138 protein-coding genes, 2 tRNA genes, 1 other RNA gene, 1 pseudogene and 3 other annotated features (2 of these 145 cut by a window edge) are annotated in these 114110 nt (G+C 36.4%); of the genes and pseudogenes, 15 read left to right on the top strand and 127 right to left on the bottom strand.

Annotated features, from left to right (window positions below; all coding sequences use genetic code 11):
- The 32 genes from BN990_RS08805 to BN990_RS08680 form a co-directional block, all read right to left on the bottom strand.
- Positions 1-1081, bottom strand: partial view of a phage portal protein gene (locus BN990_RS08805; RefSeq protein WP_038243584.1) — the 5' portion only. 143 nt of this gene lie to the left of the window's left edge; the window shows 1081 of its 1224 coding nt (coding positions 1-1081); it begins with the start codon at positions 1079-1081; its stop codon lies off the left edge, out of view.
- Positions 1082-1098: 17 nt separating this feature from the next.
- A complete protein-coding gene (locus BN990_RS08800) occupies positions 1099-2886 on the bottom strand; it encodes a terminase large subunit (protein WP_038243582.1) in 1788 nt (595 codons plus the stop codon).
- On the bottom strand, positions 2861-3178 hold the full coding sequence (locus BN990_RS08795; protein WP_038243580.1) for a phage terminase small subunit P27 family: 318 nt from the start codon (positions 3176-3178) through the stop codon (positions 2861-2863). Before BN990_RS08795 ends, BN990_RS08800 begins: the two co-directional genes overlap by 26 nt.
- Before the next feature lie 135 nt (positions 3179-3313).
- Positions 3314-3646 carry an HNH endonuclease gene (locus BN990_RS08790; protein WP_038243577.1) on the bottom strand — a complete coding sequence of 111 codons (333 nt, stop codon included), beginning with the start codon at positions 3644-3646 and terminating at the stop codon, positions 3314-3316.
- Between the two features lie 235 nt (positions 3647-3881).
- On the bottom strand, positions 3882-4358 hold the full coding sequence (locus BN990_RS23125; protein WP_038243575.1) for a hypothetical protein: 477 nt from the start codon (positions 4356-4358) through the stop codon (positions 3882-3884).
- A 46-nt stretch (positions 4359-4404) separates the two neighbouring features.
- Positions 4405-4536 carry a hypothetical protein gene (locus tag BN990_RS23370; protein WP_269778083.1) on the bottom strand — a complete coding sequence of 44 codons (132 nt, stop codon included), beginning with the start codon at positions 4534-4536 and terminating at the stop codon, positions 4405-4407.
- A gap of 60 nt (positions 4537-4596) precedes the next feature.
- Positions 4597-4782 (bottom strand): hypothetical protein, encoded by a 186-nt coding sequence (locus tag BN990_RS08780; protein WP_038243572.1) that lies wholly within the window; start codon positions 4780-4782, stop codon positions 4597-4599.
- Between the two features lie 30 nt (positions 4783-4812).
- Positions 4813-5628 carry an HNH endonuclease gene (locus tag BN990_RS08775; RefSeq protein WP_038243570.1) on the bottom strand — a complete coding sequence of 272 codons (816 nt, stop codon included), beginning with the start codon at positions 5626-5628 and terminating at the stop codon, positions 4813-4815.
- A 16-nt stretch (positions 5629-5644) separates the two neighbouring features.
- On the bottom strand, positions 5645-6838 hold the full coding sequence (locus tag BN990_RS08770) for an SANT/Myb-like DNA-binding domain-containing protein (protein ID WP_038243568.1): 1194 nt from the start codon (positions 6836-6838) through the stop codon (positions 5645-5647).
- A gap of 604 nt (positions 6839-7442) precedes the next feature.
- Positions 7443-7901, bottom strand: coding sequence for a sigma factor-like helix-turn-helix DNA-binding protein (locus tag BN990_RS08765; protein ID WP_038243565.1), 459 nt, complete (start codon positions 7899-7901; stop codon positions 7443-7445).
- A gap of 12 nt (positions 7902-7913) precedes the next feature.
- Positions 7914-8150, bottom strand: coding sequence for a hypothetical protein (locus BN990_RS08760; RefSeq protein ID WP_038243562.1), 237 nt, complete (start codon positions 8148-8150; stop codon positions 7914-7916).
- Positions 8143-8292 carry a hypothetical protein gene (locus BN990_RS22555; protein ID WP_158295229.1) on the bottom strand — a complete coding sequence of 50 codons (150 nt, stop codon included), beginning with the start codon at positions 8290-8292 and terminating at the stop codon, positions 8143-8145. The genes BN990_RS08760 and BN990_RS22555 overlap by 8 nt, the downstream gene beginning before the upstream one ends.
- A 10-nt stretch (positions 8293-8302) precedes the next feature.
- Positions 8303-8635, bottom strand: a complete 333-nt coding sequence (locus BN990_RS08755; protein ID WP_051739060.1) for a hypothetical protein — start codon at positions 8633-8635, stop codon at positions 8303-8305.
- Positions 8636-8639: 4 nt separating this feature from the next.
- Entirely contained in the window at positions 8640-8816 is a 177-nt protein-coding gene (locus BN990_RS22550) for a hypothetical protein (RefSeq protein ID WP_158295228.1), read from the bottom strand.
- Complete coding sequence (locus BN990_RS08750) at positions 8817-9044, bottom strand: hypothetical protein (RefSeq protein WP_038243559.1); 228 nt, start codon at positions 9042-9044, stop codon at positions 8817-8819.
- Positions 9041-9220, bottom strand: coding sequence for a hypothetical protein (locus tag BN990_RS08745; RefSeq protein WP_038243556.1), 180 nt, complete (start codon positions 9218-9220; stop codon positions 9041-9043). Before BN990_RS08745 ends, BN990_RS08750 begins: the two co-directional genes overlap by 4 nt.
- Positions 9221-9682, bottom strand: coding sequence for a crossover junction endodeoxyribonuclease RuvC (locus tag BN990_RS08740; protein WP_051739058.1), 462 nt, complete (start codon positions 9680-9682; stop codon positions 9221-9223).
- On the bottom strand, positions 9683-9859 hold the full coding sequence (locus BN990_RS22545; RefSeq protein ID WP_158295227.1) for a hypothetical protein: 177 nt from the start codon (positions 9857-9859) through the stop codon (positions 9683-9685). It lies immediately after the preceding gene.
- Complete coding sequence (locus BN990_RS23365) at positions 9849-9977, bottom strand: hypothetical protein (RefSeq protein ID WP_269778084.1); 129 nt, start codon at positions 9975-9977, stop codon at positions 9849-9851. The genes BN990_RS22545 and BN990_RS23365 overlap by 11 nt, the downstream gene beginning before the upstream one ends.
- Positions 9967-10521: a dUTP diphosphatase gene (locus tag BN990_RS08735; RefSeq protein WP_038243553.1), complete on the bottom strand. Its 555-nt coding sequence runs from the start codon at positions 10519-10521 to the stop codon at positions 9967-9969. The genes BN990_RS23365 and BN990_RS08735 overlap by 11 nt, the downstream gene beginning before the upstream one ends.
- Complete coding sequence (locus BN990_RS08730) at positions 10521-11387, bottom strand: DNA cytosine methyltransferase (RefSeq protein ID WP_038245092.1); 867 nt, start codon at positions 11385-11387, stop codon at positions 10521-10523. The genes BN990_RS08735 and BN990_RS08730 overlap by 1 nt, the downstream gene beginning before the upstream one ends.
- Before the next feature lie 2 nt (positions 11388-11389).
- Positions 11390-11560 carry a hypothetical protein gene (locus tag BN990_RS22540; protein ID WP_158295226.1) on the bottom strand — a complete coding sequence of 57 codons (171 nt, stop codon included), beginning with the start codon at positions 11558-11560 and terminating at the stop codon, positions 11390-11392.
- The gene (locus tag BN990_RS08725) at positions 11557-12225 is read right to left on the bottom strand and encodes a hypothetical protein (protein ID WP_038243551.1); all 669 of its coding nucleotides are present in this window, start codon (positions 12223-12225) and stop codon (positions 11557-11559) included. The genes BN990_RS22540 and BN990_RS08725 overlap by 4 nt, the downstream gene beginning before the upstream one ends.
- Before the next feature lie 139 nt (positions 12226-12364).
- On the bottom strand, positions 12365-12739 hold the full coding sequence (locus tag BN990_RS08720; RefSeq protein ID WP_038243548.1) for a single-stranded DNA-binding protein: 375 nt from the start codon (positions 12737-12739) through the stop codon (positions 12365-12367).
- 187 nt (positions 12740-12926) lie between these two features.
- On the bottom strand, positions 12927-13217 hold the full coding sequence (locus BN990_RS08715) for an HNH endonuclease (RefSeq protein WP_038243546.1): 291 nt from the start codon (positions 13215-13217) through the stop codon (positions 12927-12929).
- Entirely contained in the window at positions 13210-13596 is a 387-nt protein-coding gene (locus BN990_RS08710; RefSeq protein ID WP_038243542.1) for a hypothetical protein, read from the bottom strand. Before BN990_RS08710 ends, BN990_RS08715 begins: the two co-directional genes overlap by 8 nt.
- Positions 13589-13993 carry a DUF3310 domain-containing protein gene (locus BN990_RS22920; protein ID WP_198433935.1) on the bottom strand — a complete coding sequence of 135 codons (405 nt, stop codon included), beginning with the start codon at positions 13991-13993 and terminating at the stop codon, positions 13589-13591. The genes BN990_RS08710 and BN990_RS22920 overlap by 8 nt, the downstream gene beginning before the upstream one ends.
- Complete coding sequence (locus BN990_RS08700) at positions 13990-14385, bottom strand: hypothetical protein (protein WP_038243539.1); 396 nt, start codon at positions 14383-14385, stop codon at positions 13990-13992. Before BN990_RS08700 ends, BN990_RS22920 begins: the two co-directional genes overlap by 4 nt.
- Positions 14386-14835 (bottom strand): hypothetical protein, encoded by a 450-nt coding sequence (locus BN990_RS21520; protein ID WP_051739056.1) that lies wholly within the window; start codon positions 14833-14835, stop codon positions 14386-14388.
- The gene (locus BN990_RS08690; protein WP_081856127.1) at positions 14832-16109 is read right to left on the bottom strand and encodes a replicative DNA helicase; all 1278 of its coding nucleotides are present in this window, start codon (positions 16107-16109) and stop codon (positions 14832-14834) included. Before BN990_RS08690 ends, BN990_RS21520 begins: the two co-directional genes overlap by 4 nt.
- On the bottom strand, positions 16076-16909 hold the full coding sequence (locus tag BN990_RS08685; protein WP_051739053.1) for a hypothetical protein: 834 nt from the start codon (positions 16907-16909) through the stop codon (positions 16076-16078). The genes BN990_RS08690 and BN990_RS08685 overlap by 34 nt, the downstream gene beginning before the upstream one ends.
- Before the next feature lie 32 nt (positions 16910-16941).
- A complete protein-coding gene (locus BN990_RS08680) occupies positions 16942-17148 on the bottom strand; it encodes a helix-turn-helix domain-containing protein (protein WP_038243533.1) in 207 nt (68 codons plus the stop codon).
- Between the two features lie 209 nt (positions 17149-17357).
- Here BN990_RS08680 and BN990_RS08675 point away from each other — a divergent pair, with 209 nt between their 5' ends.
- Complete coding sequence (locus tag BN990_RS08675) at positions 17358-17576, top strand: helix-turn-helix domain-containing protein (RefSeq protein ID WP_038243529.1); 219 nt, start codon at positions 17358-17360, stop codon at positions 17574-17576.
- 47 nt (positions 17577-17623) lie between these two features.
- Positions 17624-17824 carry a hypothetical protein gene (locus BN990_RS08670; protein ID WP_038243526.1) on the top strand — a complete coding sequence of 67 codons (201 nt, stop codon included), beginning with the start codon at positions 17624-17626 and terminating at the stop codon, positions 17822-17824.
- A 2-nt stretch (positions 17825-17826) separates the two neighbouring features.
- Here the strand turns inward: BN990_RS08670 and BN990_RS08665 are convergent, their stop codons facing one another.
- The 14 genes from BN990_RS08665 to BN990_RS08595 all read right to left on the bottom strand — a co-directional run bounded on the left by BN990_RS08665 (position 17827) and on the right by BN990_RS08595 (position 24380).
- The gene (locus BN990_RS08665) at positions 17827-18129 is read right to left on the bottom strand and encodes a hypothetical protein (protein WP_038243523.1); all 303 of its coding nucleotides are present in this window, start codon (positions 18127-18129) and stop codon (positions 17827-17829) included.
- Between the two features lie 100 nt (positions 18130-18229).
- Positions 18230-18670 carry a YopX family protein gene (locus BN990_RS21865; RefSeq protein ID WP_081856125.1) on the bottom strand — a complete coding sequence of 147 codons (441 nt, stop codon included), beginning with the start codon at positions 18668-18670 and terminating at the stop codon, positions 18230-18232.
- 42 nt (positions 18671-18712) lie between these two features.
- On the bottom strand, positions 18713-19093 hold the full coding sequence (locus BN990_RS08650) for a hypothetical protein (protein ID WP_038243520.1): 381 nt from the start codon (positions 19091-19093) through the stop codon (positions 18713-18715).
- A complete protein-coding gene (locus tag BN990_RS08645) occupies positions 19090-19473 on the bottom strand; it encodes a hypothetical protein (protein WP_038243516.1) in 384 nt (127 codons plus the stop codon). The genes BN990_RS08650 and BN990_RS08645 overlap by 4 nt, the downstream gene beginning before the upstream one ends.
- Positions 19474-19475: 2 nt before the next feature.
- Positions 19476-19706 carry a hypothetical protein gene (locus BN990_RS08640; RefSeq protein WP_038243513.1) on the bottom strand — a complete coding sequence of 77 codons (231 nt, stop codon included), beginning with the start codon at positions 19704-19706 and terminating at the stop codon, positions 19476-19478.
- Between the two features lie 2 nt (positions 19707-19708).
- A complete protein-coding gene (locus BN990_RS08635; protein WP_038243512.1) occupies positions 19709-19999 on the bottom strand; it encodes a hypothetical protein in 291 nt (96 codons plus the stop codon).
- Positions 20000-20013: 14 nt separating this feature from the next.
- Positions 20014-20388: a hypothetical protein gene (locus BN990_RS08630; RefSeq protein WP_038243511.1), complete on the bottom strand. Its 375-nt coding sequence runs from the start codon at positions 20386-20388 to the stop codon at positions 20014-20016.
- Positions 20385-21119, bottom strand: a complete 735-nt coding sequence (locus BN990_RS08625) for a hypothetical protein (protein ID WP_038243509.1) — start codon at positions 21117-21119, stop codon at positions 20385-20387. Before BN990_RS08625 ends, BN990_RS08630 begins: the two co-directional genes overlap by 4 nt.
- Before the next feature lie 226 nt (positions 21120-21345).
- Positions 21346-21930, bottom strand: a complete 585-nt coding sequence (locus tag BN990_RS08620; protein ID WP_038243508.1) for a YqaJ viral recombinase family protein — start codon at positions 21928-21930, stop codon at positions 21346-21348.
- Positions 21914-22561: a Sak single strand annealing protein gene (locus BN990_RS21515; RefSeq protein WP_051739051.1), complete on the bottom strand. Its 648-nt coding sequence runs from the start codon at positions 22559-22561 to the stop codon at positions 21914-21916. The genes BN990_RS08620 and BN990_RS21515 overlap by 17 nt, the downstream gene beginning before the upstream one ends.
- A gap of 10 nt (positions 22562-22571) precedes the next feature.
- Positions 22572-22763, bottom strand: a complete 192-nt coding sequence (locus BN990_RS08610) for a hypothetical protein (RefSeq protein WP_038243506.1) — start codon at positions 22761-22763, stop codon at positions 22572-22574.
- A 10-nt stretch (positions 22764-22773) separates the two neighbouring features.
- A complete protein-coding gene (locus tag BN990_RS08605) occupies positions 22774-23124 on the bottom strand; it encodes a hypothetical protein (RefSeq protein WP_038243503.1) in 351 nt (116 codons plus the stop codon).
- Positions 23096-23881 (bottom strand): phage antirepressor, encoded by a 786-nt coding sequence (locus BN990_RS08600; protein WP_038243500.1) that lies wholly within the window; start codon positions 23879-23881, stop codon positions 23096-23098. The genes BN990_RS08605 and BN990_RS08600 overlap by 29 nt, the downstream gene beginning before the upstream one ends.
- Before the next feature lie 313 nt (positions 23882-24194).
- The gene (locus BN990_RS08595) at positions 24195-24380 is read right to left on the bottom strand and encodes a helix-turn-helix domain-containing protein (protein ID WP_038243499.1); all 186 of its coding nucleotides are present in this window, start codon (positions 24378-24380) and stop codon (positions 24195-24197) included.
- Positions 24381-24544: 164 nt separating this feature from the next.
- On the opposite strand from BN990_RS08595, the gene BN990_RS08590 reads away from it, so the two are divergent.
- Positions 24545-24886 (top strand): helix-turn-helix domain-containing protein, encoded by a 342-nt coding sequence (locus BN990_RS08590; protein WP_038243497.1) that lies wholly within the window; start codon positions 24545-24547, stop codon positions 24884-24886.
- Between the two features lie 254 nt (positions 24887-25140).
- A pseudogene (locus tag BN990_RS08585) lies at positions 25141-25518 on the top strand (sigma-70 family RNA polymerase sigma factor); the annotation flags it as partial.
- A 37-nt stretch (positions 25519-25555) separates the two neighbouring features.
- Here BN990_RS08585 and BN990_RS08580 read toward each other — a convergent pair.
- From BN990_RS08580 to cymR, 18 genes are all read right to left on the bottom strand, one after another.
- Positions 25556-25792, bottom strand: a complete 237-nt coding sequence (locus BN990_RS08580) for a YrhC family protein (protein ID WP_021291034.1) — start codon at positions 25790-25792, stop codon at positions 25556-25558.
- Positions 25793-25868: 76 nt separating this feature from the next.
- Entirely contained in the window at positions 25869-26558 is a 690-nt protein-coding gene (gene mtnN / locus BN990_RS08575; RefSeq protein ID WP_021291033.1) for a 5'-methylthioadenosine/S-adenosylhomocysteine nucleosidase, read from the bottom strand.
- 25 nt (positions 26559-26583) lie between these two features.
- Entirely contained in the window at positions 26584-27273 is a 690-nt protein-coding gene (locus tag BN990_RS08570; protein WP_038243494.1) for a YrrS family protein, read from the bottom strand.
- 434 nt (positions 27274-27707) lie between these two features.
- Positions 27708-28184, bottom strand: a complete 477-nt coding sequence (gene greA, locus BN990_RS08565) for a transcription elongation factor GreA (RefSeq protein WP_038243491.1) — start codon at positions 28182-28184, stop codon at positions 27708-27710.
- A gap of 189 nt (positions 28185-28373) precedes the next feature.
- Complete coding sequence (gene udk / locus BN990_RS08560) at positions 28374-29006, bottom strand: uridine kinase (protein WP_021291030.1); 633 nt, start codon at positions 29004-29006, stop codon at positions 28374-28376.
- Between the two features lie 24 nt (positions 29007-29030).
- Positions 29031-29666 (bottom strand): O-methyltransferase, encoded by a 636-nt coding sequence (locus tag BN990_RS08555; protein ID WP_038243488.1) that lies wholly within the window; start codon positions 29664-29666, stop codon positions 29031-29033.
- An 82-nt stretch (positions 29667-29748) separates the two neighbouring features.
- A complete protein-coding gene (mltG, locus tag BN990_RS08550; protein ID WP_021291028.1) occupies positions 29749-30867 on the bottom strand; it encodes an endolytic transglycosylase MltG in 1119 nt (372 codons plus the stop codon).
- Between the two features lie 124 nt (positions 30868-30991).
- On the bottom strand, positions 30992-31279 hold the full coding sequence (locus BN990_RS08545; RefSeq protein ID WP_021291027.1) for a DUF1292 domain-containing protein: 288 nt from the start codon (positions 31277-31279) through the stop codon (positions 30992-30994).
- 11 nt (positions 31280-31290) lie between these two features.
- Complete coding sequence (gene ruvX / locus BN990_RS08540; protein ID WP_021291026.1) at positions 31291-31704, bottom strand: Holliday junction resolvase RuvX; 414 nt, start codon at positions 31702-31704, stop codon at positions 31291-31293.
- Positions 31701-31973 carry an IreB family regulatory phosphoprotein gene (locus BN990_RS08535; RefSeq protein WP_021291025.1) on the bottom strand — a complete coding sequence of 91 codons (273 nt, stop codon included), beginning with the start codon at positions 31971-31973 and terminating at the stop codon, positions 31701-31703. The genes ruvX and BN990_RS08535 overlap by 4 nt, the downstream gene beginning before the upstream one ends.
- A 131-nt stretch (positions 31974-32104) precedes the next feature.
- Positions 32105-34747: an alanine--tRNA ligase gene (gene alaS, locus BN990_RS08530; protein WP_038243485.1), complete on the bottom strand. Its 2643-nt coding sequence runs from the start codon at positions 34745-34747 to the stop codon at positions 32105-32107.
- 56 nt (positions 34748-34803) lie between these two features.
- Positions 34804-35013, bottom strand: a binding site (T-box leader).
- Between the two features lie 110 nt (positions 35014-35123).
- Positions 35124-36221, bottom strand: coding sequence for an AI-2E family transporter (locus tag BN990_RS08525; RefSeq protein WP_021291023.1), 1098 nt, complete (start codon positions 36219-36221; stop codon positions 35124-35126).
- Positions 36222-36255: 34 nt separating this feature from the next.
- Positions 36256-36450, bottom strand: a complete 195-nt coding sequence (locus BN990_RS08520) for a hypothetical protein (RefSeq protein ID WP_021291022.1) — start codon at positions 36448-36450, stop codon at positions 36256-36258.
- 70 nt (positions 36451-36520) lie between these two features.
- Positions 36521-38824, bottom strand: coding sequence for an SF1B family DNA helicase RecD2 (recD2, locus tag BN990_RS08515; protein WP_038243472.1), 2304 nt, complete (start codon positions 38822-38824; stop codon positions 36521-36523).
- A gap of 25 nt (positions 38825-38849) precedes the next feature.
- On the bottom strand, positions 38850-39512 hold the full coding sequence (locus tag BN990_RS08510; protein ID WP_021291020.1) for a tetratricopeptide repeat protein: 663 nt from the start codon (positions 39510-39512) through the stop codon (positions 38850-38852).
- Between the two features lie 14 nt (positions 39513-39526).
- Positions 39527-40639 (bottom strand): tRNA 2-thiouridine(34) synthase MnmA, encoded by a 1113-nt coding sequence (gene mnmA / locus BN990_RS08505; RefSeq protein WP_038243470.1) that lies wholly within the window; start codon positions 40637-40639, stop codon positions 39527-39529.
- Between the two features lie 15 nt (positions 40640-40654).
- Complete coding sequence (locus tag BN990_RS08500) at positions 40655-41797, bottom strand: cysteine desulfurase family protein (protein WP_038243467.1); 1143 nt, start codon at positions 41795-41797, stop codon at positions 40655-40657.
- A 33-nt stretch (positions 41798-41830) separates the two neighbouring features.
- Complete coding sequence (gene cymR / locus BN990_RS08495; RefSeq protein ID WP_021291017.1) at positions 41831-42250, bottom strand: cysteine metabolism transcriptional regulator CymR; 420 nt, start codon at positions 42248-42250, stop codon at positions 41831-41833.
- A 168-nt stretch (positions 42251-42418) separates the two neighbouring features.
- On the opposite strand from cymR, the gene BN990_RS08490 reads away from it, so the two are divergent.
- On the top strand, positions 42419-43696 hold the full coding sequence (locus tag BN990_RS08490) for a replication-associated recombination protein A (RefSeq protein ID WP_038243464.1): 1278 nt from the start codon (positions 42419-42421) through the stop codon (positions 43694-43696).
- A gap of 97 nt (positions 43697-43793) precedes the next feature.
- Positions 43794-44465: an RsfA family transcriptional regulator gene (locus BN990_RS08485; protein WP_038243461.1), complete on the top strand. Its 672-nt coding sequence runs from the start codon at positions 43794-43796 to the stop codon at positions 44463-44465.
- A 67-nt stretch (positions 44466-44532) separates the two neighbouring features.
- On the opposite strand, the gene ssrS is transcribed toward BN990_RS08485, so the two are convergent.
- From ssrS to BN990_RS22915, 4 genes are all read right to left on the bottom strand, one after another.
- Positions 44533-44719: non-coding RNA, 6S RNA (gene ssrS, locus BN990_RS21860), on the bottom strand.
- A 72-nt stretch (positions 44720-44791) separates the two neighbouring features.
- Positions 44792-46567, bottom strand: a complete 1776-nt coding sequence (gene aspS, locus BN990_RS08480) for an aspartate--tRNA ligase (RefSeq protein WP_038243459.1) — start codon at positions 46565-46567, stop codon at positions 44792-44794.
- Positions 46564-47850: a histidine--tRNA ligase gene (gene hisS, locus BN990_RS08475; protein ID WP_021291013.1), complete on the bottom strand. Its 1287-nt coding sequence runs from the start codon at positions 47848-47850 to the stop codon at positions 46564-46566. The genes aspS and hisS overlap by 4 nt, the downstream gene beginning before the upstream one ends.
- Positions 47851-47977: 127 nt before the next feature.
- Positions 47978-48195, bottom strand: a binding site (T-box leader).
- Positions 48196-48246: 51 nt separating this feature from the next.
- Positions 48247-48420, bottom strand: a complete 174-nt coding sequence (locus BN990_RS22915; RefSeq protein ID WP_021291012.1) for a hypothetical protein — start codon at positions 48418-48420, stop codon at positions 48247-48249.
- Positions 48421-48546: 126 nt separating this feature from the next.
- Here BN990_RS22915 and BN990_RS08470 point away from each other — a divergent pair, with 126 nt between their 5' ends.
- Positions 48547-49599, top strand: coding sequence for an N-acetylmuramoyl-L-alanine amidase (locus BN990_RS08470; RefSeq protein WP_038243457.1), 1053 nt, complete (start codon positions 48547-48549; stop codon positions 49597-49599).
- A 169-nt stretch (positions 49600-49768) separates the two neighbouring features.
- On the opposite strand, the gene dtd is transcribed toward BN990_RS08470, so the two are convergent.
- The 7 genes from dtd to BN990_RS08435 all read right to left on the bottom strand — a co-directional run bounded on the left by dtd (position 49769) and on the right by BN990_RS08435 (position 58611).
- Positions 49769-50215, bottom strand: a complete 447-nt coding sequence (gene dtd, locus BN990_RS08465) for a D-aminoacyl-tRNA deacylase (RefSeq protein WP_021291010.1) — start codon at positions 50213-50215, stop codon at positions 49769-49771.
- Between the two features lie 34 nt (positions 50216-50249).
- Positions 50250-52448, bottom strand: a complete 2199-nt coding sequence (locus BN990_RS08460; RefSeq protein ID WP_038243453.1) for a RelA/SpoT family protein — start codon at positions 52446-52448, stop codon at positions 50250-50252.
- Between the two features lie 198 nt (positions 52449-52646).
- Complete coding sequence (locus tag BN990_RS08455) at positions 52647-53159, bottom strand: adenine phosphoribosyltransferase (protein ID WP_038243450.1); 513 nt, start codon at positions 53157-53159, stop codon at positions 52647-52649.
- Positions 53149-55479, bottom strand: coding sequence for a single-stranded-DNA-specific exonuclease RecJ (gene recJ / locus BN990_RS08450; RefSeq protein ID WP_021291007.1), 2331 nt, complete (start codon positions 55477-55479; stop codon positions 53149-53151). Before recJ ends, BN990_RS08455 begins: the two co-directional genes overlap by 11 nt.
- A gap of 79 nt (positions 55480-55558) precedes the next feature.
- On the bottom strand, positions 55559-55879 hold the full coding sequence (locus BN990_RS08445; protein WP_021291006.1) for a LapA family protein: 321 nt from the start codon (positions 55877-55879) through the stop codon (positions 55559-55561).
- A 112-nt stretch (positions 55880-55991) separates the two neighbouring features.
- Complete coding sequence (gene secDF / locus BN990_RS08440; protein ID WP_021291005.1) at positions 55992-58262, bottom strand: protein translocase subunit SecDF; 2271 nt, start codon at positions 58260-58262, stop codon at positions 55992-55994.
- A gap of 52 nt (positions 58263-58314) precedes the next feature.
- Positions 58315-58611 (bottom strand): post-transcriptional regulator, encoded by a 297-nt coding sequence (locus tag BN990_RS08435; protein WP_021291004.1) that lies wholly within the window; start codon positions 58609-58611, stop codon positions 58315-58317.
- A 120-nt stretch (positions 58612-58731) separates the two neighbouring features.
- Here BN990_RS08435 and spoVB point away from each other — a divergent pair, with 120 nt between their 5' ends.
- Complete coding sequence (gene spoVB / locus BN990_RS08430) at positions 58732-60282, top strand: stage V sporulation protein B (RefSeq protein ID WP_038243446.1); 1551 nt, start codon at positions 58732-58734, stop codon at positions 60280-60282.
- Positions 60283-60349: 67 nt separating this feature from the next.
- Here spoVB and BN990_RS08425 read toward each other — a convergent pair whose 3' ends face one another.
- Entirely contained in the window at positions 60350-61648 is a 1299-nt protein-coding gene (locus tag BN990_RS08425; protein WP_021291002.1) for an ArsB/NhaD family transporter, read from the bottom strand.
- 143 nt (positions 61649-61791) lie between these two features.
- Between BN990_RS08425 and BN990_RS08420 the strand changes: the two genes are divergently transcribed.
- Positions 61792-62178: a TIGR04086 family membrane protein gene (locus BN990_RS08420; protein WP_021291001.1), complete on the top strand. Its 387-nt coding sequence runs from the start codon at positions 61792-61794 to the stop codon at positions 62176-62178.
- A gap of 44 nt (positions 62179-62222) precedes the next feature.
- Here BN990_RS08420 and BN990_RS08415 read toward each other — a convergent pair whose 3' ends face one another.
- The 29 genes from BN990_RS08415 to BN990_RS08275 form a co-directional block, all read right to left on the bottom strand.
- Complete coding sequence (locus BN990_RS08415) at positions 62223-62678, bottom strand: DinB family protein (RefSeq protein ID WP_038245064.1); 456 nt, start codon at positions 62676-62678, stop codon at positions 62223-62225.
- 160 nt (positions 62679-62838) lie between these two features.
- On the bottom strand, positions 62839-63096 hold the full coding sequence (gene yajC / locus BN990_RS08410; protein WP_021290999.1) for a preprotein translocase subunit YajC: 258 nt from the start codon (positions 63094-63096) through the stop codon (positions 62839-62841).
- A 24-nt stretch (positions 63097-63120) separates the two neighbouring features.
- Positions 63121-64260, bottom strand: coding sequence for a tRNA guanosine(34) transglycosylase Tgt (gene tgt, locus BN990_RS08405; RefSeq protein WP_038243443.1), 1140 nt, complete (start codon positions 64258-64260; stop codon positions 63121-63123).
- Between the two features lie 22 nt (positions 64261-64282).
- Positions 64283-65311 carry a tRNA preQ1(34) S-adenosylmethionine ribosyltransferase-isomerase QueA gene (gene queA, locus BN990_RS08400; RefSeq protein WP_038243439.1) on the bottom strand — a complete coding sequence of 343 codons (1029 nt, stop codon included), beginning with the start codon at positions 65309-65311 and terminating at the stop codon, positions 64283-64285.
- A gap of 20 nt (positions 65312-65331) precedes the next feature.
- On the bottom strand, positions 65332-65529 hold the full coding sequence (locus BN990_RS08395) for a DUF2905 domain-containing protein (protein WP_051739048.1): 198 nt from the start codon (positions 65527-65529) through the stop codon (positions 65332-65334).
- Entirely contained in the window at positions 65516-66529 is a 1014-nt protein-coding gene (gene ruvB / locus BN990_RS08390) for a Holliday junction branch migration DNA helicase RuvB (RefSeq protein WP_021290995.1), read from the bottom strand. The genes BN990_RS08395 and ruvB overlap by 14 nt, the downstream gene beginning before the upstream one ends.
- A 16-nt stretch (positions 66530-66545) precedes the next feature.
- Entirely contained in the window at positions 66546-67145 is a 600-nt protein-coding gene (ruvA, locus tag BN990_RS08385; RefSeq protein WP_021290994.1) for a Holliday junction branch migration protein RuvA, read from the bottom strand.
- A gap of 99 nt (positions 67146-67244) precedes the next feature.
- Positions 67245-67976, bottom strand: coding sequence for a YebC/PmpR family DNA-binding transcriptional regulator (locus tag BN990_RS08380; protein WP_021290993.1), 732 nt, complete (start codon positions 67974-67976; stop codon positions 67245-67247).
- A gap of 140 nt (positions 67977-68116) precedes the next feature.
- On the bottom strand, positions 68117-68686 hold the full coding sequence (locus tag BN990_RS08375; RefSeq protein ID WP_038243426.1) for a YhcN/YlaJ family sporulation lipoprotein: 570 nt from the start codon (positions 68684-68686) through the stop codon (positions 68117-68119).
- Positions 68687-68753: 67 nt separating this feature from the next.
- Positions 68754-69497 (bottom strand): NAD(+) synthase, encoded by a 744-nt coding sequence (nadE, locus tag BN990_RS08370; RefSeq protein WP_038243425.1) that lies wholly within the window; start codon positions 69495-69497, stop codon positions 68754-68756.
- Between the two features lie 34 nt (positions 69498-69531).
- Positions 69532-70416, bottom strand: a complete 885-nt coding sequence (locus BN990_RS08365) for a phosphotransferase (protein ID WP_038243424.1) — start codon at positions 70414-70416, stop codon at positions 69532-69534.
- Between the two features lie 67 nt (positions 70417-70483).
- Positions 70484-71449, bottom strand: coding sequence for a SafA/ExsA family spore coat assembly protein (gene safA / locus BN990_RS22535; RefSeq protein ID WP_051739045.1), 966 nt, complete (start codon positions 71447-71449; stop codon positions 70484-70486).
- Positions 71450-71867: 418 nt separating this feature from the next.
- Entirely contained in the window at positions 71868-72725 is an 858-nt protein-coding gene (gene pheA / locus BN990_RS08355) for a prephenate dehydratase (RefSeq protein ID WP_232620890.1), read from the bottom strand.
- Between the two features lie 76 nt (positions 72726-72801).
- Positions 72802-74085: a GTPase ObgE gene (obgE, locus tag BN990_RS08350; protein WP_038243420.1), complete on the bottom strand. Its 1284-nt coding sequence runs from the start codon at positions 74083-74085 to the stop codon at positions 72802-72804.
- Positions 74086-74099: 14 nt separating this feature from the next.
- Positions 74100-74630, bottom strand: a complete 531-nt coding sequence (locus tag BN990_RS08345) for a Spo0B domain-containing protein (protein ID WP_021290986.1) — start codon at positions 74628-74630, stop codon at positions 74100-74102.
- 128 nt (positions 74631-74758) lie between these two features.
- Positions 74759-75049 carry a 50S ribosomal protein L27 gene (gene rpmA, locus BN990_RS08340; RefSeq protein WP_038243405.1) on the bottom strand — a complete coding sequence of 97 codons (291 nt, stop codon included), beginning with the start codon at positions 75047-75049 and terminating at the stop codon, positions 74759-74761.
- Positions 75050-75062: 13 nt separating this feature from the next.
- On the bottom strand, positions 75063-75392 hold the full coding sequence (locus BN990_RS08335) for a ribosomal-processing cysteine protease Prp (protein ID WP_021290984.1): 330 nt from the start codon (positions 75390-75392) through the stop codon (positions 75063-75065).
- Positions 75393-75403: 11 nt separating this feature from the next.
- On the bottom strand, positions 75404-75712 hold the full coding sequence (rplU, locus tag BN990_RS08330) for a 50S ribosomal protein L21 (protein WP_021290983.1): 309 nt from the start codon (positions 75710-75712) through the stop codon (positions 75404-75406).
- A gap of 16 nt (positions 75713-75728) precedes the next feature.
- Positions 75729-75800, bottom strand: a sequence feature (ribosomal protein L21 leader region).
- Positions 75801-75965: 165 nt separating this feature from the next.
- Positions 75966-76619, bottom strand: a complete 654-nt coding sequence (locus BN990_RS08325) for a reverse transcriptase-like protein (RefSeq protein ID WP_038243402.1) — start codon at positions 76617-76619, stop codon at positions 75966-75968.
- Between the two features lie 119 nt (positions 76620-76738).
- Positions 76739-77605, bottom strand: coding sequence for a site-2 protease family protein (locus BN990_RS08320; RefSeq protein ID WP_038243399.1), 867 nt, complete (start codon positions 77603-77605; stop codon positions 76739-76741).
- Positions 77589-78356: a M23 family metallopeptidase gene (locus BN990_RS08315; RefSeq protein WP_031335485.1), complete on the bottom strand. Its 768-nt coding sequence runs from the start codon at positions 78354-78356 to the stop codon at positions 77589-77591. Before BN990_RS08315 ends, BN990_RS08320 begins: the two co-directional genes overlap by 17 nt.
- A 325-nt stretch (positions 78357-78681) precedes the next feature.
- Positions 78682-79482, bottom strand: a complete 801-nt coding sequence (gene minD, locus BN990_RS08310) for a septum site-determining protein MinD (protein WP_021290979.1) — start codon at positions 79480-79482, stop codon at positions 78682-78684.
- Positions 79475-80164 carry a septum site-determining protein MinC gene (gene minC / locus BN990_RS08305; RefSeq protein WP_021290978.1) on the bottom strand — a complete coding sequence of 230 codons (690 nt, stop codon included), beginning with the start codon at positions 80162-80164 and terminating at the stop codon, positions 79475-79477. Before minC ends, minD begins: the two co-directional genes overlap by 8 nt.
- A 43-nt stretch (positions 80165-80207) precedes the next feature.
- Positions 80208-80747 (bottom strand): rod shape-determining protein MreD, encoded by a 540-nt coding sequence (gene mreD / locus BN990_RS08300; RefSeq protein ID WP_021290977.1) that lies wholly within the window; start codon positions 80745-80747, stop codon positions 80208-80210.
- On the bottom strand, positions 80747-81622 hold the full coding sequence (gene mreC / locus BN990_RS08295; RefSeq protein ID WP_038243395.1) for a rod shape-determining protein MreC: 876 nt from the start codon (positions 81620-81622) through the stop codon (positions 80747-80749). Before mreC ends, mreD begins: the two co-directional genes overlap by 1 nt.
- A gap of 12 nt (positions 81623-81634) precedes the next feature.
- The gene (locus BN990_RS08290; RefSeq protein ID WP_038243392.1) at positions 81635-82675 is read right to left on the bottom strand and encodes a rod shape-determining protein; all 1041 of its coding nucleotides are present in this window, start codon (positions 82673-82675) and stop codon (positions 81635-81637) included.
- Positions 82676-83019: 344 nt separating this feature from the next.
- Positions 83020-83709, bottom strand: coding sequence for a RadC family protein (radC, locus tag BN990_RS08285; RefSeq protein ID WP_021290974.1), 690 nt, complete (start codon positions 83707-83709; stop codon positions 83020-83022).
- A 177-nt stretch (positions 83710-83886) separates the two neighbouring features.
- Positions 83887-84798: an SPOR domain-containing protein gene (locus tag BN990_RS08280; RefSeq protein ID WP_038243389.1), complete on the bottom strand. Its 912-nt coding sequence runs from the start codon at positions 84796-84798 to the stop codon at positions 83887-83889.
- Positions 84799-84904: 106 nt separating this feature from the next.
- Complete coding sequence (locus BN990_RS08275) at positions 84905-86158, bottom strand: bifunctional folylpolyglutamate synthase/dihydrofolate synthase (RefSeq protein ID WP_031335482.1); 1254 nt, start codon at positions 86156-86158, stop codon at positions 84905-84907.
- A 73-nt stretch (positions 86159-86231) separates the two neighbouring features.
- Here BN990_RS08275 and BN990_RS08270 point away from each other — a divergent pair, with 73 nt between their 5' ends.
- Together BN990_RS08270 and BN990_RS08265 are read left to right on the top strand one after the other, a co-directional pair.
- Entirely contained in the window at positions 86232-87140 is a 909-nt protein-coding gene (locus tag BN990_RS08270) for an ATP-grasp domain-containing protein (protein WP_021290971.1), read from the top strand.
- Positions 87141-87142: 2 nt separating this feature from the next.
- Positions 87143-88012 (top strand): ATP-grasp domain-containing protein, encoded by an 870-nt coding sequence (locus BN990_RS08265; protein ID WP_038243386.1) that lies wholly within the window; start codon positions 87143-87145, stop codon positions 88010-88012.
- A gap of 24 nt (positions 88013-88036) precedes the next feature.
- Here the strand turns inward: BN990_RS08265 and BN990_RS08260 are convergent, their stop codons facing one another.
- Positions 88037-90685, bottom strand: coding sequence for a valine--tRNA ligase (locus BN990_RS08260; RefSeq protein ID WP_038243383.1), 2649 nt, complete (start codon positions 90683-90685; stop codon positions 88037-88039).
- A 536-nt stretch (positions 90686-91221) separates the two neighbouring features.
- Between BN990_RS08260 and BN990_RS08255 the strand changes: the two genes are divergently transcribed.
- Positions 91222-91410: a hypothetical protein gene (locus tag BN990_RS08255; RefSeq protein ID WP_021290968.1), complete on the top strand. Its 189-nt coding sequence runs from the start codon at positions 91222-91224 to the stop codon at positions 91408-91410.
- On the opposite strand, the gene BN990_RS08250 is transcribed toward BN990_RS08255, so the two are convergent.
- The 8 genes from BN990_RS08250 to hemA all read right to left on the bottom strand — a co-directional run bounded on the left by BN990_RS08250 (position 91407) and on the right by hemA (position 99962).
- Positions 91407-92417, bottom strand: a complete 1011-nt coding sequence (locus BN990_RS08250) for a phosphotransferase (RefSeq protein WP_158295225.1) — start codon at positions 92415-92417, stop codon at positions 91407-91409. The two genes, BN990_RS08255 and BN990_RS08250, sit on opposite strands and share 4 nt — an antisense overlap.
- Positions 92418-92471: 54 nt before the next feature.
- Positions 92472-93596, bottom strand: a complete 1125-nt coding sequence (gene spoVID / locus BN990_RS08245) for a stage VI sporulation protein D (protein WP_021290966.1) — start codon at positions 93594-93596, stop codon at positions 92472-92474.
- Positions 93597-93740: 144 nt separating this feature from the next.
- Complete coding sequence (hemL, locus tag BN990_RS08240; RefSeq protein ID WP_021290965.1) at positions 93741-95027, bottom strand: glutamate-1-semialdehyde 2,1-aminomutase; 1287 nt, start codon at positions 95025-95027, stop codon at positions 93741-93743.
- Between the two features lie 31 nt (positions 95028-95058).
- Positions 95059-96039 (bottom strand): porphobilinogen synthase, encoded by a 981-nt coding sequence (gene hemB, locus BN990_RS08235; RefSeq protein ID WP_038243380.1) that lies wholly within the window; start codon positions 96037-96039, stop codon positions 95059-95061.
- On the bottom strand, positions 96039-96809 hold the full coding sequence (locus tag BN990_RS08230; protein ID WP_021290963.1) for a uroporphyrinogen-III synthase: 771 nt from the start codon (positions 96807-96809) through the stop codon (positions 96039-96041). Before BN990_RS08230 ends, hemB begins: the two co-directional genes overlap by 1 nt.
- Positions 96809-97738, bottom strand: a complete 930-nt coding sequence (gene hemC, locus BN990_RS08225; RefSeq protein ID WP_021290962.1) for a hydroxymethylbilane synthase — start codon at positions 97736-97738, stop codon at positions 96809-96811. Before hemC ends, BN990_RS08230 begins: the two co-directional genes overlap by 1 nt.
- A 19-nt stretch (positions 97739-97757) precedes the next feature.
- Complete coding sequence (gene ccsA / locus BN990_RS08220; protein ID WP_031335481.1) at positions 97758-98576, bottom strand: cytochrome c biogenesis protein CcsA; 819 nt, start codon at positions 98574-98576, stop codon at positions 97758-97760.
- A gap of 15 nt (positions 98577-98591) precedes the next feature.
- Positions 98592-99962 (bottom strand): glutamyl-tRNA reductase, encoded by a 1371-nt coding sequence (gene hemA, locus BN990_RS08215; protein ID WP_038243376.1) that lies wholly within the window; start codon positions 99960-99962, stop codon positions 98592-98594.
- Between the two features lie 271 nt (positions 99963-100233).
- On the opposite strand from hemA, the gene BN990_RS08210 reads away from it, so the two are divergent.
- On the top strand, positions 100234-100716 hold the full coding sequence (locus BN990_RS08210; protein ID WP_021290959.1) for a LiaI-LiaF-like domain-containing protein: 483 nt from the start codon (positions 100234-100236) through the stop codon (positions 100714-100716).
- Positions 100717-100908: 192 nt separating this feature from the next.
- On the opposite strand, the gene BN990_RS08205 is transcribed toward BN990_RS08210, so the two are convergent.
- From BN990_RS08205 to BN990_RS08170, 8 genes are all read right to left on the bottom strand, one after another.
- On the bottom strand, positions 100909-101646 hold the full coding sequence (locus BN990_RS08205) for an amino acid ABC transporter ATP-binding protein (protein WP_038243373.1): 738 nt from the start codon (positions 101644-101646) through the stop codon (positions 100909-100911).
- A 23-nt stretch (positions 101647-101669) separates the two neighbouring features.
- Positions 101670-102290 carry an amino acid ABC transporter permease gene (locus BN990_RS08200; protein WP_051170067.1) on the bottom strand — a complete coding sequence of 207 codons (621 nt, stop codon included), beginning with the start codon at positions 102288-102290 and terminating at the stop codon, positions 101670-101672.
- A 100-nt stretch (positions 102291-102390) separates the two neighbouring features.
- On the bottom strand, positions 102391-103188 hold the full coding sequence (locus BN990_RS08195) for a transporter substrate-binding domain-containing protein (RefSeq protein ID WP_038245060.1): 798 nt from the start codon (positions 103186-103188) through the stop codon (positions 102391-102393).
- Positions 103189-103480: 292 nt separating this feature from the next.
- Complete coding sequence (gene yihA, locus BN990_RS08190) at positions 103481-104068, bottom strand: ribosome biogenesis GTP-binding protein YihA/YsxC (protein ID WP_021290955.1); 588 nt, start codon at positions 104066-104068, stop codon at positions 103481-103483.
- Complete coding sequence (gene lon, locus BN990_RS08185) at positions 104049-106385, bottom strand: endopeptidase La (protein WP_038243370.1); 2337 nt, start codon at positions 106383-106385, stop codon at positions 104049-104051. Before lon ends, yihA begins: the two co-directional genes overlap by 20 nt.
- Positions 106386-106629: 244 nt before the next feature.
- Positions 106630-107910, bottom strand: coding sequence for an ATP-dependent protease ATP-binding subunit ClpX (clpX, locus tag BN990_RS08180; protein ID WP_021290953.1), 1281 nt, complete (start codon positions 107908-107910; stop codon positions 106630-106632).
- 408 nt (positions 107911-108318) lie between these two features.
- Positions 108319-109605 carry a trigger factor gene (tig, locus tag BN990_RS08175; RefSeq protein ID WP_021290952.1) on the bottom strand — a complete coding sequence of 429 codons (1287 nt, stop codon included), beginning with the start codon at positions 109603-109605 and terminating at the stop codon, positions 108319-108321.
- 124 nt (positions 109606-109729) lie between these two features.
- On the bottom strand, positions 109730-110713 hold the full coding sequence (locus tag BN990_RS08170) for a tetratricopeptide repeat protein (protein ID WP_038243367.1): 984 nt from the start codon (positions 110711-110713) through the stop codon (positions 109730-109732).
- Positions 110714-110940: 227 nt separating this feature from the next.
- Between BN990_RS08170 and BN990_RS08165 the strand changes: the two genes are divergently transcribed.
- Together BN990_RS08165 and BN990_RS23360 are read left to right on the top strand one after the other, a co-directional pair.
- A complete protein-coding gene (locus BN990_RS08165) occupies positions 110941-111540 on the top strand; it encodes an HD domain-containing protein (RefSeq protein WP_038243364.1) in 600 nt (199 codons plus the stop codon).
- Between the two features lie 193 nt (positions 111541-111733).
- Positions 111734-111859, top strand: a complete 126-nt coding sequence (locus tag BN990_RS23360) for a hypothetical protein (RefSeq protein WP_021290949.1) — start codon at positions 111734-111736, stop codon at positions 111857-111859.
- A gap of 294 nt (positions 111860-112153) precedes the next feature.
- On the opposite strand, the gene BN990_RS08160 is transcribed toward BN990_RS23360, so the two are convergent.
- The 5 genes from BN990_RS08160 to rph form a co-directional block, all read right to left on the bottom strand.
- Positions 112154-112227 (bottom strand) — tRNA-Arg (locus BN990_RS08160).
- Positions 112228-112241: 14 nt separating this feature from the next.
- A tRNA-Gly gene (locus tag BN990_RS08155) sits at positions 112242-112315 on the bottom strand.
- A gap of 164 nt (positions 112316-112479) precedes the next feature.
- The gene (locus BN990_RS08150; RefSeq protein ID WP_038243362.1) at positions 112480-112989 is read right to left on the bottom strand and encodes a metallophosphoesterase; all 510 of its coding nucleotides are present in this window, start codon (positions 112987-112989) and stop codon (positions 112480-112482) included.
- A gap of 17 nt (positions 112990-113006) precedes the next feature.
- The gene (locus BN990_RS08145; protein ID WP_021290947.1) at positions 113007-113609 is read right to left on the bottom strand and encodes an XTP/dITP diphosphatase; all 603 of its coding nucleotides are present in this window, start codon (positions 113607-113609) and stop codon (positions 113007-113009) included.
- 2 nt (positions 113610-113611) lie between these two features.
- On the bottom strand, positions 113612-114110 hold the 3' portion of the coding sequence (gene rph, locus BN990_RS08140; RefSeq protein WP_021290946.1) for a ribonuclease PH. It continues 263 nt past the right edge of the window; only the last 499 of its 762 coding nucleotides appear in the window; its start codon lies beyond the right edge, outside the window; the stop codon is at positions 113612-113614.

Here is a 114110-nt window from a genome sequence, read left to right as displayed (position 1 = left end):
CGTCTGGTTTATATATTCCAGTACGTATTCCTTTCATATAAGCGTCCATCTGTGTTGCGGTGTCTGCTCTGAGTAACGCTTTAACACTAAATTTAAAGTAAAAACCAGTTTTTCTTTCGGTTGGTGTAAGTAATTTTCTGTTAAATTCTTGTTCGTATTGCCTTACTATTGGCATTAATGTAAGATCTACATACATTCTCATAAGTTGTTCATTACTTGAATAGCTTTGTCCTTCTGTATCGTTTAACATTGTGACAGGCATGTTATATACGTTAGCTACTCGTGAACGTGTAATACGTTCAGTAGTAAATGTATCGGCTGCTACATACTTTCTTTCCAATTCATCTATTTCTACACCCGGTTCTTGGAATAATATACCGCCGTTATCTTTGTAAAACCGTTTGAAATCATCGATTACACGCTGTTTTTTTTCTGTATCGACGTTTGATCCATATTTTAATATGAATGAGTTAGGCGCACTTTTCATTTCACTTAAGCTAAACTCTCTTACTGCTTTATCGAATTCAGTTGCATTAGTTAACACTTTGATAGGGTTTATCCCGCTGATTTTACTTGAGCTAGAAATATGCTTTACATGAATCATTTCCATGTTATGGACGTAATACCTGTTCCCATCATCACCCAAAACCTCATACCATAGTTCCTTAGTGTTATTTTCGATTACAGGAACAACATAATCCGGATTAATTAAAGTTAATCTCGTAGGCTGTAGCCTTATATCTCGTTCGATTAACGCATATCCATTACCTTTTTCATTCCTAGCGACTTCCAAGTTTCTTATAAACTCAAATCCTGTCATATTTGGATTAGGATTGTTAATTAGAACGTCAGATGCGCTATTGTGTTCTATCTGGTAGTTTTTATACATCTTTAATGGCAAAGTAGCCATACTGTTTGACAACCTTGTCACAACACTAAAAATGGTCTCGTTTGTTGCTAATGTTGAGTTGTCTATTCCCCAAAATGTCTTTCCTGCCCAAGAGGAAAAGTCATATTGCACCCCTTTCCATGCCATATAAGCACCAAAGGCAGCGTTTTTAACTCGTTGGAATATTTTCAATATCTCACCCCTTTCAATCACTTCATCAGATCAGCCATGCTTAATACTTCTATACTTCCGTCACCTGTAGGAACAACTAATTGCTCCATTACTTTTGTATGTGCGTTTAGCATTGCTGCAAATCCATCTATTTTACGATAACGATTCGATTTTGTAGGCATTTTATTATTATTTCTGTCCATTACTAGCTCTACATTGTTGATATACCAACGTAACAACTCGTTTTCGTTAAAAATAACTTTTCCATCTAAGAACATGTGCTTTAGATCATCCATTGCAGGACCCAGCGTTACATAACCTTGCCTCACAATTTCTGTTGGGTATCCTTCTTGTTTGAATGCTTTATTTAATCTAAAGGCTTTCGCTGGATCATAAGTGATTAATTCAATGTTGTAATGCTGTTTTTGCTCCATAAACCAATCATAAACATTGTCCTCGTTGATATATTCTTCATCGACAATCGTCAGCAACCCTTTATCAGACCACTCACGATAAGGAATTTTCTCATTCCCCATTATGACCTTTTTTCTCGGAATCCAAGAGTGAGACAATACAAACATTTCCCCTGTTTCTACTAACGGAAATACCAAACATGCGCTTGTGAAGTCCTCTGTAGATGACAAATCATATCCACCAATCGCTGACATGCCTCTTAGGTCATCCAGTTTCATGTGCTTTTTATTTTTCTTCAAAGTATCATAATCAATAAACGGAAGCTTACTAGCATTTACAAATATGTTGAATTGCTTTGTAATAAAGTCTGACCGTTCTTCTGGTGTTCGTTTGTCCTTTTCCCAATCTTCAATAAGAATGTCTAAATCAAGAGAAACGCCCATATTAGGGTTAGCTTTCACCCATTCTTCCGGCTCTTCGAATTCTTCGTTGCTGTCTAATTCAGCAACAAAATAGAATGTTCTTTCATCATTGACGACCTCGTCTAATACGTCTGTTCCTTGTTCATAGTAGTTAACCAACGGACCGTCTAACTGATATCCTGCTGTCGTTATATATAAAATTAACGGTTGTTTACGTGATCCACGAGATTTCTTAATAACGTTGATTAATTTGTAGTCTTTGAACTCGTGTATCTCGTCGAATATCCCTAAATGAGTGTTCAAACCATCTAATTTTTCACTATCAGATGCTCTAGGTTCAATCTTTGAAATGCTTTTACTGTATTCGATTAGATCACGTTTAGGGTTGAATTGTTTTCTCAGCTTAGGCGACTTCTTAATCATTGCCTTCGCTTCATCGAATATGATATTAGCTTGTTGCTTTGTGTTAGCTAATAAGTAAACATCTGCCCCATTTTCTCCGTCTTTACTAAAGGAATAGAGCGATAACCCAGATACTAATGTACTTTTACCGTTTTTTCGACCAATAAAAATAAGACCCTCACGAAAGCGCCTTATACCTGTATCTTTATGAACCCAGCCATATAATGAACCTACAATAAAATGTTGCCATGGTTGAGCGGTTAATTGATCAAAGTCACCTTTAGAAGGTTTACAGAACTTTTCAATGAATCTTATAGGCCTATGTCCTTGTTCTTCGACGAAAATCCAAGGAAAATCTTCTGTCCCTTGTCTCTTTAAGTCTTTTAAATGTCTCCTGGCTGCTTGTTTATTCTTTTTGCTAACCTTGATTTTACCTTTAACAGCCTGTTCAGCATACCAAGTTGTTAATAGCTTGTCAGAAGGTTTTTCAAGGATATTGCCTTTCTTTACTTGGTCTTTTTTCCATGTAATAAAACTAAAACTTTGCTTTGCTTTATTAACTTTAGAATCTATCGAAGTCGTCGTCATCGTCACCATTCACTACTTTCTTGCGCTGCGCAGGAGTAAGACCAAGTGACTTTAATAAATTATTCAATGTTTGAACTGTTTTTGTTAATTCAATCGAAAGAGGATTTTTGACTAAGTTAGTAGCGCCTGCCTTGTTCGTATACTCGTACATAAGGTCAGTTTTAGCTATTTCCTTTTGCAATCTACGGTAGAATTTGTGTGTTTCTACGTATATTTGGATTAATTCTTCGTCTGATTCCTCGTAATTATCCTTTAAGTATTCCCTTATTGTTTTAGCGCTTGGAACTGCCATGCTTGATCCTCCTTTCTCTCAAATTAACGTTACCCCCCTTTCATAAAAAATCTTCCGTGGTGTGAGCGAAGCTGCCCCACCGGTCTATAGAAATCCTATTCCCACTTTGTTTGGGAGGGGGATATACATATTCGACTAAAATTTTTCTGGATTTGAATTCATTTCAATTACTTTTATCTTTTTATTCTTCTTTTGTTTCTTCTTTCTTCCAATGTTTTTGCTCTTCTTTTCTGGATGCAATCTATTATGGCATGTCCTACATACACTCACTAGGTTAGCTGGATCTAATCTTCTTTCCCAATTGTCTCTTAAGTGTTCTATATGGTGTACAGTATCGGCAGGTATAGGATGCCCGGTAGTTCTTAGGCACTCTTGGCACAAATACAGGTCTCTTGTTAAAACATATTCTCTACATTTTTGCCAAGTAATTGTTTTATAGAATCCCTTAGCTTGTTCTATCGTTACCATTTCTTAAGCTCCAAATCCAATAGTTGAACATAATCACGAATAGTTCCGGGTACTCTGTCCAGTGTCTCTTCTGATCTTTGACAGCCAGTCTCCAAAAAATAATAGGGTATGCCCACCATTTAATATTAAGCGTATACCCTATCGATAACCCCTCCTCCTTTTTGTGTGTTACTATTGTATAACTAACACCCGGGTACATTTTATAAGTGCCGTCTATATTTGCCATTACTTCCTCCTACCCCATCGTCTCTGTCGTTACACTATCCAATTCCTTTAATGCAGCAGCAGTTTTCTTTGCTTCTCGTTGTATTGCCTTTAGTCCTTTTAGTGTATCGGAACAATCTATATTTATTTTAAGATTGTCTATCCCTTTTGTCTTATCATTAGTTTTTAATGATTCAAGTTCTTTGAATTCCATACTCGAACTCATTCCAACAACTCGTTCCCTGATTACTTCTCTTAAGACACTTTCAACCTCATCTACAAGTACACCCTTAGTATCTGTACTTAGTGGGAAATCCCTAACTGTTACTGGATATGGAATAACACAATTCATTTCTTTCGCTTGTTGATAAATTAGATAAGCCATGTACTTATTTGCACACAATATATGCAAGTCTTCTCTACAAGCTTTCTTGATTAACTCCGTCGTCTTCCCGCAGTACCTTTTTCCACCAATTAATTTACCTTCGCTCGACTTTGTGCCAGCCATGATAATTCCTCCTTTATATAATAAAAAGACACCTCATTGAGATGTCTTAAAGAAACAAGAATAGTAGTATTATTGGTATTGTTATGAAAATAGTTAGCAAGCAGCCGCAACCCATCATTGTGTTTCCCGCTTCGCTTATTGCTTCCCCTGCTTTTTCTAAATTATTTTTATCCCCCATTTGATCCCCTCCATTTATGTATTCGGTCAGTAATACGAATAAATGAAGTATAAGTTTCCATCAATTGTAAGATTCATTTATATATTCAATGGGATCATGTTGTATGAAGTAGGATACACTCTTGTCTGTGTTTTGTGCGTTAAGAATGCTTTGTATTTCTCTGGTTGCATCTATGTCTAAGTCATCATGTAATGTATCGTAATAGCAATCATGTTTCGTTCTGGTTGCTTTGATTAGTTTACACATAGAATCACCTCACATTAAAAAAACACTCCGTCATAAGAGCGCTAATTGCTGTACTTTATTTTTGTTGTAGTTCAAAAACTTGAGTATTTTTTCCTCACGTTTTTTTGCGTAGTGCTCGAAGTTTGGATACCATTCGAAGAAATCTGTATTATTCTTACTGCTATTACATCCCCTACAAGCCGGTATCACATTATTCCTTGTAAATTCTCCATTTTTGGTGATTGGTATAAAGTGATCTCTTGTTAATTCTTTCTCTTCACCGCAGTAGGCACATTTATAATTAAATGTTCTTTTGATATCTTCCCATTGTTCATGCGATAAATCATATTCCAAGCCTTTTTTCTTGTTATAACGTCTTTGTTTCAATGTGGATATCCTATCCTTGTTCCTTCTTTTCCAATCGTTGTGCAACTCTCTGTCTCGTTCTCTTCTCGATTCTCTATATTTTCTGCGTTTTTTCTTAAACTCAGGATCTGCTGCTCTTTTACGGTGATATTCAGATATCTTTTCGTGCTCTCTATAATACCTTTCTTTCGATTGCTTTCTTCGTTTTTCTCTGTTTTCAACATGATAGTTCTTATAATATTCTTGGAGTTTTTCGGAGTTTTCTTCATTATATATCTTGCGGTATTCCCTTATGTGTTCCCTGTTCTTTTCGTTCCACTCTTTTTGTTTCGCTTTTATCTTTTCCTTGTTCTTTTCCCTGTACTCTTTCATACATTTCTTACATTTTGATCTCAAACCGTCAGGGGTTTGTTTATTCCTGTTGAAGTATTCTGATGTTCTAGGGAAAGTTTTCTCACAGCATGTACACTGTTTCAATTCGGATGATGTAGTACTTTTCAATCGTTAACATCCCCTTTTACACATAATGAATTGACTCCAAACACTCGTTACTAAACTCAAATATCATAAATCGTTTATGAGCTCCTACGTATCCATTCCGTTTATGCCATTCATCTGTTTTGTTTCTTGTTGCTAACGTCCTTACCATTGTTCCGAATTTATCTTTCGCATCTTCCACGTGAAAATGGCCTGTGTGTATTTCTTTTGTAGTTGCGCTCCCCCATTCACTAGGAAATTGTGCTGGAAAAACATTGTGTATGTCTTTCTTGCCTTTATCTCCATGTGTAATCCCGATAACTGAATCTCCAAAAACATGTATCTTGTGTTCTACTAATTTGTCATCGAAATCACATTGAGGAAATCTTGCTTTTAAATATTTTGTAAAAGCCCAAGAAATGCTTTCATCGTGATTACCTGGTGAATAGACAATCTTCACTCTCTCGGAATGCTCTATAGCCTTTGATATTATTGGCTCATAAAACTTGCAGGCATCTTCCCAAGCTTGTTCCATGTCCACTTTTTCAATGATCGTTCCTTTTGTTGTTTGACCAGTGAACCCGTCATTGTGATAAAGGTCAGATCCAATTACTAACAATATCTCTTTCCAAACTCTTGAAGTTATTTTGTTGTGTATCTTTTCTTGTGTAGGTTTGTAATATTCATAGTTTGATATAGGAAAATGTTGATCAAATAAAGGTATTTCTAACAACCATTCTCCTATATGTTGCGGTGTATTAATTTTTGTAGGTTTAACTTTTTGAAGTTTTTCTATGACTTTATCCCAATTGAAACCATTTGCTTTAGGTTGAACTACAATTTTACTAGCATAAAGTTCCCTCGGTTCGTCCATTTCCTTGTTAAAATGATTCCACTTGCTTGAAGTTGCCTTTACTACTTCCCATTCATCCGGTGAATATCCATGAGCGGTTAGAAGGAAGTCTTTGTCTTTCATTTGTGCTTGTGATAACTCGACTAACTTATCACTTGCTTGCGATCCATCCGGTTTTATTTCCACTGTCTCTTTGTAATCCGGCATTTCAGCATTACGCTTATTAGGTTCTATCCTATAATGCCCTCTTACTTGTTCTCTGTTGTATGTATCACCAAATTTATTGGACATTTTCTTGGCTATTTCCTGCCATTTCTTACGCCCGTCATATTCGTTTACTAAATCAATTAAGTAATTATGTTTTTCGTCATCCCATTTCATTATTGTTCTCTGCCCCCTCCTGCAAGAGACTCTTTTTGTCCCTCAAACGCTCCACTAAATAATATTTAATGACGTAGGTAAGGATTTGCACCTTACATGCACTAAGTTCATTCATAATGAATATCTGGACTTGCATCTCTAGAACATGCCTTAGTGCGTCCAGTTAAAATGTCTACCTATTCCATCACTACGCCGATTCATGCCGTTTATATTTAACGTCCTAGTCATGGTTAGGACGAATATAAAACACGTAACCGCATTACGGAAACGAGAAACCTTTTCTACACATGGCAGATAGGCAATATAAAAAGCACCCAGACCACATATAGTGTTCCAAGTGCTTTTACAATATATCTCTTATACGGCAGTAAGTCCCTGTCCGTTAACAGTAGCATTCTATATTAGCCTAAGACTTACCAAGAGGTTAGAACAGCTACTCCCTTCTTCACTGTCTACGCTTGCCCCACTACCTTTTACGCTGCAAGCTTCCCAATTATAATGATGTCCGTACGTCGCGGTCATCTTTGTTGTTGACCTATGATAAGATTCTATGATATATTAATTAGTTATTCATTAAAGCTTCGCAATTTAACCTTTTGTTAACCTATGCCGTTTCTGCAAGTGATAACTTCCTTTTTGCTCTTTCTAACGTCTTGTGTACTGCTGGCTTACTAATTTCTAATTCATCTGCTATATCTTCCAACTTCCACAGATACCCTTCTCTCATAATAAAACACTGTCTTTCTCTAGCTGTTAATTTAATCAATTTGAGGAATATCGCTTGTTTTTCTTCTTCTGTCAATCTTCTTTCGGGAATAACATCTAAGGACGGGAACATGTCCATGTTGTCGAAGTGATCTTTTTGATATGCTCCTTTTTTATCGATCCCCAAGTACATATCTGGTTGCGTTCCGTTCTTCATCCACTCGATAGAGAATGTCATATCACCAATCATGGAGTTAATTTCTTTTTTCTCTGCTTTACCGTCTGCATTCTTATACATTTTCTTTAATTCTCGTCTGCCTTGTTCGTATTCAAGTATAAGTTTGTCTACCCAATGCATATTATTCCCCCTTTACGGTAAATAGGTTATAAACCAGTTGTATATGTCATCAATATGAACAATTGAGTAACTGATTAATGCAACGCCTATTATCAAAGCTGGTGTCCCCACAAAGCCTATGAATATTAATTTCTTTTTTGAATGTCTATCGCTGACCCCGTAGTTCACATCTACTTCATTAAATTTGCGAGCCATTAAATAAAATAAATACGATGCTAATAAGTAAATTAATATCCCGAAACTAATCATTTGTTTTCCCCCACTTAAAACCAATTCCTAATTTAAAACCATGTTTATTTAATTCTCTTCCGATTGCTTTAAATACAACCAATCCCCCTAAACAGTAACCAGCACCCATCGCTATAGCTAACACCATAATCGTTAAAAACATGTTATTCCCCCTATATATCAGATTGGTATCTCGATATGCTCTGTAATCCGCTCAACTGCGCTTGTAATGCTCTTAATGATTCTATGGCAGCTTTAAACATATCCTCTGCCTTATCCCGTTCAAATTTTAAATGCGCTATTTCCTCGTTTCCTCTGGCTACATCCTCTATAAGCGATATAGCCATTCCTTGGGATTTTAGTACGAGTTTCTCTTGCGCTAATGCTATCCTGTATTTTTCTTCTGTCTCGGCTTTCTTTTCAGCCATTTTATATATTTCTCTGGTTGCCTTGTCTATTCTCTTACTGGCTTCTAGCATCATAGAATTTAACTTTTGGAGTTCCATGGTCTTACACCCACTTAATAATGGCGTTAACGATATTTATGAATAAAGCTAAAGTGATCATCGCAATGGAACTAATCAGCATTTTATCTGTATTTCCTTTGCATAAATCCACTATCCATTTGATCAAAAACATAACGAACGCTGTTGTGAAAGCGAAAAATAATACGTATAAAAAAGCCATTTATTCCATCCCCTTAATCAAAAAATGTGGATTCAATGCATCTTTTAAAGATTCATTCAGTGTTTCCATTGCTTTTGAGAGTTCTGCTCTTGCGATTACATCTGAACACCTTTCATATTTATCGGATAATTTAATTATTTGATCTGTGATATGTTCTGCTGCTTCTTTCGGATATAACGAAACTATTTCTGGGCTATTATTCGTTCTCTCGAAATGGTAATTATTCATTTGTCATTCACCTCGTCTAACTTTTTATTGATTTCTTGAATATCTCCTGCAAACCAATTGCCGTAGAATATAGTTAGAAAAAGCACTGATCTTAAAATGTCATCCGTCAACCACGCAACCACGAAGATAATAAAAGCCAATATCGCGAAAAAATGAAATGCATTTAATCTTTTCACTTATTCCACCCCCTTTTCTAATCCGAATCTAGCCAAGGCATAAGCATCACATATGTTATTAGAGTTGTTTTCAAATCCCCATTTTTTGAATACATCACGCATTATAATGTCTTTTGCTGCATTCCCTTTGCCTGTTACAAATTTCTTTAATGCGCTTGGTGCTACATCTGTATATCCGTGTATATAATTCATTTCTTGAAGTTCCACTAACTTTATTCGGATTGCCCACCCAATGCCGTATTGGGTAGACACTCCTTGTCCTTTTGATCCGTAAGAAAAGCCTTCGATTGTGACTTTATCTCCTTGCTCGATGTAATTAACTACTTGTTCAGCTAGTTCGATAAATCTTTGTGGTTCTTCTTTCGTGTCTGTTTTAACTTCATCCGTTGTTATTACTTCCCCGTCCTCATTTAACACGCAAATTCCTGTCGTTGTACTTGGATCAATACCAACATAATTCATCTAACCAACCACCCAACATAAGAGAGTGACTACAAACATTAATGCGAATACGACTGATAAATAAGCAAACAATTTCACTTGATTTTCTTTCTGTTCTATCGTTTCCGTTAGTTCTTCTATCTGCATATCTTTTAATACGTTCTCATAATTTAACTGTCCTTTTGATTTACTGTCCATATCTTTTTTCCAGCTCCCTCACTAATTGGCCATCTGTTTGTTTTTCAAATACCGATCTGTTGTATCCTGTTATTAGTGCTAATTGTTCTATGATGGATAGGCGTTCTTTAGTATCCATTTGCTTGCCTTTCATGGTTCACTTTGTTTTTATCAAGATAGGCTTGTTCGATCTGTTCTGTGCTGAATCCTAGCATTTCGCCAAGAGAGATAAATTCTGCAAAAGTTGTGACGTACTCATCAAGTCCTTGTGTGTCTTCTAATTCTGAAATGCTATAGAAAACATCAGAAAATTGTTTTGAAATAGTTATATTATTAACTTCCTCGTACCCAACTGACAAGGATAAATGAAGTTTTATCTGTTTATTTACCAGAACACTTGTATACCCTAATTCCAACCCAATACTTAAAATAAAATGTAGGCAGTCTACGTATTCTTCTAAGAGCGGGCTATCTGCTTCGGGTAGTCTTGGCGTCCAAAAATTCCTTGGCTCTTGATCCTTACTCCAAAACTTAAACCCTCGCCATTCATTAGCTAATTCACCTAATTCAACTTGTAGAGCTAATATCTTTTTTGGCAGTAAATCTTGATCTTGCAAGCTGTGTTCGTTTACGATCTTTGTATCTAATTCCTTTTGGATTTCGAATAATTTATTTAAATTCATTATTTCGCCCTCATTTCATTTAGTTTGTTAATCTCAACAATCGCTTTGAATATTGGATATATTTGCTGTGGTACTACTGCGTTTCCTAGTCCTTTAAGTCTGTCCACCCTATTGGAAATCCCATTAGCCACTCGACCCACATCGGGTTCAGTTGCCCACCGATCTTTCCAGGTAAGTCTTTCCCTTTTTGGAATCCTCCTGCTGTCCCCTTCCAATCTCTCGCTTGTGGAGTCGGAAAGAACTGAACATATCTCCCTAGTCCTATTGATCCGTCCGACCCCTTCCGATTGACTTTCCTTATCGTTCCTGTGCTGTTCATTTTGTACTTGTCGTTCTTTCCAATTATTGCCCCCGTTGTTCCGTCCGATGCTGTTGGAGTGGGCAACAATGAATGTTCTGTCTCGTCTATGTTTGGCGTTGACGGCACAAGCCGGTATAACAAACGATTGTACTTCGTAGCCGATACTTTCCAAGTCAGAAATCGTTCTGTCGAGTTCCATGTTGACGAAGTTAGCAACATTTTCACCAACAACCCAAGCTGGTTTGATTTCTTTGATGATCCTAAACATTTCTGGCCAGAGGTCGCGGTCATCTTCCGTGCCTTTTCGCTTCCCGGCAATACTGTAAGGTTGGCAAGGGAATCCCCCTGAAATAATGTCAATTGTTCCAACGTCTATGCCCCTTTCTTCTAAAGCTTGTCTATTTAAAGTTCGTATATCATCAAATATTGGTACATCTGGCCAATGCTTGTTTAATACTTTTTGGCAAAATGGTTCACGTTCACAAAGTGCAATTGTTTCAATACCCGCCCATTCAGCACCAAGACTGATTCCTCCGATTCCAGCGAATAACTCTATAGATTTCATGATCAGAACCAACTATCGTGCGGACTCTTAACAATCACATTCTTAGCCCGTTCCGCTTGTAACCGTTTGGTTGCTTCTCTATGTGTTAATCCTTCTGTTTCGCAGCCTAACTGCCTTAATTGTTCGATGGTATGCCCTGCAATCCGTTCTTTTTCAAAGTCTGCTATTTTCATAGTGCAACCCCCTTTAGTCTGTTGCGTTGTTTTTGCATTAATTGTTCATTGAATTCCTTTGAGTCTTGTTCGTAGTCGCCTTCTTTACCTACACATACAACGTGTATCCCATCTTCTTTAACCCTTTCGCGATGTTGCCGTGATTTATAAAAAGCGAATGCATTCATTGAAACACCTAGACGTCTAGCGCAATTTGCGGGTGTGTCTATAAACAAGAATTCATCCCCGCGATACACCGCATATTCATTAGGATTTATACTAGTATCTTTGTAAACTCTTTTTCGTACTGTTCTATTGCTCTTAGTTTCAAGTCCTAACTTGTCAGCCCATCCAGAATACTTTCTGGTTCGAGATATTCTTCTGTCAAGATTTTTAAAACCATTTTCCCGCAACTCTTTTGTTGTCGGCATGCGGTTTATGTCGAGTGCTTGCATAGCTTCTCTGATTTCTTTTTCAATATTTTCATCACTTAATTTAAACGTCTTTTTTACTTCGAGTCCTAATTTGTTTGCCCACTTTTCAATGCCGCCATTTTTCCATATAGCTGAATATAGTTTATATCCATAACTATCTATAATTTCTCTACTGGTAGGCATGCGGTTTATGTTTAAATCTTTCATCACTTTGAATACTTCTTTTTCAATATTTTCTTCTGTCCATCTCATTTACTCCACCCTCCTTGTGAAGGAGAGTGCAACCTCCGCTGCAACTCCTTACAAGCTTTGTATTTCATATCCGATATACATGGTTCATGTAGTGCTATTTGAATTAACTGTTGTTTGGTTGCTTGTTCGTATCTCATGATTAAAAGGGTAAGTCCGATTCACTAATATCAACTGGTTGTCCTTCACTTTCTGGAATACCACCTGTTTCTTTCTTGTCATCTAGGAAAACAATTTGATTAGCAATCACAACGTGCTTACTGCGCTTCTGTCCGTCTTTCTCCCAGCGCTCTTGCTGTAATTTACCACTTACTAATACTTTGCTACCCTTTGATGTGAATTTGTTCGTATTAAGCCCTAAATGTTTAAAAGCAGTAACATCTATAAAATCCGTATGATCTTTTCTGAATGAATCTCCTACTGCTAAAGTTCCGTTCATGATTTCTGTTCCGTTATTTGCAACTCTAATTTCTGTATCGGCCACCCAACGGCCAACTAAGGTAATATTGTTATACATGTAAATTCCTCCCGAATATATGTTCCCGTTGCCATACCAGCCACTATACGGTAATATGATAATGGGTATTTATGTGAAAATAATGTAATCGTAATATAAAGGCTTGCTTTGATACGTGATAATCTGTGTTAGTGTATCACCGTCTATTGTTTCATGGTGTACCTCTTGAACGTATATTTTTATAAGATCACCGCCTCAATAACTGCTCTCTAAACCCTTCAAACCATTTCCTAACATCTTTCCGACTATGTGCTAGTGTGTGACAATCCCTACATACTGTTGCACCGTTTGTTGCTTCTCCCGTTCCACCTTGTGACTTGTAAATAATGTGATGTGGTACAGATTCGATATAATAAGATTCACACCTAACACATCTCCAATCATCACGTTCGAATATTTCTTGTTTCGTTTTCTCGGAAAAGTTTTTGCTTTTCTTCTTGATACGTTTTGATTTTAATTGTTGTTCTTTGCTATACATTTTCTATCGTCCATTTACCAGTTAACATTGTATTAAAAGATGCGTCCGCTATATCAAGCTTAATTAACATGTCATGCATCAAATCCTTATTAACGACATAATAATCAAATTCCCTGTAATGGAGTCTTACTTCTTTTCCTTCCCTTAAAGCCTTCATAGCTTCTTCAAAAGATACATATCGAGGACGAATTTTCCAATTTTCATTTTGATAGACTTTGTTCATTCTTCTTGAAAAATTATTTTCCATGATTTTATGAGTAGATGGTTCAAACATCAATTCCCCACCTTCCCAACTTGCTTCATCACCACTTTGACTGATAGCAACTTCCCTAACCGTCAACTGATCTATCATTTCACCTGTAGTAAGCCATTTATTCATTCTCATAACCCCCAATTAATTTATTCAAATACCATTGAGCCTTTTTTAAATCCTCTACTCCGCCCTTTTTCTGGAATCTCATAACATATTTGATGACATTTCCCGTACATACTGCATTGATTCCTTGTAATCCCTCGGTAGCTTGTTCTATAATGTCGATTACTTCCGTTTTACCTTGGTAATGATCTGGATGATTTACGTTGTCGGATTCTTCTTTATGGATCATTAACCACTCTTTTTCACCTAATTTTCTAGCAACCGTTGCATCTCCATAGTGTTTAATAAAATTACCTGTTGAATTGCCATAAACCTCAAAACCTCCATGGGTTTGAATTGCAGTATATCTTTTTTTGCCCAGCGTTCCGTTCATTTCAAATTCAAAGTATTTAGGAATCATTTCACTACCTCCAAGAATTTATTTTGTAAATCCTTTCTCACCCTGCATCTATAGGTGCGTTTTTGTTGTTTCTGCTTTTCTGTTTGTATATTTTCAATAGCTTTGTTTAACTCTTTAAGATGTTTTTGCATATTTTGCGTTGCATTAATTAGGTGTACCAGTAATTCATTTTCATTTTTAAGCATCCTGCGCTCCTGTCTCATGTTTTTTATTTCTTTTGACAGCCTATACCCCTCAGAAGCATTAAAACTAGTCAGTTCGATCGTATGGAGCAAATCCTGTGTTTCGCTATGAAAATCAGCTATTTTTGTTTTATTGTTTTTGTATCTCTTAGGTATACCCTCTATGGCATCCCTTAGAAATACTGCTGTTTGTTCGATATCCTCATACATCTAATAACCTCCTAAAAATGACGGGATTTCTGTTGCTTTGTCTCTTAGATGCTTTATAGTTAAATTTATCGGTTCATTTTTTTTATTGTATTTGGTCATAAGTTGTTCTGGATCACATATACTCATATCAATAGGCTTGTACATCTGGCTGAAACAATAAGAAGTCGCTTGCTTTTCATTGGCAGCCAAAATGTACACAGTCTGATAAGCCTTGTTTTCTACTTGCACTTCGAATACACATGGTTTATAATTAATATTAAGTTTATTTTTGTATTCGGTGATAAGTTCATTCATTCGCGGTTTGAACTTATCTTGAAGGTAGAACATGATCTTGTCTTTTGCGTCATCAAAGGACAAGACTTTTTTTTCGTAAACAAGGAACATAATCAATACATATAAGTCTGTCATGTCGTTTCTTACTGCAAATTCGTAATATTCCTTTACTGTCAATCTGTAATCACCCCCGTAGATCGGTTGTAATTTACTGTGATCTGCCCTGTTGCCCCCTCTCGCTGCTTCGATAAATCGATTTCTAAATCATTAGGATTTTCGCTTTCTGCGTTGTAATAACTATCCCGATACAGCAATAAGATTAAATCTGCATCTTGTTCAATACTTCCAGATTCCCTTAAATCGCTTTTCATTGGACGTTTATCCTGTCTTTGTTCGACTTGCCTAGACAATTGCGCTAGAGTAATTACTGGAACATCGTAATCCTTTGCTATTGCTTTCAGTTTCTTACTTGTGTCAGTTACTTTCGCATGATCTGATGTGAATTTCCCTGTATTTTCAATAAGTGTTAGATAATCGATTAATACTAGAATTCGTTTCCCTTTGTATTTCTTTTGTGCTTTTCTTACTTTTGATCGGATATACTGGATTGTCTGGAATGAGTTATCGTATATCTCAAAGTCCAAATTACTTATTTCCCCCACTGCATCCATCCATCGTTTTTGTTTCGATTCTTGCATGTTCTGTGGGTTTCTTGCTTCAAATCCGTTGATCTGCCCAATCGCTGTTGTTAATCGTCTTAGTAAGCTTTTAGCTGACATTTCAAGCGAGAATACCACAGGTACATCCCCGTTTTTCGCTGCTGATAACATAAACTTTAGCATTAGGGCTGTTTTACCCATTGAAGGCCTTGCCCCCATAATGGTACTTGTTTGTGATTGCCAACCGCTTGTTAACATGTCCAGTTTTTCCAAGCCACTTGGTACTCCTGTAATCAAACTGGATTTAGGTTTATTCACTTCGTCTATCATGTCTGCAAGTAATCCGTTTATATCGACCTCTTTTGTTTCACCTTCATCGTTGATCTTCTCCACTTCATCCAGTAGTTCCCTGCTACCTCGTTCTTCTTTAGAAAGCCAATCCTTAACTATTTGATCTGTCGTATTCTGTTTATACACTGTGATTAAGTCTCGTTCGTATGTGTCGTAATGCTCTGGGTTGCCTTTTGTTTCTATGTCTAAGATGTATTCCGGCCCGCCTAGGTCGGCAATTAATTCTGGTTGTTCAGTCATTAAGGAAACATGATCAATAGCTTTATTTTGCTCTGACAATTTAGCCATGGTTTTAAATAACTTCTTATGATGTGATTCTTCAAAATGGTTGATTGATAGATTCGTTTCTTGCAGCAAGGTGTTATCTTTTAAAAAGCATCCAAGGATCTCTTTTTCTAAATAATTCATTAGGCGTTCAACCTCTCTTGCATTTCTTTCCATAACTTCTCTTGTTCTAATTGCTCCCTTGATTTCTTACGTTCTGTTGGTTGTTGTACTGTGCCTTTTTCTTTTTTAACCTTAATTACTAATTGGTCAAATCGTTTCCTTAGTTTACTAGGTGACAGCACATTGGACATTTCGAAGTCATCTTTCTGTACCCAGTCCATTAAATATTTGATTTGTTTTTCACTACGCTTGTCCAGTTCCATCATTTTTCTAATATCATCAGACCATGTTTGCATGTTAGGTGTTTTATGTTCTGGGTTATTATTTCTGATCTTGTCTAAGAAGTATTCAGCCAACTGATAATAAATAGAAGTTTCGTCATAAACTTGTTTAGGACTATTCTTTTTATTATTACCATTATTAACATTATTGTTTGTGTTCAAGTGATGTTCATCTGATGTTCGTTTGTTGTTCATCTGATGTTCATTATCTTGTTCAGTTTTATGCTGGTTACTCTGATAAACATCATAATTGACAATGGTTACAATGCTGTATTTGTTGGTACTTTTGATGTTCAACATTCCGAACTTTTCGAGGTTGTTTAGGTGTCTCCACCAAGTCAACTTATCAAGCTTTTGTTTTGGTTTAACACCTCTGTTCATGTCCTCTGAAAGTGAGTACCTGCCTGTTATAAATTGTCCTCTTTCAAGTTTTACCATCTGATTTCCTACTAGTTGTTCACGCTCTTTGTGAGTAGCTTCGAATAAGCAATAGATCCATAGTTTAAGATAATTTGGATCTGCCCATATGGGGTTTTCCATCAACTTACGATGAAGACTGATATAGCCTTGCATTCATTTGTTCACCCCCTTCCAGTACGTTTAATTTATCGCTCAATGTAAAGCATTTCAGATAGTTCGCAATCCAATTCCTTACAAAGATCACTAATTAATTCTGTGTCGATTCTTTGATGTACTTCATTTCCGAAATGTCTTACTCTTGAATAATGATAGCCTGTCCTTCTTGCCAGTTCGCTGTAGGAACGAATTCCTTTCTTAGCCATAAGTACATGAAGATTATTTCTGATCGGCAATAACTTCACCTCCTCTCGAGGTTTTATAACTATCATACCTAAATTTTACACCTTTGTAGTAAATAATGCAAGTATTAATTTATAACTTTGGTTATATTTTTAAAACCTTTTGTATATAATAGAAGTACAATAGATAAAAAATGTTGCACAAAAGTAATAAAAGTTATATAATATAATCAAAATTTAGTACAAAGAAAGGTGAAAGATTAATGATTAAGAATCGACTTGCAGTCATCATGGCCGAGAAGGATATCAAAAGTGTTTCAGAACTACAACGTATGATTAAAGATGAAGGTCTTACTATTAGCCGCCGCACTTTAGATAAGTTCTACAATAACCAAAACAACAATATTTCTTACGATACTTTAGAAACACTTTGCACCGTTCTTGAATGTGAATTACATGATTTACTAGTTCTTAAAAAATAATGTAACAACGTATTACGTTAATCTAAAAAAATAAAGGAGAATGCAATATGGCACATGTTAGAAAAGATTCGTCACGTCCAACAACTACTATTTCATGGGATAAAGACTTATTAACTAAAGTTGATGATTATCGTTTTGAAAAACGTAAAGATAATCGTAGTATGGCTATTAATGAATTAGCTGCTTATGGTTTAAAGTATGTTGAACTTGTTGAGAAACAAAGAGCCAAGAAACTTGCTAAGGCTTAATTTTATAGCCATTCCCCACAAATCACGCATTCATCGTGATCTGGTTGCATAACTGTTTCACCCGGAATAAAACTCCATTCTTCACTAACAATAGGATGGTGGCATTTTGTCTTGAATAAATTGAATCGTTTTTCTTGTGATTCTTGTTTGTATCTGCATTTAGGACATTCAAGGTATTCGTATGCTAAAATTTCATAACCGCTGATTACAGTACGGTGCTTGTAATAGATATCACCTTTTTTGAATGACCTGTTACACATATGGCATTTACGTTTTAATTTTCTGCTTGCAACCAGACGTTTCACTTAATCACCCCCTTTACATGTACACGTTTATATTCCTCTAATAAAGCTATGGTTACTGGTTGACCTATGGCTTTTTCGATTTGGCGTAATTGTTCTTTTGTCATGACGTTACGCCTTCTTCTAGTAGGTGTGGGTGTTCATATATGTTTCCGATGACTTCAACATCAGTACAATCACAACCAGTAGCCACATCATATCTAGCACCAACAAAATGATGTAATGGTTCTTCTCCGACGTAAAAACCTGCATAATTTTCTCTGTATTCAACTTTCAAGTATTCAATAACATCTTTAGGGGGATGACCGCTTCCGAAAACAACAACAGTTACTGTTCTTTTTAAAATTTCACCCTCATATATCTCCTTACCGTTCTTGTCTTTTAAGCCTGTGTACTGCATGATGACTCCTGTATTTCCGTGAATGTCGTGCAGGTTCTTGTTTTTAGACTCAAATACTACGTATCTACTACTGTTGATAGGTGCTATACCATAATTCATCCTTCCGACACTTGGTCTCCATGCTCTGAATTTGTAATTTCTCATCCCATTTCCTCCTTTACCTCCCATTAAGGGAGGATTGTTTATTTAGTAAACATTAATTGCTTCAAGTTCCCCTTCAGCATCTTCTTTTGAGTATTTTTTAACCTTTTCATATGGATAACCGCATTCTAAAAGAGTTATATGTTCTCTTGTGAAAGTATCCGAAATATCTGTAACGCTAATTGCATCAAATTCTGTATCTTGATATGACCAATGATTATGATTCATGTTGTCCGCCTTTTTCTCTGCTTGTGCAATTACATTTTCATCTGAATCTACTACAACTTGTGCTTTGTAAGACTTTGTAATTTCCAACTCAACTACTTTCATTTTGTTTCCACCTCTCATTATTAGATCGTTTTCTATTCCTTCATTTTTCAAATGTGCTTCCATGCCAATTAGAAATGGTAAATCTTCTCTTTTCATCCCTCTACTCCTTTCAATGCTTCACGTGCTTTATTGCCGTAATCCTTCATTACCTCTGATTCGATAACGTCTGCCATGTCATAAGTGACTTCATATTCGTGGTTGCTTTCATCCGCATAAAACTCCAAAGTCTGTTTGTAGCGTTCTGTTTTCTCATGCATTGACCTCATAACAGGTAAATTGTTACTATTTAAATCTTTTAATCTTTTATTATCTTTCTCCAACTCCTGCACACGTTCTGTTTGTTGAATAAGGTAATCAATAAGCAATTCTTCATAAATTAGCTGTATCGTCTGACCTACTAATCTTTCATTTCCCTTTTTACGGTATACGCCTGCTAATTGCAGCAACCCTTTTGTTCTTTCTAGCCGTTCATCCATCCCTAGACCTCCTTAGAATCTCCTTGATACCCAATCATGTAATTGTTTGTTTTCATTTTTATGATGTAACCAGTATCAAACTTAATAAATATAAAGGCTGAATCAGCACCATGGAAGCTACGCGGGTCAGGTTCATTTAATTCAATTTCTTTAATTTTTCCTTTTATTCCCCAAGGTGTATTACCACCAACACCCAACCATATATCATGGACATAAATTTGATCAATTTCCATCCCTATAAAGCCTCCTTAATCTCTGCTAATGTTTTAGTCGTGCGTTTCACTTCGTTTAAATGGCTTGATAAATCGGTGACAGCTTCTTGATCAATAAGTAGTTCCTTATTATGGATTAACTGTATCGCCCCGAGAATGGAAGCTGTGTAACCTTTAAAACGCCATCCAGATTTCTCTTTCTTGGTTTTTGGATTGTAATATGTTTCGTAGCGTTCTACTGCTAGGTTCATGTCGTCATGTTCTATTACTCTTACATTCTCGATTTCTAGTATGGTTTTTTTAACCTTGTCCATTTGAATCCTCCTGTTTATAAGTGACGTAGATAATAAGTGTTCGATTGCGATAATTCCATTTTTCGATTGCACCAATAGCACAATGTGAATGATTTCTTCCAAGGAAACTTAGTTAAATCTAATCCGCAGCAATAGCATGATTCACCAATATCCGCTTTATGATAAAACTCTTTTTGTTTTATGTCCTCTGCATAACCTGTTGGTATTATCGTTGAGTAAGGGTCATGCGGTATTTTTTCAACTTTTCTCCAAGGAAACCCCCTGTCTCTTTTTAATAAAACATTGATATAATCTATACTTGGTATTCTTCTGTCGTTTGGTTGAACGTCGATTTCTCTTTTCTGAAAACGTCTAGTCTCGGTTAAATCAATATTTTGCGGTAAATTCATTTTATCGGCTTCCCTAAAAATGAACGCACTTTGCGAAAAAAGCTTTTCTTTTTATCGTTGTTCATCCTAAAATTTTCTCCAGATGCAGATAGACTGTTTAATTGGCTTTTTAATTCCTGTATATCTTCTGGTGTTTTGATTTTCATTTCCACATTACGTTTTTCTTTTGACTTGATTTGATTAACCATTTTATCTAGCGTTAATGTGCAATACTCATCTTCCCAATCACCAATATAATAAAATCGGTCAATCACAACGCCTAATTCTTCTTTTTGGAACACTCCGAACAAAATCGGATCTTTATCAATGCGCTCTTTCTCTACTTGACGTTCTACCTCACCTGTGTAATCTGTAAAAACTACGTAGAACTCGTCAAAGATATCTTTTACTTGTTCAACTGCTAATGCGATATCATCGGGTACTTCTCTTTCGTAGTTTCGTAGTTCGATAATTTTCACCACATCGTCTGCAACATTTCGTATATAGTTTGTGATTTCATCCTCGTAAATGAATGTATCTATCCCCATATCTATAACTTGCTTTTCTTTTTCTAACGTCTCCAAGTGAAAAATCAATTTTCTAGCACCTTTGTGTTGACCCGTTTGTTGATATTTATTTAGAAGTTCTAAACTGTTGTCATAAATTCGTGCAATCATTTTATCGTCCGCTTTCTCCTTACGATCTTTTACCATTGTGAAATATTCGCTTGGTGTGTACTTTTCTTCAACCATTTATATCCTCCTAGTTTAATTAGTTTTTATGATAAGTGTTTCATTTTCCGCATTTTGTACAACGCAATCCGTCTCCGTGTTCCGTTTCCTTTCCGCAGTTACCGCAATATGCGATCACCATAAATGCTACCTCCTAGCAGGGGCGACTAAGCACCCCTTAGTATTTTTCTTACTTCTTCTTTGGTATAGCCTAGATCACGGGCTAGTTTGATTAGTTCGTGCCAGGTCATTTTGTAACCTGCTGCGGGAAAATGTTTATTTCCTTGCAGTATTCCAAGTAATCCAGTTTTTCTCTATGTGTTTGTATCTCTTTTGGAGTTATATTTACTTCGATTTCATAAATCATGTCCTCGGATAAATCTTGAAATGGATCTACGAATAAATCTTCATTAACTTGATATGCAATTATAGAAGCCTTACTCAATTCAAAAATATACAGGTAATGAATGAGTTGCCGTTTATAATTGATAGGTACTTTTTCTTTTATGAACCATTCAAACGCCTTTGCTGTCACTTTTACATCTGAAACTTTATCGTTTATAATATAATCGGTGTTTGCTCTGGCGATCCCTTTTACTTTCTGCTTATCACGAATCCCTTTCACGCCATGAATTGATTCGTATAAGTCGATCACATCTGATTCAAGAAGTGTTCCAACTGCCATATTAATGTTGGTAAAGGTTTCGTCAGTCACACCAACTAGCTTTTTTGACCACCAATCAACAAATGTTTTTGATTCATAGTTCATGTAAATCATATTAGCTTCTGAACCGCCTATAAAATTATGTCTGTCATTAGTTGACGTTATCATTTAGAATCACATCCAACTTACTTATAAGGATTTTCTTAGCTGCATGATCTTTAGAACTATAAAGCTTTGAAACTTCTTCTTTGCTGCTTTGTAGAATCCCGTATAAGGTTTCTTTGTTTCCTACTTTTGTAAGCGCCTGTGCAAATAATCTAGTTATCTGATCATTTAACGTCCTGCTTTCATCTTGATTCATTTCCTTTTGTATTTCTTTGTCATCATTTATTAATTGTTCTTCCTTAATCCATAAGCTAAGTCCTAAACCTGTGTTGATTGCTACTGCTTTAACAAATCCCCTTTGTTTTGCTCTGTTGATTTCCAATTGATTCGGACTGTTAACAACGTATATACCGTTAACTACTGGATAATCTTCTTCATATCTCTGACCGTCAATTTCTACCCATACACTCACGAAAGGTGCTTCGCCGTTATGATCATAAAAGCAAGGATAATTGTTCTCGTTTTTGTTCATACCGTAGCGCACTGTTTCCGCTCCATGTTCATGAAGTAACTTAATACAATTCGCCCATTCCAGATAATCTAATTGTAAGTTTGAATTTTTCTTAACTGGACGTTTAGCAACTTCTTTAGTTAAATCAAGATTGAATAAATCTTTAAATGATTTTAAAGCCATTGTTTCCCTCCTACTTTGTGGACATTGAAATAATATTGCTTAATACAAATGTTACTGACCAACCGTTTTCAAGTTTTATCGGACCTGCCCAAGCTGCACCTTTAGCACCTGCATTGTTTATTGAGTTATAGATTTTTTCTGCATCCTTTCCTTTGAAAAGCGCATCTTCTCCATCAACAGTTTTAATTCTTAGACCGTTCATTTAATTACCCTTACATAAAATCCTGTATTGTGTGACCTGCTTCTTTCATTGCATCGCCCGGCATATCCGTTGTAACGAATACTTCATCACTTAATTCGAATAGTGGTTCGAAGTGATCTTTGTATGTGAATTCATCTGCAATAGTGTAGAATTTAATCCCGTTGCGTTGGTAGCTGATTTCATGATCATCACGATCCATTTCTCGTTGTTTTAATGATCTGTTGTTGGATGAGTCAAGGAAATCTTCATTATTAAGAAGTACTTCCATTTGCTTATCATGCTGGGAATATCGAATGTTAATAATCCCTTCTTCTCTTGCTACACCTTTTAATTCAGACAACAATTCTGTTAACTTTTCCATTCTTCGCACGCTCCTCTGATAAGAATTTATTCACAAAGTAAATCTGACCTTTTCCAGTAACCTTCGCTGTTCTGGTTGTTCTTACTGAGCCATCTGGATTCGATATAACTCGTTTCTTAATTTCAAATAATCCTCTGTCCATGCTTGCTTGTGTTGGTAAGTTGTAGCTTTCACCTTTTTTCTTAATTAGATATCCATTATTTCTAAGCCATTTGAATAACCTGTTCTGACCGATGTTAATGTCGTTCTGTTTTAGAATCTTAGCTAGTTCTCCGACTAGTACCGATGTATCAGATGTTTCTACTGCTTTTGCAAACTGTACTTTTGGTTTTTGTAGTTCGATGGTTTGCTCTGCTTGCGCTCGTTTTTGTTGTTCTTCTTTTAAGTTAGTAGCTAGCTTAATGATTGTATCTGGATTTAATAATGTTTCTTCTATTTTCTCTGGTGTCATGTATGCGCCATGTTTTCTGATTGATGGGATTACTTCATGTGTTATCCAGCGTTTGAATTGTTTAGCTTCTGGTTTACGGCTACCTAATACTAAATTGTAGAGTCCATATTCATTGACTACATTGGTTTTTCCTTGACGACCTATGTTGAATATAGACCGTTCATCATTATCTAATTTAGCGACAGCCTGTGTTGTATTTTTGATATCTAAAATCTTGCAAACATCATTCGCCACAAACCAAGCTTCGTTATCCATTTCAATGATTCTTAACTGTTGCCCATCGAACATCTTTGTTAATTGGTTCATCGTATCCTCTCCTTATAATGTGATTAAAAATATAATCAATGTGATAACTAACGATCCGATTAGACTTCCCTTCTTCATCTGAACCCTCCTAACTTGTTATTATTGCGTGATACAGGAATGCTAATGTGATTGTAAATGCTACGATATAGAACCAATCTGTTTTAGTTTTTGGCATTCATATCCTCTCCCTTTGCCGCTTTAATCAATATCCCAAGTGCTTTGATTTGCTGCCTTTCCAAATTTCCGCCGAAAGTTCTTTTTACATTCATTTCCAACCCTCCTTTTCAATGATTAATATTTGTAAGCAATGAGATTAAAAAAAATATTTAACTGAACAATTTAATTCATCGGCTAACTTTTCAAGTAATCCAATAGAAGGTTTTTTTCGATTATTTTCTATTGCATCTATATAGGCTCTGCTTACCCCTATAGATGCTGCCAAAGATTTTTGAGTGTGATTTCTTCTTGTTCGTAAATTTTTCACTTTCTTGCCGTTCAATCAACCTCACCTCCCGACTGCTAACTTTGTGCAATCATTATTGCTAACTATAATTTATCATTACGCTACATATATGTCAATACATAAAATTATTTTTTTGAAATTTATTTTGGATTATATTTTTCATAAGATGTATAATAAGCCGAGAGAGGTGGTGTAAAGCTGTGGAATTAGACAAAGAAATTGGAGAAAAATTGAAGAAGATTAGAAAAGAGAAAACTGGAATGTCAACTAGAGAAGCCGGGCGTAGAATTGGAGTAAGCAATTCTTACGTTTCAAGAATAGAAAACGGAAGAATCCCTAGTCTTTCTACTCTACAAAAGCTATGCGATTTATATGGAATTTCACTACAGTCTTTGTTTGGTAAAGAAGTGGAGACACCTAAAGAACTTGAAGGAAAAGTTAAGTGGATAGCTTTCGGGGAAGAGATGGAAGAAGACGAATTAACGCCAGAAGACATAAAAAGTATACTAAAATTCTTGGACAAGAGAAGTAAAAAAGATTAGAAAGGAAATCATTTCCAACCAATATGTTCCTCTTTTGTCGATAATTGTCTGTTAATTAGCTTCATTTTGTAATATAATTGTAATAACGGAACGCTTGTTCTGTTTTTTATACGAACAAAGGGGGCTAAATAATGGAAATCAAGGAAATTGTATACACGGATGAGTTAAGAGAAGGGGTTAAGGTAGTTCCGATTGATGGTGGGGTCGTATTTGTGGGCACGGGGAACTGATCCCCCGCCCTGCTAGGTATTGACATTAGGATTGAAATACTTATGCATTTACGTGCGTTAAAAAAAGTAAAAAAAGATGTTTCCCTGCACGACCCTATTGGCCAAGACAAAGAGGGAAATGAAATTAGTCTTATCGATATTTTGGAAGCCGAGAATCAAAATATTATAGAATTTATCCAACTCAACATGGAAATAGAAAAGATGGAGGATTATTTCGCTATTTTAGATAATCGAGAAAGAGAAGTCATTGTTTATCGTTACGGCCTTAATGACCAACAAGAGATGACCCAACGAGAAATTGCGAAAAAATTAAACATCTCTCGTAGTTATGTATCACGTATTGAGAAGAGAGCATTAATGAAAGTATTCCATGAGTATTATCGGAAGGAACGAGGAAGATAACGTGCGATCTAAACCAAAGGAGCGCTAATCATAAAGATTAGCGCTCCTCCTCTATTTCTTGTTTTATTTGTTTTTGTTTAAATGCAAGCCCTATTCCTAGTACCACAGATAGGAATGCTAAAATCAGTAACACTGGTCCATCGTTAGAAGGTCGAATAAAGGTATTGATCATAGCCCCCAACCATAAGTAACTAGCTAAGATAAGCAAGGCTCCAATAAATCGTTGATAGTCCTTAAATTTATTTTGTAGCTGTTTCAGCCGCTCATTCACCATTATAGCCCTCCTTCTACTTATTGATCGTATCATAGATTAATAGGTTAAGCAGGAGGTAATTAATGGTAAATTATAATTAGATTTCTCTCACTAATTTAATAATTAGATTTGCCGCGTTCGTTGCTGCCGTTTCTAGAAATGCATCAAACGATATTGAAGATTCCTTACCAGCTATATCTGACAACGCTCGAATAATTACAAATGGCGTTTTGTATTGATAACAGACTTGCGCTACAGCAGCAGCCTCCATCTCAGCGGCTATCATCGTAGGAAATTTTTCACGAACAAATACTACACGATTAGGATCTGACATAAATGAGTCCCCTGTAGCAATGATGCCTTCTTTTGAGCGGATTCCCATTTGCTGAACTACTTTTGTAGTTTTAGTTACCAATCCTGCATCTGCATCATACATTGCAGGCATACTTGGTACTTGACCATATGCATAGTCAAATGCTGTTGCATCCACATCATGATGGACGACCTGAGTAGATATTACAACATCTCCTACTTCTAATTCTTTTGCAAAACCACCTGCAGATCCTGTATTTATAATGCAGTCAACTGTAAATCGCTCATGCAGAATAGTTGTTGCCATTGCAGCATTAACCTTACCTATTCCAGATTTTAATAAAACGATAGCTTGTCCATTAAGTTTACCACTTATAAATAAACAGTTGGCAACTTCTTTTTCTTGTTTTTCAGTCATTGTCTCTAATACTAGAGCAACCTCTTCATCCATAGCACCAATGATACCTATTGTCATGGCTTCTCCTCCATCACACGCATTCTTAATTTGTTTCTACTTGATTCAATTTTTCTACTTTTGTTGGTTTCCAACCGTTATTATCAACCCATGATAAATAAATTCGGTATATCTCTGTATTATCAGAGTTAGACACTGTTGCTTCTACTTTCTGGTCTCCTCCATTACCTACCCAATGGGTAACCATTGAACTTTCATCGAGGCCAGTCACTTCTGCTGCTGCTCGAGCTATCTCAATTCGATCTTGAGATCCATCATTATAATTCGTAGTATGCGGTCCTTCCTGTTCTGTTCCAATTGGCTCCCAATCACCCGTATAAGCTTCAACCACATTACTGTTAGATGATTCAACTTGTTCCTTTTCTACCTCTGCATTATTCTCTGCTTCCGTATCCTCTTCTGTGGATTCTTGTTGATCATTATTCTGGTCCTGGTCTTCTTTATTTGCAGCATCTTCTTCGCTATCTCCTCTAGTAAATTGGTCTCCACTGCTATTATTATCCTCATTATTATTTTCTTCTTGCTCGGATTGATTTTCAGAATTTGATGAGTCGGTTTCTTCTGACGTATTATCCTCGCCACCACCAAATATCAAAAATCCAAGAAATATTATGATTAGAATGGCAACTACCACAAGCAAAATGGAAATAGACTTCGTATTTTTTCTACGTTTTTCAAATTTATTTAGCCTCGAACCTTTATCTAAATCACTCATACTTTTAGCCCTCCCATATCTACTCTACTATAATATCATATTTTTGAAGCAGAAGAATATGATAGAGATATTACAATTGTATCTTAACATTAGACAATTTGTTGTTTCTTCCTAATAACCTAACAGCGGCACTCTAAAAGTGTAGACACAACAGGATGTTTTTCCGTGGATAGAACTTCACTTTCTCTGAAAGATCTCCAGTTTAATTGGCTGTCGTAACGTACTCGTTTTTTATTCTCCTATCAAAAAAGCAGGCAAACCAGTTTGTAGAAAATCTCTTTTTTTCTCTCTCATTACATTATGCCTTTCTTCTGACCTAGAGACACGACACGCAATGAATCATAGAGCCAACCGATACAGTTCATTTTGAACTTCTTTAAATAAAGATGGCTGTCGAGTTTCTCGACAGCCTGAAAACGGGCTATGCTCGTTTTTTAGTCAACCTTTACAATTTTAACCTCGATTTCTCCTCCTGGAGTTGTCACCGTAACTTGAGCACCTACTTCTTGTCCAAGCAGACTTTTAGCCATGGGCGAATCATTGGATATCTTTCCTTCAAAAGGATCTGCTTCTGCACTACCTACGATTGTATAGGATTCTTCATCACCATCAGGAAGCTCTTGGAAGGTGACTGTATTACCCAATGAAACAATATTTGGATTATCATTATCATTTTCAATGATTACTGCATTACGAATCATTTTCTCTACTTGTGCAATTCTTGATTCTACAAAGGCTTGATCGTCTTTAGCCGCATCATACTCCGAGTTCTCAGAAAGATCCCCAAAATCACGTGCTACCTTTATGCGTTCAACGACTTCTTGTCTTCTTTCTGTTTTCAAATAATGTAATTCTTCTTCTAAATTTTTCTTTCCTTCTTGAGTCATATAATAACTTTTCTCTGTAGCCATTCTAAACACTCCTTTTTATTCCTTTAGTAACCTCTTAAGGATTACTAACCCCTTTTAATTAATTGACATTGAGTGAATAAACATATTGAAATAACCAAGATATGATTTTCATGTCTCAATTACCTGAAAAAAAGTACTAAACATTACTATGGCAGACTTCTTACAAATTTTCAACACTTTTCTTTAATTCTAGGTTTGATTTTTGAAAAGTATTTTTTCAATCTTTGTTGCCATAATGTCTATTGCTACATGGTTTTGTCCACCTTCTGGAATAATAATATCTGCATATCGTTTCGTAGGTTCGATAAATTGCAAATGAGACGGTCTTACATTATTAATATACTGATCGATTACAGAGTCTAAAGACCGGCCCCTCTCATTTATATCTCGCATCAGGCGACGAATAATACGTAGATCTGCATCCGTATCAACATATACTTTAATATCCATTAAATCCACTAATCGAGGATCCTCTAGAATTAAAATCCCTTCTAGAATAATCACATCCTTTGGTTGGACCAGAATGACTTCTTCTGATCTTGTATGGATTTTATAATCATAAACAGGTTTATTAATTTCTTTTCCCTTTAGCAATGCATGTATATGTTCAATTAACAAATCATTATCAAAGGCCAGTGGATGATCATAATTTGTATTTAACCGCTCCTCGAAGGGCAAATGACTTTGGTCTTTATAATAATAATCTTGTTCAATAACAAGAATGGTTTGATCGGAGAATCGCTGGCATATAGAGCGTGTGACAGATGTTTTACCGCTGCCGCTTCCACCAGCCACGCCAATTACTACTGGTCTATCCTGCATGGATAAGGTACTCCCTTCTAAGCATCACTTCTTTAAACTAATTGCAACTCCATCTCCAATTGGTACAATAGTCGTTGTAAAATCTGGATGATGCATAAGCCATTCATTATAATTATCGATTTTTTTGACCATATTCTTAAATCTTGCTGGTGCCAGCTCTTGCTGGGCAACATACCCCCTAAATAAAACATTATCAGTTAGTATCATGCCCGCTTTATTTAAATAAGGTGCTGATTGCTCAAAAAACCGTCGATACTGACCTTTTGCTGCATCGATAAATATTACATCAAATAATTGATCTTTTTGCAAATTATTTAATTGTTCGAGTGCATCCCCATGAATAACATGTATTTGCTCTTCTTTACCTTGCTTTTGAATATTCTTAATTGCTTCCTGATAACGCTGTTCATCCTTTTCGATTGTGATAATACTAGCGTTGGGAACTGAATCCAGCATCCTTAATGCAGAATATCCAATTGCTGTTCCGATTTCCAAGATGTTGATGGGTTGTTTTAGACGTAGCATTTGTAGTACAAAATGCATACTTATTGGTTCCATAATAGGTATTTTTTCTGTTTTTGCTTTTTTTTCTAGATCACTGATGTTTTCTTCTCTTGCTGGTAAAATCTTCGATAAATAGTTTATTATTTGTTCATCCATGAAATACCCTCTTTTTAGAATAAATCGGATTCATCCCCCTTCTCATTTAAAATGAAACAGGGGGATGAATCAGTATGGCAAGTTAATTCATATGCTCTTGTTTATTTTTATTATGCTGCTCTAGATTTTCTGCATAATATATCTCTCCATCTCCATCATGTAGAAAGTATAAGTAATCAGAATCTTCAGGGTTTAATGCTGCTGCCAAAGAGCTTTCGGCATAGCTACCAATCGGACCAATAGGTAAACCTTCTACATAATATGTATTATATGGAGACTCTATTTCCAAATCTTCATAAAGTACTCGTTCTTTATGTTTGCCTAATGCATATAATACGGTTGGGTCTGTCTGTAGTTTCATACCTTGTTCAATGCGGTTATAGAAAACACCAGCAATCTTTTTACGTTGTTTTGCTGTACTTGCCTCCTTTTCTATTACCGAAGCAAAGGTAACGGCTTCATGGACAGAAAAATTATTCTCACTAATCTCATCAAGGTATTTAGATACCACTGTATCTGTCTTTTTCATCATTTCATAAATAACTGTTTCAACACTTGGTTCTTTTTCATAAAATTCATAAGTAGATGCGAATAAGTAACCTTCTAGTGGCGTCCGAATTTCTGGATTTAAAATGTCATCCGATAAAATAGAAGGATATGCTTCCATTAATTGCTCGATAAAGTTCCTGTTATTTACCTTGTTTAAAAAGTCTTCTTTTGTAAAGCTTAATTCTTTTGCATAAATTTCTGCTAATTCTTCCACAGTCTTTCCTTCAGGAATCGTTATCGAATGTACTGGTTCTGCCATAATTTTGCCATTTTTCAGTGAGTCAATGATTTCGTCTAATTTCATCCCAGTTGTAAATGTATATTCACCAGCCTGAAAATTAGATTCATTATTAAATTTTATGTAAAAACGAAAAACAAGCGCATCTTTAATAACTCCGTTTTTCTCTAGAATAGAAGCAATCTGTGAAGATGATGAACCAATTGGTATCGTTACTTTCACTTCTTCATTACTTTCTGGATCCACTGGCTCAAGCGCAGATTTTACATATAAATATCCAGAAATACCACCTATTAACAAAATTAACAATAAAGCGATAATAATAATAGATACAATTTTACGAACGGTTTTGGCTTCTTCACTACGAGCCTCGAGGTTGTCCCTGAAATTGCTATTCTTTTTATCTTTGGACATGAATATCCCCCTCTCATTCCGATATATTATACTAAAAATCGCTATTATATTCCATTAATTTTATGCTGAAACATAAAAAGCTGATGTCAGAATGTGACATCAGCTTTCATAAATGAAGAGGAACTTATACTTCGTTCTCCTGGTCTGCTAATGTATGGAGCATCTCTTCAACCATTTCCCATTCCTTGTCAGACTCGATTGGAAATAAGGATAAATCATCCTCATCATTATCTTTTTCTTCATAACGAAAAGCATAAACTTCTACTTCTTCATCCTCTGACTGTTCTACAGGGATAACAGCAATATAGCTTTGTTTTGTTTCATCCACATCAAAGGTAAACAATACCTCAAATAGATGTTCTTCTCCATTTTCATCAGGAATAATAATTCGCTCTTTTTCTTCTAATGCCATCTTTTCACTCCTTATCCTTGGTCTAAGTAACCTTGTAAAATCATAACCGCAGCCATTTTATCAATGACCTTCTTACGCTTTTTCCTACTCATATCAGCTTCTAATAAAACTCGTTCCGCAGCCATCGTCGTTAAACGCTCATCCCATAGTTCGGTCTCAATACCATGCGTATTTTTAACATGTTCTGCATAAGCGATCGACATTTCTCCTCGTTCACCGATGGTACCATTCATGTTCTTGGGAAGTCCAATAATAGCTTTCCCTATCTGATGCTCATCTATTAAAGCTTTTATTTCTTTATCTGCAGAAGTAATCTCTTCTTCATTCCATTTTAATGTGGTAATTCCTTGTGCTGTCCAACCAAGTGCGTCGCTAACAGCGACACCAATGGTTTTGGAGCCAACATCTAATCCAAGTAATTTCATTGTTCATCCTCGGGTTGCTGCTCTAAGTAAAATTTAACCAGTTCTTCAATTACTTCATCACGTTCAATTTTCCGAATTAGATTACGCGCATCATTATACCGTGGGATATATGCTGGATCACCAGAAAGTAAATAACCGACAATCTGATTGATCGGGTTATATCCTTTTTCTTTTAATGCTTGATGCACAGTGAACAGTATCTCCTTAACATCCTGGTCAAATGGTTCCTCCGAAAAATTGAACTTCATCGTTTTATCAATTGAACTCATCATGACACCTCGATCTTAGAATCATTCTGAAAATGACCCTTAGTGAAATCATTTTCAGAATGTAAGCTTCTTCTATTATCTTAACATGATTATAGAATTAATTATATCTTTTTTACTAGCCGATATACAAATTAGCGATTGGTTTGTTCTATTACATAATCCTTCACTGTAGACAATGCTTGGATGATTTTGCTTGCATCTTTCCCCCCAGCTTGAGCCATATCAGGACGTCCACCGCCACCGCCGCCACAGGCTTGCGCAGCTTGTTTTATGAGTTGACCAGCATGAAATCCATTATCCATTAGATCTTTCGATACACCAGCAGCTAATTGAACTTTTCCGTTGCTTTCCATCGCTAATAGAATGATTCCCGACCCAAGTTTTTGTTTTAAATCATCCACCATATTGCGTAATTGATTCATATCTCCGACATCTACTTTTTCTGCCAATATAGGAACCCCTTCGATGGTTTCTACGTTATTAAGAATAGATGATGCTTCAACATTGGATAATTTAGCACGTAAAGACTCTTTTTCCTTTTGCATATCTTTGATGTCTTGGAATAGGCTTTCTATTTTTTCAGGTACTGCTTCTTCCGCTGATTTTAGCAATTGGGCAGACTGGTGGAGCACACCGAGTTTTGACGATAAGAACTGATAAGCTTGCTTGCTCGTAACTGCTTCAATTCTTCTCGTTCCAGCACCAATGCCACTTTCGGAAACTATCTTAAACAAACCGATTTCAGCCGTATTTACTACATGACAACCGCCACATAACTCAATACTATAATCACCGATTTTAACTACCCGTACAACATCACCATATTTCTCACCAAACAATGCCATAGCTCCCATATTCTTTGCATCTTCAATGTTTTCATGTGTGATATCAAGCGTAATGGCATCCCAGATTCTCTCATTTACAATTTGCTCTATTTGCTCCAGCTCTTCCTTGGATAGTGCTTGATAATGAGAAAAATCAAAACGAAGACGTTCTGGAGTAACAAGTGAGCCAGCTTGATTTACATGTGTACCAAGTATATCTTTTAAAGCTTGGTGAAGTAAATGGGTAGCTGTATGATTTTTCACAATAAAGCTTCTCGTTACTAATTCCACTTCCGCTTTCACTGTTTCCCCTAGTGAGAAAGAACCTTTTGTAACTCGAATACGATGAATATGTTGGCCTTTTGGAGATTTTTGTACATCCTCTACTTGTGCAGTGGCTGTCTCCGTATAGATTACCCCTTTATCAGCTATTTGTCCTCCACTCTCTGCATAAAACGGAGTTCGGCGCAGTAAAACATAAACCTCTTCATCTACACTAACATCACGAACCGTTTTACCATCTTTTATTAAACCCTCGACAGTTGTTTCAGTTTGGGTGTAATCATAACCAATGAAATCACTTTCCACATCGATCTCTGAAAGCGCTCCGTCTTGCACCTGCATGGAGTCTACTTTTTGACGAGCATTCCTAGCACGTTCTCTTTGCTTTTCCATTTCCTTTTGGAATCCTTGTTCATCAATGGTGAACCCTTTAGCTTCGACATACTCCTCGGTTAACTCTTTAGGGAATCCATACGTGTCATATAAACGAAAGACCTCCACACCAGGGAATACCGTACTTCCTTTTTGCTCTTCTCTCTCCATGATGCTTGTTAAAATCTCTAAGCCATCATGTAAGGTTTCATGAAAACGTTCCTCTTCTACTTTGACCATATTCTTAATAAACGTTTTTTTCTTAACTACTTGATCATAGAAGTCTTTCATGATATCAGCTACTGTATCAACTAATTCAAACATAAATGCTTTCTCAATACCGATCTCCTTAGCAAATCGAACGGCTCTCCGAAGTAATCTTCGTAATACATACCCTCTTCCTTCATTCGAAGGTACTGCTCCATCACCAATCGCAAAACTAACAGTACGAATATGGTCCGCTATTACCTTAAAGGCAGTATCTCCTTCTTTACTATCGCCGTAAGCAACCGATGCTAATTCTTCTGTCTTTTTGATGATCGGCATGAATAAGTCCGTCTCAAAATTTGTTGGGACATCTTGAATAACGGAAACCATTCGTTCTAATCCCATTCCTGTATCAATGTTTTTCTTTGGTAGAGGTGTATACGTATCATCAGGATTATGATTGAACTGGGAAAATACCAAATTCCAGATTTCTAGATAACGTTCATTTTCCCCGCCCGGATATAATTCAGGGTCATTTGGATCTTTCCCATATTGTTCTCCGCGATCATAAAAAATCTCCGTATTTGGTCCACTTGGACCTTCACCAATATCCCAAAAATTCTCTTCTAATCGAATAATTCGCTCTTTTGGTACACCAATATCATGTAGCCAAATATCATAAGCTTCATCATCTTCTGGATGTACGGTTACAGAAAGTAACTCTTCGTCAAATCCGATCCATTTATCACTCGTTAGGAATTCCCATCCCCATTCGATCGCTTCTTTTTTGAAATAGTCACCAATAGAAAAGTTTCCTAACATTTCGAAGAATGTATGGTGTCTTGCTGTAAACCCTACGTTCTCAATATCGTTTGTGCGAATCGATTTTTGTGCATTTACAATACGTGGGTTATCTGGTATTACCCGACCATCAAAGTATTTCTTCAATGTCGCCACACCACTATTAATCCATAGTAGTGTAGGGTCATCCTTCGGAACCAAAGAAGCACTTGGTTCTACCCGATGCCCCTTTTCTTTAAAAAAATCAATAAACATTTGTCGAACTTGTGCCGATGTTAATTGCTTCATCTTTCCTTCCTCCCGAAACGTAATAAAATGGAATAAAAAAATCCCCTCTCTGCTAATGCAGGGACGAGATATATTCGCGGTACCACCCTAATTATGAATACAAGTTGTATTCACCACTCAGTCATTGTAACGGTATGACACCGACGGGAATTAACCGCACTCCAGTTTAGCTTTCCATGACGCTACCTTTAGGGTTTCTTACAGCCAATGAAAACCCCTCTCTTGAAAGAGCCTATCATGTACTTCGTAACTTTCAACGAATTCAAATTGTAGTGTTGTAAGCGTAATTATAAAAAACATCTTGTTGAATGTCAATAAAGAAGGCTTCTCGTGACATATTTGTAGTAAATGGCTATAAATGATTTCATGGGACGTATTACTCTTCGTGACTTGTATTCAGCTTCATATTAACTTTTCGCCATTCTATCACATGTTTAACAATTACTTTGACAATCGTCATTAAAGGGACGGCGATCACCATTCCGATTACACCGAATAACTGACCACCTAATAACAATGCAAAGATGATAGCTGCAGGATGGATATTTATACTTTTTCCAACTATAAATGGTGACAACAAGTTACTTTCGATTAATTGAATAGCAAAAACCGATAATATAACAAAAATCACTAGTTTTCCTGATATGGTAAATGCAATTGCTACTGCTGGAATAGCACCAATTATTGGCCCAAAATAAGGAATCAAGTTGGTTATACCCATTAATACAGCTAAGAGTAATGCAAAATCCAAGCCTAATAAGAACTTAAAAATTATAAAGGTTGTCAAACTAACAAATAAACAAACAATTAATTGTCCACGAATATAATTACCCAAAGTCTCATCAATGGCATGAACCATTTTGCTTGATGTCGAACGGTATTTTTTTGGTATAAACCCTTTAAAAAAGGCTTTCATTTTGTTATAGTCTTTCAAAAAGTAAAAAACTAAAACTGGGATTACAGTAAGTAGAATAACCAAATCAAAAACCTTCGTGAAACCATTAACTAACCGTGACAGCAACTGGTCCAGACTGCTTTCGATTCGGGCAAAGAGCTGATCAAATTTATCATGTACTGTTTCAGGTAAGAAGGAAGTATATTCATACATTTGGTAAACAAGCTGTTCATACATCTTTATAAACTGAGGAAATTGATCATTTAGCTCTCTTACCTGATACACAATCATGGGATATACACGATAAATTAAATATGCCGTCCCACCAAAGAATAGGATGTAAATCAAAAGAACAGCTATCCCTTTTGGTATATTATAATAATGTAATTGATTAACAATTGGGTATAATAGATACGCTATTAAGCAAGCGATAAGAAAAGGAGCAAATAGATGCCATAGAAACAAAAAAACTGTATGGTAGAACGGAAACAGTTTAATCATTAAATAAAGAAATAAAAACAGGGATATGCCGATCAATAACCAATATAGGAAATTCAAGCTTTTATTACCCTTAAACATATGCACAGTTCCTTAATTATACAAGCTGAACAATTTATGGATTCCCATAAAAGGTTCGTTCATCCTCACTGAATAAATCATTAAGTGAACTTAATGAACCATCGGCTTCAACTTGATGAATCGTTAATTTATTATTGATTACTGACATCTCAATAAAACAGTTCCAACAATAATACTGCTGGCTACCTATTTTCCCAATATCCTTTCCATTACAATTCGGGCATCGCATTTATGAAGGCTCCTTTTATCCATATCTGATATTACCATGCTAACCCGATTGAATGATGTTTATACCTATCTCACATGAAATCATAGGGCGACAAGTTATCCTCTTCACTTTCATATGCGTTATCTATAACCTGATCATCCAGTTTCATCTTCAAGTTTTTATTTAAAGATGTATAACGTCGGTTCGTATCTATCATTCCAACTCCTTGTATAAAAGCTTGCTCCTCACCACAAATAACTAATGATTGCTTGCTTCTTGTTATAGCAGTATATAAGAGATTTTTTCTTAGCATACGACGGTAAGTACGTACTACTGGCAATATAACAATAGGAAACTCACTTCCTTGCGACTTATGAATGGAGATACAATACGCAAGCATAATATTTCGATAATCCTTCCGTTCATATACTACCTCTTTATCATCGTAGGCTATCACAAGCTGTTCTACCTGATCTATGTTTTCTTCTTCTCGGAAGATAGCCACTACTTCTCCAATATCTCCATTATAGACGCCATCTTCCGGCTGATTGATCAGCTGAATTACCTTATCTCCTTTTCGAAACAGTCCATCTTGTGTTTTCACTTCTCTTTTTTGGTCTGTTTTTGGGTTTAGTATTGCTTGAAGCTCTTGATTAAGTTTAGTTATTCCTGCTTGCGAACGATACATGGGTGCTAATACTTGAACCTTTCTCACATCAAATCCTTTGTCCACTGCTCGTGTAAAAATTTTAATAATCACATCAACCATCTGTTGTTCATTGCATGAGATAAAACTGAAGTCTTGATCGTTTTGTAAATCGATTACTTCTTCATTTTTAATTTGATGAGCTAGTTGAATAATCTTTGATCCCTCTTTTTGTCTATACACTTCCGTTAAGCGCACAAATGGAATTCGCTCCGTCTTTAATAAATCTGAAAGCACTTGACCTGGTCCTACAGATGGAAGTTGATCTTCATCCCCTACAATTAATACCTGCATATCATCAGGAATTGCTTTGAATAATTGATTTGCAAGCCATATGTCTACCATCGAAAACTCATCTACAATTAAAAATTTCCCGGTTAATGGCTCATCTTCATTTTTATCAAACCCACTAATCCCATCCCATCCTAATAAACGGTGAATCGTCTTAGCAGGAAGATTGGTAGATTCTGTTAATCGTTTCGCAGCTCTTCCTGTTGGTGCAGTAAGAATAAATGGAAACTCGTCCATATTATCGTAATCTTTTGGATCTAAGGATAATTGGTGAATCGTTGCAAACGCATTTAAGATTCCTTTAATAACGGTAGTTTTACCAGTTCCAGGCCCTCCCGTTAGAATCATCAACTTCGAATGGATGGATTGATTAATCGCAGTAAATTGCTCTTTCCCATACGAAAGAATCTCTGTTTCCTCAATTTCACCTATTATTTTCATTAATTCGGCCATTGGTGTTCGTTGTTCAATGGGTTTCGTTAACACTCGTTTCAGATGTGTACCAAACCCATCTTCAGCATAATAGAGAGACGGCAAATACACATTGCCATCCTGAATAATAAGGGATTTATCCCCATTTAAAGCTACTAAGCGGTCAGTGATGATAGTTTCCGTCAACTCAGGAGAGGCTAATAGTTGATCAACAAGAGAGACACATTCACTTACTGGCAAATAAACATGTCCATCTTGAACAGATCGTTGTAAAGTATAAACACAACCTGCACCAATACGGTTCGCATGAGTGGTAGAAATTCCCATTTGTGCAGCAATTTCATCAGCGGTACGAAAGCCAAATCCCTCAATATCAAAAACAAATCGATATGGATCTTCCTCAATTAAAGCTATGGCCTCATCTTTATAGTATTGATAAATTTTCTGTGCCATTTTTAAACCAATGTTGTAATTAGCTAAATATACTGCAACATGCTCAAATCCCTGGTTCTCTTGTAACGTCTTACGCAAGGATTTAGCGGATTCCTTTTTAATCCCATTAACTTCTGATAGTGCTTCTTCATCATCCATGATTTTTGAAATTGCATTCTCACCTAATTGATTTACAATTTTTTCAGCGGTTTTCGTTCCTATACCATAGAATAAATCACTAGATAGATATGCAATTAAACCATCTTTTGTATCAGGAATAAATGTTTTATAGGATGTTACTTTATATTGCATACCAAAGCGAGGATGTTTTTCAAAGATACCAAAGAAATAATAACTTGTTCCTTCTTGTAAACTAGAAAAATACCCCTTAATAACAATGTCTTTTTCACTATAAGCTTCATTCGTTTCCAACACGTTTATTTTAGCAATCGAAAACTGTTCCGCTTCATTATGAAAAATGGTATGAATTAAATCGCCTCTAATATAGCCTTTACTTTGTTTATCCTCTTCCATCCAAGAAACACCAACCTATTTCAACTTACGATTCGTTTAATAACGCTTCGGTTTTTTCTTTCCCGTTCGCAGCTAATATATGTTCTGGTTGTATACGCAGTGCCTCATTAAAATAGGTGAGGGCTTGTTCTAAACGATCTTCAAACAAGGCAACAACACCTAAATTATAATTGGCATCGCTATGATTTGTTTCCAGTGACAAAACCTTATGAAAGATTTTTTCAGCATCTTTCAAATGATCACTTTGAGCGAGTGCAAGACCATATTGGAATAACGAATCCTGATTATCCGGATCTAGTTCCGTAGCTCGTAATAAATAAGGAAGTGATAATTTATATTGTTCTTGATGTTGGAAAGTCATTCCTAAAAGAAAATAAACATCTGGTTCTTCCAAACCTAGTTCAATTGCTTTCTGAAAGTTTTCTAATGCTTTAGGGTAGAGTGATTGCTCATAATACAGATTACCAAGTCCATAATACGCTGTTGCTGCATGTTTATCTAACTCCATTGCCCGTTCATAAAAACGCTGTGCCCTAGTAAAATCATTCATGTGAAATAACAAATTTCCAAAATTAATATAACCAACGGGGTCTTCCGGGTTTTCTTCGATAACTTCTGTGAACAATGCAGCTGCTTCTTCAATTTTATTTTCTTGCATGTAAGCTATAGCTTGTTTTATCTTATCCACGGTAAAACTCCTAACTATCCAACATAATCTAACATTTGGTCCTGTTTTCTTACCTCTTCAATTGTTCCGCCACCGAGACAAACGTCTCCATCATAAAAAACAACAGCTTGTCCAGGAGTGATTGCGCGTTGACTTTCTATGAAATCAACTTTCACCCGATTATTTTCTAAAATGGTAACTTTCACTTTGCTATCTTGTTGACGATAACGAAATTTCGCACTGCAAATAAACGTATCATTAAGGTTTTCTGAGTGGATCCAATTCACATCGGTCGCAATCAGTGCATCTGAATATAGCTTATCATTATCATACCCTTGTCCTACATAGAGCACATTGTCCTTTAAGTTCTTGCCAACAACAAACCACGGTTCCCCTGATCCACCAATTCCCAGTCCTTGACGTTGCCCGATCGTGTAATACATCAAACCATCATGGCGACCTTTGACCTCACCTTCTAATGTTTGCATTTCACCAGGTTGAGCTGGCAGGTATTCGCTCAGGAACTCTTTGAAGTTACGTTCTCCTATAAAGCATATTCCTGTGCTATCTTTCTTTTCTGCCGTAGCAAGACCATGTTCTTTGGCTATCTTACGAACTTCTGATTTGGGGAGATGTCCAAGTGGAAACATTACTTTAGATAAAACATCTTCTGATAATTGGTTGAGAAAATAAGTTTGATCCTTATTATCATCCGCGCCACGTAACATGTCATACCGTCCATGATGTGCTTTTACTTGCGCATAGTGTCCCGTAGCTAAATAATCAGCGCCTAAAGACATCGCATGTTCCAAGAAAGCCTTAAATTTAATTTCTTTATTACACATGACATCTGGATTCGGTGTCCTTCCTGCTTTGTATTCATCTAGAAAGTACGTAAATACTTTATCCCAATATTGCTTTTCAAAATTAACAGCGTAATAAGGAATATCCAGTTGGTTACAGACACGAACAACATCCTCAAAATCTTCCGTCGCTGTACACACCCCAAATTCGTCCGTATCATCCCAGTTCTTCATAAAGATCCCTACAACATCATAGCCCTGCTGTTTTAAGAGTAAAGCAGCTACAGAGGAGTCAACGCCCCCACTCATACCAACTACAACTCTTGTGTCTTTATTTTCATTCATATACTTACACATCCTTTACTTAACTAGTCGCTTTACTATCTTCGCAACACGTTCAGCAGCTTCTTTAATATTCTCTGGTGTATTAGCTTGTCCAAAACTAAAGCGAATCGAATTTGTTGTACATTCATGCGCTTTGCCAAACATAGCAGTTAATACATGTGAAGGCTCTACAGATCCAGCTGTACACGCACTTCCGCTGGAAGCAGCAATACCTTCTAAATCAAAATTGGTTAACAGCGCTTCGACTTTTGTACCAGGAAAACTTATATTCACCGTGGAAGCAATACTAGCTTCTATGGCACCATTGACTTCAAAATCGATTCCGTTTTTCTTTAAGATGTTAAGGAATGCTTGTTTATAAGATAAATAACGTTCCTTTCGAATTGATTTATTCTCCATAGCTAATTCAACTGCTTTTTGAAAACCTACAATTCCAGCAAGATTCTCCGTTCCAGCGCGACGTTTTCTCTCTTGCTCTCCGCCAAATTGTAAACTATTTAACTTCACCTTCTCATTCACATATAGAAAACCAATTCCTTTTGGACCATTTATCTTATGAGCAGAAACCGTCAGCATATCAATGCCCATCTTCGTAACATCCAAATCAATTAATCCAAAGGCTTGTACAGCATCTGTATGAAAATATGCTTGGTGCTTCTGTAATAATTCGCCAACCTTTTCAATTGGTTGAATAACACCTGTTTCATTGTTTACATACATAATGGAAACAAGGATGGTAGCATCTGTTAACGCTTGATTTACATCTTCTACATTAATTCTCCCATCTTGGTTAACTGGTAAATAGGTTACCTCAAACCCTTCCTGTTCTAATCTTTCCATCGTATGCAGTACAGCATGATGTTCCTGCGCAGTAGTAATGATATGGTTTCCCTTTTGTCGATTAGCTAATGCTGTGCCAATAATAGCAAGATTATCTGCTTCTGTACCCCCACTAGTAAATACAATCTCTTTCTCACTAGCATGAATGCTTCGAGCCAATGTAAGCCGTGCTTCATCTAATAATCGTCTTGCCTTCCTTCCAAATGAATGAACACTAGATGGATTACCAAATACATCCTTTTCCACCGTGTACATTGCATCTAATACTTCAGAGTGAATCGGGGTCGTTGCAGCATGATCCAAATAAATTTGTTCCATCGTTTATCTTTTCCTTCCTCAAACAATTACCATTTAAATATAAAACATATACGCATCTTGTGGCTGGTCATTATTATGTTCTGCTAAATCCTTTAGCGTAGTCGTATCTAACACATTCTTGACAGCATCTCGAATTCGTAACCATAACGCTTGCTTTGCGGGCTCTTCATCCTCGATTCCTTCAACTGGTGTTATCGGCCCTTCCAATACACGTATAATATCACCAGCTTTTATTTCTACTGGATCTTTCGCTAACATGTATCCACCATATGCACCACGAATACTCTTAATCAATCCTGCATTCCTTAAGGGAGAAGCAAGCTGTTCTAAATAATGTTCCGATAATTTATTTTCTTTAGCAATTTGTTTCAGCGAAGTCGGTCCTTTGCCATGTTGTTTTGCTAAATGAATCATAATTGTTAGTCCATATCTTCCCTTTGTTGATATCTTCATCCATGACACCTCAATTTTAATTACGTTCCAATATTACTAATACATGATATTATAGCATGGAACGTATTGTTCGTGCATGTTATCGAATTTTACAAGCATTAGCAATCTTGTCTAAAATAAGTAACATGTGAGAAACAGTGTTTTATTATAATATAAAGGACGGTATATATGAAACAAAAACCACTTGCATTTCGTATGCGGCCGGACCATATTGACGAAATTATCGGACAAGAGCATCTAGTAGAAGAAGGAAAAATTATTCAACGTATGATAGCGGCTGAAAGATTAGCCTCCATGATCCTATTCGGGCCACCAGGAACTGGTAAAACTTCCATGGCTATGGCGATTGCGAAAAGTCTAGGAAAGTCAGTAAAAACCTTAAATGCGGTCACCGATAAGAAGAAAGATATGGAAATTGTCGTAGAAGAAGCCAAAATGATGGGACAAATAGTGCTTATTCTTGATGAGGTACATCGTTTAGATAAAGGAAAACAAGACTTTTTATTACCACATTTAGAAAGTAATTTAATTATTCTAATTGGCTGTACTACAAGTAACCCCTACCATTCCATTAATCCTGCTATCCGTAGCAGATGTCATTTATTTGAATTACATCGTTTAACTGCAAAGCATGTAAAGCAGGCAATTTACCGAGCGATTTCAGATACAGAACATGGTTACGGAGAAGAAAGGATAACAATCATCGATGAGGCTGCAGAACATTTTGCTTTTAGCGCGAACGGAGATATGCGTAGTGCCTTAAATGGTTTAGAATTAGCAGTTGCATCCACACCAGAAAATGAAAATAGAGAAATTATTATAACTCTAGAAATAGCGGAAGAGTGCATGCAGAAGAAAAGCTTTACACATGATAAGGATGGTGATGCCCACTATGATGTGTTATCAGCATTCCAAAAGTCCATCCGAGGCAGTGATGCTGATGCAGCTCTTCACTATTTAGGTAGATTAATTGAGGCAGGTGATCTAGAAAGTATTGCTCGAAGAATGATAGTAACTGCTTATGAGGATATTGGGCTTGCTAATCCACAGGCTGGACCACGAGCAGTTGCTGCTGTTCAAGCTGCGGAAAGATTGGGTTTTCCTGAAGCTAGAATCCCTTTAGCAGTTGTTATTGTGGAACTATGTTTATCACCAAAATCCAATACCGCCTACAAGGCATTAGATGCGGCCCTTCATGATATTCAACAAGGAAAGAGCGGAGAAGTACCCATTCATCTAAAAGATTCCCACTATAGTGGAGCGGAAACATTAGGCAGAGGGAATGCGTATAGATACCCACATAACTATGATAATGGTTGGGTATCACAGCAGTACTTACCAGATTCCATAAAAAATAAGCAGTACTATCAACCAAAAGCTACTGGAAAGTTCGAACAGGCTATTAAACAAGTTTACGAACGTATTCAGAAAGATAAAAAGATTTAACGTATAAGATTCCACTCCCGAGGTAACAATAAATATAAAAATAGCTAAATCTATTATTTAGTTAACAATAGAAATTACTAAAGGAGTGGAAAACATAATGGCAAAAGTAAGACAAGATGCCTGGTCACATGAAGATGATTTATTATTGGCAGAAACCGTATTACGACATATTAGAGAAGGCAGTACACAATTAAATGCTTTTGAGGAAGTAGGAGACAAGCTTAATCGTACTTCCGCAGCATGCGGATTTCGGTGGAATGCAGAAATTCGAATGAAATATGTTAACGCTATTGATCTTGCAAAAAGACAACGAAAAGAAAAGAAACGTGCAATGGCAAAAGCTGGGCAGCAAAATACGAGAAAAGCCGTTGTATCTTTACCACAAACTTCGGATAATAGTGTCACTGCAAATGACAACAACGTAACACCAAGCATTGAAGAAGATACAACGTTAAACATGGATATGGTCATACGATATTTAAAAGACATAAAAAAACAGACTATTTCTTCGAATCAATCAAAAGCTTCTCTTGAACAGATGGAAAAGGAAAATAAAAGCTTACAAGACCAAGTAGATACATTGAATAAACAATTAGAACAAACCAAAGTCCAATTAGAAACCATTCAAGAGGACTATCAAGCATTTATTCAAATTATGGAACGAGCTAGAAAAATGACCGTACTAGATGATCAAAGTTCCGTGGCAGCGCCCGCATTTAGAATGGATAAAAACGGTAATCTACAGCAACTTGCTCAAGGGTCAAATTAAATAAAGAAAAATCCTAGATGCTAAAAGGATGCTCTCCTTTCATGCTACCTAGGATTTTTTTATGTATCACAATCCCGATTGTGCCGTCCAGTTTGAAGCTTTGATCCCGCTCTTGGCAGGTGGGTGCTCTGTTCTATATTTGTTATGCTTCCTCTCATTGGAGGCACGCACGCAATATAGAAACTATTTGCGAGCTCCCATGTTTATAGTTGTTCGGTCAAAACACTTTTCATGAACGAACACATCAGGATATGCTTTGATTGAATTTGTAAATTTATTTTAACACGTAAACGAATTATATAGCAATGATCAACTTAAGAAAACAATTAATCTTTTTTAGGATTCAATTGAATGGATAACTCATTTAGCTGTGCTTGGTCTACTTCACTTGGTGCATTGGTTAACAAGTCAGACGCAGATGCTGTCTTAGGGAATAGAATGGTATCTCTTAGATTGCTTCTGCCTGCTAACAACATAACAATTCGATCTAATCCTAAGGCCACACCGCCATGTGGAGGTGTACCATATTCCAATGCATCTAGTAGGAAACCGAACTGCTCCCTTGCTTCTTTTTCCGTAAAACCTAACGCTTTAAACATTTCGCGCTGTAATTCTGTTTTATAGATACGTACAGAGCCACCGCCAAGTTCAAAACCATTTAGTACTAAGTCATAAGCATTGGCACGAACTGCTGCTGGTTCCGTTTGTATTTTATCCATGTCCTCCTCAACAGGAGATGTAAACGGATGGTGCGCAGCAAAATATCTACCCAATTCTTCATCATACTCTAGTAATGGCCAATCCGTCACCCATAAGAAATGAAATGCTGACTCATTAATTAATTTCAACTCTTTACCTAATTTTAAGCGAAGTGCACCGAGACTATCATAAACGACGTTTGTTTTATCTGCTACAAATAAAAGCAAATCCCCATCTTTAGCGTGCGCAGCAGTTAACAATCCTGCCTTTTCCTCATTTGTTATAAATTTAGCAATCGGACCTTTTAATTCATCGCCTTCTACCTTTAACCAAGCAAGCCCTTTGGCGCCATATACTTTTACAAAATCAGTTAATTTGTCGATGTCTTTCCGCGAATAATTAGCAGCTTGTTGCTCCACATTTAATAAAGCTACTTTCCCTCCGGATGCAAGCGCACCTTGGAATACGTTAAAGGTGGAATCTTTTAACACTTCTGAGACATGAATTAGTTCCAGCCCAAATCGGGTATCAGGTTTATCGGACCCAAATCGAGACATCGCTTCGTCATATGGCATTCGTTGTAACGGAAGCGAGATATCGATCCCTTTCACTTCTCTCATGACATATTGCATCATTTCTTCTGTCATTTGCATAATTTCATCACTAGTTAAAAATGAAGTTTCAATATCGATTTGTGTAAATTCTGGTTGGCGATCTGCCCGAAGATCTTCATCACGAAAACAACGAGCAATCTGGTAATATTTTTCAAAACCACTCATCATAATCAATTGTTTAAACAACTGTGGTGATTGTGGCAAAGCATAAAATTCACCATCATGAACACGACTTGGTACCAGATAGTCACGAGCTCCTTCAGGGGTACTTTTTGTTAATATAGGCGTTTCCATTTCCAAAAAATCTCGCTGATCAAGGAAATCTCGAACTGCTTTTGTAGTTCGATGTCGCAATTTAAACGTTTCTTGTAATGACCCACGTCGCAAATCAATATAGCGATATTTCAATCGTAAATCCTCTGCTACTTCTGACTCATCTTGAATAGCAAAAGGAGGTGTTTTAGCTTTGTTTAATACAGAAATAGCTGAAACGATGACTTCAATTGATCCTGTACTCATTAATGGATTAACTGTTGAAGGATCGCGCTTTACAACCTGGCCATCTACCTCTACTACATACTCGCTTCGTACGGTTTCAGCCACTTGTAATGCTTGTGCCGAATGATCTGGATTAAAAACAATTTGAACGAGACCCGATTTATCACGAAGATCAATAAAAATCAGTCCTCCTAAATCACGTCGTTTTTGCACCCATCCTTTTAGTCGTACAAATTCACCTACATTCGCTTCTTCAAGCGTTCCTGCCATTTTACGTTGTTGTTCACTCATAATTGATTTCCTCCTAAAAGCTTTGCCTTCATGACGTCTACCACCTCTGAAAGTGGGATATTTTCTTGATTGCCTGTTTTCATTTCACGTACCGCAATATGCTGTTGGTTTAATTCATCCTCACCCAAAATTAATACGTACTTCGCTTCATAACGATCAGCTGCTTTGAACTGCCCTTTCATTTTTTTGGATTGATAATCTTTGTCTACTTGAATTCCATGGTTGCGCAGATTGTGCACAAGACGAACCGCTTCTTTTTCTGCTTGTTCACCAACAGCAATACAATAACAATCTAACGAAGAATCGACAGGAATCTCCCGCTGTTCTGCTTCCAATGCCATTAATAAACGTTCTAATCCCATTCCAAATCCAATTCCAGGAGCATTTGGACCACCAAGTTCCTCAACAAGACCATTATAGCGACCACCGCCTGCTAATGTCGTAATTGCACCAAAGCCATCTGCTTCACTCATAATTTCAAATGCAGTGTGATTGTAATAATCAAGTCCGCGTACAAGATTTTTATCAACATGGTATTCAATCCCCATTAAGGTTAGGTATTCTTTTACTTTTTCAAAATAGCACTGTGATTCATCATTCAAATAATCAAGGATGGAAGGAGCTGTTTTCATTGCTGGATGTTCACGATCCTTTTTACAATCAAGAATTCGAAGCGGATTCTTCTCTAAGCGCATTTGGCAATCACCGCAAAGCTCATTCTTATGTGGAGTAAAGTGATCAATTAAAGCCTGACGGTGATTCTCTCTACTCTCTTTATCTCCTAGTGAATTGATAACCAATTTTAAAGAAGTTAATCCCATTTCCCGATAGCATGTCATTGCTAAATCGATAACTTCAGCATCCACAGCGGGATCCGCACTTCCTAATACCTCAACTCCAAATTGATTTAATTGCCGCATACGTCCTTTTTGCGGTCGTTCATATCGAAACATTTGAGCAAAGTAATATAATTTTACGGGTTGGTTAACCGAACCATATAATTTATTTTCTACAAAAGAGCGTACTACAGAGGCTGTTCCTTCTGGACGTAGGGTAATACTTCTCCCACCGCGATCTTCAAAGGTATACATTTCTTTTTGTACAATATCTGTAGAATCCCCTACGCCACGTTGAAATACTTCTGTATGTTCAAACAAAGGTGTGCGAATTTCATGAAAATGGTATCTATTACATATTTCTTTTATTTTAGCCTCAACAAATTGCCACTTATTAGCATCTTGCGGAAGTATATCAGCTGTTCCCCTCGGTGCTTTATAACTCATATCATAACCCCCTAGTTAAGTTTTCGTATTTCAACCAGATACTGTCTGTTACTGGCAAATTTAGAGTAACAACTACTTGCCAAACCCATCGTTAAAAACATAAAAAACTCCCGTCCCTTCAAAAATGAAAAGGGACGAGAGTTACCCGCGTTGCCACCCTAGTTGATACAAATTATGTATCCGCCTTTACACAGTTAACGCCTGCAAAACGTTTATACCTACTCTTTTCGATATAAAGCCTCTTGAATGTCTTTCATTGGACCAAATTGCAAAAATGCTTCCAGCCAGTGACATTTTTTCTCTGTCCATTTGGGCACCAATTACTTTTTCCGTCATCGGTTCATTTCTATTCGTAATTATGAATGTATATTATATTAAGCTTTCCTTCGGATTATGTCAAGCACGATTAATTTTTTTCTTTAACATTTTTACCTCACCCAAAGAAATCCCTAATTCTTGCGCTATCTCCATATGACTTGTATTACCTTCTAATTCCATAAAACGATGTAGGTTTACCCCAAATACTTGATTATGATTATGAGCGTACCATTGTTTTTCCGGCGATCGCATACAAAGACCTCCTTCTTGAATAACTATAGTTTTGCCTAATAGCAAACTTTTTATTATACTGAAAAGAGGATTTTGATCGTAACAACGCCACGCATAACAACGATTCGTTGTACAAGGAGGTACTTAATGGCGGTAGCAAAACAATTTTTATTATCCAGTATCCTATTGTGTATTGTTTTTGTTCCCTCTATTGCTTTTGCTAAAAATGGCAGCATTTCTGGAAATAATGTAAACATTCGAAGTGGACCTGGAACAAATTTTGGTGTCATTGATCAAGCTAATGAAGGTGAACATTATCCAATTATTCAGGAAAAGGGAGAATGGATTGAAGTCCAGTTATCAAATGGAACTGGCTGGATTATCAATTCTTACATTGATATTAGCCACCCTCAAGAATCAGAAGCAACAACAAGTGTCTCGCCACCATCCACAATAACAATCGCAAATAATCATACGCAAATTCGGAGTGGACCATCCACTGATGAACCAATCGAACATTTTGCGAAAAAGGGCAGCGTATTTAATGTATTATCTGTAGATGGAGATTGGTATGAAATCCAAAACGATGAAGTACATGGATATCTATTGCAAGCATTAGCAGATCCAATTAATTTGCCTACTGCCAGTCGTTTTTTTAATAAAACAATTGTTATTGATGCAGGTCATGGCGGTAGAGATGTAGGAGCTATTGGGGTAGCAGAAACGTTTGAGAAAGACATTGCATTACTTACTGCCATGGAGTTGAAACAAGAATTAACCATGCTAGGTGCTGATGTAAGACTTACCCGTACAAGTGATGAATTTATTCCATTAGGAAGTCGAATAAGTTTTAGTAATTTGGTTGCTACGGACGCTTTTATCAGTATTCATTATAACAGTGTTCCAGAGTCTCCAACAGTTTCAGGTATTGAGACATATTATTATCAGGATTACAATGATGGTTTAGCCTCTCAGATCCAATCAGAATTAGTTAAAGCAACAGGCGCAAACGATCGTGGAACTTCATTTGGCGACTTTCTCGTTTTACGACAGAGCTTAAAAGCTTCTGTATTACTGGAGCTTGGATTTATTTCTAATCAGGAACAAGAATCCTTGCTTGATACAACAGCCTATCAAAAAAAACTAGTATCTGGTATTGTAAATGGCCTAGCTAGTTACTTTGCATCTAATGAACGATAAAGCCAGAACAAAAGGATCCGAACTAGTATCCGAGCAATTATATTCGGAAAGTAGTTCGGATTTTTCTATCGTTCTTTTTTAGAAGGGCGATTCCTGCCATTAGAAATGGATAGCCTCGTCTGTGAGACATAAAACAATAAATTAGCGTGACGCAAGTCGGCCACTCGTTTTATTTTTCATGACTGTCAATAAGTAATGTGACAGGACCAGCGTTTGTAAGTTCCACATTCATCATTTCTCCGAATTCACCGGTTTGTACCTCTACTCCTTCTGCCTGCAACAATTGATTAAAATACTGGTATAAAACAGCTGCATCGGAAGGTTTAGCAGCTCTCATGAAATTGGGTCTTCTTCCTTTTCTAGTATCTCCGTACAGTGTAAATTGGGAAATAGATAAAATACTTCCGCCAACGTCTTTTAGGGACAAATTCATTTTTTGATTTACATCTTCAAAAATTCGCAAGTTGATGATTTTATTAACTAAATAACTTGCATCATCTTTCGTATCCTCATGGGTGACACCAAGTAACACTACTAACCCTGAACCAATCTGACCGATAATTTCATCATTCACAGAGACACTTGCTTGTGTAGTTCGTTGAATTACTGCTTTCATTGAAATACTCCTTTATAGAACTCCAATACTACGGTTATTGCAACGTTCGAGTTACCGTATAAACATCTGTGATTTGTTTAATTCGTTCGACAATTTTGCGTAAATGACCGGTATTATGAATAAGAATAGTAATTTGAATGAACGCCATTTTATTACGGTCTGATCTACCATTTACATACGTAATATTTGTTTTCGTTTCATTTACTGCTTGCAGTACCTCATTTACTAACCCGCGCCGATCATACCCTGATATTTCAAGATCAACATGATATTGCTTCTGATCCGTGCGATTATCCTCCCAATCAACATGAAGAAATCGTTGTTTTGCTTCCTCTGTTTGAGCATTTGGACAATCTGCTCGATGAACAGATACTCCCCTGCCCTTCGTAATATAACCAACAATACGATCACCAGGTACAGGATTACAACATTTTGATAAACGTACTAATAGATTATCAACGCCTTCCACTTTCACACCAGAATCACGTTTTTGCGGCTTTTTATTTTTAACTTCCGTTTTCACTTCTTCGATAGTTTGCTCTAGATCCTGTTTTTCTTTTGATTTTCTTAGTTTATCCGTCAGACGAGTGGCAATTAACGCTGCAGTAATACCTTGATATCCTACCGCTGCATACATATCTTCTTCATTAGAAAAATTAAATTTTTCATATACGCGTTCTAAATTTTCTTGTGTAAGGACATCTTTAGGTTCGAACGATAAATCTCGAATTTCTTTGTCTACTGCTTCTTTTCCTTTAATAATGTTTTCTTCTCGACGCTGCTTCTTGAAAAATTGTTTTATTTTATTTTTTGCTTGTGAAGTTTGCGTAATCTTTAACCAATCTTGGGATGGCCCATACGAATGTTTTGAAGTCATCACTTCAATAATGTCGCCATTCTTTAATTGATAATCAAGTGGCTCCATTTTCCCATTAATTTTTGCGCCAATGGTTTTATTTCCGATTTCTGTATGAATTTTATATGCAAAGTCCAATGGTACAGATCCTGATGGAAGCTCAATTACATCTCCCTTAGGAGTAAACACATAAACCATATCTGAAAATAAATCTACCTTAAGAGATTCCATGAATTCTTCTGCATCATGCGTGTCGTTTTGCCAATCAAGAATCTCCCTAAACCAAGTCAATTTCTCTTCAAACGACTTCTTATCGTTATTAACTCGTTTTCCCTCTTTATATGCCCAATGCGCAGCAATGCCATATTCCGCAATATCATGCATTTCTTTTGTTCGAATCTGTACTTCTAAAGGATCGCCTTTTGGTCCGATAACGGTAGTATGCAGTGATTGATAGAGATTAGGCTTCGGCATTGCAATATAGTCTTTAAATCTCCCCGGCATTGGTTTCCAGCATGTATGAATAATACCTAGAACTGCATAGCAATCTTTAATACTGTTTACAAGGATTCGGACTGCTAGAAGATCATATATTTCATTAAATTGCTTATTTTGTTTCATCATTTTTCGATAAATACTATACAAATGCTTCGGCCGTCCTGATAAATCTGCATCAATATTCATTTCTTTCAATTGTTGAGAAACTTCATTCATTACTTCTTCGATATAAGATTCACGTTGGTCTCTTTTTTGTTTCATCAATTGAACAATTCGATAATATTGCTGAGGATTTAAATAGCGTAAAGCGGTATCCTCAAGCTCCCACTTTATCGTAGAAATTCCGAGTCGATGTGCCAAGGGAGCAAATATTTCTAACGTTTCATTGGAAATGCGACGTTGTTTTTCTGGAGGTAAATGTTTTAATGTTCGCATATTATGCAATCGATCCGCCAACTTAATTAAAATTACACGGATATCTTTTGCCATTGCTACGAACATTTTTCGATGGTTTTCTGCTTGAATAGCCTCTTTGGATTTATATTTAATTTTACCTAGTTTCGTAACACCATCAACGAGCATAGCGACTTCATGATTAAACGCTTCTTCAATCGATTCTATGGAAACATCCGTATCTTCTACTACATCATGAAGAAATCCCCCAGCTATTGTCTCCGCATCCATCTCAAGCTCCGTCAATATACCAGCAACTTGTACAGGATGAATGATATAAGGCTCTCCAGATTTCCGGAACTGATCGGCATGTGCCTGCTCAGCAAATTCAAAAGCTTGGCGAATAAAAGCAGTATCTTCTTCCGTTAGATACTGACCAGCCTTTTCCAAAATATCATCAATTGTCATAATATCGCTTTTTGCCATTAATAATCACCTTTATTCGCTATCTCAAGTTTCTAATATTAATCTTAAATATATTAATTATATGCTTTTTCGACACTTCATGTCCATCGTTAATTTTTGTAAATGCTTAATATCTATGTAAGTTGTATCAAAGAGCTTCACCAATAATAACAAATAGGCCTAACGATCTATATTATCGTCAGACCCATATGAAATGAGTTAGTAACTCATTAATGTTAGTACATCATAACCTTCTAGTTTGTCTAAACCATCTAAATAGCTTAATTCGATAATGAACGCACACCCTGCAACAACACCGCCAAGTTCTTCTACTAATTTAATGGTTGCTTCAATTGTGCCACCGGTTGCTAACAAATCATCTGTAATTAACACGCGTTGTCCCGGCTTTATCGCGTCTTTGTGAATAGTTAAGACATTTGACCCATATTCTAGTCCATAATCAACTTTTACAACTTCTCTTGGAAGTTTTCCTTCTTTTCGCACTGGAGCAAAGCCAACTCCTAATGCGTATGATACAGGACAACCAATGATAAAACCTCTTGCTTCAGGACCAACTACTACATCTATTTCTTTTTCTTTTGCGTAATCAACGATTTCATCGACTGCTGATCGAAAAGCATTACCATCTGCCATTAACGGTGTAATATCTTTAAACTTTATACCCTCTTTAGGCCAGTTTTCAACAATTTTAACATAATTTTTATAATCCATAACTCAGTTCCTCCTTGGGGATCCCCAAATATTCCGCGCATCTTGTAAAAAAGCTTTTTAATTCTTCATAGGTGGAATAATAAAGTACCTTCTCAATCTCAGCCTGTCTTAATCGTTGTTGATAAATGGAAGAAGATCGAAGATCTTTTTTCATCGGTTGAGGATTCGGCTGGATGATTCCATCCGTATTACTTATAAAATCCAATTCTTCAAACACATCTAAAATAAATAAAAGTTTATCTTTCGTCCACCCTTTCGATTGTATCAGAACAGTTATATCACGATCTGCATGTAATTGTTTACGTCTGAGAATAAAGGCATAAACCCACTTGAATTCTTCTCTGGATGGAAATGCCCTTAAATAAGTACTATCTTTCACATAATAACATACATGTATGTTATTTGGTTTGGTATTTTTTATTAACTGTTCAAGATCTGCTATTTCATTTGGCATGTCGATAATAAATAAGCTGTTCAATTGCTCCGGATCATCCAGCAAATCCTGATAGGTCTTGTAATCGATTCCTTCATACTGCGTACGTTCTTCTTTACCGACTGCCAATTGACGAGATTCCTCGTTTATAAAAGGAGATATATCCAATGTACGTTTACCTCGATGGTCAAACAATTGCCAATCATTAATTGAAATATCTTGAATCATCATTTGGGGTTTGCGTTGTCCATTCCATTCATTGATTCCTAATTCACCGACCAATTGAATAGCCGTATGTGGCGTTAAGTAATGAAATAGCTCTCCTAGTCCAAAGCCAATGGCATCTAACATCGCCTTATTCGATTTAAATTGAAGCTTTAAATGATTTTTCAAGCTACCAATCTGTCTTGCTTGTGTTGGCTGCTCTTGTATATGAAATAACGGTTTTGGATTGTGCATTCCAAATGGTGCTAATCGTTCAATCTCCCCAATAAGCTCTTCAGTGATTTCAGATATTGGGATAGACTGGCTTATATCAATAACCTGTTTAAAATCTTCTGCAGTTAATTGACTAAAAATCAACTCATTTAAAGCTGCTTGCAAGACTTCTACTTGTTCTAATTGTAATGTCATTCCTGCCGCTTGAGCATGTCCTCCAAAACTATGAAATAAATGTCTTACCTGCATACAATTTTGAAATAAGTCAAATGCTGGAATACTTCGGGCTGACCCTTTTGCTATTCCTTTATCTGATTTCTTAGCAAGCACGATAGCAGGCCGATCATATTTACGTACTAGCTTAGAAGCAACAATTCCAAGAACGCCCTCATTCCAACCTTCTTTTGCTACAATAATAACACCTTGTTGCTCACACCCATTTAACATTTCCTCTGCTTCATTTACAATTTCAGTAACGATACGCTGACGCTCTTGATTGATTTGTTGTATCGTTTCTGCAATTTCAATTGCTTCCTCTTTAGAATCAGTCATTAATAAATGAACAGCCAGATCGGCATCTTGCAATCTTCCAACTGCATTTATCCTTGGGCCAATTAGAAAACCTACGTCTTCTTCCGTAACTTGATCCTCTATTTTGCAAACTTGCTTCAATGCTTTTAACCCAACATTCGATGTAGCAGAGAGTGCTTTTAATCCGTAGTAAGCTAGAATTCGATTCTCATTCACGAGTGGTACAAGGTCTGCAATCGTACCTATTGCAGTAAATTCCAATAAATGTTTTGGAAAATAACCTAATAAGGATTCGGCAAATTTAAAAGCAACGCCAACACCCGCAAGCTCTTGAAATAAATAATCAGGTGAGCATTTAGGATGTATAATCGCATAACAATCAGGTAATTCAGCTTGAATCTCATGGTGGTCCGTAATAATTAAATCGATTCCAAGTTCATTAGCCACCTCTGCTTCATGGACAGCAGCTATTCCCGTATCAACAGTGATAATTAGTTGATACCCCTCATCATAAGCATTGCGAAAAGCTTTTTCATTCGGACCATAACCCTCTGTAAATCGATTAGGGATATAAAAATTGCAATCTGCTCCGAGTTCTTGCAGTGCTTTTAATAATACAGTTGTTGAACTTACACCGTCCGCGTCATAATCACCAAACACAAGGATTCTTTCTTGATTTTCAATTGCTTGATGGACACGGTTTGTTGCTTTATCTATCATTAGAAGCATATTCGGATTATGTAAGTCAGAAAGATCAGGCGCAAGAAATTTTGAGGCTGCATGTTCTGAAGTTATTCCTCTTTGTAGTAAAAGCTCTTGAATTACAGGAGATAAAGAAAGCGAGTCATCCATCCAATGTAAATTATCATTATCCTGTATCTTCTCTATATAGTTCCATTTTGCCTTACTCTTTAACATAAATTCACCCCTGACTAATCTATTATACATAAATTACATCAGGGGTAGCAACTAGAACTCATATGATAAGATTGGTTAATTATTTCTCATGATGATCCGCTTCCACTCCATTCGCTTCATCGTTTACTGCTATACCAGCCTCTTCTAACTTATTTGTTAAGTTAAATATTTCCGCTTTGTGATGACGGATTTCACGTTGTAATCGGAATATTCTTAAAGCGCCAACAGCAGCGGTAATGATGCCACCCATAAGTACGGAGAACAAAATAATTAGAATCAGTGGAGACTCTGCCGTCCAAAATAAATAATTTACTTCTACTGCTTCCACATTCGTAACTGCAAAAACAGCTACAATAATAACAAATAGAATTGCAAATAATACATAAGATTGTCCTTTCATGTAACTCCTCCTATCAAGAATGTGTCGTAATCCATTTGATTATGTTCTCCTATTACCCTTACATAAATCAAGCAAACCTCTGTTACTATATAGCAACAGAGGTCATTGTTTTTTATACTTGTGGGCCTTCCACTTTCTTTTTCTTCGTAAAATCTACTGGTTTCTTCTTGATCATCTTGCCTCGCCATACGAGCCACAATTGCGCAGCTAAGAACAAGGAAGAATAAGTTCCAGCCAACAACCCAACAGCAAGCGCTATAGCAAAGCCTCCTATTGATTGTGCTCCTAGAAATAAGAAAGCAAGAACAGCGATTAATGTGGTAACAGAGGTGTTAATACTACGCATAAATGTTTGTACTAAACTTCGGTTAACAATGACCGCTAATTCTTTAAAGGACTTCACTTTTTTCCGTTTCCGGAGATTTTCTCTTATCCTGTCAAACGTTACAATCGTATCATTAATGGAATACCCAACAATTGTAAGAATCGCTGCTACAATCGTAACATCAAATTCAATTTGCGTAATACTAAATATTGCTATCGTGAAAAATGCATCATGCAAGAGTGCAATTATTGCCGTAATCGCAAAGAAGAATTCAAATCGAATCGTAACATAAAGGATCATAAAGATGGAAGCAATTCCAACCGCGTAAGCAGCATTTTTAACTAACTCTTCTCCAACAATTGGTGATACGACACTTATACTAGGCTCGTTACCGTATGCATTGTCAAAATAGGATTTCACCTCAGCTATTGTATCTTGAGACAGTACGGTATCAAATCTGGCAACTGCTGATTCGCCATCTTCACCTGTAGACACAATTGATTTAGCCTCTAAACCTAATTCATCAAATCCTTGCTCTACTTCTTCGGTTGTAATCGTATTTTCTGCTAAAATCTCGATTCGTGAACCACTTGTGAAGTCAATACCCGGATTTAATTTAAAGATAAACAAAGAGCCAATTCCTAATATAACCATGATTAATGAAACCATAAAGAATTTCTTACGATGCTGCACAACGTTTAATGACCGGTTAAATAATTTTGGTTCTTCTTCCCCTTTTTGTTTAATATCTTTGATGTCTGCTCGCTTCACTGCAAACCAGCTTGGACGATTTTTTATGAATTTAGTTTTAATCCAAAGACTTAATAGTAAACGTGTACCGAATACGGCCGTCACAAAACTTACTAAAATACTTACAATTAACATGGTTGCAAATCCCTTTACCGAACTTGTCCCAAATATAAATAAGACAGAAGCAGCCAGCAGGGTTGTTATATTTGCATCAAGAATGGTTGACAGCGAGTTCTTTGTTCCTGCTTTAAACGAAGCGATGATCGATTTACCAGCACGAATTTCCTCTTTGATCCTCTCAAAGGTAATCACATTTGCATCGACAGCCATACCGACACCAAGAATTAAAGCAGCAATACCTGGTAATGTCAGTACCCCATTCATTAATTCAAACACTAATAAAATCAGATAAATATAAATGCTTAAATTAATAACTGCAATGAAGCCTGGAAATCTGTACACAGCAATCATATATAAGAAAATTAATCCTACACCTATAAACCCGGCAAAGACCGTTTTATCCAATGCTTGTTCTCCGAATTGTGCTCCAACTGATGTGGAATAAATCTCTTCCAAATGTACCGGTAAAGACCCAGAGTTTATGATATTAGCTAATTGCTTCGCAGAATCCACTGTGAAGTTTCCACTTATCATAACATTATTCGTATTTAATGTTTCGCTCACACTAGGAGCCGATACAAATTTAGGATCCTCTTTTTGGTATTCTTCAGCATAACTGTCGCCTTCTTTATAATCCATCCAAATCACAAGCAAATTATCTGGATAAGGTGTTTCTGGATTATCCATATTTTTAATTTGACTTGTCACATCAGCAAATTTCTCCGCATCTTTTAACTGCAATGTAACAATCGGTTGATTACTATTAGGGTCAAAGTCTTGCTTGGCACTTCCTTCTTTTACATCGTTCCCATTTAAAAGTTCCTTATCGTTGACATCACGGAACGATAACTGTGCTGCGGTAGAAAGTAACTCTCTTGCCTCTGTTTGGTCTTCTACACCGGCAAGCTGTACTCTGATTCGATTCTCCCCTTCAATATCAATACTTGCTTCACTTATACCTAATCGATTTACTCGATCATTCAAGGTTTCAACGGTGGATTCTAATAAGCCCCTATCCATTTCCTGATTTCCATCAACTGGTTCTGCCTCATAGAGTACTTCAAATCCACCTTGTAAATCCAATCCTAAATTTATATCTTTTGTAATGCCTGTAACCGTTGTTCCAATTGTACCTGCAAAAATAAGTACGATTAGAAAAAAGGCAACTATTCTGCCTCTATTTTTCATCTATCCATGGCCTCCCTTTTTCTTAGGGTGATAATTTTTTATGTAATTTAAACTAATGATTGTTTGTCTCATTTGTTACAGCTTGAATGGATGCCATTAAATCGCCATCCTGGTAAGCTTCTACGGTCAAATAACTTATATAAGCAGCCGTACTCAACTGGAAGATATCTTGTACTACTTCATAAATTCGCTTCTCTGGATCACCCTTCCATACCTTCTGCATTAAGCACTTCCATACGTCATCGGTTGTTGTTTGTTCATACCCCATTAAATGAAACTCTTCTGCCTTACTTTGTAATGCAGGCATCACCATTTCTTTCCATTCTGTTACAGTTTGTACAATTTCCAAAAAAGAACCCTCCTAAATTCGGAGTACTAAAATTCGGTAACTTGTCATGCTTGGCCAAGTGAATCGCATATATATCATTGTATATGAAATTCCATTTTTTGAGAAGGCAGGTCGTATATAATGACCAAACAAACATTTTTACAAGGTACACTTATTTTAATACTAGCTGGTATGATTACACGTTTTCTTGGTTTTATTAACCGTATTGTTGTTGCTCGTCTCATGGGAGAAGAAGGTGTAGGTCTATACATGATGGCACTTCCTACGTTCTTCTTAGTGATTACCCTTACGCAACTCGGTTTACCTGTTGCTATTTCAAAAAGGACCGCTGAAGCCGAGGCTCAAGGGGATCATGCTAAAATTAAAAAGATCCTCATCGTATCTCTAGTAATTACTGGCATATCCAGTATTATTTTTACTACAGGTATGATCTTAGCTACACCATTTATTGCAACTACATTACTAACCGATGATCGCACACTTTATCCATTATTAGCCATTAGTCCGATTATCCCCATCATAGCTATATCATCTGTTTTAAGAGGTTATTTTCAAGGAAAACAAAATATGAAGCCACAAAGTTATGCACAAGTCATCGAGCAAATTATCCGGATTTCCTGTGTCGCACTTTTTGTGAAACTATTACTACCATATGGATTAGAGTTTGCGGCAGCTGGTGCGATGTTTAGTATAATTCTAGGTGAATTCGTCTCCTTACTTTATATGGTGCGCATGTTCAAGTTAAAAAAACGAATTAAAATCCGCTCTCGTTTCTTTTCCTATTTACGTTCAAGTAGAGACACACTTAAAGAATTGTTCTCCATTGCACTTCCTAGCACAGGTAGCCGAATGATCGGATCGATATCTAATTTTCTAGAACCTATCTTAGTAGCGCAAAGTCTAGCTATTGCCGGGATATCTAGTACATTAGCGACTAAGCAATATGGCGAACTTACAGGCTATGTATTACCCTTATTATTCTTACCAACTTTTATCACGCATTCTCTGTCTACAGCATTGGTACCTTCTATTTCTGAAGCAGAAGCTACAAACAATACGAAATTAATCCATTACCGTATTCATCAGTCTATTCGCATTTCCTTTTCATCAGGAGCTATTGCCACCATTGTACTTACACTCTTTTCTGTACCAATTTTAACATACATGTACGGCACGGGAGATGCAAGCAGGTTTGTATTATTGATGGCTCCATTTTATATTTTACTTTATATACAAGCACCTTTACAAGCAGCGCTACAAGCATTGGATTTAGCGAGGCCTGCTATGTGGAACAGCCTGATTGGGGCAATATGTAAATTTGTTGCTCTATTTATGCTTGCATCCAATCCTAATTTTGGTATTATGGGTGTCGCTATTTCCATGGCATTAAGCGTTGTACTCATTACTCTACTGCATCTTGGATCATTATATAAAGCTATCGGGTTTGGTATTCCGCTGAAAGATATTACTAAAATGATACTACTCTTAACAATGACTTGGGGAGTAGGCCAATTTATTAAAGGAATTTATGACAACCTCCAGCCAGGAATACTCGTGTTTATTAGCTTATTAATTGGCTTAACGTTTATTTATATCCTATTCTTATTTTTACTTCGATTTATTACGAGAGAAGAATTAAAACAACTTCCCTTCCTACAAAAATGGCTGTAGAGTGGGTACGTAATCATCTTACAATTTATTAACTAGTTAAAAAACCTGCCAAGTAACAGGCAGGTTTTTATGGTTGCCCCATATATGGTATGAGATAACGGAAATAAATATAAATCGTTACAATGATTAGCGATAGGATCACCAATGGAAAACCATATAACATGAATCGAACAAAGGAGATTTTTTGTTTTGCTCCTTCAGCCAACCCAGCCACTACGACATTGGCGGAGGCGCCAACAAGCGTAGCATTTCCTCCCAAACATGCTCCTAGTGCTAATGACCACCAAATAGGGTCAAGGTATACCATCCCATAACTTTCAAACTCTTGAACTACTGGAATCATTGCTGCAACAAATGGTATATTGTCTACTATCCCTGAAAACAGCCCCGATACCCAAAGTATTAATAAGGTTGTTTGAACGTAATCCCCATCAGTTGAAAGCACAATAGCCCGTGCCAACTCATCAATAATTCCCACTTCCTCCAAACCACCAACAAGCGTAAATAAACCAATAAAGAAAAATAACGTCACCCATTCAACCTTTTCGAATATTTTTTCTGTCGCAAGCTCTCTCTCCGTTAGTAACAATAATAATATTGCACCTGATAAAGCTATGGTAGTTAATTCAACATGGATAAAAGCATGTAATAAAAAACCTGAGATTGTCATGACAAGTACAGACACAGATTGATAGAGCATTGGTGACTTTTTTAAGTAAGCAGAGGCATTTAATCTTAAAAGTTCATCCGTATCCATAGAATGACGTTTTATTTTCTTACGAAAAAGCAAAGTTACCATTAATAACATAATGAAAAACATAATTAGGGCTATCGGTGCAACATGAACCAGGAAGGATGAAAAAGTTAAATGATCAACCGCCTGTCCAATCATAATATTCGGTGGGTCTCCAATTAGTGTTGCAGCGCCACCAATGTTGGAACTAAATATAATAGTAATTAGATATGGAAAGGCGGGTAGCTTGAGCAATTTCGTTATTTTTAGCATCACTGGTACAAAAATTAACACTGTAGTTACATTATCCAACAATGCAGAGCCTAATCCAGTTAAAATACCAGCACCTAACAATAATGGTAGTGGTGCTCCTTTCACTTTCTGAGCAAAACGAATAGCAATAAAAGAAAATAATCCGGTTTTCTCCGTAATAGCTATTAACACCATCATAGAAAAAAGCAAAGCAATCGTATTCCAATCAATATAATGCATGAACATTCGTTCTGTCGTGTAAATACCAGTTAATAGTAATAATGTACCTCCAGCCATGGTAACAATCGCGCGGTTAACCTTCTCCGTCATTATAAATATATAACAAATAATAAATATAAGAGAGGCTAGAATAATTTCCATCTTACACCTACCTTCCCATTCATCTGCTTTTGAACACCTTAATACACTATATGTATTTAAAAAACAAAATATTTTTCGTCTATTATTTTTCAGTCGTGAATACGATTAAATAAAGTGGACAAACAGGAAGGGAGGAAACAACCATGCAGAAAAACCAATTCACTGCATTACTCTATGGTTGGATCACTGTATTTGGATTAATCATGATAGCGAGTTTTATCTTAGCTTTACTACTTCGATTCACCTCATTCAATGAGCCTGCATTATCATGGGTTACACTCATTATTGGTCTCCTATCGTTATTTATCGGTGGTATGGCAGCTGGGATAAAAGGGAAAGCAAAAGGCTGGATAATCGGTGCAATTACTGGAACAGGATTTACACTATTTATCTTTCTAGTTCAATATCTGGGTTATCAACAAGGATTCTCGCTAGAACAAATGTTACATCATGTTGCCTATATAGCCGCAGCACTCTTTGGTGGAGCAGTTGGCGTTAATATTGTGGGACCTCAAGTCACTGAAAGCTAATAATACTAGAAGAAATCCGCTAATCTTAAAATTAGCGGATTTCTTTATGATTTTATCGGTAAAAGTTGATTCGTAATATGATGTTCCATATGCTCAAGATAATCATTGATCAACCAAGATAACGGTTTTAACTCTGAATTACCAATATCACAATTTATGTGAAGCTTTTCATCGTCTATTGCTTCAATAATTCTGATTACTTGTTTATTTAGACATATCCATCGTTCCAAAATATCCTTGACAGGGACTACTTGGTAGTTCTGTAATTCTACCCATTTATCTTGGTTATACCCTGTTATTTTATACGGTTCTGCCTCATACTGTATTTTGATAAATCTTTCTATATTAACAATCGCAGAATCACATAAGTGACCAAGGATTTCTTTTTTAGACCATTTTGTTAGGGATGGCTTTATGCAACATTCTTCTTCATCCAACTTCATTAATTCTTCAGGAACTTTATCTATCCAATAAGATATAGACTGCAAGACATTCTCCATTTCCATGTTTCCTCCTTTTTAAATGTAAATTAAAAACCAACAAACCAGTTTGGTATAAACATGGTGTGTTGGTTTTATATCGATCATATGTAAATATAAATGCTCAGGGTATAAGCAACAGACAACATTGCCTATTGCTTATTCCAACGAGTAGAGGAGATTATTGTTTCACTTCACGGATTGCTGAGCGGTCATAAGTTAACTTCGTACCGTCTCCACCTTGAATAACTACTGTATTTTCATCCATGGCATGAACTTCACCATGAAATCCGCCAATAGTAACTACCGAATCTCCTTTTTGTAAATCTGTTTGCATTTGTTTCACTTGCTTTTGACGTTTTTGTTGAGGACGTATGAGCAAGAAGTAGAAAATAACAAACATCAGGATAATTGGTAATAACGAGATAAGCATGTCCATTATAAAATTCCTCCCTTCGGTTTGTTAGAAATTCCTTGCGTTGGGTTTATTAAAACCGTATTGTTCAAAGAATTCTTCCTTGAATGAGCCAAGCCGATCTTCGCTGATAGCGGTACGTACTTGTTCCATTAATTTTAACAGAAAATGGAGATTATGATAAGTAGTAAGCCTAAAACCAAATGTTTCATTACACTTAATTAAGTGTCGTATATATGCACGTGTGTAATTTCGACAAACATGGCAATCGCAATTTTCATCGATTGGTGTGAAATCTCGAGCATATTTAGCGTTTCTCACTACTAATCGTCCATTTGATGTCATGCACGTTCCATTTCTTGCAATTCTTGTAGGTAGTACACAATCAAACATGTCGACCCCACGTAGTGCTCCATCAATTAGTGAATCCGGGGATCCAACTCCCATTAAATATCGCGGCTTATTAGCAGGCAAAAGAGGCGTTGTGAACTCAAGTACTTTGTTCATCACAGCTTTGGGTTCTCCAACAGACAATCCGCCGATTGCATAGCCGGGAAAATCGAGGGAAACGAGATCACTTGCACTTTGTTTCCTTAAGTCTTCATATTCCCCACCTTGGATAATACCAAATAGGCCTTGATCGTCTTTTCGTTGGTGTGCCGTTAGACAACGTTCAGCCCAACGGGATGTTCTTTCCACAGAATCTTTCATATATTGGTGCTCAGCTGGATACGGTGGACATTCATCAAACGCCATCATTATATCAGAACCAAGGTCATTCTGTATACTCATAGCCTTCTCAGGAGACAAAAATAATTTTTCTCCACTTAAATGATTACGAAAATGTACGCCCTCTTCCTTAATATCACGCATATCGCTTAAACTAAATACTTGAAATCCACCTGAATCAGTAAGAATCGCACCATTCCAATTCATGAAACGATGCAACCCTCCAGCTTCTTTAATAATATCTTGTCCTGGTCGAAGCCATAAGTGGTAGGTATTAGATAAAATAATATTCGCATTCATTTCTTTTAATTCTTCGGGACTCATTGTTTTTACCGTTGCCAGGGTTCCAACAGGCATAAATACTGGCGTATCAAATGATCCATGAGGTGTGTGAACTCTTCCAAGTCTAGCGCCTGTTTGTTTACATGTCTTTATTAATTCATATGTGATTGGTGTCATAAATTATTCGTTCCTTTTTATTTTAAATAATTATCATGGCATCGCCAAAACTAAAGAATCGATAACGATGTTTCACTGCTTCCTGATATGCAGCTAGTATCGTATCCTTATCAGCGAAAGCACTTATTAGCATAATTAAAGTGGATTTAGGGAGATGGAAATTAGTAATTAATCCATCAATTGCTTTAAATTCATATGGGGGATAAATAAATATATCTGTCCAACCACTTGCTTCCAGAAACATACCATTATGGTCTCTAGCAATCGTTTCTAATGTTCTCGTTGATGTAGTACCAACTGAAATGATTCTGCCATTTTCCTGTTTAACACGGTTAAGAATTTCAGCTGTCTCTTTTGTCATGTGATAAAATTCCGCATGCATCTCATGCTCTTCCACTTTATCTACGCTTACTGGTCGAAAAGTGCCCAGTCCAACATGCAAAGTAATGAATGTAATAATTACTCCCATTTCCTTTAGTTCATCGAGTAATACGTTGGTAAAATGCAACCCAGCAGTTGGGGCTGCCGCAGAACCTTCCTCTTTCGCATAAACCGTCTGGTAACGCTCTTTCTCTGGTAACTGCTCTTTGATATAGGGCGGTAAAGGCATTTCACCTAACTCATCTAATACTTCATAGAAAATTCCTTCATAATCAAACTTTACGATACGTCCGCCATGTTCCTTCAGCCCCATGCAAGTAGCTGTTAATTTCCCATCACCAAAGCTAATGATGGTTCCCTTTTTTATTTTCTTTGCAGGTTTTGCAAGGACCTCCCACATGTCTCCTTCAGTTTGATGCAAAAGAAGAATTTCGACACTTGCTCCTGTATCTTCTTTCTCGCCATGCAGTCTAGCAGGCAACACGCGTGTGTCATTTAATACTAAGCAATCTCCTGTTCTAAAATATCGCTTAATATCCGTAAAATGGCTGTGTTCCATTTCACCATTTCGTTTATTCAATGCGAGAAGTCTCGACGCGGATCGATCTTTTAATGGTGTCTGTGCAATTAACTCTTCTGGTAAATCAAAATCAAAATCGTCTATATTCATTATGAATCTCCTTACTTATCTTAGCGAAACTTGCCAATAATATAAAAAATAAGTGTTAAAATAATACTTACAACAATTGATGTTACAATTGGAAAGTGAAATACAACATTCCCTTTTTTAAACGTGATATCATCAGGAAGCTTACCAATAAAGCTCCAAATGATACCAACGATTACAAAAATGACCCCTATTATAATAAATAATTTACCGAGATTCATGATCATCCGCTACCTTCAAACCAAAATGTTCATAAGCCTGAAACGTTGCTACCCTCCCACGGGGAGTTCGCTGGATAAAACCAATTTGTAACAAATATGGTTCATATACATCTTCAATTGTTTGTGACTCTTCTCCAATTGTTGCAGCAATTGTGTCTAAACCAACGGGGCCTCCTTGAAAACTCTCAATGATTCCTTTTAATAATTTATGATCAATATGGTCCAGACCTACTTTATCTACTTGCAACATCTGAAGGGCCTCTCCCGAGGTAGCCAAACTTATCTCCGATTCCCCTTTTACTTGCGAGATATCTCGAATTCGCTTTAATAAACGATTAGCAACCCGGGGAGTACCTCTAGATCTCCTAGCAACTTCTACAGCAGCTTCTTGAGAAATCGACGTATTAAAGATATCTGCTGTACGTTCAATAATAGAACAAAGATCTCTGGCATCGTAATATTCTAATCTACTAAGAATCCCGAAGCGATCTCTTAATGGAGCTGATAGTAAGCCAGCCCTGGTAGTCGCACCTACTAATGTGAAAGGAGGCAAATCAATTCTAACCGACCGAGCGCTAGGCCCCGTACCGATTACGATATCCAAAAAAAAGTCTTCCATAGCTGGGTAGAGCACCTCTTCAACTGACCTAGGCAGCCGATGAATCTCATCAATAAATAAAACGTCTCCAGGTTCCAATGACGACAAAATTGCCGCAAGATCTCCCGCACGTTCAATTGCGGGGCCCGATGTAGAACGAAATTGGACTCCCATTTCATTTGCAATGATTGCAGCAAGCGTTGTTTTGCCTAGTCCTGGAGGTCCATACAATAGGACATGATCTAAAGGCTCTTCACGCATTTTTGCAGCTTGAATAAATATACTTAAATTTTCTTTCACTTTATGTTGTCCAATATATTGCTTCAATGTTGTCGGTCGCAGATTTAATTCAATTGACGTATCTTCTTCTTGAAGCTCTCCAGTAATCATCCGTTCTTCCATTCATTATCCCCCTTTCTTAGTTTTTCATAAGTAGACTTAAGGCTTTTCGGATAACCTCATCCGTATTCTTACTCTCCTCTTTTTGTAGCTGAGGTAATATTGCCTTAATTTCCTTATCCGTATACCCCAATGCTTTCAGGGCCTCCCGTGTCTCCGTAATGATCGCTTGATTAGCCATTTCTGTAGGCTGATCAGAATCTTCAACAACGGCTGTAGTAACCACTAATTTCCCTTTAAGATCAAGAATAATTTGACGTGCTGTCTTTTTACCAATACCAGGAAAGCTAGTTAAAAACTTATCATCTTCCCTTTCGATAGCAGCAGCAAATCCTGCAACATCAACAGATGCTAAAATAGCTAAAGCGCCTTTTGGCCCAATTCCTGAGACAGAGATAAGCTTAGTAAATAAATATTTCTCATCTTCATTCTTAAAGCCAAATAATAGCTGTGCATCTTCACGAATATGATGATATGTATGCACGAATACTTGTTCATTTTCAAAGGATTGAAATGCGAAAGGGTTGGCACAGATAATTTCGTAGCCGATCCCTTGGACATCTACTATAATGCTATCATCCTTTATATATGTCAGTAATCCTTTTATATATGAAATCATTGAATCGGCTCCTTTAACCTTCTCCACCATTTTATCACAAGTCATAACAAATGAATAAAACTTCTATTCCTTCGAAAAGAAATAGAAGTTTGACTTACCTTACTCTGAAACCTCTAAATTATGATGAATATCTTGAACGTCTTCATTATCTTCTAACATATCAATTAAATGAAGCATATTGGATTCATCTTTCTCTGAAAGGGAACTGTATGTTTGCGGAAACATTGTAACCTCTGAGTCTGTAATCGTATATTTCGCTTCCCTTAAATGATCCACAACTGCTTGATAATCCTCTGGAGCTGTAAATACTTCATACGCTCCTTCTTCATTATTAATATCTTCTGCTCCTGCTTCTAACGCTTCTAAAGTAAGCTCATCTTCGTCGATTGCTCCTTCTTCATCCGCGATAACGATGTAACCTTTACGGTCAAACATAAACGATACACTGCCATTTTCACCTAAGTTTCCATTATGCTTTTTGAATGCATGCCGAATATCCGCTGCTGTTCTGTTCTTATTATCTGTTAATACATTAACAATAACTGCAACCCCTCCAGGGCCATAGCCTTCATATGTTAACTCTTCAAAACTAGCACCATCTAATGTTCCAGTAGCTTTTTTAATCGCTCGATCTATATTATCGTTCGGCATATTATCTGATTTGGCTTTATCGACCGCAAGCCTTAGAGCAGCATTCGTTGACAAGTCACCGCCACCTTGTTTAGCTGCAGTATAAATGTCTTTTGCGTGACGCATAAATACCTTTCCTTTTTTAGCGTCCTGGGCATTTTTTCGTCTTTGTATATTTTTCCATTTAGAATGACCAGCCATCGGACATTCTCCTCTCTAGAAATTTCCTTTATTACTATATCAAAAAAATGGAACTTATTAAAGTTTTGACTAAGAATAGCAATACAGTAACTGCTGTCGATAGCCAAAGTATAAAAAAATAAACCCTTTTATATAAGGGTTTATTGATTATTTTCAATAAAATTATTGATGATGTTCTCGATTTTCTCCCCATTACTTTTGGCTTTTATTCTCGAATCCAAATTCTTCATACTATCCCAGTGAACATCATCCGTATATACAACAATTTCTTTATCAGTATCAGGGACGATCTTTTTTACCTCTTGTTTAATTGTGTTTGCGGTCCCTTGCCTCTCATCTTCTGCGAGGATAACTCCGACAATAATCCGTTTCTCCGTGGAAGCAACCTGCGCCTGCACAATTTCTCGTTTATTTTGTAACTTATTAGACAGTTTAATTGCCTCATCATTTGTAAAGGCGTCTGAATAACCGTTTTTATAGTTTGCATTATTTGCTTTCTTTTGATGTGTTTGAGGATAGCCACCTTTGTCTCCAATCGTTTGCTCCCGCTGATACTTTCGTTCGGTTTTTTCTTGATCTGTTTCATAGTGAATTGGTTGCGTATTGCCAGACTGTTGTTGTTCTTCTTGTACATCTTCATTTAAATTTGTTGCACAAGCTGTCAAAACTAGAAGCAAAGAAAGCAATATTAATCCATGTTTGATACGCATAGGAAATACCTCCTTTATCGATTAGTTTGGATAAAGGAGGTATTTTTACACAGTTAATTTAAGGAAATTAAATCGTACGACTAAATTGAGGTAAAGGATCTCGTTTATGTGTTGTTCGTTTATGCATTGCTTCAATTATTTCTTTATCCTTTTCAGGAATTGATTCTCCTTTAATAAGCGCATCGATCTCTGCATAGGTGGTTCCCATTTCTTTTTCATCACTTTGCCCTTCCCAAAGATCAGCACTTGGCTGTTTATTTAGTACGGAATCGGGTACGCCTAAATAATCTGCCAGCTCTTTCACTTCACCTTTTGTAAATTCTACAATTGGTAAAATATCCACGCCACCATCACCGTATTTTGTAAAATAACCAGTGTACCATTCAGCAGCATTATCTGTACCTACCACAAGATAATTATGGTTTGTTGCTACAGTATATAAAGTACTCATGCGTAATCTTGCACTTAAATTAGCTTTTGCTAGCTGGGCATTTTCTTCTTTATATGTTGCGGATGACTTTAATTCTTTTGTAATATTACCATACATTGATGCACGTGCTTCCGTTAGATCTACCGTAATAGTATTAATACCGCAACTTGCTGCTACCTCTTTGGCGTCTTGCATATTTTCCTCACTGGTATTAATCGGCATAAGAACCCCTAAAGAATGGTCAGGGCATGCACGTTTAATCAAATGAGCTACAACCGCCGAATCTATCCCACCACTTATACCAACTAATAATCCATTAACGCCGGCTAATTTCACCTGTTCTTGTAACCAATTAACAATTTGGTCTACTTCTTTTTGCATAATGATCGCTCCTTGAATAATTAATCCTACGTTTTTATTCTAGCATTATTTTCATATCATTAAAAAAATATTGACGTATTTCCCATTTGTTTTGTATATGAATAAGTTCATTATAGCTGTTTGAATGATTACCTTGCCTTAAAAATCGTAACCACTCCCGCATAATATCTACTGGGATACATATTGCGTATAACCAAGCCTTAAGATCGTATTCATTAACCATAGGATAGGAGAGTAGTTTATTTAAATTCCATCCAATATACGGAAGAAAGCGTTGCCCAAGTTGAATTTTATCATAAATAGGTGCCGTATTCCTTACTAAATCAAAGTCAATTAGATATACAGTGTTGTCAACTTTTAGAAAATTATGTGCTGCTACATCCCCATGAATCCATTTTCCATTCATTATGGCTTCTTCTTCATATTGTCGAATCGGAATTTGCATGCATTTCGAAAGATAGTATTTCGCAGTCTGTATAATATCTTGAAATAGGGATGTAAAATGATAATGATCAAAAATGGCTTTGGTTTCTTGAAATAACAAAATACGTTGATACCAACGTTTAATATATTCTGTATTGGTACGGGAAGAGCGGGGATAGATATGGACTGCATTTTGGTGAAATTGAGTTATACATTCTAGTGCTTTCCATCGATCTTCTTCATTCATATAATGTAGTTTTTTTCCTTCTAAATAAGGCGCAATTGTCCATACACCATCATCACTATCCAGATAAGCTTTACCATTCGGAAAATGAATAAAAGTATTTATTATCGTTCGATCTTCCATTGCTTCAAAGAATTCCCACTGCCTTTTTACCTTCTGTCTTTGAAGGTGGTGCTTCACAATATATTTCTGTTCATCACTAGTTGTGAGGGAATAAACGGATGGTTGTTTAATCATCCGTATTTTCTTCACCATTAATTCTCCTTTATGAAAGAAAAAAGAAGAGAGACGATGATAGGATTCGTCTCTACTCATACTTCTATTCACTTTGATTATTACCTGATTGTTGTTGCTCGTCACCAAAGCTAGCATATGGAGGATATCCAGGCGGCATTGGGTGAGGATGCTGATACATATCATTTCTAACTTGTGGAGGGTAAAGGTTTGATGGTTGCTGTTGATATATGCCTTCCGGTTGTTGTTGCTGTTGTTGCTGCTGTGGTTGCTGTTGTTGCTGTGGTTGTTGTGGTTGCTGTTGATTCATGCCTTCTGGTTGCTGTAGCGTTGGTGGTACTTGATAATCTTGATTTCTGTACATTCCATATGAAGGTTTAGAACCCCCGCAACCACAGTCGTGTTTTGCATCCATTGCTCCTTGCACCTGTGGCATAGGATGGTGTCCATGATGATGACCAGGCCCACCATATCCAAACGGCGCAGGCCCCATCATTTGAAATGGTACTTGTGGATAACATGGATCCATTACATAACAGCACAACGGTACCATAGGTTGTTGTGGTTGAGGTTGTGGCATCGGATACGGTAAAGGCATCGGTTTAACTTGTTCCTTCTTCGGCTCTTCCTTTTTCATTTCTTTCTTTTCTGGTTGTTTAGGCATTGGCATTTGTGGAAAATTGATCGTTGTATAATTGTGAAAATCTTGCTCCATCATTGGCATTTGCATCTGTGGTTGAGCCGGCATTGGTGGCATTTGATGTACTGGCATTTCAGGTTTCATCATTTTTGGCTTTTCTTTATCATCCTCTTTTATTACTGGTAATGGTTTCGGTGAAACATCTTTATACGCATGCTCTTTTGGCTTTTGTTGCATTTGTTGTTGCTTTACTGCCTTGGAGGATCCTGGGATTTTAATTTTCATACCAGGCATAATCATATCAGGACTTGATAAGTGACTATTGACTTGTTTTAATTCTTCAAAATCAACACCATATTGCTGTGCTATTTCCCATAATGAATCTCCTTTTTGTACAATGTGTATCTTCAAAATGAATCAATCTCCTCTCTTTTCATTTCTGGGCTAATACTCTATATCAACATATGCATGGAAAGTTTAAATGTTGAATAATTTAATTTAAGACTCAGGGTTCTCTTCCAAGTTAGTCATTGAGGCCACGTACACACCTTATTCTTGATGAAGAGGCTAAATATAGAGCCTATAAAGCATGCGACGAATACCTTCAAGTTAGCTGCTCATCTAAATAATTACACTCATGAATAGCGCAAGTACCTTGGTCATCCCCGACAAAATCTTAATTCCGAAGTGACGTTTTCTGCCACAACGTAAGATTGCTTAAGACCTTGAGGGGGTAGACGCTCGAGCTAGACACAACAAAGCAAAACCTTATACTTTCTTAACTTCAAAAAAATCGGCAATCATTTAGATTACCGACTCAATTAACTATCTACATATCATTCATTTGATATACTGGATATGTTCCTAATATTGACACATTGCATCCTAATGCTTCTAATTCTCCAATGACCCCTGAAAATAGCACCTCATCATATTCTTGATTAACATCAACAATGAAGAAATAATTGCCTAAACCGGTTTTCATAGGTCGTGATTCAATCTTTGATAAGTTCATTTTTCTCCAGGCAAAAGCAGATAAAACTTGATGTAAGGCTCCTGCGTAATCACTAGGTAACGTAATTAAGACGGTTGTCTTTTCAGAATATTTTGGGTGATTAATCTTTATCTGGTTTTCCTTCTTACTTAAAACAGCAAACCTTGTATGGTTATTTGGGAAGTCGTGTATATTCTCATCCAAAATACGTAATCCATACAATTCTGCTGCTAATTTATTGCCAATTGCCGCAATCGATCCTTTCTTCTCAGCAACTAATTCAGCAGCCTTGCCTGTTGACGATGTATAATGAATCGATGCATTTGCTATATGCTGATGAAGATATTGATGGCATTGAGCAATTGCATGACTATGTGAGTGTATTTCACTTAATTCTCCGTAACTACCCGTGAATTCAGGATCCACTAATAAATGTTGTTGTATCGGAACAACGATTTCTGCTACAATCGGTAACCTCACTTGATGTACTAAATAATCAATCGTTAACTGCACGGTGCCTTCTATTGCATTCTCAAGCGGCACGACGCCAATATCAATTTCGTCTTCATTCACAGCGTCTATACATTCAGGAATTGTAGCAAAGCTTTGTTTTACTTCGCCATTAAAAGCTGTATCTACTGCTAATTTTGTAAATGTTCCTTTTGGACCTAAATAACCAATCGTTGCTGCCAAAACCATAATCTCCCTTCACTTCTTTTAAAAAATTCTTTAGTAGCCTGGTTCAGCTACCTACACGGATTTATTTCGATTACTCAATAAACTCAAATTCAAAATCTAAAAGACGAATGGTGTCCCCATCTTCTGCACCTCGTTTTCGTAGTGCATTATCAACGCCCATTCCCCGTAATTGTCTAGAGAATCGCTGTACAGCTTCATCATGATTAAAGTCAGTCATTTTAAATAATTTTTCAATTTTTGCTCCAGATAAAACATAAGCTCCATCATCATCACGAGTAATTTTAAATGGTGCTTCTTCCTTGTGATAGCGATAAATTACTTTTTCTTCTTGCTCAGGCTCTTCTTCTGGAGATATTTTCGGTATACTATCTAGTGCATCAGCAACAGCGAATAATAGATCTCTGATTCCTTCTTTTGTGAGAGCAGAAATTTCAAAAACTGGATACTTGTCGTCTAATTCTTGTTTGAATTGTGCTAAATTATCTTTCGCACCTGGCATTTCCATTTTATTTGCAGCAATGATTTGTGGACGTTGCATGATTTTTGCATCATATTTCGTTAACTCTTGATTTATCTTTAGAAAATCCTGATATGGATCCCTACCTTCTGTTGCAGCCATATCAATGACATGAACAATAACTCTTGTTCGTTCTACATGTCTAAGGAATTGATGGCCTAAACCAACCCCTTCATGCGCTCCTTCGATTAAACCCGGCAAATCTGCCATCACAAATCCACGATGATCTTTTGTTTCAACCACACCAAGGTTTGGCGCCAATGTTGTAAAATGGTAATCTGCGATTTTGGGCTTTGCTGCACTAACAACAGATAGCAAGGTAGATTTACCCACACTCGGAAAACCCACTAAGCCAACATCAGCAATAAGCTTCAGTTCGACCTTTATATTACGTTCTTGGCCTGGTTCTCCATTTTCAGCCATATCTGGCGCTGGGTTTCTAGGAGTGGCAAATCGTGAATTTCCTCGTCCGCCTCTGCCACCATTGACAATAATTGCCTCTTGCCCATGATTGGTTAAATCAGCAATCACTTCATTCGTTTCTTCATCCGTCACAGTAGTGCCAGGAGGAACAGGAATGATTAACGATTTTGCATTTTTACCGTGCTGATTTTGACTCATCCCATTTTCTCCACGCTTTCCCTTAAAATGGCGATTATACCGGAAATCCATTAATGTATTAAGACCTTCATCTACTTTAAAGATAATATCTGCACCATTTCCTCCATCGCCACCTGCTGGTCCACCTTTAGGAACGTACTTTTCTCGACGATACGCAACGAGTCCATTTCCACCATCGCCAGCTTTTACATATACACTAACTTGATCTACAAACATACTTTCACCTCATCTTAGAAACATGGTACAGAGAAATCACATATTAAACAATTCGCTTGTTTGTATACAGATAACGTGTATAAACTCGTTAAAGAATTTAAGCGAATTAGTAAGCTCTCCTGATTTATTATCCCATAAATCATCAAGCGAACCTCTATAACTTCTGTCCTACCTGTTACCATTTCCAATTCAATATCAATTAGATCATTACTCTGATTTTCGTCTTGGACCAATGCCATGATCTGACGACATTGTTCTGTTAATAGCTTGTCTGCTTTTTCTACCTTTTTATTTTCCGTATGTATTCGAAATTTTAATCGCATATCTTGATACATTTGATGAAATTGAAGCACCCACAAGAAGAATTCAAAAGCTTGTAGTTGCATTAATTTCCGCTCTTCATGATAATAGGCAATAGCATCAGACGTTTTTTCCTCTACTCTTTCTACTTTTCCCATGGATGCATAACCATGAATGACTTGTAAATGATTCATCAAGTCATGTCGGTAATGCTGTATTAGCTGAACTACCTCTTTTTCTGTCATGTTACGCCCCCTCACTATGTTCCAAAGTATAGCAAAAAATTAAGAAAAGATCATTCATATTGGGTAGACCTTTTCCTCAGATTATAAAAAACTCCAGCCAACATACTGGCTGGAGTTTTTTATAATACTTATGCTTCTTTAGCAACTGGGTATACACTTACTTTTTTACGGTCACGTCCAAAACGTTCAAATTTAACTACACCATCAATTTTAGAGAAAAGTGTATCATCTCCACCGCGTCCAACGTTCGCTCCAGGATAAATCTTGGTACCACGTTGACGATAAAGAATCGATCCGCCAGTAACAAATTGGCCATCCGCACGTTTTGATCCTAGTCGTTTCGATTCAGAGTCACGACCGTTTTTCGTACTACCTGCACCCTTTTTCTGAGAGAAAAATTGCAAATCTAGACGTAGCATTATTTCCACCTCCTTATTTCGTTTGTATTTTTATAAATTTACTATATTCTTGTTCAATTGAACTTAATGATATAAGCATTCCCTCAAATAGCAATTGTATCTTCTCCATTTTCTCATCTGAAACAGAGGTTGGAATAGTTACATGAAGATACCCACCGTCATTTCCTTGTCTAATAACAAGATCTGTATCGCATAGATCCATAACTGCGTTTACTGCTCCAATGGATACAGCTGATACTCCTGCACAAACCAAATCATAGCCATATGGTCCACTTTCAGCATGTCCAGAAAGTTCAAATGCTGTTATTTGCTCATTTTCACGAATTACGGTTATAACTATCATGTTAGAATCCTTTATGCATTAATTTTGTCAATTACCAATTTGGTATAAGGCTGACGATGACCTTGCTTGCGATGATAATTCTTTTTTGGTTTGTATTTAAATACAGTAATTTTCTTTTGACGACCATGTTTGGCAACTTTTGCAGTTACAGTAGCACCTTCAACATACGGGGCGCCGACTTTCACGTCATCTCCACCAACAAAAAGAACTTTATCAAATGTAAAAGCATCATCTTGCTCAGCAGCAACTTTTTCAATGTAGATTTCTTGACCTTCTTCTACTTTGATTTGTTTACCACCTGTCTCAATAATAGCGTACATACTACATGCACCTCCTTAATTAACTCAGACTCGCCATACAGGTACCTTCATTGGTTTAAAAACCTGTTCTGCGCGGTTGTAGCACTGGTGCTACGATGAATAACGTATTAATGCTACCATGTTTTCAGTACATGTGTCAAGATTACATTCAGGTATTTGATTCATTTTAACAACTTTAACGAACTGCAACTTTCATATAAAATTGGCACAGCACAATTTTTACTGGACAATCTATTCATGTATTGTGCAATGGTTAAATTTCTTTCGTACTAACTACTTCAATTTTTCGAAGAGCTTGCGAAGCTAGTTGATCTGCTTCTTTATTTTTATTTCGAGAAACTAGCACATATTCTGGTTCCATTCCCAATTTTTCAAGCTTGGCATCAATTCGATCAGCCCATCTCGAAAGTTCAAACTCATAACATGGCCATTCCCCACGTAATTGATTAATAACAACATTTGAATCACCTATAATTGTAATTGGGATGTGATGTGCTTCTAATGAATGAAGTTCTTGAAGTGCTAAATGAAGTGCTGCATATTCAGCTTCATTATTTGTCTTAAGTTCCTCAACCAGTGCATTTTTTCTGAGACGAAATGATTTATTGTTCTGTTTATAATACAAAACACAACCTAACCCTGACTGATTTGTTTCTGGATCAAACCCACCGTCGAAGTAGAGGATAATATCATGAACCTCTGTTTTTAATTCCTCAATATGTCGCTGTAATTCCTTCATGGACCATGTTGTATCATGCTTATCTACATAAGTGATCTTTTTTAAACGTCCAGTTCTTTCTAAATCCTCCGTTAGTAATAATGCTTTAGGCACCTTCATCTCTTCAGAAAAACAAGTCATTTCAGCACCTTTTGGGGTTCGATACGTAAATTCCATTCTTACTTTCATTTCATTGCCTCCTTGAAAACACCTTTCGTATATATACTTTACCCTAATTATTTTAATTCCTAATAGCAATCTCCTCTATTTAAAAATAAAAAAGGGCAAGCCCAATAAAAGGCTTGCCCTTAGGTTATGTGATCGGCAATTTCTCCAATGCTTTTATTCACCTGTTTATCGTAAAAAAAACTTTTCAAACAGAACGCTTCATCTAGAGCATGTCGTTTATAATTAGCATCATATATATGAATATCATGTTTTCTTTCTCGATAAAAGTAAGAAAACACTTCCATTAATGATTCACTAGCCTTAACATGAATCGGCATGCGTCTTGTATTATTTTTTGATTCCTCTTCATAACGTTGCAAAAGGAATCGCATAAAAGCATAATACCGCTGTTTCCATTCGGTTCTATTTTCCATAAATAAAAAAATAAAAATAAAGAATGAGCTTAATGTAAAAGGAAATGCAAAAAGTTGAATAGATAATAAAATTAAACTAGCTATCATCGAACCGAAAATAATGGAATAATATGCTTTCTTATATGGTAATAAAGAAGATAAAAATAATAATAACAGCTTACCGCCATCTAAAGGCCAAATAGGTAATAAATTAAATAATAAAATAATCGTATTATAATAATAAAATAGTTCCAAAACGGGAGGAGGTAATATATCTCCAGTCCCTACGATCAGTAATCCAAGATAAATAATTATATGTTGAAATGGCCCTGCACAAGTAACATACATTTCTTCTTTTAATGGTTTACTCCCATGTTCTTCTGTGTCCATTACCCCACCAAATACCCAAAGCATAACTTTTCGAATTCGCCATTTAAAATGGCGCGCAGCCAATAGATGACCCATTTCATGAAAAAATACGATAAATAATAGAATAGCCAGTTCCATAAACGTTCCTGTAAAAAAAGATATGATAATAAATACTAATAAAATCGGATGGAGATGAATTTTAGGAAGACTATTGAGTGTCGTCAACTTTTAACACCTGTACTGGATCGATATAATCGTTATCTTTCTCAATCGAGAAGAATACGGACTGGCTTTCTTGTGTAGGGCTGAATTGGCCGATTGTTTGGTTTGCTGTTACATGCTGATAAATGTGTACATCAATATTGCTCAAATAACCATACGTTGTTTTACTACTATCAGGATGCTGTACAACAATCGTTTTATTTGTTTCTTTATCATTACCAGCAAATATTACAACACCCTCCTGTAAGGCCGTTACTGTACTCTCTCCCGTTGGAGCAATTTTTATTCCAGTGCCGTTTGTTTGAAATGTTTCTGTCACGTTTCCATTAACTGGCATAGCAGAAGCATTACTCGTTACGTTCTCCGATTGATTATCAGGAACAAATGCTAATGGGCTTCCAAAGGTCTCTTGGTACCAAACATTTACTTTAGCAAAAGGAAATTCCTCTGTTAATGCACTACCTGTCCACTCTTTCGGTGATTGTAATACAGGGGATTCTACTTGCCAAAGTAAAGCGACACCTAAAAATAACAAAATAGAAAGTGTACCTTTTAATAAAAAATTTGTTACCGTTTTACCTTTTGATTTTGAAGGATATCCTGGATCAGAAAATACTGGTGCATATCCATGCTTTTCCTCCTCTTGTAAAAAAGGAGGGATCACCTGTTTGCTTGGTTTTCCTTTAGTGGGTACACCTCGGGCTTTTTTTCGTTGTTCGATTGATTGACGTACTTTTTTTACTCCTTTACTCATCATCCTCACAATCCTTCTCAAGCATTTGTACAAGTCTATGAGAGAGATTATAAAGATATGTCAGAAAAAGGCTAAGCTAAAAAGAAATCATTTCTTATACCATTGCGATCCGTATTTTTCAACGAGGATCTTTTGCCTCCAGAATCACATCCCGTTCCCTTTCTGCGGCCGACTGTAAGTTTTTTCGCTTCATTGCCACGGTCTGTGCTGCTTTGATCTCGCCTAAAGTCTAGTCGAAAGGAATTCCTAAAAAGATGGAATAAAAGAAAAACAACCAAAAAAACAAGGCAACGAGAACCTCTCGATGCCTGCTCCTTAAACCTTTTTATACACGCATTCCGAAAAACTTTTTCACTTTCTGCATCATCCCTTTTTCCGTATCAAGGTTCTGTAAAGGAACGGTTTCACCTAGAATCCTTCTAGCAATATTTCTATAAGCAATCGAAGCTTTCGTATTTGGCTTAAATGCTACTGGTTCACCTTTATTCGAAGCTTTGATAACTTCCTCATCATCAATAACAATGCCAATTAAATCAACGGATAAAATTTGGAGCACATCATCTATATCAAGCATATCACCGCTTTTCATCATATGATTCCGAATTCGATTAATAACTAATCGCGGTGGTTCAACCATGTCTTCTTTTTCTAATAAGCCAATAATTCTATCTGCATCCCTTACACTTGACTTCTCTGGCGTTGTCACAACTATTGCTTTGTCAGCACCAGCAATTGCATTTTGAAACCCCTGTTCTATTCCTGCTGGGCAATCAATTATTATATAATCATATTCTTGTTTTAACTCTGTAATGATACGCAGCATACCCTCTGTAGTGACAGATGATTTATCACTTGTTTGAGCGGCAGGCAGTACGGATAAATAATCAAAACGTTTATCTTTGATCAAAGCTTGTTTTAATTTACACCTTTCTTCAATCACGTCAACAATATCATAGATAATTCTATTTTCTAGCCCCATCACTACATCAAGATTTCTTAAACCAATATCTGTATCTATTAGACAAACTTTTTTCTCCATTAATGCTAATGCTGTTCCAATATTTGCAGTCGTAGTTGTTTTACCAACTCCGCCTTTACCTGATGTAATAACGATCGCTTCACCCATTTTGCATTCTCCTTTCGAACCTGTTTATTTCTTTTCTTTTATGTGAGAGAACTTGTAGTCGATCAATTATGATTTTATCCTTCTCTTCATCAACTAGACCACATTCCATATACACACCATCAGATTCATAGTCAGGAGCACGACTGATATAATCAGCAATTCGAAGTTGACTAGGGTTCATGAAAGATGCTGCTATGAATGCTTTTATGTCACCGTCAACACCAGCATGGGCAATTCCCCGTAAATTCCCCAATATGTAAATATTTCCTGTTGCTGTAACTTTGCCACCAGGATTTACATCTCCTATAAGTAATAGGTCTCCAGTGACATGTAATATCTGGCCCGAACGAACAATTCGATTCATTGCTTTAATTTCGCTATTTGCTTGCCAAAGACGAGCTTCTTCGCGAAGAACGACATCCGATTCTATTGAATGAATCGTAAACCGGTTTTCCTCACATATCGTTTGTTTTAACCGTTCTAGTTGCTCATCATTTAGATAACGATGACCTAATTTCACTCTAACACTGACAATAGGTTCATGCTGGGTTGGCCTACTTTCTTTCATTTTACGTCCAAGCTCTTGTATCGCCTGTTCAAAAGAACAACTATCTTCGATAAATAATGTTAGTCCATCTTTTGTTCCCTTCATCGTAATTAATTGCTTTTTCTCCTGTACCACATGTTCACCTCATTTATCTAACATGAGAAAATTGAACAAAACATTAAATAGGATTGCTTCTTGCCAATTGCTCCCTTCCCCATGCAGTAAGTTTTTTAACAACGATTGGATATAAAGCGAGTAAAAATACTAGATTAGATAGTACTGTCGGTAGTAATCGAATGGACAAATATTCTTTCCAAGCTACATCGGTAATTCCTACTACCATATAAATTAAATAGATAGCGACATCTGCTAGTGCTAATCCAACAATTCCAAGCAAGATCGTCACAAAAATATTACCGTGTAGCAGCTTCTTTAAACCATGTACGACATATATAAGTAAGGCATAGGAAAACATATAGACACCTAGTACCTCTGTATATACAATATCGATAACTAACCCGAATATAAGGGCATACATTACCGAAAAATATGTTCTATCTTTATCGTAAAAAATGGCAATATACACAAGGAAGATAAATACCCAATGCGGTACAATAAGTAAATCATTTGTTAGTAGACTTCCCGGTAGCAACTCCAATGCTACTCCTTCTAGTACCATAATTAAAAAAAGAATGAGGGGCAAGTATAGACGTTTCATTACTCGCCCTCCTCTCCATTTTCTGTATCCTCTTGCACGGCACGATCAACTACAATGACTTGATTTATATCATACATATCAGCAGCAGGTTCAACTAATGCCGTTCGGGTTAGTCCGTATTGATCGGGAACGACTTCTTTCACTTCACCAATTGGCAACCCTGCAGGGAATACACCGCCCATCCCTGACGAAACAACTAATTCTCCTTCTTTTAGATCCTCTTTAGATTCCTCAATAATTCGGAAGATCAGGCTTTCGGTTTCTTTATCAAATCCTTCAACCATTCCAAAAATCTCTTGTCCATCCCTAGAAACGGTACCTGATATACGATTAAATTGATCAAAACCTGTTAGCAGCTGAACGGTTGAAGTACTTTGTGATGGTGCAAGCACTTTACCAACCATTCCTTCTGGAGTTATGACTGCCATATTAGCTTCTACGCCATCCTTTTTCCCTTTATTAATCGTTACTTGCTCAATCCACCGTTCAGGTGATCTTGACATAACAGTTGCTTGGATTGGATTATAATTCCGCATGTTATCGGAATCGGTGAGCTCTAAATTATTTCTTAAATCCTCATTCTCTTCTTTTAATTCTTGAACTTCATAAATAAGTCCTTTATATTCAGCCAGTTTTTCTTTTAATATCCGATTTTCTTTGTACGTATCTTTAAAATCATCCATATTTCCTACAATATCTGTTATAAAATTAATCGGAGCATGAATAATACCTTGTGCCCATCCTACTGTATCATTAATAAATTCTTCTACGCCTGTTAGATTATCTCGATCTCTAAGCGAGAAACCAATTAACGCGACTAGAATAATAAAACCAATTAATATTATAAATAAGCGTTTTTTACGTAAAAAAGACATAGGAACACCAACTTACTCTACAGTCGGACGTGATGATACATTCGGATGGGAGCGGAAGTGCTGAATGTATTCTAAAGATTTGCCAGTTCCAATTGCTACACTTTCAAGTGGATCTTCCGTAACAAAGACAGGCATTTTTGTCTCATCACTAATAGCTTTATCTATTTGTTTTAACAAAGATCCGCCTCCGGACAAGACTATTCCACGGTCCATAATATCTGCTGCAAGTTCAGGAGGCGTATTTTCTAATGTATTTTTGACTGCATCAACTATCGATTCTACTGTATCTTTCAATGATAACGCAATTTCTTCGGCGGTTATGGTAATCGTTTTTGGCAGGCCAGTTAAAAGGTCTCTGCCACGAATATCCATTTCTTCATTTTTAGTAATGTCACCAGCCGTACCAATTTCAAGTTTTATGGATTCTGCGGTTCTTTCGCCGATCATTAAACTATAATGTTTACGAATATAATTGGTAATAGCTTCATCCATATCATCCCCTGCCGTACGAATTGATCTGCTTGTCACAACTCCTCCAAGCGAAATTACAGCGACCTCCGTTGTGCCACCGCCAATATCAACAATCATACTTCCGGTTGGTTCCCATACCGGTAAACCCGCACCAATCGCTGCTGCAAACGGCTCTGAAATAGGAAAAGCTTCTTTTGCACCTGCTTGTTTAGTAGCATCAATCACAGCACGTTCTTCTACCATTGTTATGCCAGAAGGTACACATACCATAACATTTGGCTTCCTAGCAAAATAAGACCGATTCTTCATTGCTTTTTGTATATAGTATTTCATCATAGCTGCAGTTGTATCATAATCAGCAATAACTCCATCTTTCATCGGCCGAATAACTGTTATATTACCAGGTGTTCTACCAATCATATTACGTGCTGAACTTCCCACGGCCTCTATATCGCCTGTTTGTTTATTCTTTGCAACCACAGAAGGTTCCTTTACAACAACACCTTTGCCTTTTACAAACACAAGAGTATTTGCAGTACCTAAATCTATCCCTAAGTCCTGAGAAAAATTAAATATTCCCAAAAAAATCTCCCTTTCCAAATCACATTCATGTGGTTATATGTAGGTTCATAATATCGAATCCAATTATCTCGTTTTAATCGTTAAAAGTAAAACAATTACCACCATGTCCTAATCTTTAATTTTCGTTTTTAGCAATCCAATTAAAATGAAGCTCAACAAGCGCCACTTTCCATGAATAATTGAAAAATGGCGCTACTGAATCATTCGTCTATATAATTATACGAAAAAAAGAATAAAATAGATAGTGTTATTATCGGATCATTTTTGTTCATTCACCAAAAAGTTATTTCCTTTTTATCTCAATACTTCTATATACTGAAATAAGCTCAAATAATACATAATTCTTATAAATACCCTTTTTCCTTTAAAGAAATGAATTTACGATCACCTATTATAATGTGGTCAATTAATTCAATTCCTATCATTTTTCCTGATTCAGCTAATCGCCTTGTTACATGGATATCTTCTTGTGAAGGGGTAGGGTCTCCGGATGGATGGTTGTGGGCAACAATAATTGAGGCTGCTGAACGCTTGATTGCCTCCCGAAACACTTCACGTGGATGTACAATGGAAGCATTGAGACTACCAATAAAAATAGTTTGTCTGTGAATAATTTGATTTTTCGTGTTTAAGAATAATGCAATAAAATGTTCCTGTTTCAACCCTCGCATTTCTTCCATTATGTAGTCTGCTCCATCCTGAGGAGAGCGAACAACATATCGTTCATCTGGTTTATAATCATGCATGCGTTTACCTATTTCTATGGCTGCTAAGATCAAGACACCTTTTGCTGTACCAATTCCTTTTATAGCTATCAATTCTTCTATGGTTGCATCACTTAATAGCTTCAAACCTTCAAAATGCATTAAAACGCGACTTGATAATGTGATTACAGACTCTTTTTTTGTCCCACTTCCTAACACGATGGATAGCAATTCTGCATTCGAAATATGGTTTGCACCTAATCTTAATAGTCTTTCTCTAGGGCGATCATCTTTTGGTACATCTTTTATCATAATAGGTGTAGCGTTCATTCAGACCATTCCTCTGTTATAAGATAGTATTATCTTAGAACACCTCAGAGAATGATACAAATTGGTAATTTCAAAAAGAAATGGAATGAATGATTTACATAATTGCTTTTTCCATAACAAATAATTAGTTAATACGTATTACCTTATGATTTAAAATGGAATTTTCCATCCATTCACTTAATTATTTTTTGCAACAGACATGTAAGCATACCATAGATTTAAGAGAACAGCTCTACTTTGTAAATAATCTCCCTTTTCATTTTCCGATATTGCAGTTTCTATTTCCGTTTTTAACCCATCAAGTTTGTTTCCCTCTTGTGGATACTTATCCAAAAGCTCTTGCCATGTTTTTGTTTGGAAGCCTTCAGTTTCTAGATCTGCTTTCCATATGTCTGTAAATGACTTGATCCAATCACTTTCACTTTGTGTTAGATTAACTTCAAAACTATCCGTTGACCAATTTTTTACATAAATATCCATATCGGCAGCAGCCAGGCTTTTATTCAATTGATCAGCCTCGTTCTCACTAGCAACGGCAGCAATTAATAAAAAGTATTTTCCCTCTCTTTCCCAGGTCATGGTGGGAATCCCATTGTCCTTATAGTTAGTAGCCCATGTTTCAGCATTTGCCTTTTCAGAGAACACGCCTCCCTGTAATACAAATGCTTGAAGTCCATGAATGGTTGTGGCCGTTCCTTGACTTTCATTTTCTTCCTGGTCTTTATTATCGACAGCTGGTATACTTGCACTTCCATTTGCTTGACCGCTATCCTCTATAGTAACAAACATTTTAAGCATCATTATCCCTAAACATGAACCAATTACTAGGGCAGAAAGGATTGCAATAATAACTGGTTTCCATTTCTTTACTTTCTGCTTTAAGGATTCAAATCGTGCAGCTTGTATTTTGGTCAATCTAGTATAAGCAGGTACTTCACCTTCATCATCTGAAACTGTAGCTGCTTCTTGTTTTTTTCCAGGGGAATCAGATGTCGGAATTGAATCCTGTGTTTCTTGCTTGTTTATATAGAATTTTACTTGCTTACCATTTTCCCAGACTGTTATTTTTCGCTTGTCCTTATTTTCCACTACCTTTCTTCCCTCCCCGCACTAGATTTATGTTAAACTCTAGCACAGCAAGGTTAAAAAGTAAGACGAAATCTGTCATCTTACTAAAGAATCGTTCAACATATATTTATCTTTTATTAACATTCATGTAGTCACGTACGAACGAAATAAAATGTAATGAACCAGTTATAAAATATACAGTGTTTGGGTTTACCATCTTATTGACTGCTTTTTGCCAATTTGGTTCAACTATCATTTCACCTCCATATTGTTGCATTTCTGTAACACTGGCAGCTCTCGGGTGATTGAAAGTTGTCAAGGTGATCGAAGTAAATCTACCTTGTAATTGGTGAAGCATATTTTCTAAGTCTTTATCTTTAAAGACAGCAAACAATAACGCACGATCCATATACTTATAGTTGCTCTCCATTGTTTCCAGAAAACGAGAGATTCCGGCTGGATTATGTGCACCATCAACAATAATTAATGGGTGATTCTGAACAATTTCAAACCTTCCAATCAGCTTCACCCGACAAAAAGCAGATTGAACTTTGGATATAACCAAATGAAATCCAGCTCTGGTCAGTAATTGAAGTGCCATCATAGCAATGGAGGCATTATCCTTTTGATGTTCCCCAGGCATATTAATGGTTAAGTCATAAGGCATTGCTGGTGATTGCATCCACGTTATGCTATTTCCTTGTAATGCGTGATATGTAAAATTACTGCCAAGTCGATATATAGGTGCTTGTTTTGCAGTTGCCTCCTTCTTGACAATTTCTGTCGCTTCTTGGCATAGTTCCCCAGTTATGACTGGAGTACCTGATTTTATTATACCAGCCTTGTGGGAGGCAATTTCGGAAATGGTATCCCCTAAAAAAGCAGTATGATCTTTAGCGATATTTGTTATAATGGACAGGATAGGTAGAATGCAATTCGTTGTATCTTCCCTGCCTCCCATTCCAGCTTCTATTATGGCTATATCTGTCCGATCTACAAAATAAAAAAGAGCAATAGCAGTAATGATTTCAAATTCACTAGGATGTAATTCCATATCATCCAATTGTAAGATGGCTGGATAGATTTCGGACCAGATATCCAAAATTAAATGCTCAGGGATAGGCTCGTCATTCAGAAAAACATGCCCTCTTAACCCTGTTAGACTAGGGGATGTAAACATACCTACCTGATAATTATTTGCAATTAAACCTTGTTTCACAAATTCTGCTGTAGAACCTTTTCCATTCGTACCTGCTATGTGGATAGTTGTTAGTTTTTCCTGGGGCCTTCCTAAAAGATTAAGTAGCTTTTCCATACGTTGAAGCCCCGGCTTAATTCCCAATTGTCTACGATTTTTTATAAAACTTTCTATTTGATTCATTTGTTGAAACAACTTACAGCACCACACTTATCGTTTAATTTTCCTATTTAGTATATCAGAAAGGACAGAAGCAATGCAGTTACACGGTTGGATTATTTATAATGGAAGTTTACCAGGAAAGAAATTTATTGATTTTGCTGAATGGATTCAAGCAGCTGCTATTCATAAAGGAGGTACTGCATCCATTTATAAGAATACTGAGTTGCTTGCGTATCTTGGCGAAGGAAATTTAGAAATCCTACATCTCCAACATAGAAAAGCACCTGATTATATCGTATTCGCAGATAAAGACATCTATTTAGCAAAACAATTAGAAAAGATAGGAATGCGTGTATTTAATAGTGCCGAAGCAATTTCCATTAGTGATGATAAAATTGCCAGCTATCAGCAACTGGCAGCTAACAATTTGCCGATCCCTAAAACATTGATAGCACCTAAATCATTTACGCAGGGGGAACCAGATATGGATGTCATGAAACAAGCCATTCAATTATTTAGTTTCCCAATGATTGTTAAAGAAGCATTTGGTTCATTCGGGCAACAGGTTTACTTTATACAAACAGAAGCTGAGTTAAGGATAAAGCTTGCCGAACTAGAAGGGAAGCCATATATGTTCCAAGAATTCATAGCAACAAGTTATGGTCAAGACTTGCGGCTTCATGTGGTTGGTGACCAGGTTGTTGCTTCCATGAAGCGTCAAGCTGATAATGATTTTCGGGCAAATGTCTCCGCTGGTGGTAAAATGGAAGCCTATACCCCGACAATTGATGAGCAAGAATTAGCAATTGCTGCTACGAAAGCAATAGGGGCAGACTTCGCTGGAGTTGATTTATTGTTCGGACCTGACCAAACCCCGATTGTATGCGAAATCAATTCGAATGCCCACATTCGTAATATGTTTGATTGTACTGGAATTAATGTGGCTGATGATATGATTGATTATATTTATCAGCAATTAACTGATTTTCAAAAAGGAGAATAACATTGCTTAAAGGTTGGATCGTTTACAGCAAGAAAGACTTCAGAGGAAACCAATCCTATATTAATTGGTTTATCAAAGAAGCTGCTCGACAATCACTTCAATTACAACTTGTAATTCGAGAAAACATTACAATCGGTATTGAAAATAATCAACGAAGAGTTTACTTCAACGGTGAGATGATAACGGATTTAGACTTCGCTATTGTTCGCACGATTGATCCCATGTTGAGCACTCATTTGGAAGCATGTAATATCATCGTCTTTAATTCTGCTTATGTTTCCAGAGTTTGTAATGATAAGGCTCTTACTCATCATATTGTTCAACAATTGAATATTCCGATGGTAGATACCATCTATTCCAAAAAAGAGCAGCTCTCTTCTCACCCACCTTTACCTTATCCGTTTATTATTAAGGAAACCTCCGGGAGAAGTGGAAAACAGGTTTACTACATTGCAGATAAGCAAAGCTACCTAAGATGTCAACAGTTACTTCGCACTACTAATCTTGTTATTCAATCTTGTCATGTGCAAATGGGAAAGGATTTACGTGTCTTTGTAGTTGGGAAAAAAATTGTCGCAGCTGTATTACGACAGAATGATACAGATTTTCGGGCCAATTTTAAATTGGGAGGCTCAGCAACATTATATAAATTGAATAATGAAGAACGATGCCTGATTAAGAAAATAGTCGAATACTTTGATTTTGGAATGGTAGGGATAGACTTTTTAATTGATTATGATGGGAATCTGTTATTTAATGAAATTGAGGATATTGCCGGTTCTCGAACATTAAGTAATTCAAGTGATATAAATATTCTTCGTATTTATGTAGACCATATAAGTGAGAAGTTAAAAAGAAGGAAACTGCTCTAATGATAGACAGTTCCCTTCTTTTTATTATCCCCTCAGTTCTTCCAATCTAGCTTTTACCTTCGCCTGTTTATCTAGATAATCTCGCTCTTTTTGTTTCTCTTCCTCCACAACGGCCTGTGGTGCTTTATTAACAAAACCTTGATTTGCAAGCTTTTTCTTGACGCGTTCAACTTCTTTATTCCACTTCGTTAATTCTTTCTCTAGCCGCGCAATTTCTTTATCAAAATCAATTAACCCTTCTAGTGGGAAAAATAATTCAGCACCTGTTACAACCGCAGTCATTGCTTTATCAGGCACATTTACCGTAGTAGCAATCGTACATTCACTCGTATTACAGAAACGCTCCAGATAATCGCGATGTGTTTTCAATTCATTAATTACATCTTGGTTCTCAGCTTGAATTAATAATTTTATTTGTTTCGACATTGGGGTATCAACTTCTGCTCGAATATTACGCACAGATTTAATAATCGATACAAGTCGTTTCATTTCTTGCGAAGCTTTCTCATCATGAAATGCATGATTTACTTGCGGCCAATTTGCTACTGTAATGGACGACCCTTGATGAGGTAATTGTTGCCAAATTTCTTCCGTTATAAATGGCATATATGGATGTAACATACGCATGGTTTGATCTAGTACATAAGCGAGAACAGAGCGAGTTGTTTTCTTTTTCAACTCATCATCACCGTACAGCGGTAATTTCGCCATTTCTATATACCAATCACATAATTCATCCCAAATAAAGTTGTAAAGATAACGTCCTGCTTCGCCAAATTCATATTTATCCGTATTTTTAGTAACTTGTTCAATCGTCTCATTCAATCGTGTTAATATCCATTTATCAGCAAGTGATTTTTCACCAGTTAAATCAATATCTTCATAGCTAAACCCTTCCAAATTCATAATCGAAAAACGAGATGCATTCCAAACCTTATTGGCAAAATTCCATGTGGATTCTACCTTTTCCCAGTGGAAGCGTAAATCCTGACCTGGTGTTGACCCAGTTAATAAGAAATAGCGTAAGGAATCAGCACCATACTTATCTATGACATCCATAGGATCGACACCATTGCCAAGTGACTTACTCATTTTTCGACCTTCTGCATCACGAATAAGTCCGTGAATTAATACATCATTAAAAGGTTTACGCCCCGTAAAGTGCTTCGATTGAAAGATCATCCGGGCAACCCAGAAGAAAATAATGTCATAACCTGTAACTAGTACCCCTGTAGGAAAATAGCGTTGAAAATCTTCACTAGCTGTATTCGGCCAACCCATTGTAGAAAATGGCCATAATGCGGATGAGAACCAAGTATCTAAGACATCTTCATCCTGTTCCCAATTTTCTATATCTTCTGGTGCTTCCTTGCCAACATGGATTTCATTTGTTTCTTTATGATACCAAGCTGGAATTCGATGTCCCCACCAGAGTTGACGAGAAATACACCAATCTCGAATATTTTCCATCCAATTCAAGTACGTTCGCTCAAATCGTTGTGGAACAAAATTAACCTTATCTTCTTGATGTTGTAACGCAATCGCGGCATCAGCTAACGGCTGCATATTAACAAACCATTGAGTCGAAAGATATGGTTCGACCACGGCTCCACTTCTCTCCGAATGGCCTACTTGGTGCGTATGATCTTCAATTTCAAACAGAATGCCTTGATCTTGTAAATCCTTTACAATCTGTTTCCGGCAATCAAAACGATCCATGCCTGCATAGGACCCAGCATTATCATTCATCGTTCCGTCCTCGTTCATAATTAGAACTCTTTCCAAATTATGGCGATTACCGATCTCAAAATCATTCGGATCATGCGCAGGTGTTATTTTCACAGCACCTGAACCAAATTCCATATCTACATATTCATCAGCAACGATCTCAATTTCCCTGCCAACGATTGGTAATATAACTTTTTTTCCAATTAAATCAGCATAACGATCATCTTTTGGGTGAACGGCTACTGCAGTATCACCTAGCATCGTCTCTGGACGTGTTGTTGCAATTTCAATTGTTTCTTTACTACCCTTTATCGGATAGCGCATATGATAGAATTTTCCATTTACTTCTTCATAAATAACTTCAATATCCGATAATGCTGTTTTCGTTTGAGGATCCCAATTAATAATATATTCTCCGCGATAGATAAGCCCTTCTTCATAAAGCTTTACAAACACTTCTTTCACAGCATCTGATAAGCCATCATCCAACGTGAAACGTTCACGGGAGTAATCTAAGCCAAGACCTAATTTTTCCCATTGGGAACGAATAAAATCAGCATATTCCCCTTTCCATTCCCAAGCTTTTTCTAAAAATTTATCTCTACCTAATTCGTACCTGCTCGTACCGTGTTCTTTCAGTTTTGCCTCTACTTTTGCTTGGGTTGCAATTCCAGCATGATCCATTCCTGGCAGCCATAGCACATCATATCCTTGCATTCGTTTCATACGAGAAATTGTATCTTGCATCGTTGTATCCCATGCATGACCAAGGTGTAACCGTCCGGTTACATTTGGTGGTGGTATTACAATTGCATATGGTTCCTGGTCTGGATCATTGCTTGCTTGAAAGTATTTGCCTTCCAACCAAAATTGATACCTGCCTTGTTCTACTTCCTGCGGGTTATATTTTGCTGACATGGAAGTAGATTTCTTTTGTTCACTCATACTAACGCCTCCTAAAACAAATTAATCAACTAAAAAACCCTTTTCATCCCAATAAAGGACGAAAAGGGTATACTTTCCGTGGTACCACCTTTGTTTGCAAGCTCGGCTTGAGCAATGCACAACTTCGTTGAATGATAACGGTAATAAACTCCATTACCGGCTTCTTCTAGTAATGCACTATATTTTCATAGCGTATGTTCAAAGAAGCTGCATCATGGACGACCTTCCATGGTAATATTGCCAAGGAAATTTTCAGCCTGTGATTTCCCTCTCTTTTGGTTATTACCTTGTACTCTTTCCAATCCGCGCATTTTTCAAAATCGTTTTTTAAGGAATAGCTTTATTTTATATATTATGTGTCATTTCGTCAACTATTTCTAAGAGTTTTGCACAAAAACAGGATATCTATACATAGTATATATAAAAGGCGTATGCACACAGGTTAGAGACGAATCAAGAACCCCTGCACAGGATGGTTAAACCAATAATGTAATAACTTGAAAGTATCATCATTATGAAAAGAGAGGTGAATCCTAATGGCTCGCTACTATCGTTACCGCTTACCACCTTGGGCAAGAACATGCATTATTGTAATTGAAAGAGTTACCTTACCCATTTTGGTCTTTCAATTAATCCGTACCCTTTTCTTTCCAACAACGTTTGATGTATTTTTATTAGGACTGTTAGTAGGGTTATTCATTGCTTTTTATTTGGAGTGGATTTAACTTTCTAAGTCATCAATATCAAACGAATCATACTCTTGCTCAATATAGGCCGACAATTGTAATCCAAATAATATTCTCCTAAATACATGCTGCAATGAAACAATTTGTTCAATCATTGTTTCTTTCGAATTACCATGAGCTTCGAGTAATTGAAGATATGGTTGGCAATCTAATAATTGGATGGCTAACATGTAAAGCTCTTTCTTGGATAATTCATTTTCATTCATATAACTATCAAATGCTTGAATAAATAAATTCGTTGGTGCATCGTACATGCTTGTTTCATTTTTAAAGAAAATAGATAAATCCAACGAAGGATATTCGTACATGGCGTCTTCCCAGTTTATAAAAAATATTTGATCTGGTGATGAAAGGATATGTGAAGCTTGTAAGTTCCCATGACATAGACTATAATTCCATGCTTCATCCTCTTTCTGCTCATATAAAAGTTGATCAATTCTTCGCATTGACTCCTTAAGTGCAAAATCAATATCACGATACTGTGTACAAACAAGTAATTCAAAAGGTGACATGTAATGGTTTTTTTCATAGTTTTCAACAAAATGAAGCAGCTTTTTTTGTCTCTCTTCCGTTTCTTTTTGATAATTTGTAAAACGGTCGATAAATGTTTCATTTGGTATGTTTCGAACTCGTTTGGTTTTAGCATGGATTGTTCCAAGACTTTGGAATACATCACGTATAGAACTTTCATTAAAGTTAGTTAATGCTTTTCCTCTCCATGGCGTAAGGTAATAAATGCGATCATGATGTTTTTTGTATATATTTCCTTCCGTTGTTAAATAAACTGGGAGAATCGTATATAAATTCTCTGCATAAGCTTCTCTGAAAACCTTTTCCCACATGGAAACAGTCTGTTCGGATAAGTCGCTTTGCTTTAATGCATATTGTTGATGACCATCCTGGATTCTAAAGAGGTGACCCGTTTCATGTTCTATGTAAAAAGGTTGAACAGAATAAGCATTTAATATTGTTTTTATGGCATCCAACATATCACCACCTAATAACGGAAAACCCCTTGGCTCGATGGCAAGGGGCAGCATTTATTTTTTCTTATGGGGAATATATAATAACTGTCCTTCTGAGACATCATAGTCTTCATCTAATTGATTCTGCTTAATTAACTGTAAGGCCGAGATTTGATAACGTTCTGCAATTGAATCAATGGTATCTTTTTCTTGAACTATGCACAATCTCATTTTTGTATAATTGCTTTCTTCATTTCCCCTAAACATATCAGACAAATAACTGACATCTTTTACAGTTTCTTCATCATCCGTTCGATCATCAGATCCTTCATACACCTCTGGAGCAGATGTTGTCGACTCTTCTTCCCATTCATCATCAGATAGTTCGTCGATATTCACATCTCCATATTCTGTTGGAGATTCTGCTTCATCTTGTGAAGCAGTACCAAAGAATTCTTTTAGTGTTTTCGACTCCTTGTATTTCCATCTACCATCCGCTTCATCATAATGAGATTCACTGGATTCTTCAATCGATTCTTCTACTATTGGTTCTTCTATATCATTTGGCTCCAAAGCTTCTGTATTATCTCTTTCTTCTGTTTCCGATGAAAGCACGGGTAAATCAGACGGCATTATATCTTCGCTATTTACCGTATCAACTTCAGGTTCTTTTAGTTCAAATTGAAAGCTTTCTTCCTCTTCTCCCAAATTAGAAGAAAACGAATCCTCCGGGGTATTTAAATCTACTTCTTCTCTTTCTGCTACTTCATTTTCATTTACACCATGAATCTCAATTGTTGAATACAACCGAAATAAGGATGGATTCGGAATTTCATAATCAAATGTTTGGATATACACGCTAACATCATTTAAATCCGTCACACGATTGGCTGGCACAGAAATTTCCACTGGAAATTGATGAGAAAAAGTCGCAAGTCCATCTCCATTTTCCTCTACTCTTTCAACATAACGTTTCGACTGAAGATTTTCAGCCTCCAAGGATTCTCCAGTTATTTCTTCGGTTTGCTCGTATTCTCCTTTTAATTCAATAATTCCTCTAATTGAAATATAGTCGTTAAACGAATGTATGGAAATATCCGGCTCTAAGGAAACACCTCTCATTTCTTGGACTTCCTGTCCCTTTTCAAAATAGAGCGTTTCATTCAGTTCAAAGCTGAATACCGGTCGATCCTTTGACAATGCTCTTCCTCCTTTCAACATATATGTGCAATATGATTATATGTCTTAATTATCTATATGAACCCTTTTATACGGATATGCTTTGTTCCATAAAAATATAAAAAAGAGTTGCTCTCTATGAACAACTCTCATTCAAATAACAAATTATTTAATTTTAGAAAATGCTTTGCGGATTGCATTTATTGTGTAGTCTATATCTTCGTCTGTATGCGCAGTAGAAAGAAATATCCCCTCGAATTGTGAAGGAGGTAAAAATACACCTTCTTCAATCATTGCTCGATAGTACTGGGCGAAGTAATCGAGATTAGCACTTTGTGCCGTAGCAAAATTGGTTACTTCTTCATCGGTAAAGAATACTCCAACCATCGAACCAGCACGGTTTATGTGAAGTGGAATATTAAATTCTTCAGCAGCTTTTGAGAAGCCTTCCATTAAACGATCGACTTTTTTGCTAATTTCTTGATAAGAGGATTCATCGACAGCTTTTAACGTTTCTAATCCCGCAGTCATTGCTAAAGGGTTTCCTGATAATGTACCAGCTTGATAAATAGATCCTGTTGGAGCGACCTTTTCCATAATCTCTCGTTTCCCACCATAAGCACCTACTGGTAATCCACCACCAATAACTTTGCCAAGACAAGTCATATCTGGCGTTACTCCAAAATGCCCTTGCGCACAATGATAACCAACACGGAACCCTGTCATTACTTCATCAAAAATCAAAACTGTACCATGTTCGTTCGTAATAGTGCGTAGTTCATGCAAGAAATTACCTTTAGGTGGGACAACCCCCATATTTCCAGATACGGGCTCAACAATTACTGCAGCAATATCATCTCCATATTGCTCAAATGCATAACGTACACTTTCCATATCATTATATGGAACAGTTATCGTATTCTGGGCAATTGATTTAGGTACACCGGGACTATCAGGAAGACCTAATGTAGCAACTCCTGACCCGGCTTTAATTAACAAGGAATCACCATGCCCATGGTAGTTACCTTCGAATTTTAAAATTTTGTCTTTTCCCGTGTATCCTCTGGCTATACGTAACGCACTCATTGTTGCCTCTGTTCCTGAGTTAACCATACGTACCATCTCAATTGAAGGAACCCTATCAATAACAAGTTGAGCAAGTTCATTTTCTAATAATGTTGGTGCGCCAAAACTCGTACCTTTTTCTGCTGTTTGCTTTAATTTTTCGACAACACGATCATCCGCATGGCCCAACAATAAAGGTCCCCAACTCAAAACATAATCAATATATTCATTTCCATCAATGTCTTTAATTTTGGACCCTTTGCCTGATTCCATAAAAATTGGTGACATACCTACAGATTTAAATGCACGTACAGGAGAATTAACTCCACCTGGCATTAAATCTACCGCTTCCTTATATGCATCCTTTGAATTCGTAAAACTATTCACAAAAATCACCTCATTAACGTTTAATTCGTAATTATTGATTCAACCATTTGGCTGCATCTTTTGCAAAATAGGTAATAATTAAATTTGCTCCAGCACGTTTCATGGATAATAATTTTTCCATAACTAGCTCTTTCTCATTAATCCAACCATTTTGTGCCGCGGCTTTTACCATTGAATACTCCCCACTTACATTATACGCAACAACAGGAACATCAAATTGATTTCGAACTTCTCTTACAATATCCAAATAAGATAAGGCTGGTTTTACAATAAGAAAATCTGCTCCTTCTTCAACATCTGCTTTAGCCTCCCGCATAGCTTCTAATCGGTTGGCTGGATCCATTTGATAGGTTTTACGATCACCAAACTGTGGAGTACTATCAGCAGCATCTCTAAAAGGACCATAAAATGAAGATGAATACTTTACTGCATAAGACATAATTGGGATATTCGTAAAGCCTGCCTCATCTAAAGCTTGACGAATGACAGTTACAAACCCATCCATCATATTAGAAGGAGCAATGATATCTGCACCGGCTTTTGCTTGGGATACAGCTGTTTTAGCTAATAAATCCAGTGAAGCATCATTATCTACCTCATGACGGTGAATAACACCACAATGACCATGAGACGTATATTCACATAAACAAGTATCAGCAAGAATTAACATCGCCGGAAATTCCGCTTTAATCAAACGCGTTGCTTCCTGAACAATTCCAGTTTCAATAAAAGCTCCAGTTCCTTGTTCGTCTTTTTCCTTTGGAACACCAAATAACATCATCGCTTTTATTCCGAGCTCGTCTAATTCTGTTACTTCATTTAAAAGTAGGTCTAAAGAAACTTGGAAAACGCCGGGCATGGATGGTACTTCCCTCTTCAACTTTTCGCCTTCAATCACAAACATGGGATAAATTAAGTCATCTACACTTAACTGTGTTTCTCTAACAAGCGAGCGCATGGATGCCGAACTTCTTAATCTACGATGTCTAGCAAAGCCTTTTATATCTGTCATCATTTCTTCCCCTTCCTTATTATATCTTCTTGTATACGAGCGATCATACCATCTATTGTATATTCACTTGGCATTAAAATAGATGAAAAACCTAACTCCTTGGCACGTTGTTTCGTTGTTGAACCAATACAAACACAGGTTGCTGCCACATCCATTGTCGTCATTTCCACAAATGATTCAACTGTAGAAGGGCTTGTAAACGTAATATAATCAATTTGACTATTTAATAATTGCTCTCGCAGTTTATTCTTCATACTATAATTAGCATGTGTTTCATAGACTTCCATAGCTGTAAATGCCTTCTCAGCTGCTTTTAATCGATTCGGCAATACATCTCTTGAACGGTTCCCTCTAACAAGTAATATAGACGTGGCATCGGGATAGCTTGTTAGGAATTCTTCAGCCATCGTGGCTGCATTATAAGTACTTGGTATAAAATCCGCTTTTCTACCGTATAAAATCAATGTCTCTTCCGTTTTTCTACCAACCACTGCGATATTTTTCGTATGAAGTATATCTTGATTCACTTGATAGTAGTTAGCAAGCTGAAAGAAGCAATCTACACCATTGGAGCTTGTAAATAAAATCCAATCAAATGTATCTAACCTTTTAAAGTCTAAGTGATTTTCCTTTGTTTTACTGCATTCAATTCGCAATAGCGGAATTTCTATTGGAACGCCGCCCAACTGCTTTATCTTTTCTGAGAAAGCAGCTGTCTTCTTTTTTTCCCTTGTAATGAGAATCCGTTTATTTTGTAACGGGAAACTCATTACTGATCAAGCTCCTCTTTAACTTGATCAATAATTTCTTTAGCACCTTGTTTCATTAGTATTTCTGCTGCTTCTCTGCCAACCGATTCAGGATCTGTACCACGAACAACCTCTTTTAAAATCGTCTTCCCATCAGGTGTACCTACAAGTGCAGTAAGCACAATCGTATCATTTTCTAAATAAGCATAGCCTCCAATTGGAACTTGGCAACCACCTTCTAATAAATGGAGGAAGGTGCGTTCTGCTTTTACAGTACGTGCTGTGTATTCATTATTGATTCGTGCTAGTAGATCCCGCAGTTCCTTATCATCTTCGCGACATTCAATTGCTAATGCCCCTTGTCCAACTGCAGGCACACACACATCCGGCTCTAAATACTCTGTGATTAACTCTTCACTTAGCCCTACACGTTTCAATCCAGAAACCGCTAAGACGATAGCATCATAATCCTCTTCTCTTAGTTTACGAATGCGAGTTTCAATATTCCCCCGTATCCACTTAATCGTTACGTCTGGTCGTGCTGCTAAAATTTGTGCTGCACGGCGTAAACTACTCGTTCCTACAATAGCGCCTTCTTTAAGATCATGTAAAGAAATATTACCTTTCGAAATAAATGCATCTCGATGATCCTCACGTTCAGGAATAGAAGTTATTACAAGCCCTTCTGGCATTGTTGATGGCATATCCTTCATACTATGTACAGCTAAATCAATTTCTTTATCGTACATTGCCTGTTCTATTTCTTTCACAAATAAACCTTTTCCGCCTACTTTAGAAAGCGTTACATCCAGTATACGATCACCTTTCGTTACAATTTTTTTTACTTCTATTTCGTTGTCTATACCAGCTTGTCTTAATCTGTCTATTACCCAATCTGTTTGGGTTAATGCCAGATTACTTTTTCTTGATCCAATTACAATTTTACGCAATGTACTTCCTCCTTAACAGTTAAAAGTGAAAATTCGATAAGGTACTAAACAAAAAGAAATTGATGAGCAACAAGAGAAATGCTGCAGTATTGTACATAGCTGTTGCTTTCCCTTTGTAGTTGTTTATTAATCTTAAGATCAAATATACGATATAAACGCCTAAAACAAAAAACGAACCAATCGTTTTCAGGTCTAGCCAGTAAAATTCAGCGTTCGAAACATATGCCCAAACTACACCTAATATGATGGCAATTAGCAATAAAGGTACTCCAATGGTTACGGATTTAAAAGAATAGTCATCTAACCGATTCAAATCACCAAATCGCCACATCCATTTAAACCCTTTTTTTCGTTTTAATAGTTGATATTGAATAATATACATAAATGATAATAAAAACGAGAATGTAAAAAAACCATAGGATACAATTGCAATTGCTATATGCGTTACTAAAATTTCATGTACTAGCTGAACCCCATGCGTATCTAAATTTTCCTGAGCATTCAATAGCAAATATAATAATAGAATAAAAAAACTAAAAACATTTGTAAAAAATACAATGAAATGTACAGCGAAAAATTTATTTGCAAGTAATGAGATTGTCACTAATACCCAAGCATAAAGAAATAAACTATCATTCAGCGTTATTATTGGAAAATTATTCTTAATGAATACTTCATACAATAAAAAAACGGTTTGAATAATCCAAACCATACTAAGCAACCAGAAGGCGATGCGATTGACCCTCCGGTTGTCTTGAATAAAGTCAATAAAGTACCCAATCAAGCTCAATCCATAGATAATCAGTATGAATTCATAAAGCCATTTCAGTTCCATCATACTAGAATCCTTTCATTAAATGGTCTTTATTTTATCTAACAACGAAAAGGATACCTCTTTTTTCTTCATTGCTGTAGCTGTATCATTTTTTTTTGATTGTTTTTCTAGTTCAGCCTGTACTTCTTCCTCAATACCAAAAATATCAATAAAAAGTTGTAATGTTTCATCTGCTTTTTCTTTCGCAGCTAATTCTTTTGCCTGTGTAACAGGTTCCTTAAGTAATTGATTCACAATACTTTTTGTGTGTTTATTAATCACTTTTCTTTCTCTTTCTGTTAAATCAGGAATCTTTCTTTCAATACTTTTGACAGTTTCAGCCTGGATAGAAAGTGCTTTCTGTCTTAGGGCCGATATAACGGGTACAACCCCTAATGTTTTTAACCAGTCCTTAAATGCAACAATCTCCGCTTCAAACAGTAATTCAATCTCCTCAGCAGCAGATTTTCTTGCTTCTAAATTCTCGTCTACAATATGTTGTAAATCATCAATATCATATAGAAAAATATGATCCAGTTCGCTAATGCTTGGATCAACGTCTCTAGGCACTGCAATGTCCACTAGAAATAATGGTGAACCTTTACGTTGCTTTTGAATAGGTTCGATCATCTCTTTTGTTAATACAACAGAATCAGAACCTGTTGATGTTAACACAATATCGGCAGTCTGCATTACTTGAGATAAATTATCCATCGATTCAGCACCAGCATCAAATTTTAATGCTAGAGCTTCCGCTTTTTCTTTTGTACGATTCACTACAGTTATTTGGGATACTCCAGAGCCTTGAAGGTTCTTCGCAGCTAATTCCCCCATTTTACCGGCACCTAAGATGACGACATGTTTCTGGTGCATATCACCAAAGATTTTTTTGGCTAACTCAACCGCAGCGTAACTTACTGAAACTGCATGTTCACCAATAGCCGTATCCTTTTGCACTCGTTTGCCAAATGTAATAGCCTGTTTAAACAATTCATTAAAAATGGTACCTGTCGTTTGCATTTTTTGTGATGTAAGGAAAGCTTGTTTCACTTGTCCTAAGATCTGCGTTTCTCCTAATACCATAGAATCTAGACCGGTAACAACACGAAAAAGATGTTCCAGCGCACCATCATCTTCTGTAATTCGTAAGAAAGGGGTAAATTCCCCCTTATCTACATCAAACCAGTTCGACAAGAATTGCTTAATATAGTAACGTCCAGTATGAAGTTGATCAACTACAGCATAAATTTCGGTCCGATTACATGTTGAAATAATCACATTTTCTAAAATACTCTTTTGATCTTTTAGTGCAGCCATTGCTTGATGAAGATCTTCTTCTGAAAATGCGAGCTTTTCCCTTATTTCAACAGGGGCTGTTCTGTAATTAAACCCTACTTTTAATATATGCACATTATCTACCCCCAAAAATCCTTAACTCATCCATTCATTCATTATAACTTATTATCATTAAAAAATAAAAAGTTTTACTTAATAATTAATATAAATTAAAGCCTTTACTAATTACCATTATAACATGTAAATTTAATTACAATTTCTTAAAATGTGAACATAATCTGAAACAATATGGTAGGATAAACCGTATATGATATAACTCGACTGTACTTTATCATAATGGCCATTAAGAAGCAAGAATCTGATACAGCAACACTGAGGTGATACTTTGAAAAAACAACACACACTTGCAGCTTATTTATTAATTGGAATTGGGATATTTTTTTTATTACAACAATTAAAGATCCCCATCTTTTCTAATTTTTATTCATGGCAAACAATAATCATTCTAATTGGGCTTGTTTTACTTATACATAGTTATGCTACAAAGAATTACCATAATCTTTTTAGTGGAACCATTGTTTTAGGGCTTGGCATTCATTTTTACGGGCTTAGTTATTATTCCTTTTGGATAGATCATTGGGCAATGTATGTACTAATTGTGGGAATTGCATTTATTATTCGTTTTCTACAAACAAAAGAAGGACTTTTGCCTGGTATCCTCCTTATTGGTTTTGCAATTATCATGCTATTTTCTATTCAATTGCCGGTATGGTTAAATTGGATTTACGTGATTATTGATTTTATGGAACGATTTTGGCCAATTATATTTATCGTTTTAGGATTGTATTTGTTAAAACGAAAAAAGTAGCCTGAAAAAAATGCAAGTATATCATAAGCCAATTGGATGGCGCTTTCCACTACCAAAGGCGGTTAAGGCCGTGCTCTAGTAATTAGCATTTGAACGAATAAACGATAAAATCCCAACTACGATCCGTATTCATATGCTCGGATGATAGTTGGGATATTTCTTATCTAAATCACTTTTGTTTCGGGCTCTTTTCTACAATACAGAGCTTAAAAATGCTTGGGTCCTTAATTCTTGTGGATAATCAAATACTTCTTTCGGTGTACCTGCTTCCACAATTCTTCCTTCATGCATATAAATTACCCAATCTGCTACTTCTCTTGCAAACCCCATTTCATGTGTCACAATAACCATTGTCATGCCCTCTTTTGCTAATTCTTTTATCGTTCCTAGAACTTCCCCAACAAGCTCTGGATCTAAAGCTGAGGTAGGCTCGTCAAATAACATCACCTTTGGGTTCATTGCGAGAGCTCTTGCTATAGCTACACGTTGCTGCTGTCCACCAGAAAGTGTTGAGGGATAGACATGAAGTTTATCACCCAATCCGACTTTTCCTAATAGTACTTTTCCTTCACTTACTGCCTGTTGTTTACTTTTACGCTTGACATGTGTAGGCGCTTCAATTATATTCTGCAGTACTGTCATATGGGGAAATAAATTAAAATGCTGAAAAACCATTCCTATTTTTTTACGAATCGTATTAAGATCATGCGTATTTTGTTCTATTCGTTCTCCATCAATTATAATATGCCCGCTATTTTTCAATTCTAAAAAGTTTAAACAGCGTAACAAAGTACTTTTTCCTGAACCGCTAGCTCCAACTAGTACAACGACTTCTCTTTCTTTCACTGTCAGGTTAATATCTTTCAACACCTGCAGATTTCCAAACGATTTGTTTAAGTTATTTACCCGTATCATTTCCATTGTATTCATTCATTTTTTGCCTCCCATACGATTTAGTCACTTTTAGCCAGTTTCTTTTCTGTTATGTTCACAAAATATGTAAGTATTAGGACAATGATCAAATAATAAATAGCTACAGTAATAAAATAAGGTAAATAATCAAAACTATTTGACCCCATCGTACTTGCTACTCCAAATAGATCTTGCATGCCAATAAATGAAATTAATGAGGAATCCTTTATACCAATGATGAACTGATTACCTAAAGAAGGAATTGCTCGTCGTATCGCTTGTGGTAAGACAATTCGTCTTATGGTTAAGCCACTACTCATACCAAGAGATCGCCCTGCTTCAATCTGCCCTTTATCAATGGATTGTATTGCACCACGAATTATTTCGGCTATATATGCGCCACTATGAAAAGCGAGTCCAGCTACACCTGCCCAAAACATTGGGATAAGCAGAAGATCTGTCAAGCCATAATACAAAATAAAAATTTGTACAATTAATGGTGTCCCTCGAACAATCCAAATGTATGCATCCGCTACCCATTTTAAAATCCTTATATTTGAAATTTTTAGGATGGCAAAAAACAACCCTATGATTAACGCAATAATTAAAGAAACGACAGATAATTTAATGGTAATCCATAAACCTTCCATAAACACATCCATACTACCAACAAATACATCAAAAAAATGTCCGATTGCTGAAAGAATCTTTATCAACCCCTTTCATACCATAAGAAATGTGCGCAAATAACGCACATTTCTTTTATTGCTCTGCTTCTTTCTTTTTAGTAATGTCTCCACCAATCCATTCTTTCGATAGTTCCTCTAATTCTCCGTTTTCTTTCATTTCCTTTAATACCTCATTAACTGCTTCTAAAAGTGCTTCATTTTCCTTTGAAATAGCAATTGCTTGTTCACTGATACCTAGTTGAATTCGACTTTCTACATTCAATCCATTATCGATAGCATTAAACCCTGTTACATCATCGGTAATAACTGCATCATGATGTCCCTTTGCCAAGGATTGAAGAGCTACAACGTCACTATCTACTTGAGGAATATTATCGGTATACTGTTTAGCAATTTCAATGTAAGTAGTTCCTCTTGCTACCGATATCTCCTTCCCTTTGAGGTCATCTGCAGATTGAATATCGCTATCTGGCCTAGTATAGATTACTGGACCTGAATAATAATAAGGTTTTGAAAAATTCACCTGTTCCAGACGTTCCTCTGTAATCGTATGACTTGCAACTGCAATATCATACCTCCCCTCAGTGACCCCTGTTACTATTCCCGCAAACTTCGCTCGCTGAGGATTTGGTTCTAGTCCTAATTTGTTAGCTATAGCTTTACCAACAGCTATGTCATAACCAACCATTTCGGTTCCTTCCATATAACTAAATGGTTTGAATTCGCCAGAAGCTGCAAAAGTTAATTTGCCTTCTTCAATTAAGGAATACTCATTATTGTTTTCCGTATTTCCATGGGAAGAAGATTCCGTTCCACAAGCGGAAATAAAACAGATGAATAATAGCATAATCAACATATTCCGTTTTTTCATTGAATACACCCTTTCTTTTTCTACCTGCGTTAAATCCTTATTTGATAAAGTATTAGCATAATTATAACAATTATCTAAAAATTCTTCGAATTCATTTACACCTAGTTTTTTTGCTTTGTATTCAAAAAACTTTGAATTACCTTGTATTCCCTTCGCTTCCCTCACATATACCTAAGCATCCTTTGAGATACCTTAACTATGCCTTCGTTTCGATACCTTCCCAAAAAAACCCGTAAAGGAAACAAAAATCATCTTGTTCCTTTACGGGCTTTTCTTTTTTAGAAATGTTTGCTTACAGTCCCATATATTCTCTTAAAATGGACCATGCCTCATCTTTTCCCTCCCCTGTTTCTGCAGAAAAGGGTAATAAAATATCTTCGGGTTCTAGATCGAATAGGTTTTTTGTACGTTTCAAATGTTTGGCACGTTTACTTTTTGGTACTTTATCCAATTTTGTTGCAATTACCACAACTGGAAGGTCATAATATTTTAAATAATCGTACATCTGAATATCATCATTCGTAGGTTCATGGCGTACATCTGTAATAAGCAGAACTGCCTTTAAGGAAGATCTTTTTTCAAAATAGGTTTCCATCATCTTACCCCATTTTTGCCTCTCTTTTTTTGAGACTTTCGCATAACCATAACCAGGTACATCCACAAAATAGAAAGCTTCATTAATTTTATAAAAATTAAGTGTTTGTGTTTTTCCTGGTTTAGAAGATGTTCTAGCTAAATTCTTCCGATTAATTAATTTATTAATAAACGAAGATTTGCCTACATTAGACCGGCCAGCTAAGGCTACCTCCGGTAATTGATCAGTTGGATATTGTTTTTCACTTACAGCACTTATGACAATTTCAGCGTTTGTTACTTTCATCCATATCCCCCACTAACGCATGTTCTAATACTTGGTCTAAATGGTTTACCGGAATAAATGTTAAGTCATTTCGAACACTTTCAGGTATTGATTCAATATCTTTTTCATTTTCTTCTGGCATGATAATCGTAGTAATCCCAGCTCGATGAGCACTTAGGGACTTTTCCTTTAAGCCGCCAATTGGTAAGACCCTTCCTCTAAGTGTGATCTCCCCAGTCATTCCGATTTCCTTTTTTACAGCTCGTCCTGTTAATGCAGAAACAAGGGCTGTAGCCATTGTTATGCCAGCAGATGGTCCATCCTTTGGTGTTGCACCTTCAGGAACATGAATATGAATATCACGTTTTTCGTAAAACTCTGGATCAATGTTTAAATCATTAGCACGAGATCGAATATAACTAAATGCCGCTTGTGCAGATTCTTGCATAACATCACCTAACTTACCTGTTAAGGTTAGCTTTCCTTTACCAGGGTAATGAGAGACCTCAATCGATAGGGTATCTCCTCCTGCCGCAGTATAAGCTAGTCCAGTTGCAGCACCTACCTGATCTTCCTCTTCCATTAATCCATATCGATAGATAGGTTTACCTAATAAATCCTCTATGCTTTTTTCAGTCACAACAACACGTTTTTTTTCATTCGATATAATTATCTTAGCTGCCTTTCTACACAATGTTGCTAATTGTCTTTCCAAATTACGTACACCAGCTTCTCTTGTATATGTACGTATTAACTTCATTAACGCTTGATCACGTAGTTGTAAGTCACCTTTTGTTAGCCCATTTTCCTTTAATTGCTTAGGTAGTAGATGCTGTTTTGCAATATGCTGCTTTTCTAATTCCGTATAACCGGCAATTGAAATGAGTTCCATTCGGTCTAGCAGTGGTCCAGGAATATTATTTACATAGTTAGCCGTAGCAACGAATAAAACATTTGATAAGTCATAGGTTTCTTCTATGAAATGATCGCTAAAATTACTATTCTGTTCTGGATCTAGTACTTCTAGTAATGCAGAAGACGGGTCACCCCGAAAATCGTTAGCCATTTTATCAATTTCATCTAAAAGAAAGACTGGATTAACCGACTTCGCTTTTTTCATGCCTTGAATAATTCTGCCGGGCATCGCACCGATATATGTTCTCCGGTGACCTCTAATTTCTGCTTCATCACGAATTCCGCCTAATGAAATTCGTACAAAATTTCTATTTATAGAACTGGCTATAGATTTAGCTAGCGATGTCTTACCAACTCCAGGTGGACCTACTAAACAAAGGATTGGCCCTTTAATTGTTTGCGTAAGTTTTTGTACAGCCAAGTATTCAAGAATTCTTTCCTTTACTTTCTCTAATCCATAATGATCTCGATCTAATATCGCTTCGGCATGTTTTATTTCGATTGTATCTTGTGTCTTTTCTATCCACGGTAATGCTAATAACCATTCAATATAATTTCGAATTACCGAGCTTTCAGCTGAGCTTTGTGGTACTTTCTCATATCTATCCAACTCTTTTAGAGCAACATTTCTAATATGCTCCGGCATATCAGACTGCTCAATCTTTTCTTTCAGTTGACCTACTTCGCCAGTTTTGCCATCCTTTTCTCCAAGCTCTTTTTGAATTGCCCTCATTTGTTCTCTTAAATAGTATTCTTTTTGTGTTTTTTCCATTGATGTCTTCACACGTTGTCCTATTTTCTTCTCTAAATCGAGTACCTTTTTCTCATTAGTAATGCTCGTAATTAATTGCTGCAGTCTGTCTTTCACATTTGGTGTTTCCAAAAGTTCTTGTTTTTCTTTTATTTTTAAGGACAAATGAGAAGTGATCATATCCGCTAATCTGCTTGGCTCATCAATATCTGAAACCGTATCAAAAGTTTCATGTGTTATTTTTCGAGATACTTTACTATATTGTTCAAATTGATCTAGAAGAGATCGCATTAATGCTTCCTCTTCATGCTGATCACCTTGAATATCTTTTAACTCTTGAATTTCTACAATAAATTCATCCTGCTGTTCAATATAACGAATGATTTCTCCTCGATAGACCCCTTCCACTAACACACGCATCGTTCCATTTGGAAGCTTAATCATTTGCTTCACAGTTGCTAGTGTACCAATAGAATAAATATCTTTTGGTTCTGGATCCTCCAATCGAACTTTCTTCTGAGCAGCTAGAAAAATCTGCTGGTCATCCATCATTGCCTTTTCTAATGCAGCAATTGATTTCTCTCGCCCTACATCAAGATGCAATACCATTGATGGAAATACTAACAGTCCACGTAAAGGTAGGAGGGGAAGTTGCCTGTTATCATTGGTCATCGTATGTACCTCCAAATATTATGTAATGTAATTATTTATATCATATGTTCTTAAAGTTTATATAAAAGAATTTTATTTGTAAATTATTATCATACGTCATATTCGATTTTTATTAAGCTGTTCTTATCATTCGTTCGCCATATAAAAATATACGAAATATCATGAAAAGAGACCGACTCGTTACTAAGAACATGTAATAAAGTCAGTCTCTTCACATCATTATTTAAATTAGAATAGATTACTGTTACGCACTCTCTTTCGGATGTTTCTTATTACCTTCCATTACGGTACCATCACGATAAACCAACTTCGGACTGCCATTCTCTTCTTCCACGGTTTTCTTCGTAATAATACATTTCTCAATATCTTCTCTTGATGGTAAATCAAACATCACATCAAGCATAATACCTTCGATAATGGAACGTAGACCTCTAGCACCCGTTTTACGTTCTATCGCTTTAGCAGCAATTTCCCTTAGTGCTTCATCTTCAAATTCTAGTTCTACATCATCCATTTGAAATAGCTTTTCATATTGTTTAACTAATGCATTTTTTGGTTTAGTTAAAATTTCTATTAAGGCTTCTTCATCTAATGGAGTTAGACTTCCTACAACAGGAATTCGGCCAATAAATTCAGGAATTAATCCATAACGAAGGAGATCTTCTGGAAGTACTTTTGCTAGCAACTCTCCCATTTCTAAGTCCTGCTGCTTCTCGTTTGCACCAAATCCAATTACTTTTTTACCAAGACGACGTTTAACTACCTGATCGATGCCGTCAAATGCTCCACCGACAATAAATAGAATGTTAGTTGTGTCGATTTGAATAAATTCTTGATGTGGATGTTTACGGCCGCCTTGTGGTGGTACACTTGCAACCGTTCCTTCTAGAATTTTAAGTAAAGCTTGTTGTACACCTTCACCCGAAACATCTCTAGTAATTGAAGGGTTTTCCGACTTACGTGCTACTTTATCAATTTCATCAATATAAATAATTCCTTTTTCTGCTTTTTCAACATCGTAATCGGCAGCTTGAATTAGCTTAAGTAGAATATTCTCTACATCTTCCCCGACATAACCTGCTTCTGTAAGCGAAGTTGCATCTGCCATGGCAAATGGCACATTAATAATACGAGCTAACGTTTGGGCTAGCAATGTCTTCCCACTACCTGTCGGCCCAATCATAGCGATATTACTTTTTGATAATTCCACATCATCTGCTGTATTCTTTGTTGTATTAATACGCTTGTAGTGATTATAAACTGCAACAGAAAGATTCTTTTTCGCTTTATCTTGACCAATTACATAATCATTTAGGATTTCACAAATCTCTTTCGGCTTTGGGATTTCTTTTAGTTCTGTTTCCTCTTCGGTTCCCAATTCCTCTTCTACAATTTCTGTACAAAGTTCAATACACTCATCACATATATAAACGCCTGGTCCAGCAACTAACTTTCGAACTTGATCCTGGCTTTTACCGCAGAACGAACATTTCAATTGCCCTTTTTCTTCATTAAATTTAAACATTCCATTTCACCCCTAAAAGTTTAAATCTGCTCCTACGCATTTCACGCTAGGTTTCAACTTTTATAGTCATCATATCAGATCGAATTTAAAATACAAAACAATAAACCTTTTTTAAAGTTAATTTGTATCGTATATACATTGTTATCTGTATTCATTTACCATAAATAAGTGATCTAATATGGACTTGTTCCCATCATAAATTAATAAGTAAGGATTGACTTCTAGCTTTTATTGTTACTTAACATTAACACATACTATTACTATATGTTAATTCTTTAAATAAAGTCGCTAAAATTACAATTCCTCAAAATCGTTTGTATTAAAAATAATGGAAAACAAGGTGCGAACGCATCGCACCTTGTTTTAGTCTTTGCCTTATCTCGCATGATCTAAACCTTATAATAAGATTTAAACAGCTTTGCTGTGTTCTACAAGGAAATCAATGGCTTTTCTCATTTTTAAATCACCTTTAATTGCGTCCGTATTACCACCAAGCATTTGCTTTAGCTGCTCTACTTCTGCACCATACATAGAAGCCATTTTTTCAAGTTCTGCATCTACATCTTCTTCAGAAACTTCAAGACCTTCTTCGTCCACAATTGCTTCTAATGTAAGATTTGTTTTTACTCGTTTCTCAGCATCTTCTCTCATTTGTTCTTTCAATGCAGCTTCATCTTGACCAGAGAATTGAGAATACATTTCTAATGTCATGCCTTGCATCTGCAGACGCTGTTCAAACTCTTTTACCATTTGGTCTAATTCCGTATCCACCATTGCCTCTGGAACTTCAGCTTCAGCATTATCGCTGGCTTTTTCAACTAATGTTTCACGTTTTTGGTTTTCGACATCCTGTTTCTTCTGTTCAAGAAGTTGTTCTTTTTTCTTACTTTTCAATTCTTCTAGCGTTTCAACTTCATCATCGAGGTCTTTAGCAAACTCATCATCAAGTTCAGGAAGTTCTTTGTATTTCACTTCATGGATCTTCACTTTGAAGGTTGCTTCTTTACCAGCAAGGTCTTCTGCATGATAATCTTCAGGGAAGGTCACAGAAACTTCGGTGTCTTCTCCAGTTTCTTTGCCAATTAATTGTTCTTCAAAGCCTGGGATAAATTGACCAGAACCGATTTCTAAGGAATGATTTTCACCTTTTCCACCTTCGAAAGCTTCTCCATCAACGAAACCTTCAAAGTCGATAACAGCTGTATCTCCTTCTTCAATTTTTCCTTCTTCTTTTACAACTAATTCAGCATGATGTTCGCGTTGATGTTCTAAATCATGTTCCACATCTTCATCTGTAACTTCTACAGATTGATCTTCCACTTCAAGTCCTTTATATTCACCAAGTTTTACCTCTGGTTTAACGGTAACTTTTGCTGTAAAAACAAGTGGTTGCCCTTTTTCAATTGTGTCAATATCAACATCTGGTTGTGCTACTGGTTCAATGCCTGTTTCTTCAACTGCTTGCATATAAGCATCTGGAAGTACAATGTCAACCGCATCCTGATATAGTGCTTCTACTCCAAAACGTTTTTCAAAAATCCCACGCGGAATTTTACCTTTACGGAATCCAGGAATTTGAACATCTTTGGATACTTTTTTAAATGCTTGATCCAATGCTTTGTCAAATTCTTCAACACTTACTTCAATCGTAAGTACTCCTTCATTGCCTTCTTGTTTTTCCCATTTCGCTGACATAAAAATTCCCTCCAAAATCTATTATATCCTTCATATTTCACGTTCATTATTATATAATGATCTAAATTTACAACCATCTTATTATAACATAATTACTATGCCTTTCAAGCATTTAACGACATTCTTAGCTTTCTTCTATAATACTTTCATATAGTGTTTCACATAGTTCGATCTCTTCTATGTAATGCCTATTTTCGATAGACGATTCTTCCCTGGTGGGAGATGGAATATTTAAATACGATGAGCCCACATATTTCAATGATTCGGCTATCCATTCAGCATCTTCTTCACCTGGCAAAACCGGAAACCTTACATATAAATAATGATTTAATAGTTTAAGCAATAAGTTATATAAGGAAGGATCTTTTTGTTCCAACTCACCGATAATTAATAAAATCTGCTTAAACAAGATTTGATTATGTATATTGGGAACTTCATCTGGTTTTACATTTAATGCTGTATCCCACTTATGAACCTTCACCTTATCCTTATAGTTAATATCCTGAAGCCAAATAAATACAGCTGTTTTAATGACAGGGTGAATCGATCCCTTCATTAGCAGCGATATGACCTCTTGAGTTGGGTCACTCCTCAATTTCCGCAATTTCTCAAGCAATCGCCATTGTTTTCGATAATCCTCAGCCTCAATTGCTTCATGCAACTCATCTAAATAAGTAGCCGTATGCTCTACCGAAACATCTGCCTTCATTTTACTACTCATCTCATATAATTGCTGAAACTGCTCTTGCATCATGGATGGCACAGCATTTGATTGAAATTCATAGTCTATTTGCTTCATCAATGTATCGTATTGATTGGTTTGAAATAGAATCGTTAAATAAATATGTAAATAATGATAATAATGTTCATCCTTATGTTTTAGTAATTCTTCACATATATCTTGAGCTTCATGATGACGCCCTAATTCCATTAAGCAAATTAGCTTACCACTAATGATTTCATAGCTATCAATTTGGTAACTTAATAACTTATTTAATTTTAACAGAGCGTCTTCATATTTTTTTTCTTTCAGAGCCTGTAAACTCTCTTCTTCTAATACTGTCCTCCATTTCGGAAAAAGAATGACATTTTCTGGCAAGTTCTGCATTGTCTACCTCCTCTCATGCGTGTTTATAGTATTTAATTTTAACATACTAGATATACATTCCCGATGCAAAGAAATTTCAAACTTTAAGCTAAGATGTTCTTCCTTTAAATGGGGAATGAAACGTATCCGCATTATAGCATATAACCAGAATTCAAAGAAATGTGACGTAACGATTACATATGGCTCTAAGAGCATGGTTTGATTATAATAGGGTTAGAGGTGAGAATATGAGTGAAGCATTGAAGCAAATCTATTGGGCCATCAAGCTTGGGGAAAAATTAAAATATGAGTTAAGGCATAGCTGGCTATCAAATGGGCGACAAGAAAGTGTGGCGGAACATACTTGGCGATTATCCTTAATGGCGATGTTAATCGAACCTTACTTAGAGGAAAATATTGATTCTGAAAAGCTATTAAAAATGATCATTATTCATGATTTAGTAGAGGCTGAAGCGAGTGATATCCCTGCTTTCGATACATTAAATAACCCAAAACTCCTTAAGCAGAAACATGAAAAGGAAAGAGAAGCAATCGACCATATAAAGCAAATGTTGCCAGAACCCCTTGGTAGCAATGTTTTCGATTTATGGATAGAATTTGAAAACAAACACACCTATGAAGCAAAAGTTGCCAATGCCCTCGATAAGCTTGAAGCACAAATTCAACATAATGAAGCGGATATAGTTACATGGAAGCCCATTGAATATAAAATGAGTTTTATGCTGGATCAACATACGAATTTTAGCCCGATACTTAGTCAATTCAAAGAACTAATCGAACAAGAAGCAGAAGAAAAGATAAACAAGGCCAATCATCTATCGCCGTAGACTAGCACTAATATGTTAAAGAGAGTGATTTCTGTGTTATTGCTGGTCAGGAATATTACGAATAATGCGAAAACATTTATAATAGGAGTGAAATATGTTTAGTAGTATTTTAATGTTTCTTTAATCTTTTACAGGAAGAGGCTCCTAGCACCTTTACTGCTACTATAACAGTTTAAAAAAGGGGGTAATCAATATGACATTAGTGTTAGCTTCTTTTATTATTTCCCGAGCGGTATTATTTATAGTAGTGAAAAAGAAATATGGGAATCAGTCGAAAGCAATAAAAAATGGCAATAGAAAATCAAAATATGCGACATAGTTAAGGGTAGATCTAAGCAAGAGGTTTCATTCGTATGCATGCAACATCGAATCTTGAGCATTCAAAGCCTAATTAGCGAATGACAGCTCGAGTATAGGGAGTAGGAGTCTTAAATCTAGTATATATAAAATACTTGTATCTGGAATGATGTTGATACAGTAGGAAAAAAAGTTCCGTAAAAGATTTGGTAGGGGAATAACAGATGGTGCAGCAGGTAGACAATAAGAAAACATGCCCAAATGTGTTATTATCACAGTTGGGCATGTTTTCTACCTAATTCATATTTCTTAGTGACGTCCCAGGCAGGATTCGAACCTGCGACCCACAGCTTAGAAGGCTGTTGCTCTATCCTGCTGAGCTACTGGGACAAAATTTTTATGTATGGAGCGGGTGAAGGGAATCGAACCCTCGTCATCAGCTTGGAAGGCTGAGGTTTTACCATTAAACTACACCCGCAATTTTTATGAGATAAACGCTTATAAATTAAGTAATATGTAATGACTCGTTTTTAACGGACAAGAATCATTATATAAACTTATAGGTGGTTTGTCAATACTTTCTAGTAAATCCATTAAAAAACTCATCCATTCTTATTACATTCAATGGATGAGTTTTAAAGATTATAATTTTGCCTCGTATTGTAAGTCATCAATCACCTTACCATCTGCAGTAAAGAACTCAACGGATATCGATGCTTTTGATTCCCATTCCATTATTGCGTATGTTTTTTCTTTACGCATACGTGGAAGCCTAATGCTTCCAGGATTAATCAATAATTGATCTCCTTGTTGTACAGCTCCAGCAAGATGTGTATGGCCAAAACAAATAATTTGAGCACCTAATTCTTCTGCTCGATAAGAAACATGCATCAAATTTGCTTTCACTTGGTGGAGATGGCCATGGACAATGAAAAAGGTTAGTCCATTAATTGATAACATCTGTTCTTCTGGGTACCTTGTATCAAAGTCACAGTTCCCCATAACTGTATAAAATCCAGCCATTGGTGGTTCGTCCAAATCTAACTCCGAATCTCCGCAATGAATTCGATAATCGACATCGTGACGTGCTTTAATCTTGTCTAATTCGTCAGTTAACCCATGGCTGTCACTTAAAATAAGTACTTTTGCCATTGAAATCATCCTATTCCTTAGTATAATGATCGATTTTTACGTATGGTTTCTTCTAACTGTAAGATCGCGTTCTTACGATGGCTAATTTGATTTTTCACTTTCGGAGATAACTCTGCCATCGTTTCTTGATATCCATCAGGAATAAAGATTGGATCATAACCGAACCCATTCTTTCCACTTGGAGCAATTGAAATATGACCATTACATATTCCTTGATAAAATTGGGTTTCTGTGTTTGGCCTTGCAACTGCTAATACACATATAAACCTTGCCGTTCGATCTTTTTGTGGTACGCCTTCTAATTCAGTCAATACTTTGTTTATATTTGCTTGATCATTTTTATCCTCTCCAGCATATCTCGCTGAATAGACACCTGGCCTGCCGTCTAAAGCATCAATAATCAATCCTGAATCATCTGCAAGTACTGGCTGAGATAAGATATTGGCAATGGTTTCAGCTTTTAATGCAGCATTTTGCTCAAATGTTTCACCCGTTTCTTCTACGTCAGGCAGTTCTTCTCGTTCATTCAATGATACAGCAGCCATATCATATGCATTAAAAAATTCTTTAAACTCTGTCGCCTTGCCTTTATTTTTTGTAGCAATAATAATTTGTTTCATTATTACTCTCCTTTTTCGTCAACGAGCTCACCGATGTGATTTGCATACTCACCTAGTGCTTCACGTTGCTTTTCAAATATACGTTGCATTCCTTCATCTGCTAACTGCAACATAGCCTGAAGTTGCTTATTGCTAAACGTGGCTTCTTCTCCCGTTCCTTGAATTTCTACAAATTCACCGGAACCAGTCATTACGATGTTCATATCTACAAGTGCTTGGGAATCTTCTTGATAATTTAAATCAAGGATTTCGCTATTATCAGGTAAAACGCCTACAGAAGTTGCTGCAAGAAAGTCCGTTACTGGCATTTTCTTAAGCGTTTTATTCTCTATTAAAGTCGAAAAAGCTAATACTACAGCTACAAATGCTCCCGTAATCGAAGCCGTTCTTGTACCACCATCAGCTTGAATGACGTCACAATCAACCCATACGGTTCGCTCACCAATACTATCTAAATCAACAACTGACCGTAAAGCTCTTCCAATTAATCGTTGTATTTCC

Origin of the sequence: Virgibacillus salexigens, from assembly GCF_000723585.1 — a bacterium.
Classification (GTDB): Bacteria; Bacillota; Bacilli; order Bacillales; family Amphibacillaceae; genus Virgibacillus; species Virgibacillus salexigens.
The sequence above is the reverse complement of the archived record's forward strand: the minus strand, read 5'-3'. Positions and strand labels throughout refer to the sequence as shown.

What these genes read in the sequence shown, in the direction of transcription:
- ruvX (WP_021291026.1), bottom strand. Translation starts at nt 31,704, where the DNA reads ATGAAATTACTTGGATTAGATGTTGGCTCCAAAACCATTGGTGTCGCT.
- BN990_RS08700 (WP_038243539.1), bottom strand. Translation starts at nt 14,385, where the DNA reads ATGTATGAGGATATCGAACAAACAGCAGTATTTCTAAGGGATGCCATA.
- recJ (WP_021291007.1), bottom strand. Translation starts at nt 55,479, where the DNA reads ATGTTAAAGAGTAAGGCAAAATGGAACTATATAGAGAAGATACAGGAT.
- BN990_RS08725 (WP_038243551.1), bottom strand. Translation starts at nt 12,225, where the DNA reads ATGAGATGGACAGAAGAAAATATTGAAAAAGAAGTATTCAAAGTGATG.
- BN990_RS08270 (WP_021290971.1), top strand. Translation starts at nt 86,232, where the DNA reads ATGCAGTTACACGGTTGGATTATTTATAATGGAAGTTTACCAGGAAAG.
- BN990_RS08500 (WP_038243467.1), bottom strand. Translation starts at nt 41,797, where the DNA reads ATGGAACAAATTTATTTGGATCATGCTGCAACGACCCCGATTCACTCT.
- BN990_RS23360 (WP_021290949.1), top strand. Translation starts at nt 111,734, where the DNA reads ATGACATTAGTGTTAGCTTCTTTTATTATTTCCCGAGCGGTATTATTT.
- BN990_RS08315 (WP_031335485.1), bottom strand. Translation starts at nt 78,356, where the DNA reads ATGAGTAAAGGAGTAAAAAAAGTACGTCAATCAATCGAACAACGAAAA.
- BN990_RS08625 (WP_038243509.1), bottom strand. Translation starts at nt 21,119, where the DNA reads ATGGTTGAAGAAAAGTACACACCAAGCGAATATTTCACAATGGTAAAA.
- BN990_RS08545 (WP_021291027.1), bottom strand. Translation starts at nt 31,279, where the DNA reads ATGGCATTAGAAGAAAAAGAGCGAATTATTATTCCTGATGAAAATGGA.
- BN990_RS08460 (WP_038243453.1), bottom strand. Translation starts at nt 52,448, where the DNA reads ATGGCAAAAAGCGATATTATGACAATTGATGATATTTTGGAAAAGGCT.
- BN990_RS08735 (WP_038243553.1), bottom strand. Translation starts at nt 10,521, where the DNA reads ATGAATTTAAATAAATTATTCGAAATCCAAAAGGAATTAGATACAAAG.
- BN990_RS08165 (WP_038243364.1), top strand. Translation starts at nt 110,941, where the DNA reads ATGAGTGAAGCATTGAAGCAAATCTATTGGGCCATCAAGCTTGGGGAA.
- BN990_RS08395 (WP_051739048.1), bottom strand. Translation starts at nt 65,529, where the DNA reads ATGAATCTCGGTAAATTATTTATTATAATAGGGGTCATTTTTGTAATC.
- BN990_RS08570 (WP_038243494.1), bottom strand. Translation starts at nt 27,273, where the DNA reads ATGAGTGATTTAGATAAAGGTTCGAGGCTAAATAAATTTGAAAAACGT.
- BN990_RS08470 (WP_038243457.1), top strand. Translation starts at nt 48,547, where the DNA reads ATGGCGGTAGCAAAACAATTTTTATTATCCAGTATCCTATTGTGTATT.
- BN990_RS08790 (WP_038243577.1), bottom strand. Translation starts at nt 3,646, where the DNA reads ATGGTAACGATAGAACAAGCTAAGGGATTCTATAAAACAATTACTTGG.
- BN990_RS08715 (WP_038243546.1), bottom strand. Translation starts at nt 13,217, where the DNA reads ATGTATAGCAAAGAACAACAATTAAAATCAAAACGTATCAAGAAGAAA.
- BN990_RS08555 (WP_038243488.1), bottom strand. Translation starts at nt 29,666, where the DNA reads ATGGATGAACAAATAATAAACTATTTATCGAAGATTTTACCAGCAAGA.
- dtd (WP_021291010.1), bottom strand. Translation starts at nt 50,215, where the DNA reads ATGAAAGCAGTAATTCAACGAACTACACAAGCAAGTGTCTCTGTGAAT.
- BN990_RS08490 (WP_038243464.1), top strand. Translation starts at nt 42,419, where the DNA reads ATGAAACAAAAACCACTTGCATTTCGTATGCGGCCGGACCATATTGAC.
- BN990_RS08380 (WP_021290993.1), bottom strand. Translation starts at nt 67,976, where the DNA reads ATGGCTGGTCATTCTAAATGGAAAAATATACAAAGACGAAAAAATGCC.
- minD (WP_021290979.1), bottom strand. Translation starts at nt 79,482, where the DNA reads ATGGGTGAAGCGATCGTTATTACATCAGGTAAAGGCGGAGTTGGTAAA.
- BN990_RS08580 (WP_021291034.1), bottom strand. Translation starts at nt 25,792, where the DNA reads ATGGTGAATGAGCGGCTGAAACAGCTACAAAATAAATTTAAGGACTAT.
- recD2 (WP_038243472.1), bottom strand. Translation starts at nt 38,824, where the DNA reads ATGGAAGAGGATAAACAAAGTAAAGGCTATATTAGAGGCGATTTAATT.
- BN990_RS08455 (WP_038243450.1), bottom strand. Translation starts at nt 53,159, where the DNA reads ATGGATTATAAAAATTATGTTAAAATTGTTGAAAACTGGCCTAAAGAG.
- BN990_RS08690 (WP_081856127.1), bottom strand. Translation starts at nt 16,109, where the DNA reads ATGGAAAGAAATGCAAGAGAGGTTGAACGCCTAATGAATTATTTAGAA.
- nadE (WP_038243425.1), bottom strand. Translation starts at nt 69,497, where the DNA reads ATGCAAAAAGAAGTAGACCAAATTGTTAATTGGTTACAAGAACAGGTG.
- obgE (WP_038243420.1), bottom strand. Translation starts at nt 74,085, where the DNA reads ATGTTTGTAGATCAAGTTAGTGTATATGTAAAAGCTGGCGATGGTGGA.
- hemB (WP_038243380.1), bottom strand. Translation starts at nt 96,039, where the DNA reads ATGACAGATATAAAAGGCTTTGCTAGACATCGTAGATTAAGAAGTTCG.
- BN990_RS08760 (WP_038243562.1), bottom strand. Translation starts at nt 8,150, where the DNA reads ATGATTAGTTTCGGGATATTAATTTACTTATTAGCATCGTATTTATTT.
- BN990_RS21865 (WP_081856125.1), bottom strand. Translation starts at nt 18,670, where the DNA reads ATGAGAAATTACAAATTCAGAGCATGGAGACCAAGTGTCGGAAGGATG.
- BN990_RS08675 (WP_038243529.1), top strand. Translation starts at nt 17,358, where the DNA reads ATGATTAAGAATCGACTTGCAGTCATCATGGCCGAGAAGGATATCAAA.
- BN990_RS23365 (WP_269778084.1), bottom strand. Translation starts at nt 9,977, where the DNA reads ATGGATACTAAAGAACGCCTATCCATCATAGAACAATTAGCACTAATA.
- hisS (WP_021291013.1), bottom strand. Translation starts at nt 47,850, where the DNA reads ATGAGTTATAAAGCACCGAGGGGAACAGCTGATATACTTCCGCAAGAT.
- BN990_RS08710 (WP_038243542.1), bottom strand. Translation starts at nt 13,596, where the DNA reads ATGAATAAATGGCTTACTACAGGTGAAATGATAGATCAGTTGACGGTT.
- BN990_RS08230 (WP_021290963.1), bottom strand. Translation starts at nt 96,809, where the DNA reads ATGAGTTTCCCGTTACAAAATAAACGGATTCTCATTACAAGGGAAAAA.
- BN990_RS08645 (WP_038243516.1), bottom strand. Translation starts at nt 19,473, where the DNA reads ATGGATGAACGGCTAGAAAGAACAAAAGGGTTGCTGCAATTAGCAGGC.
- BN990_RS08770 (WP_038243568.1), bottom strand. Translation starts at nt 6,838, where the DNA reads ATGAAATGGGATGACGAAAAACATAATTACTTAATTGATTTAGTAAAC.
- BN990_RS22540 (WP_158295226.1), bottom strand. Translation starts at nt 11,560, where the DNA reads ATGAAAATAGCAGACTTTGAAAAAGAACGGATTGCAGGGCATACCATC.
- lon (WP_038243370.1), bottom strand. Translation starts at nt 106,385, where the DNA reads ATGACCAATGATAACAGGCAACTTCCCCTCCTACCTTTACGTGGACTG.
- BN990_RS08605 (WP_038243503.1), bottom strand. Translation starts at nt 23,124, where the DNA reads ATGGAAAAGTTAACAGAATTGTTGTCTGAATTAAAAGGTGTAGCAAGA.
- aspS (WP_038243459.1), bottom strand. Translation starts at nt 46,567, where the DNA reads ATGAGTGAACAACAACGTAAAATGGCAGGAACGCTTGAAGAAGCGAAT.
- mreC (WP_038243395.1), bottom strand. Translation starts at nt 81,622, where the DNA reads ATGTCTTTTTTACGTAAAAAACGCTTATTTATAATATTAATTGGTTTT.
- BN990_RS08485 (WP_038243461.1), top strand. Translation starts at nt 43,794, where the DNA reads ATGGCAAAAGTAAGACAAGATGCCTGGTCACATGAAGATGATTTATTA.
- BN990_RS08425 (WP_021291002.1), bottom strand. Translation starts at nt 61,648, where the DNA reads ATGGAAATTATTCTAGCCTCTCTTATATTTATTATTTGTTATATATTT.
- secDF (WP_021291005.1), bottom strand. Translation starts at nt 58,262, where the DNA reads ATGAAAAATAGAGGCAGAATAGTTGCCTTTTTTCTAATCGTACTTATT.
- alaS (WP_038243485.1), bottom strand. Translation starts at nt 34,747, where the DNA reads ATGAAGCAATTAACATCGGCACAAGTTCGACAAATGTTTATTGATTTT.
- BN990_RS08170 (WP_038243367.1), bottom strand. Translation starts at nt 110,713, where the DNA reads ATGCAGAACTTGCCAGAAAATGTCATTCTTTTTCCGAAATGGAGGACA.
- BN990_RS08780 (WP_038243572.1), bottom strand. Translation starts at nt 4,782, where the DNA reads ATGTGTAAACTAATCAAAGCAACCAGAACGAAACATGATTGCTATTAC.
- BN990_RS08205 (WP_038243373.1), bottom strand. Translation starts at nt 101,646, where the DNA reads ATGAATACAATGGAAATGATACGGGTAAATAACTTAAACAAATCGTTT.
- BN990_RS23370 (WP_269778083.1), bottom strand. Translation starts at nt 4,536, where the DNA reads ATGGGGGATAAAAATAATTTAGAAAAAGCAGGGGAAGCAATAAGCGAA.
- mnmA (WP_038243470.1), bottom strand. Translation starts at nt 40,639, where the DNA reads ATGAATGAAAATAAAGACACAAGAGTTGTAGTTGGTATGAGTGGGGGC.
- mtnN (WP_021291033.1), bottom strand. Translation starts at nt 26,558, where the DNA reads ATGACAATAGGTATCATTGGTGCTATGGATGAAGAGGTTGCTCTAGTA.
- BN990_RS08325 (WP_038243402.1), bottom strand. Translation starts at nt 76,619, where the DNA reads ATGAAAGTAAGAATGGAATTTACGTATCGAACCCCAAAAGGTGCTGAA.
- BN990_RS08335 (WP_021290984.1), bottom strand. Translation starts at nt 75,392, where the DNA reads ATGATAGTTATAACCGTAATTCGTGAAAATGAGCAAATAACAGCATTT.
- BN990_RS22550 (WP_158295228.1), bottom strand. Translation starts at nt 8,816, where the DNA reads ATGGCTTTTTTATACGTATTATTTTTCGCTTTCACAACAGCGTTCGTT.
- BN990_RS08345 (WP_021290986.1), bottom strand. Translation starts at nt 74,630, where the DNA reads ATGACAGAAAAAGAGGTAGTTCAGCTAATACAGCATTACCGACATGAC.
- BN990_RS08195 (WP_038245060.1), bottom strand. Translation starts at nt 103,188, where the DNA reads ATGAAAAAACGGAATATGTTGATTATGCTATTATTCATCTGTTTTATT.
- BN990_RS08445 (WP_021291006.1), bottom strand. Translation starts at nt 55,879, where the DNA reads ATGAAAGGACAATCTTATGTATTATTTGCAATTCTATTTGTTATTATT.
- BN990_RS08800 (WP_038243582.1), bottom strand. Translation starts at nt 2,886, where the DNA reads ATGACGACGACTTCGATAGATTCTAAAGTTAATAAAGCAAAGCAAAGT.
- BN990_RS08650 (WP_038243520.1), bottom strand. Translation starts at nt 19,093, where the DNA reads ATGAAAAGAGAAGATTTACCATTTCTAATTGGCATGGAAGCACATTTG.
- yajC (WP_021290999.1), bottom strand. Translation starts at nt 63,096, where the DNA reads ATGGACATGCTTATCTCGTTATTACCAATTATCCTGATGTTTGTTATT.
- BN990_RS08260 (WP_038243383.1), bottom strand. Translation starts at nt 90,685, where the DNA reads ATGAGTGAACAAAAGAAATCTACTTCCATGTCAGCAAAATATAACCCG.
- BN990_RS08640 (WP_038243513.1), bottom strand. Translation starts at nt 19,706, where the DNA reads ATGGAAATTGATCAAATTTATGTCCATGATATATGGTTGGGTGTTGGT.
- BN990_RS22545 (WP_158295227.1), bottom strand. Translation starts at nt 9,859, where the DNA reads ATGGACAGTAAATCAAAAGGACAGTTAAATTATGAGAACGTATTAAAA.
- radC (WP_021290974.1), bottom strand. Translation starts at nt 83,709, where the DNA reads ATGAACGCTACACCTATTATGATAAAAGATGTACCAAAAGATGATCGC.
- clpX (WP_021290953.1), bottom strand. Translation starts at nt 107,910, where the DNA reads ATGTTTAAATTTAATGAAGAAAAAGGGCAATTGAAATGTTCGTTCTGC.
- BN990_RS08535 (WP_021291025.1), bottom strand. Translation starts at nt 31,973, where the DNA reads ATGAGTTCAATTGATAAAACGATGAAGTTCAATTTTTCGGAGGAACCA.
- BN990_RS23125 (WP_038243575.1), bottom strand. Translation starts at nt 4,358, where the DNA reads ATGGCTGGCACAAAGTCGAGCGAAGGTAAATTAATTGGTGGAAAAAGG.
- BN990_RS08630 (WP_038243511.1), bottom strand. Translation starts at nt 20,388, where the DNA reads ATGAATTTACCGCAAAATATTGATTTAACCGAGACTAGACGTTTTCAG.
- BN990_RS22920 (WP_198433935.1), bottom strand. Translation starts at nt 13,993, where the DNA reads ATGATTCCTAAATACTTTGAATTTGAAATGAACGGAACGCTGGGCAAA.
- BN990_RS21515 (WP_051739051.1), bottom strand. Translation starts at nt 22,561, where the DNA reads ATGGCTTTAAAATCATTTAAAGATTTATTCAATCTTGATTTAACTAAA.
- BN990_RS08375 (WP_038243426.1), bottom strand. Translation starts at nt 68,686, where the DNA reads ATGCGTATCAAACATGGATTAATATTGCTTTCTTTGCTTCTAGTTTTG.
- BN990_RS08600 (WP_038243500.1), bottom strand. Translation starts at nt 23,881, where the DNA reads ATGAACCAATTAACAAAGATGTTCGATGGGCAACAGTTAAGAATCATT.
- udk (WP_021291030.1), bottom strand. Translation starts at nt 29,006, where the DNA reads ATGCAGGATAGACCAGTAGTAATTGGCGTGGCTGGTGGAAGCGGCAGC.
- BN990_RS08145 (WP_021290947.1), bottom strand. Translation starts at nt 113,609, where the DNA reads ATGAAACAAATTATTATTGCTACAAAAAATAAAGGCAAGGCGACAGAG.
- ccsA (WP_031335481.1), bottom strand. Translation starts at nt 98,576, where the DNA reads ATGATGGAACTGAAATGGCTTTATGAATTCATACTGATTATCTATGGA.
- yihA (WP_021290955.1), bottom strand. Translation starts at nt 104,068, where the DNA reads ATGAAAGTAACAAACGCTGAAATTGTCATAAGTGCTGTAAGTGAAAAA.
- BN990_RS08755 (WP_051739060.1), bottom strand. Translation starts at nt 8,635, where the DNA reads ATGGAACTCCAAAAGTTAAATTCTATGATGCTAGAAGCCAGTAAGAGA.
- BN990_RS08620 (WP_038243508.1), bottom strand. Translation starts at nt 21,930, where the DNA reads ATGATAACGTCAACTAATGACAGACATAATTTTATAGGCGGTTCAGAA.
- BN990_RS22555 (WP_158295229.1), bottom strand. Translation starts at nt 8,292, where the DNA reads ATGTTTTTAACGATTATGGTGTTAGCTATAGCGATGGGTGCTGGTTAC.
- BN990_RS22915 (WP_021291012.1), bottom strand. Translation starts at nt 48,420, where the DNA reads ATGCGATCGCCGGAAAAACAATGGTACGCTCATAATCATAATCAAGTA.
- tgt (WP_038243443.1), bottom strand. Translation starts at nt 64,260, where the DNA reads ATGACACCAATCACATATGAATTAATAAAGACATGTAAACAAACAGGC.
- BN990_RS08740 (WP_051739058.1), bottom strand. Translation starts at nt 9,682, where the DNA reads ATGAATTATGTTGGTATTGATCCAAGTACAACGACAGGAATTTGCGTG.
- BN990_RS08635 (WP_038243512.1), bottom strand. Translation starts at nt 19,999, where the DNA reads ATGGACAAGGTTAAAAAAACCATACTAGAAATCGAGAATGTAAGAGTA.
- BN990_RS08520 (WP_021291022.1), bottom strand. Translation starts at nt 36,450, where the DNA reads ATGCGATGCCCGAATTGTAATGGAAAGGATATTGGGAAAATAGGTAGC.
- rplU (WP_021290983.1), bottom strand. Translation starts at nt 75,712, where the DNA reads ATGTACGCTATTATTGAGACAGGTGGTAAACAAATCAAAGTAGAAGAA.
- queA (WP_038243439.1), bottom strand. Translation starts at nt 65,311, where the DNA reads ATGAATATAGACGATTTTGATTTTGATTTACCAGAAGAGTTAATTGCA.
- tig (WP_021290952.1), bottom strand. Translation starts at nt 109,605, where the DNA reads ATGTCAGCGAAATGGGAAAAACAAGAAGGCAATGAAGGAGTACTTACG.
- BN990_RS08730 (WP_038245092.1), bottom strand. Translation starts at nt 11,387, where the DNA reads ATGAAATCTATAGAGTTATTCGCTGGAATCGGAGGAATCAGTCTTGGT.
- BN990_RS08255 (WP_021290968.1), top strand. Translation starts at nt 91,222, where the DNA reads ATGGCTCGCTACTATCGTTACCGCTTACCACCTTGGGCAAGAACATGC.
- BN990_RS08795 (WP_038243580.1), bottom strand. Translation starts at nt 3,178, where the DNA reads ATGGCAGTTCCAAGCGCTAAAACAATAAGGGAATACTTAAAGGATAAT.
- BN990_RS08685 (WP_051739053.1), bottom strand. Translation starts at nt 16,909, where the DNA reads ATGCAAGGCTATATCAGTCTTCATCGTAAGTTGATGGAAAACCCCATA.
- BN990_RS08525 (WP_021291023.1), bottom strand. Translation starts at nt 36,221, where the DNA reads ATGTTTAAGGGTAATAAAAGCTTGAATTTCCTATATTGGTTATTGATC.
- BN990_RS08720 (WP_038243548.1), bottom strand. Translation starts at nt 12,739, where the DNA reads ATGTATAACAATATTACCTTAGTTGGCCGTTGGGTGGCCGATACAGAA.
- BN990_RS08415 (WP_038245064.1), bottom strand. Translation starts at nt 62,678, where the DNA reads ATGGAGAATGTCTTGCAGTCTATATCTTATTGGATAGATAAAGTTCCT.
- BN990_RS08750 (WP_038243559.1), bottom strand. Translation starts at nt 9,044, where the DNA reads ATGAATAATTACCATTTCGAGAGAACGAATAATAGCCCAGAAATAGTT.
- BN990_RS08275 (WP_031335482.1), bottom strand. Translation starts at nt 86,158, where the DNA reads ATGAATCAAATAGAAAGTTTTATAAAAAATCGTAGACAATTGGGAATT.
- BN990_RS08200 (WP_051170067.1), bottom strand. Translation starts at nt 102,290, where the DNA reads ATGGATGTGTTTATGGAAGGTTTATGGATTACCATTAAATTATCTGTC.
- ruvA (WP_021290994.1), bottom strand. Translation starts at nt 67,145, where the DNA reads ATGATTTCATATATAAAAGGATTACTGACATATATAAAGGATGATAGC.
- rpmA (WP_038243405.1), bottom strand. Translation starts at nt 75,049, where the DNA reads ATGCTACGTCTAGATTTGCAATTTTTCTCTCAGAAAAAGGGTGCAGGT.
- BN990_RS08420 (WP_021291001.1), top strand. Translation starts at nt 61,792, where the DNA reads ATGCAGAAAAACCAATTCACTGCATTACTCTATGGTTGGATCACTGTA.
- mreD (WP_021290977.1), bottom strand. Translation starts at nt 80,747, where the DNA reads ATGAAACGTCTATACTTGCCCCTCATTCTTTTTTTAATTATGGTACTA.
- spoVB (WP_038243446.1), top strand. Translation starts at nt 58,732, where the DNA reads ATGACCAAACAAACATTTTTACAAGGTACACTTATTTTAATACTAGCT.
- BN990_RS08610 (WP_038243506.1), bottom strand. Translation starts at nt 22,763, where the DNA reads ATGAACGGTCTAAGAATTAAAACTGTTGATGGAGAAGATGCGCTTTTC.
- ruvB (WP_021290995.1), bottom strand. Translation starts at nt 66,529, where the DNA reads ATGGAAGAACGGATGATTACTGGAGAGCTTCAAGAAGAAGATACGTCA.
- greA (WP_038243491.1), bottom strand. Translation starts at nt 28,184, where the DNA reads ATGGCTACAGAGAAAAGTTATTATATGACTCAAGAAGGAAAGAAAAAT.
- mltG (WP_021291028.1), bottom strand. Translation starts at nt 30,867, where the DNA reads ATGTCCAAAGATAAAAAGAATAGCAATTTCAGGGACAACCTCGAGGCT.
- cymR (WP_021291017.1), bottom strand. Translation starts at nt 42,250, where the DNA reads ATGAAGATATCAACAAAGGGAAGATATGGACTAACAATTATGATTCAT.
- BN990_RS08150 (WP_038243362.1), bottom strand. Translation starts at nt 112,989, where the DNA reads ATGGCAAAAGTACTTATTTTAAGTGACAGCCATGGGTTAACTGACGAA.
- BN990_RS08765 (WP_038243565.1), bottom strand. Translation starts at nt 7,901, where the DNA reads ATGCATTGGGTAGACAAACTTATACTTGAATACGAACAAGGCAGACGA.
- BN990_RS08670 (WP_038243526.1), top strand. Translation starts at nt 17,624, where the DNA reads ATGGCACATGTTAGAAAAGATTCGTCACGTCCAACAACTACTATTTCA.